The organism is Geobacter sp. AOG1 (genome assembly GCF_019972315.1).
Classification (GTDB): domain Bacteria; phylum Desulfobacterota; class Desulfuromonadia; order Geobacterales; family Geobacteraceae; genus Geomobilimonas.
This window is the reverse complement of the sequence record NZ_BLIZ01000001.1, coordinates 2027360-2142702: the sequence shown is the minus strand read 5'-3', so window position 1 is coordinate 2142702 and position 115343 is coordinate 2027360. Positions and strand designations below refer to the sequence as shown.

General features: G+C 58.9%; 99 protein-coding genes, 2 pseudogenes and 3 riboswitches (2 of these 104 running past the window's edge). Of the genes and pseudogenes, 31 read left to right on the top strand and 70 right to left on the bottom strand.

Annotation, left to right across the window (positions count from 1 at the left end):
- From LDN04_RS09870 to LDN04_RS09855, 4 genes are all read right to left on the bottom strand, one after another.
- On the bottom strand, positions 1-718 hold the 5' portion of the coding sequence (locus LDN04_RS09870) for an HD domain-containing protein (RefSeq protein ID WP_223909515.1). The gene continues 68 nt to the left of window position 1, outside the view; 718 of the gene's 786 nt are visible here — the first part of the coding sequence; it begins with the start codon at positions 716-718; its stop codon lies off the left edge, out of view.
- A gap of 5 nt (positions 719-723) precedes the next feature.
- Positions 724-990: a hypothetical protein gene (locus LDN04_RS09865; RefSeq protein WP_223909508.1), complete on the bottom strand. Its 267-nt coding sequence runs from the start codon at positions 988-990 to the stop codon at positions 724-726.
- Positions 991-1090: 100 nt separating this feature from the next.
- Complete coding sequence (locus LDN04_RS09860) at positions 1091-2362, bottom strand: class II fructose-bisphosphate aldolase (RefSeq protein ID WP_223909504.1); 1272 nt, start codon at positions 2360-2362, stop codon at positions 1091-1093.
- A 110-nt stretch (positions 2363-2472) separates the two neighbouring features.
- Entirely contained in the window at positions 2473-5172 is a 2700-nt protein-coding gene (locus tag LDN04_RS09855; protein WP_223909501.1) for an HAD-IC family P-type ATPase, read from the bottom strand.
- Between the two features lie 305 nt (positions 5173-5477).
- Here LDN04_RS09855 and mnmH point away from each other — a divergent pair, with 305 nt between their 5' ends.
- On the top strand, positions 5478-6512 hold the full coding sequence (gene mnmH, locus LDN04_RS09850; RefSeq protein ID WP_223909498.1) for a tRNA 2-selenouridine(34) synthase MnmH: 1035 nt from the start codon (positions 5478-5480) through the stop codon (positions 6510-6512).
- Positions 6513-6602: 90 nt separating this feature from the next.
- Here the strand turns inward: mnmH and LDN04_RS09845 are convergent, their stop codons facing one another.
- Positions 6603-8306: a mucoidy inhibitor MuiA family protein gene (locus LDN04_RS09845; protein ID WP_223909495.1), complete on the bottom strand. Its 1704-nt coding sequence runs from the start codon at positions 8304-8306 to the stop codon at positions 6603-6605.
- Between the two features lie 383 nt (positions 8307-8689).
- On the opposite strand from LDN04_RS09845, the gene LDN04_RS09840 reads away from it, so the two are divergent.
- Genes LDN04_RS09840 through LDN04_RS09825 form a run of 4 tightly spaced genes read left to right on the top strand, consistent with a single transcriptional unit; the run spans position 8690 to position 12687 of the window.
- On the top strand, positions 8690-9145 hold the full coding sequence (locus LDN04_RS09840) for a (2Fe-2S)-binding protein (protein WP_223909492.1): 456 nt from the start codon (positions 8690-8692) through the stop codon (positions 9143-9145).
- Between the two features lie 5 nt (positions 9146-9150).
- Complete coding sequence (locus tag LDN04_RS09835; protein WP_223909480.1) at positions 9151-11322, top strand: xanthine dehydrogenase family protein molybdopterin-binding subunit; 2172 nt, start codon at positions 9151-9153, stop codon at positions 11320-11322.
- A 2-nt stretch (positions 11323-11324) separates the two neighbouring features.
- Complete coding sequence (locus tag LDN04_RS09830; RefSeq protein WP_223909476.1) at positions 11325-12170, top strand: XdhC family protein; 846 nt, start codon at positions 11325-11327, stop codon at positions 12168-12170.
- A complete protein-coding gene (locus LDN04_RS09825; RefSeq protein ID WP_223909473.1) occupies positions 12088-12687 on the top strand; it encodes an NTP transferase domain-containing protein in 600 nt (199 codons plus the stop codon). The genes LDN04_RS09830 and LDN04_RS09825 overlap by 83 nt, the downstream gene beginning before the upstream one ends.
- Here the strand turns inward: LDN04_RS09825 and LDN04_RS09820 are convergent.
- Both LDN04_RS09820 and LDN04_RS09815 read right to left on the bottom strand, forming a co-directional pair.
- On the bottom strand, positions 12668-13552 hold the full coding sequence (locus tag LDN04_RS09820; RefSeq protein WP_223909470.1) for a DUF2156 domain-containing protein: 885 nt from the start codon (positions 13550-13552) through the stop codon (positions 12668-12670). The genes LDN04_RS09825 and LDN04_RS09820 overlap by 20 nt on opposite strands.
- Positions 13553-13803: 251 nt before the next feature.
- Positions 13804-14250: a hypothetical protein gene (locus LDN04_RS09815; RefSeq protein ID WP_223909464.1), complete on the bottom strand. Its 447-nt coding sequence runs from the start codon at positions 14248-14250 to the stop codon at positions 13804-13806.
- Between the two features lie 80 nt (positions 14251-14330).
- Here LDN04_RS09815 and LDN04_RS09810 point away from each other — a divergent pair, with 80 nt between their 5' ends.
- Positions 14331-15650: a glycosyltransferase family 2 protein gene (locus LDN04_RS09810; protein WP_223909461.1), complete on the top strand. Its 1320-nt coding sequence runs from the start codon at positions 14331-14333 to the stop codon at positions 15648-15650.
- Positions 15650-16531 (top strand): hypothetical protein, encoded by an 882-nt coding sequence (locus LDN04_RS09805; protein WP_223909458.1) that lies wholly within the window; start codon positions 15650-15652, stop codon positions 16529-16531. Before LDN04_RS09810 ends, LDN04_RS09805 begins: the two co-directional genes overlap by 1 nt.
- A 1-nt stretch (position 16532) precedes the next feature.
- Here the strand turns inward: LDN04_RS09805 and LDN04_RS09800 are convergent, their stop codons facing one another.
- A complete protein-coding gene (locus tag LDN04_RS09800; RefSeq protein WP_223909447.1) occupies positions 16533-16973 on the bottom strand; it encodes a DUF4149 domain-containing protein in 441 nt (146 codons plus the stop codon).
- Positions 16974-17158: 185 nt separating this feature from the next.
- Positions 17159-17235: riboswitch (cyclic di-GMP riboswitch) on the top strand.
- 144 nt (positions 17236-17379) lie between these two features.
- Positions 17380-17456: riboswitch (cyclic di-GMP riboswitch) on the top strand.
- Between the two features lie 170 nt (positions 17457-17626).
- On the opposite strand from LDN04_RS09800, the gene LDN04_RS09795 reads away from it, so the two are divergent.
- The gene (locus LDN04_RS09795; RefSeq protein ID WP_223909444.1) at positions 17627-20446 is read left to right on the top strand and encodes a hypothetical protein; all 2820 of its coding nucleotides are present in this window, start codon (positions 17627-17629) and stop codon (positions 20444-20446) included.
- Positions 20447-20523: 77 nt separating this feature from the next.
- Here LDN04_RS09795 and nudC read toward each other — a convergent pair whose 3' ends face one another.
- On the bottom strand, positions 20524-21393 hold the full coding sequence (gene nudC, locus LDN04_RS09790) for an NAD(+) diphosphatase (protein ID WP_223909441.1): 870 nt from the start codon (positions 21391-21393) through the stop codon (positions 20524-20526).
- 325 nt (positions 21394-21718) lie between these two features.
- Between nudC and LDN04_RS09785 the strand changes: the two genes are divergently transcribed.
- Genes LDN04_RS09785 through LDN04_RS09775 form a run of 3 tightly spaced genes read left to right on the top strand, consistent with a single transcriptional unit; the run spans position 21719 to position 24158 of the window.
- On the top strand, positions 21719-22741 hold the full coding sequence (locus LDN04_RS09785; protein WP_223909438.1) for an agmatine/peptidylarginine deiminase: 1023 nt from the start codon (positions 21719-21721) through the stop codon (positions 22739-22741).
- On the top strand, positions 22738-23622 hold the full coding sequence (locus LDN04_RS09780; protein ID WP_276572183.1) for a carbon-nitrogen hydrolase: 885 nt from the start codon (positions 22738-22740) through the stop codon (positions 23620-23622). Before LDN04_RS09785 ends, LDN04_RS09780 begins: the two co-directional genes overlap by 4 nt.
- A gap of 17 nt (positions 23623-23639) precedes the next feature.
- Positions 23640-24158, top strand: a complete 519-nt coding sequence (locus LDN04_RS09775) for a DUF2721 domain-containing protein (protein ID WP_223909436.1) — start codon at positions 23640-23642, stop codon at positions 24156-24158.
- A gap of 47 nt (positions 24159-24205) precedes the next feature.
- Here LDN04_RS09775 and LDN04_RS09770 read toward each other — a convergent pair whose 3' ends face one another.
- Both LDN04_RS09770 and LDN04_RS09765 read right to left on the bottom strand, forming a co-directional pair.
- Positions 24206-24412 (bottom strand): SlyX family protein, encoded by a 207-nt coding sequence (locus tag LDN04_RS09770; protein WP_223909433.1) that lies wholly within the window; start codon positions 24410-24412, stop codon positions 24206-24208.
- A gap of 136 nt (positions 24413-24548) precedes the next feature.
- Entirely contained in the window at positions 24549-25754 is a 1206-nt protein-coding gene (locus tag LDN04_RS09765; protein ID WP_223909430.1) for a class I SAM-dependent rRNA methyltransferase, read from the bottom strand.
- Between the two features lie 300 nt (positions 25755-26054).
- Between LDN04_RS09765 and LDN04_RS09760 the strand changes: the two genes are divergently transcribed.
- Positions 26055-26705, top strand: coding sequence for a hypothetical protein (locus LDN04_RS09760; protein ID WP_223909427.1), 651 nt, complete (start codon positions 26055-26057; stop codon positions 26703-26705).
- Here the strand turns inward: LDN04_RS09760 and LDN04_RS09755 are convergent.
- From LDN04_RS09755 to LDN04_RS09715, 9 genes are all read right to left on the bottom strand, one after another.
- Entirely contained in the window at positions 26686-27636 is a 951-nt protein-coding gene (locus tag LDN04_RS09755) for an aldo/keto reductase (RefSeq protein WP_223909424.1), read from the bottom strand. The two genes, LDN04_RS09760 and LDN04_RS09755, sit on opposite strands and share 20 nt — an antisense overlap.
- A 158-nt stretch (positions 27637-27794) precedes the next feature.
- Complete coding sequence (locus tag LDN04_RS09750) at positions 27795-28376, bottom strand: TIGR00730 family Rossman fold protein (RefSeq protein ID WP_223909421.1); 582 nt, start codon at positions 28374-28376, stop codon at positions 27795-27797.
- Positions 28377-28548: 172 nt separating this feature from the next.
- Positions 28549-29598 (bottom strand): hypothetical protein, encoded by a 1050-nt coding sequence (locus LDN04_RS09745; protein WP_223909418.1) that lies wholly within the window; start codon positions 29596-29598, stop codon positions 28549-28551.
- Between the two features lie 154 nt (positions 29599-29752).
- Positions 29753-30004: a hypothetical protein gene (locus LDN04_RS09740; protein ID WP_214175556.1), complete on the bottom strand. Its 252-nt coding sequence runs from the start codon at positions 30002-30004 to the stop codon at positions 29753-29755.
- A gap of 115 nt (positions 30005-30119) precedes the next feature.
- On the bottom strand, positions 30120-30311 hold the full coding sequence (locus LDN04_RS09735) for a hypothetical protein (protein ID WP_214175557.1): 192 nt from the start codon (positions 30309-30311) through the stop codon (positions 30120-30122).
- Positions 30312-30755: 444 nt separating this feature from the next.
- Positions 30756-32138 (bottom strand): sigma-54 dependent transcriptional regulator, encoded by a 1383-nt coding sequence (locus tag LDN04_RS09730; RefSeq protein ID WP_223909416.1) that lies wholly within the window; start codon positions 32136-32138, stop codon positions 30756-30758.
- Positions 32139-32180: 42 nt separating this feature from the next.
- Positions 32181-32888, bottom strand: a complete 708-nt coding sequence (locus tag LDN04_RS09725) for a zf-TFIIB domain-containing protein (RefSeq protein ID WP_223909413.1) — start codon at positions 32886-32888, stop codon at positions 32181-32183.
- Between the two features lie 87 nt (positions 32889-32975).
- A complete protein-coding gene (locus tag LDN04_RS09720; RefSeq protein WP_223909412.1) occupies positions 32976-34079 on the bottom strand; it encodes an SPFH domain-containing protein in 1104 nt (367 codons plus the stop codon).
- A gap of 202 nt (positions 34080-34281) precedes the next feature.
- A complete protein-coding gene (locus tag LDN04_RS09715; protein ID WP_223909410.1) occupies positions 34282-36249 on the bottom strand; it encodes a cache domain-containing protein in 1968 nt (655 codons plus the stop codon).
- Positions 36250-36468: 219 nt separating this feature from the next.
- Between LDN04_RS09715 and LDN04_RS09710 the strand changes: the two genes are divergently transcribed.
- On the top strand, positions 36469-38487 hold the full coding sequence (locus LDN04_RS09710) for a diguanylate cyclase domain-containing protein (RefSeq protein ID WP_223909408.1): 2019 nt from the start codon (positions 36469-36471) through the stop codon (positions 38485-38487).
- A gap of 181 nt (positions 38488-38668) precedes the next feature.
- Here LDN04_RS09710 and LDN04_RS09705 read toward each other — a convergent pair whose 3' ends face one another.
- The 10 genes and pseudogenes from LDN04_RS09705 to aksA form a co-directional block, all read right to left on the bottom strand.
- Positions 38669-39454 carry an inositol monophosphatase family protein gene (locus LDN04_RS09705; protein ID WP_223909395.1) on the bottom strand — a complete coding sequence of 262 codons (786 nt, stop codon included), beginning with the start codon at positions 39452-39454 and terminating at the stop codon, positions 38669-38671.
- 30 nt (positions 39455-39484) lie between these two features.
- Positions 39485-40903, bottom strand: a complete 1419-nt coding sequence (locus LDN04_RS09700) for a B12-binding domain-containing radical SAM protein (RefSeq protein ID WP_223909392.1) — start codon at positions 40901-40903, stop codon at positions 39485-39487.
- 466 nt (positions 40904-41369) lie between these two features.
- The gene (locus LDN04_RS09695) at positions 41370-42113 is read right to left on the bottom strand and encodes a sensor histidine kinase (RefSeq protein ID WP_223909386.1); all 744 of its coding nucleotides are present in this window, start codon (positions 42111-42113) and stop codon (positions 41370-41372) included.
- A gap of 256 nt (positions 42114-42369) precedes the next feature.
- Positions 42370-43845, bottom strand: coding sequence for an ammonium transporter (locus LDN04_RS09690; protein ID WP_223909384.1), 1476 nt, complete (start codon positions 43843-43845; stop codon positions 42370-42372).
- 39 nt (positions 43846-43884) lie between these two features.
- Positions 43885-44223 (bottom strand): P-II family nitrogen regulator, encoded by a 339-nt coding sequence (locus LDN04_RS09685; RefSeq protein WP_223909382.1) that lies wholly within the window; start codon positions 44221-44223, stop codon positions 43885-43887.
- A gap of 183 nt (positions 44224-44406) precedes the next feature.
- Positions 44407-45210, bottom strand: coding sequence for a hypothetical protein (locus LDN04_RS09680; protein WP_223909379.1), 804 nt, complete (start codon positions 45208-45210; stop codon positions 44407-44409).
- 344 nt (positions 45211-45554) lie between these two features.
- Positions 45555-46610, bottom strand: coding sequence for a molybdenum ABC transporter ATP-binding protein (gene modC / locus LDN04_RS09675; RefSeq protein WP_223909368.1), 1056 nt, complete (start codon positions 46608-46610; stop codon positions 45555-45557).
- A gap of 1 nt (position 46611) precedes the next feature.
- Positions 46612-47289 carry a molybdate ABC transporter permease subunit gene (gene modB / locus LDN04_RS09670; protein ID WP_374045169.1) on the bottom strand — a complete coding sequence of 226 codons (678 nt, stop codon included), beginning with the start codon at positions 47287-47289 and terminating at the stop codon, positions 46612-46614.
- An 11-nt stretch (positions 47290-47300) separates the two neighbouring features.
- Entirely contained in the window at positions 47301-48053 is a 753-nt protein-coding gene (modA, locus tag LDN04_RS09665; protein WP_223909363.1) for a molybdate ABC transporter substrate-binding protein, read from the bottom strand.
- Between the two features lie 151 nt (positions 48054-48204).
- Positions 48205-48348, bottom strand: a pseudogene (aksA, locus tag LDN04_RS09660) (homoaconitate hydratase); the annotation flags it as partial.
- 337 nt (positions 48349-48685) lie between these two features.
- On the opposite strand from aksA, the gene LDN04_RS09655 reads away from it, so the two are divergent.
- The 8 genes from LDN04_RS09655 to LDN04_RS09620 all read left to right on the top strand — a co-directional run bounded on the left by LDN04_RS09655 (position 48686) and on the right by LDN04_RS09620 (position 59883).
- Positions 48686-48913 carry a hypothetical protein gene (locus tag LDN04_RS09655; RefSeq protein WP_223909360.1) on the top strand — a complete coding sequence of 76 codons (228 nt, stop codon included), beginning with the start codon at positions 48686-48688 and terminating at the stop codon, positions 48911-48913.
- A gap of 46 nt (positions 48914-48959) precedes the next feature.
- The gene (gene kdpA, locus LDN04_RS09650) at positions 48960-50744 is read left to right on the top strand and encodes a potassium-transporting ATPase subunit KdpA (RefSeq protein WP_223909358.1); all 1785 of its coding nucleotides are present in this window, start codon (positions 48960-48962) and stop codon (positions 50742-50744) included.
- Between the two features lie 2 nt (positions 50745-50746).
- Entirely contained in the window at positions 50747-52816 is a 2070-nt protein-coding gene (gene kdpB / locus LDN04_RS09645) for a potassium-transporting ATPase subunit KdpB (protein WP_223909355.1), read from the top strand.
- A gap of 52 nt (positions 52817-52868) precedes the next feature.
- Positions 52869-53435, top strand: coding sequence for a potassium-transporting ATPase subunit KdpC (gene kdpC, locus LDN04_RS09640; RefSeq protein WP_223909353.1), 567 nt, complete (start codon positions 52869-52871; stop codon positions 53433-53435).
- 35 nt (positions 53436-53470) lie between these two features.
- Entirely contained in the window at positions 53471-56149 is a 2679-nt protein-coding gene (locus LDN04_RS09635) for a sensor histidine kinase KdpD (protein WP_223909350.1), read from the top strand.
- 222 nt (positions 56150-56371) lie between these two features.
- Complete coding sequence (locus tag LDN04_RS09630; RefSeq protein ID WP_223909348.1) at positions 56372-57082, top strand: response regulator; 711 nt, start codon at positions 56372-56374, stop codon at positions 57080-57082.
- Between the two features lie 109 nt (positions 57083-57191).
- Positions 57192-57351: riboswitch (cyclic di-AMP (ydaO/yuaA leader) on the top strand.
- A gap of 128 nt (positions 57352-57479) precedes the next feature.
- Positions 57480-59465: an APC family permease gene (locus tag LDN04_RS09625; RefSeq protein WP_223909346.1), complete on the top strand. Its 1986-nt coding sequence runs from the start codon at positions 57480-57482 to the stop codon at positions 59463-59465.
- A gap of 16 nt (positions 59466-59481) precedes the next feature.
- The gene (locus tag LDN04_RS09620; protein ID WP_223909341.1) at positions 59482-59883 is read left to right on the top strand and encodes a hypothetical protein; all 402 of its coding nucleotides are present in this window, start codon (positions 59482-59484) and stop codon (positions 59881-59883) included.
- 50 nt (positions 59884-59933) lie between these two features.
- On the opposite strand, the gene LDN04_RS09615 is transcribed toward LDN04_RS09620, so the two are convergent.
- From LDN04_RS09615 to LDN04_RS09585, 7 genes are all read right to left on the bottom strand, one after another.
- Entirely contained in the window at positions 59934-60446 is a 513-nt protein-coding gene (locus LDN04_RS09615; protein WP_223909338.1) for a peroxiredoxin, read from the bottom strand.
- A gap of 62 nt (positions 60447-60508) precedes the next feature.
- Positions 60509-61207 (bottom strand): type 1 glutamine amidotransferase, encoded by a 699-nt coding sequence (locus LDN04_RS09610; RefSeq protein WP_223909335.1) that lies wholly within the window; start codon positions 61205-61207, stop codon positions 60509-60511.
- A gap of 126 nt (positions 61208-61333) precedes the next feature.
- Positions 61334-63328, bottom strand: a complete 1995-nt coding sequence (locus LDN04_RS09605) for a (Fe-S)-binding protein (RefSeq protein WP_223909332.1) — start codon at positions 63326-63328, stop codon at positions 61334-61336.
- A gap of 91 nt (positions 63329-63419) precedes the next feature.
- Complete coding sequence (locus LDN04_RS09600) at positions 63420-64745, bottom strand: FAD-binding protein (RefSeq protein WP_223909329.1); 1326 nt, start codon at positions 64743-64745, stop codon at positions 63420-63422.
- Between the two features lie 91 nt (positions 64746-64836).
- Positions 64837-65649, bottom strand: a complete 813-nt coding sequence (locus LDN04_RS09595; RefSeq protein WP_223909326.1) for an electron transfer flavoprotein subunit beta/FixA family protein — start codon at positions 65647-65649, stop codon at positions 64837-64839.
- Positions 65650-66002: 353 nt separating this feature from the next.
- Entirely contained in the window at positions 66003-66881 is an 879-nt protein-coding gene (locus LDN04_RS09590; protein ID WP_223909323.1) for a GNAT family N-acetyltransferase, read from the bottom strand.
- A 2-nt stretch (positions 66882-66883) separates the two neighbouring features.
- A complete protein-coding gene (locus LDN04_RS09585) occupies positions 66884-67750 on the bottom strand; it encodes a radical SAM protein (protein ID WP_223909321.1) in 867 nt (288 codons plus the stop codon).
- Positions 67751-68166: 416 nt separating this feature from the next.
- Here LDN04_RS09585 and draG point away from each other — a divergent pair, with 416 nt between their 5' ends.
- Positions 68167-69102 (top strand): ADP-ribosyl-[dinitrogen reductase] hydrolase, encoded by a 936-nt coding sequence (gene draG / locus LDN04_RS09580; protein WP_223909318.1) that lies wholly within the window; start codon positions 68167-68169, stop codon positions 69100-69102.
- A gap of 93 nt (positions 69103-69195) precedes the next feature.
- On the opposite strand, the gene LDN04_RS09575 is transcribed toward draG, so the two are convergent.
- Positions 69196-69468, bottom strand: coding sequence for a hypothetical protein (locus tag LDN04_RS09575; protein ID WP_223909315.1), 273 nt, complete (start codon positions 69466-69468; stop codon positions 69196-69198).
- A 221-nt stretch (positions 69469-69689) separates the two neighbouring features.
- Here LDN04_RS09575 and LDN04_RS09570 point away from each other — a divergent pair, with 221 nt between their 5' ends.
- Entirely contained in the window at positions 69690-70301 is a 612-nt protein-coding gene (locus LDN04_RS09570) for a DNA-3-methyladenine glycosylase I (protein ID WP_223909312.1), read from the top strand.
- Positions 70302-70397: 96 nt separating this feature from the next.
- Here the strand turns inward: LDN04_RS09570 and LDN04_RS09565 are convergent, their stop codons facing one another.
- Positions 70398-71588, bottom strand: a complete 1191-nt coding sequence (locus LDN04_RS09565) for a pilus assembly protein TadG-related protein (RefSeq protein WP_223909310.1) — start codon at positions 71586-71588, stop codon at positions 70398-70400.
- Positions 71589-71713: 125 nt separating this feature from the next.
- Positions 71714-73012 (bottom strand): OFA family MFS transporter, encoded by a 1299-nt coding sequence (locus LDN04_RS09560; protein ID WP_223909305.1) that lies wholly within the window; start codon positions 73010-73012, stop codon positions 71714-71716.
- A 245-nt stretch (positions 73013-73257) separates the two neighbouring features.
- Here LDN04_RS09560 and LDN04_RS16840 point away from each other — a divergent pair, with 245 nt between their 5' ends.
- Positions 73258-73392 (top strand): hypothetical protein, encoded by a 135-nt coding sequence (locus tag LDN04_RS16840; protein ID WP_255573376.1) that lies wholly within the window; start codon positions 73258-73260, stop codon positions 73390-73392.
- 55 nt (positions 73393-73447) lie between these two features.
- Here the strand turns inward: LDN04_RS16840 and LDN04_RS09555 are convergent, their stop codons facing one another.
- The 4 genes from LDN04_RS09555 to LDN04_RS09540 form a co-directional block, all read right to left on the bottom strand.
- Positions 73448-74125 carry a DUF1318 domain-containing protein gene (locus tag LDN04_RS09555; protein ID WP_223909303.1) on the bottom strand — a complete coding sequence of 226 codons (678 nt, stop codon included), beginning with the start codon at positions 74123-74125 and terminating at the stop codon, positions 73448-73450.
- A 142-nt stretch (positions 74126-74267) separates the two neighbouring features.
- Positions 74268-77801 carry an AsmA family protein gene (locus tag LDN04_RS09550; protein ID WP_223909300.1) on the bottom strand — a complete coding sequence of 1178 codons (3534 nt, stop codon included), beginning with the start codon at positions 77799-77801 and terminating at the stop codon, positions 74268-74270.
- A gap of 202 nt (positions 77802-78003) precedes the next feature.
- Positions 78004-78297 carry a helix-turn-helix domain-containing protein gene (locus LDN04_RS09545; RefSeq protein ID WP_223909297.1) on the bottom strand — a complete coding sequence of 98 codons (294 nt, stop codon included), beginning with the start codon at positions 78295-78297 and terminating at the stop codon, positions 78004-78006.
- A gap of 52 nt (positions 78298-78349) precedes the next feature.
- A complete protein-coding gene (locus tag LDN04_RS09540) occupies positions 78350-78526 on the bottom strand; it encodes a ribbon-helix-helix protein, CopG family (RefSeq protein ID WP_223909291.1) in 177 nt (58 codons plus the stop codon).
- 297 nt (positions 78527-78823) lie between these two features.
- Here LDN04_RS09540 and LDN04_RS09535 point away from each other — a divergent pair, with 297 nt between their 5' ends.
- Entirely contained in the window at positions 78824-79621 is a 798-nt protein-coding gene (locus LDN04_RS09535; protein WP_223909289.1) for an IclR family transcriptional regulator, read from the top strand.
- Positions 79622-79703: 82 nt separating this feature from the next.
- Here LDN04_RS09535 and LDN04_RS09530 read toward each other — a convergent pair whose 3' ends face one another.
- Positions 79704-81806, bottom strand: a complete 2103-nt coding sequence (locus LDN04_RS09530; protein WP_223909287.1) for a hypothetical protein — start codon at positions 81804-81806, stop codon at positions 79704-79706.
- Between the two features lie 292 nt (positions 81807-82098).
- On the opposite strand from LDN04_RS09530, the gene LDN04_RS09525 reads away from it, so the two are divergent.
- Positions 82099-82335: a hypothetical protein gene (locus LDN04_RS09525; protein ID WP_223909284.1), complete on the top strand. Its 237-nt coding sequence runs from the start codon at positions 82099-82101 to the stop codon at positions 82333-82335.
- 84 nt (positions 82336-82419) lie between these two features.
- Here the strand turns inward: LDN04_RS09525 and LDN04_RS09520 are convergent, their stop codons facing one another.
- The 3 genes from LDN04_RS09520 to LDN04_RS09510 form a co-directional block, all read right to left on the bottom strand.
- Positions 82420-83466, bottom strand: a complete 1047-nt coding sequence (locus LDN04_RS09520; RefSeq protein ID WP_223909280.1) for a ParM/StbA family protein — start codon at positions 83464-83466, stop codon at positions 82420-82422.
- Positions 83467-83608: 142 nt separating this feature from the next.
- Complete coding sequence (locus LDN04_RS09515) at positions 83609-84388, bottom strand: amidohydrolase family protein (RefSeq protein WP_223909277.1); 780 nt, start codon at positions 84386-84388, stop codon at positions 83609-83611.
- 83 nt (positions 84389-84471) lie between these two features.
- Positions 84472-87918 carry a pyruvate carboxylase gene (locus LDN04_RS09510; RefSeq protein WP_223909270.1) on the bottom strand — a complete coding sequence of 1149 codons (3447 nt, stop codon included), beginning with the start codon at positions 87916-87918 and terminating at the stop codon, positions 84472-84474.
- 280 nt (positions 87919-88198) lie between these two features.
- Between LDN04_RS09510 and LDN04_RS09505 the strand changes: the two genes are divergently transcribed.
- Entirely contained in the window at positions 88199-89227 is a 1029-nt protein-coding gene (locus tag LDN04_RS09505; RefSeq protein ID WP_223909269.1) for a peptidylprolyl isomerase, read from the top strand.
- 70 nt (positions 89228-89297) lie between these two features.
- Here the strand turns inward: LDN04_RS09505 and LDN04_RS09500 are convergent, their stop codons facing one another.
- The 5 genes from LDN04_RS09500 to LDN04_RS09480 all read right to left on the bottom strand — a co-directional run bounded on the left by LDN04_RS09500 (position 89298) and on the right by LDN04_RS09480 (position 93916).
- A complete protein-coding gene (locus LDN04_RS09500) occupies positions 89298-89576 on the bottom strand; it encodes a DUF1450 domain-containing protein (protein ID WP_223909266.1) in 279 nt (92 codons plus the stop codon).
- A 4-nt stretch (positions 89577-89580) separates the two neighbouring features.
- On the bottom strand, positions 89581-90096 hold the full coding sequence (locus tag LDN04_RS09495; protein ID WP_223909259.1) for a ferritin: 516 nt from the start codon (positions 90094-90096) through the stop codon (positions 89581-89583).
- Positions 90097-90189: 93 nt separating this feature from the next.
- Positions 90190-91695, bottom strand: a complete 1506-nt coding sequence (locus LDN04_RS09490; protein WP_223909255.1) for a phosphotransferase — start codon at positions 91693-91695, stop codon at positions 90190-90192.
- Positions 91696-91783: 88 nt separating this feature from the next.
- Positions 91784-92545, bottom strand: a complete 762-nt coding sequence (locus LDN04_RS09485) for a slipin family protein (protein ID WP_223909253.1) — start codon at positions 92543-92545, stop codon at positions 91784-91786.
- Between the two features lie 84 nt (positions 92546-92629).
- Positions 92630-93916, bottom strand: a complete 1287-nt coding sequence (locus LDN04_RS09480) for a nodulation protein NfeD (RefSeq protein ID WP_223909250.1) — start codon at positions 93914-93916, stop codon at positions 92630-92632.
- Between the two features lie 116 nt (positions 93917-94032).
- Here LDN04_RS09480 and LDN04_RS09475 point away from each other — a divergent pair, with 116 nt between their 5' ends.
- Positions 94033-95394, top strand: coding sequence for a sigma-54 dependent transcriptional regulator (locus LDN04_RS09475; protein WP_223909248.1), 1362 nt, complete (start codon positions 94033-94035; stop codon positions 95392-95394).
- 208 nt (positions 95395-95602) lie between these two features.
- On the opposite strand, the gene LDN04_RS09470 is transcribed toward LDN04_RS09475, so the two are convergent.
- The 3 genes from LDN04_RS09470 to LDN04_RS09460 are packed head-to-tail and all read right to left on the bottom strand — an operon-like array spanning position 95603 to position 99710.
- Positions 95603-97006 carry an ATP-binding protein gene (locus LDN04_RS09470; RefSeq protein WP_223909245.1) on the bottom strand — a complete coding sequence of 468 codons (1404 nt, stop codon included), beginning with the start codon at positions 97004-97006 and terminating at the stop codon, positions 95603-95605.
- Positions 97007-97032: 26 nt separating this feature from the next.
- Positions 97033-97881, bottom strand: a complete 849-nt coding sequence (locus tag LDN04_RS09465) for an ABC transporter substrate-binding protein (RefSeq protein WP_223909243.1) — start codon at positions 97879-97881, stop codon at positions 97033-97035.
- Positions 97881-99710, bottom strand: a complete 1830-nt coding sequence (locus LDN04_RS09460; protein WP_223909241.1) for a TonB-dependent siderophore receptor — start codon at positions 99708-99710, stop codon at positions 97881-97883. Before LDN04_RS09460 ends, LDN04_RS09465 begins: the two co-directional genes overlap by 1 nt.
- A 407-nt stretch (positions 99711-100117) precedes the next feature.
- On the opposite strand from LDN04_RS09460, the gene gptM reads away from it, so the two are divergent.
- Positions 100118-101416, top strand: coding sequence for a geopeptide radical SAM maturase (gene gptM, locus LDN04_RS09455; protein ID WP_223909239.1), 1299 nt, complete (start codon positions 100118-100120; stop codon positions 101414-101416).
- A 169-nt stretch (positions 101417-101585) separates the two neighbouring features.
- On the opposite strand, the gene LDN04_RS09450 is transcribed toward gptM, so the two are convergent.
- From LDN04_RS09450 to LDN04_RS09390, 13 genes and pseudogenes are all read right to left on the bottom strand, one after another.
- Positions 101586-102215 (bottom strand): hypothetical protein, encoded by a 630-nt coding sequence (locus tag LDN04_RS09450; protein ID WP_223909236.1) that lies wholly within the window; start codon positions 102213-102215, stop codon positions 101586-101588.
- Positions 102216-102608: 393 nt separating this feature from the next.
- Complete coding sequence (locus LDN04_RS09445) at positions 102609-104027, bottom strand: alginate export family protein (protein ID WP_223909233.1); 1419 nt, start codon at positions 104025-104027, stop codon at positions 102609-102611.
- A gap of 48 nt (positions 104028-104075) precedes the next feature.
- Positions 104076-104486 (bottom strand): annotated as a pseudogene (locus tag LDN04_RS09440) (DsbA family protein); the annotation flags it as partial.
- Positions 104487-104498: 12 nt separating this feature from the next.
- Entirely contained in the window at positions 104499-104675 is a 177-nt protein-coding gene (locus LDN04_RS09435) for a hypothetical protein (protein WP_223909228.1), read from the bottom strand.
- Positions 104676-104758: 83 nt separating this feature from the next.
- On the bottom strand, positions 104759-105991 hold the full coding sequence (locus LDN04_RS09430) for a bifunctional alpha/beta hydrolase/OsmC family protein (RefSeq protein WP_223909225.1): 1233 nt from the start codon (positions 105989-105991) through the stop codon (positions 104759-104761).
- Positions 105992-106022: 31 nt separating this feature from the next.
- A complete protein-coding gene (locus LDN04_RS09425; RefSeq protein WP_223909222.1) occupies positions 106023-107105 on the bottom strand; it encodes an ADP-ribosylglycohydrolase family protein in 1083 nt (360 codons plus the stop codon).
- A gap of 115 nt (positions 107106-107220) precedes the next feature.
- Complete coding sequence (locus LDN04_RS09420) at positions 107221-107502, bottom strand: NAD(P)-dependent oxidoreductase (RefSeq protein ID WP_223909219.1); 282 nt, start codon at positions 107500-107502, stop codon at positions 107221-107223.
- A 61-nt stretch (positions 107503-107563) separates the two neighbouring features.
- Positions 107564-108280 (bottom strand): trimeric intracellular cation channel family protein, encoded by a 717-nt coding sequence (locus LDN04_RS09415; RefSeq protein ID WP_223909215.1) that lies wholly within the window; start codon positions 108278-108280, stop codon positions 107564-107566.
- Positions 108281-108292: 12 nt separating this feature from the next.
- Positions 108293-109291: an MFS transporter gene (locus LDN04_RS09410; protein WP_223909213.1), complete on the bottom strand. Its 999-nt coding sequence runs from the start codon at positions 109289-109291 to the stop codon at positions 108293-108295.
- Between the two features lie 16 nt (positions 109292-109307).
- Positions 109308-110561: an amidohydrolase gene (locus LDN04_RS09405; protein WP_374045168.1), complete on the bottom strand. Its 1254-nt coding sequence runs from the start codon at positions 110559-110561 to the stop codon at positions 109308-109310.
- Between the two features lie 2 nt (positions 110562-110563).
- Positions 110564-111190 carry a YceI family protein gene (locus LDN04_RS09400; protein WP_223909207.1) on the bottom strand — a complete coding sequence of 209 codons (627 nt, stop codon included), beginning with the start codon at positions 111188-111190 and terminating at the stop codon, positions 110564-110566.
- 106 nt (positions 111191-111296) lie between these two features.
- Positions 111297-113168, bottom strand: coding sequence for an amidohydrolase (locus LDN04_RS09395; protein WP_223909204.1), 1872 nt, complete (start codon positions 113166-113168; stop codon positions 111297-111299).
- Between the two features lie 41 nt (positions 113169-113209).
- A complete protein-coding gene (locus tag LDN04_RS09390) occupies positions 113210-113863 on the bottom strand; it encodes a hydrolase (RefSeq protein ID WP_223909202.1) in 654 nt (217 codons plus the stop codon).
- 183 nt (positions 113864-114046) lie between these two features.
- Here LDN04_RS09390 and LDN04_RS09385 point away from each other — a divergent pair, with 183 nt between their 5' ends.
- Together LDN04_RS09385 and LDN04_RS09380 are read left to right on the top strand one after the other, a co-directional pair.
- Positions 114047-114505, top strand: a complete 459-nt coding sequence (locus LDN04_RS09385; RefSeq protein WP_223909199.1) for a MarR family winged helix-turn-helix transcriptional regulator — start codon at positions 114047-114049, stop codon at positions 114503-114505.
- 71 nt (positions 114506-114576) lie between these two features.
- Positions 114577-115167: a YceI family protein gene (locus LDN04_RS09380; RefSeq protein ID WP_223909196.1), complete on the top strand. Its 591-nt coding sequence runs from the start codon at positions 114577-114579 to the stop codon at positions 115165-115167.
- A gap of 165 nt (positions 115168-115332) precedes the next feature.
- Here LDN04_RS09380 and LDN04_RS09375 read toward each other — a convergent pair whose 3' ends face one another.
- Positions 115333-115343, bottom strand: partial view of an FAD-dependent oxidoreductase gene (locus LDN04_RS09375; protein WP_238482230.1) — the 3' end only. It continues 1345 nt past the right edge of the window; only the last 11 of its 1356 coding nucleotides appear in the window; the start codon falls outside the window, past its right edge — the gene reads right to left on this strand; it ends in the stop codon at positions 115333-115335.

Sequence of the window (115343 nt, the reverse complement as noted above, 5' to 3'; positions counted from 1 at the left end):
CAGGAAGGGTGGCGGCGATACCCGCCAGGTACCCCTGCTCTCGGGCCAGCCGGAAGGACGCGGGGAAGTTCAGGTCATGCACCCACGAGAGCTGGAGGAGCTTGAAGTCGTTGAGGGTGGCGAGCTGGCTCAAGTTCACCATCTTCCCTTCCCGCAGGCAGGCCAGCACGTCGGGCGAGCAGGCGGGGCGGTCGGCAAAGCCGAGGGAGACGGCCGACGCCCGCTCCTCGGCAGGTGCCCGGTAGTAGTCGAGGAAGACTCGCCAGATGTCCAGCTTGTCCGCATCCCGGATGAGGCGCACATAGAGACCAGTCGTGCTATCTAGGTCCGCGGGGAGGATAAAGGCGTTGTGGAGGGCAACTGCACGGACGATGAGGGACTGCTCCGCCGTGGGAAGACGGTCCAGGACCCGCTCTTCGGCGAGGACCCGTGCTCCCAGGGCGGCATGGTTCACCGAGTCCGCATCCTTGAAGGTGCCGTAACGGCGGTACTGCTCGAACCGCCCCACGTCGTGGAACAGGGCGACCGTCATGGCCAGTCGCCGGCTCCCCTCCTCCAGGCCGAGGCTCTCCACAAGCAGTTCCATGTTGGCGCAGACCCGGCGGGTATGCTCCTCCTTGAGGGCAATGTTGCGCTGGGCTTCCGCATCGTCGACGTAAAAGGTCCGGCAGTAGCGGTCGAACCAGTCGCGCAGTCGGGTCAGGTCGGCGGGTTCCATGGCGATCAGGCGCCCCTCTTCCCCTTCAGGAGCCTTGCCACCCAGGCCACCAGCTTGTGGAGGAGGCTGAACTGGAAGATAGCGGCGAACATGATGAGGGAGACATTAACGAACTGGGTCCAGACGGGGTCCGGAACCACCGCTCCGCCCGCAATGGTTCCGATGGTATGATTCTTGTGGATATACCAGATACTGACGAGAACGCCGACGACGATGCCGGCATAGATGAAAGAGCGCCGGGATGGCCCGGCGGTTTGCGGTGAATCGTTCATTGATATACCAGCCCGTGATTAGGATTCTGTCTGACAAAAAGGGGGCTGCGAGAGCCCCCTATTCTACTTCGATTCGATTACGCGGCGAGACGGATCGGGACTAGTCGTCGAAGTTCCCCGCCGCTCCCTTGTCACCTGCCAGGCTCTTCGCCCGCTCCCGGATCTGGTCCTCGGTCCAGTGGGCCGGATCCTCGATCTGGCTCCCCTTGGGCCCCACGTCGGCGGAATCGGCCTTGAGAATCGCCGCCACGGCCAGGGGTGCGGTATCCTTCGAGTTGAACACCTCAGTGATCATCTTGTAGGCAAAATCCTCCACCCGCTTCGCCATCCGCTCCCGGATTTCTTCAGGCTGCGCCAGCAGCTTGTTCTCGAAGGGGAGGTTCAGGTTCTTGTAATCCCCCTTCTTCCACCCCTTGGACTCGGCAAGAGCGACCATCTCGGCCCATAGCTCCTCGGTCATCCCCTCACCCTTCACCTTGATGAAGTTGCCGTTGGCATCCAGCTGGGCGTTGCCGTAGTCGTTCACTTCCAGCCCCCAGGAGATCATCTGCAGGGCAGTGGCAACGTTTGCCTTGGTGGTCCTGGTCTTGGCGGCGATCTCCCGGAGACGCTCCGAGCTGTTGCCGGAGGTGCCATGCTGGGCACCGCTCACCTTGTAGGGGGTGAGGGCCTTGTGGATGTCGGCGGTGAGTCCAACCTGGATACCGGCGTCGGAGGCTTCGAGGCCATGGGTGGTACCGTTGTTGAGGGCGATCCAGTCGGGGAAGATGCCGTTGGCGTTCAGTCCCTGGATGAGGAACTTTGCCTCCTCCACGGTGGAGAGCCCCTGGTTCCCCTTGATCTCGCCAACTTCGGTCTCCAGTCCGGCCCAGGCGGGGATGTAGGGGTTGAGAGCGAGGTTGGCCAGCAGGTTCTCGTCGTCGGGGAGGTGGGAGGCGTCGATGGCGATGGAGGTGATCCCCGCCTCGAACATGGTCGGTACTTCCACCTTGGCGGCGGCCAGGTCCTTGTCGTTCTTGATGCCGTAGTGGTCGGCGTGGATCGCCACCGGGACGGTTATGGAAAGCTCGTTGCAGATGGCATCGACGATGCGGGCCATGTTCCAGTAGTTCACGGCGCAGTAGGACTTCTGCCCCCCCTCCGACTTGGCGATTTCGATGATCACCGCCGCATTCGCCCGCTGGGCTGCCTTCAGCACCCCACGGATGACGAAGTAGTTGCGGCCGTTGGCGGCCAGCGCCAGGGCGTTACCCTTGGCGAGCATGGCCCGGTCGATCACCTTGCCGCTGACGATGAGGGCCTTGGAATTGGGGAAGAGTTTCCGGATGTTGGCGGGGCGCCCAACCGCCAGAGCCTTGTCGAAATCTGCCATTGCACACTCCTTTTTCAGTATTAGTGAAAATTTTTCGGATAACAAAAAAAACGCATCACCTTATAGCACTTTAACCCTTAAAAATCAAGGGTGAATGCGCGTCCAGGGGGTCAGCTCCCCGTCAGGTCAACGACCCATCTGACGTTCCGGCGAATAAGCCACCGGCGCAGTTCGTCAAGCAGGATCATCCCGACGGCAAAGGGCCAGGCGAGGAAGAACTCGCCCGCCGTCAGGCCGGCATTGCCGAATAGGGTGTGGAGCGGTTCCAGGCCGATAATGGAGACGGCCAGAACCAGTTCGACGGCGATGCCGACGAGGAGCCAGCGGTTGGACAGTATACCCTGATGGAAGAGCGACTGGCGATGGGTCTTTGCCATGAAGGCATTGGCAACTTGGCAGACCACGATGGCGGCAAAGAAGGCGGAGATCCCTTGCAGGTAAAGGGGATTGCCCGGTACCAGCGCATCTCCCCACTGCCAGCCACCGGCATGAAGGACGGTGAAGTACGCATAGAAGCCTGCCGCCGCTTCGATCACTCCGTGCAAGGCATAGGAGGTGAAGAGGAGGCGCCGGTTCACCAGCCGCTCCTTGCGGGAGCGGGGCGGAATCTGCATAATGTCCCGCTCCGCCCGCTCCATCCCGAGCGAGATGGCCGGAAGCATGTCGGTCCCCAGGTCGATTGAGAGGATGAGCATGACCGTGAGAGGCAGGGGGATGCCGAGGAGGAGGAAAGCGAGGTAGGGAGCCACCTCGGGAACCGCGTGGGTGACGGTGTAGGCAATGGATTTCTTCAGGTTGTCGAAGATGGTCCGTCCTTCCCGGATAGCGGGGAGAAGGGTGGCAAAATTGTCGTCCAGAAGCACCATATCCGCCGCTTCCCGGGCCACGTCGGTGCCGGCAAGCCCCATGGCGACGCCGATATCGGCCTGCTTCAGGGCGGGGGCATCGTTCACCCCGTCGCCGGTCACGGCCACCACATCGCCGCGTCGCTGCAGGGCCTGAACGATGCGCAGCTTCTGTTCCGGCGAGGTGCGGGCGAAGATGACCTCCTCCTGCTCCAGCTCCCACTCCAGCATGGCGTCACCCATGGTGCGGAGCTGTTCGCCGGTGATGACGGCCGGCTGGTCCCCCGTGACGATCCCCACCATCCGGCCGATGGCCTCGGCGGTTGTCTGGTAGTCGCCGGTCACCATCACTACCCTGACCCCGGCAGAGCGGATCGCCTTCACCGCTTCCGGCACTTCGGGGCGCGGCGGGTCGAGCATCCCGATGAGTCCGATGAAGACGTATCCCGATGTCGGCAGGTCCTCCTCATGCCAGACCTCACGGGGTTCCACCTCCCGCCAGGCGAGGAGGAGCACCCGCTCACCCTTGCGGGCCAGTTCCTCGTAGGCGGAAAGGTAGGCCCTCCGGTGGTCATCGGACAGGGGGACGGCCGTTCCGTCGATGAGGATGGCATCGCAGAACCCGATGGCGACGTCGGGTGCACCCTTGAGGCACGCCACCTGGCTCCCCTCCACCCGGTTGACGGTCACCATCAGCTTGGTCCTGCCGGTAAACGGTTCCTCGAACAGGCGTGGTGATGCCGCCTGCACCTCACCCACGTCATGGAACCGTGTCACGAACTGCAACAGAGCCACTTCCGTCGGATCGCCAACGTAGGAACCGCCACCCTTCACATGTGCGTTGTTGCAGAGGGTCGCCACCATCAGCAGTTTCTCCAGCTCTTCCCGCTCGAAGGACTTGTCTGCCTCGCTGTGTATGCACTCGTTGAGGAAGAGCCGTTTCACCGCCATCCGGTTCATAGTCAGGGTGCCGGTCTTGTCGGTGCAGATGACCGTGGTGCAGCCGAGGGTCTCCACCGACTCCAGGTTCTTGACGAGCGCCTGGTTGTCCGCCATGCGTCGCGCCGCCAGGGAGAGGCAGAGGGTCACCGTCGGGAGGAGCCCTTCCGGGACGTTGGCGACGATGATGCCGATGGCAAAGATCAGCTTGGCCGGGAGAGGGTTGTCGAGGATAAAGAAGCTGACGAGGAAGACCGCCACCCCCATGACGACGGCAATGGCGGAAATGATCCGGGTGAAGTGGAGGATCTCCCGGCGGATCGGGATTTCCTGTACCGCCACCGACTGGGTGAGATCGGCGGTGCGGCCGATCTGGGTCTTCATGGCGGTAGCGAAGACAATCCCTTTCCCATCTCCCGCCTGGACCGTCGTGCCGGAAAAGACCACGTTGCGGCTCTCCAGCAGGCGCTTGTCGGTGGGATAGGTGGTGCGGAGCTGGGGCTCCGATTCGCCGGTCAGGGAGGAATTATCCACCTTCAGCCCCGCTACCTCTACCAGGCGGGCGTCCGCCGGGACCTGCTCTCCCTCTTCCAGGAGAATCACATCCCCCCTTACCAGCTGGGCAGCGGGTATCTCAGAAAGTATCCCGTCACGCACCACCCGCGCCATCTGGGGGAGCATGTCGCGGAAGCCGGCCATGATCCGCTCGGCCTTGTGCTGCTGGTAGTAGCTGAAGAGACCATTCAGCACCACCACCCCCACCAGCGCCACCCCGATGAAGATGTTCCCCTCGCCGGGACGAAGCCATTCGGCCGTGAAGGAAAAGGCCGCACCTGCCCAGAGGAGAAGGGCGAACAGGTTGGTGAGCTGGCGGAGGAATTTCACCAGTTCCGGCTCTTTCTTCCGCTGCCGGAGGGTATTGGGACCGTCGTGCGCCAGGCGCAGGACAGCCTCCCGGCTGGAAAGTCCGTTTGCCGGGTCGGTGTGGAGCCGGTGGCAGAATTCGGGAAGGGGGACCTGGTGCATGGAATCCTCGCCTTACATGAGCAAAAACAATCTGTTGACGCAGAGGCGCAGAGACGATGTTTTATGTATTTTTTATTTTGAAAGCCATTTGCTCACGCGACGACGCAACGAACGCTACGAAATTCAAATCAATCGCTCGATGTTACGTTGCGTTCGTCGCGTTCGTTGCGTGAAACTGTTTTTTTCACGTATTAATTGTATCCCCCACTCCCCATAAGTCACTAATCTGCCGCTATATCTTCACCTCCCTTGCATTTCCCCTCCCCTCTCCTCTATAATGTACCGACCGTTTCCGGAGGTTCCCCTTGCCCGATACCGTGCCATTTGACGCATCACTGCTGGAAAGCCACCTGGTGGTGGATGTGCGCACTCCGCTGGAGTTCGCCGACGACCATATTCCCGGCGCCATGAACGTGCCGCTCCTTTCCAACGAGGAGCGGGTTGAGATTGGCACCCTCTACAAACAGACCGGCCCTTACGAGGCCCGCCGCCGTGGGCTGGAACTGACCGCCCACCGTTATCCAGCCATGGTTGCTGAAATAGCGGAAGCCGCTGCCGGCCGTCCCATCCTGGTCTACTGCTGGCGGGGGGGACTGCGAAGCAAGACCGTCACGAGCATACTGGATCTGACCGGACACCGGGCGGTCCAGTTGCAGGGGGGATACCGCGCCTTCCGCGACCACGTGGCTGCCTTCTTTACCCCCTACGTCCCCTCTGGCCCGCTGGTGGTCCTCCACGGCATGACCGGCATCGGCAAAACCACCTTTCTCCTCGGCCTGAGGACCGACATCTGGCGTGTCATCGACCTGGAAGGGCTCGCCTGCCACCGGGGTTCCGCCTTCGGCGAACTGGGGCTCACCCAGGACCTGACCCAGAAGCGCTTCGAAACACTCCTCTGGGACGCCCTCAGGCAGGTCCCACAGGGCATGCCGATTATTCTCGAAGGGGAGAGCCGGCGGATCGGCAAGATATCACTCCCCGGCAATTTCTACGAAGTGATGCGGGAAGGGACACTGGTCTGGGGTAACGCCTCCCTGGAAACCCGGGTTGCCCGGCTCATCGACGAGTACGGCAGGCCCGACTACAAAGACGGGATGGGGGCGGCGCTGGACAGGATCAAGAAAAGGCTCGGCGGGGAAAAGTATGCGGAAATCGCCGGCTACCTGGAACGCTGGGAACTGGAGCCGTTCATGGCCGAGCTCATGACCGGCTACTACGACCGGCTCTACTACAAGACCCGGGACTGGACGGAAGATTTCACCCTTTCCCTTGAGGATTTCACTACTGCCGGCGAAGAGCTGGAACGGCAGCTCCGGGAACGGTTCGTAGTATCAGATTGAAACTCAAAATCCCCGGCTGTGGCCGATGGGCCGGTCGGCACTGAGGCTTTCTCGCACATTTCTATCTGTGCATACCCCCTTGCGTAGTACTCACAATCCCGTAACCACTCGGTCTTTTGGATACTCCACCAAAATGCCGAAGGTGATCGTCTTCTTTTCGCCCGGCAGCACAGGCAACTTCCAGCTCAGGGTGCCATCGGGCTTTTGCTCAGCCGGTTGGATGCTCGGCTCATCCAGGGTTACCTTGATCTCGTCATCGCCAGCCATAGGCAGCTGGTCACGAACCGTGATCGTCTGGGGTTCCTTGCGGAAGTTCTGCACCTCGATACGATAGCGATACGCCATGCGGTTCTTGCCGAAGAGCCCCGCCTCCTTGTGGCTCTTGATCTCCTCGCGCTTCACCGTGACCTGGTCGTCGGTGCCGAAGAAGAGGTCGAACTTTTCGCCCGAAGCGACCTTCTTCAGTTGGGAATTGCCGGCGTAGTTCCCCCCGGTGAATATGTTGACCCGGCCGGGAAGCAGGGGATACGGAGCACGATTGACGATCTCGGACCTGAGAAAGACGCTCGGCGACAGCTTTGGCACCGCCAGGAACTCAAGCGTCAGGGGGAGGTTTTCGGTCGCCACGACGTTGCCGTGCCGGGTGCCGTCTGCGGGGATGTCTACTGGCCGGGGAACCTGGAAGGACACGGAGTTCTGCTCCTCGGCCACCTGGGCGGTCAAATACTGCGCGGGCGCTTCGGCGGGCGCAGCCCCGCCGGAATCAAGCGATGGGTCTCTCTTCGCCGCGACCTTCGCGGCCATCAGTCCCTGCCCGACCTCGTATGCGCGGGGTGCTGGCATCGGCGGCGAAGGCCTGTAGAATGAGACGAGCCAGGGGGAAAGCTCGGGAGGCGCTCCCCCCAGTGCCGGTCTGGCGGTGGAAAGAGAAAGGCTCACGTCATGCCAGTCCTCGCCGGTCTGCTGGCGCACCAGCGCCCGAAACACCAGCTCCGCGGATTTGCCGTCAGGCGCCAGACGGGCATCGTACGACGGCTCCCAGCTTGCCTGGGGGGTGATGCTGGTCAGATCTAGGCCCAGCTTTCCTTCCTTGGTGACCTCCAGGCCCACCTCCACGGTCTTGGTTTCCTTTCGCCGGGAACCGATCGCTTCTTCCCGCTCCCGCCGCAGTTTATCGATGCGCTCGTTAAGCTGCCGCTTCTCCTCGTCCAGGTCCCCGCTCTGGTCCTCGACCCGGTTCACACCGGTACCGACAAAAGCCAGCGCCTCGTTCAGCTCGGCCGCCGTCGGCTTCCCCACCGCCAGCTCTTTTGAAATCCGGTCTCCCCAGGCAACCTTGATGGAATCGATAAAATTTTTCTGCGCCGCCAGGGCCGCCTTTTTGGCATCGATGCCGGAAACCTTCCGCTCCATTTCCCGGATTTCCTGCTCCAGCTCCATTGCCCGCTTCTCGGGCACCTGTTCGGCGAAACTCCTCTTTACTTCCACCCCGAGGATCGTCGCCGCGGCGCTCCCTATTCCCGTAACCCGCACCGAGTCATCCTGGATCAGGACGGGCAACCCTTCGAAGGAGACGACGTAGCTCCCCGGCTTGAGGGTGAGTGTGGCATTGCGGGTGGTCATCGCCCGGTCCGGGTAGACGGTGACGGCGGTGATGCGGGGCGCAGCCTGGATACGGGACGGTCCCTCATTAGTTGCAAGTGCCGGAGAAACAATCGCCGGCAGGGCGGAAAACGTTACCGATGCCACTGTGCCGAAGCCGATGATCAGCCTCATCATTGTTCGCGATTTCATTCCGGAGATACCTCCTATCCGTTATTCCAATGGCCTGGTTCTTCACTGCCGAGCTGAGCGTTACGCCTTTACACACTTAGACAGGAAGGACGGAAGAAAAGTTCCCGTGCGGTCTATTTTTTTCTTTTTTACTTAGAATTTCCTTACGTCAGGTATCACGTCCGGATTTGGGGCGTATTTGATTACATATCTGTAGCCGACATTGAATTCCGCCCCGCACAGCGGTCTCGTGCAGCTGATCTCTAGCCTATCTCATTCGCGTCAGATCGGCAGAAGACTCAAGCAGATAGCGCCATTGCACGCCGGACAATCCATGCTACCATAGAACAGTAACCGTGTCATCCCGTCAATCGAACGGCCACAGGGCAGAAAAAGGAGGCACCATGATACCGTTGAACGTGAACGGCAAAACGTACCAGGTCGATGTGGAGCCGGAGGTGCCGCTCCTCTGGGTCATCAGGGAGCAGTTGAAACTGACCGGCACCAAGTTCGGCTGCGGCGAAGGGCTGTGCGGCGCCTGCACGGTCCATGTGGACGGTGAACCTATCCGCTCCTGCATCACACCGGTTGGCGATGTCCGGGGAAAGAAGATCGTCACCATCGAAGGTATCCCTGTCAGACATCCGGTCAAGCAGGCATGGCTTGCCGAGGAGGTCTCCCAGTGCGGGTACTGCCAGCCGGGGCAGGTCATGTCCGCCGTTGCCCTGCTGAAAAAGCACCCCAAACCGACCGATGGCGACATCGACAGCGCCATGTCGGGGAATATCTGCCGCTGCGGGACCTATCCGCGCATCCGCATCGCCATCCACCGGGCCGCCGGGGCAAAAAAGAAAGGGTGAAAACCATGAGCGAGATCATAAAGTTGAGCCGCCGTGACTTCCTCAAGACCGGTGCTGTCCTCGGGGGGGGGCTGGTACTCGGCTGCTATCTGCCGTTCGGCAACTCCGCAGGTGCGGCCGATCCCGCAACCACCTTTGCCCCCAACGCCTTTATCAGGGTCGGCAGCGACGACACCGTCACCCTCATCATCAACAAGTCCGAGATGGGTCAAGGGGTCTACACCTCTCTCCCCATGCTGATCGCCGAGGAACTGGCGTGCGACTGGAAAATGATCCGCATCGAAGCAGCGCCGGTGGACCCGGTTTACAACCATACGGTCTTCGGCCTCCAGGTGACGGGGGGGAGCACCAGCGTCCGGACGGAATGGGAGCGGCTCTCGAAAGCGGGGGCAACGGCCCGGGAGATGCTCGTTGCCGCCGCCGCCAAGCAATGGAAGGTCGATCCGGCTACCTGCAGAGCAGAGAACGGCTTCGTCCTCCACTCCGGCGGCAAAAAGCTCTCCTACGGCCAGCTGGCCGACAGAACGGCAAAACTGCCGGTCCCCAAGGAAGTCCGCCTGAAGGACCCAGCCCGTTACACCATCGTCGGCAAGCCGCGCCATCGACTGGACAGCCCGGCCAAGATCGACGGGACGGCGGTATTCGGCATCGATGCACAGCTGCCGGGGCTCCTGACCGCCATGGTGGCCCGGCCGCCGGTTTTCGGCGGCAAGGTGGCGAGTTTCACGGCGGACAAGGCGAAAAAAGTTCCCGGCGTGGTGGATGTTGTGCAGGTCCCGTCAGGGGTGGCGGTGATCGCCACCGGCTTCTGGCCTGCAAAAAAGGGGCGGGAACTCCTGGAGATCGTCTGGGACGACGGCCCCGAGGGGGGGCTGGCAACGCCGGCTCTCCGGGAACGGTATGCCTCCCTCGCCCAATCCCCCGGTCTCGTCGCCCGAAAAGAGGGTGAGCCGGCCCAGGCCGTGCGGCAGGCAGCCAAACAACTCACCGCCGAATTCGAGACCCCCTTCCTCGCCCACGCCCCCATGGAACCCCTCAACTGCTGCGTCGACCTGAAGAGCGACCGCTGCAATATCTGGACCGGTACCCAGTTCCAGACCGTGGACCGGAACAGCGCGGCAGAGGTGGCCGGGCTCAAGCCGGAACAGGTGCATCTCCACACCACCTTCCTCGGTGGGGGATTCGGTCGCCGGGCCAACCCCGCGTCCGACTTCGTCCGGGAGGCGGTTCACGTTGCGAAAGCGGCCGGAAAGCCCGTCAAGGTCATCTGGACGCGGGACGACGACATGAAGGGGGGATACTACCGCCCCTTCTGGTACGACCGGATCAGTGCCGGCCTCGACGATACGGGGAACCTGACCGCCTGGCAGCACACTATCGTCGGCCAGTCCATCATCGCCGGTACCCCCTTCGAGGCGGCCATGGTGAAAAACGGCATCGACGAGTCGTCCGTGGAAGGGGCGGCGGAGATCCCCTACGCCATTCCCAACCTCCAGGTGGACCTCCACACCACCAAGCTCCTGGTACCCGTTCTCTGGTGGCGTTCCGTCGGCCACTCCCACACCGCCTTCGTGGTGGAGAGCTTTATCGACGAAGCGGCCCACGCCGCCGGGAAAGACCCCTTCGCGTTCCGCCGCGCGCTTTTGGCAAAGCATCCCCGCAACAGGGGGGTGCTGGAGCTGGCAGCCGCTAAGGCGGACTGGGGGAAACCGCTCCCCGCAGGCCACAGCCGTGGGATTGCCGTACACGAGTCCTTCGGCAGCTTCATCGCCCAGGTTGCAGAGGTATCGGTGGACAAGAAGGGGACCATCAAGGTCCACCGGGTGGTCTGCGCCATCGACTGCGGCCGGATCGTGAACCCGGACACCATCAGGGCACAGATGGAATCAGGGATCGTTTTCGGCCTTTCCGCTGCCCTTCATGGCGCCATTACCTTCAAGAACGGCCGGGTGGAGCAGGACAATTTCGATGGCTACCCGGTCGTGCGGATGAACGAATCCCCCACCATCGAGGTACACATCATGCCGAGCACCGAACCGCCGGGAGGAGTCGGTGAACCGGGAGTCCCCCCCATCGCACCGGCCGTCGCCAACGGGGTGTTTGCCGCCACCGGCGTCAGGCTCCGTACCCTCCCCTTTAATACAAAGACCCTTCAGGACGGGATGGGGAAGGGGTAGCCATGACCGACCTGGATATTTACGAAGAACTGATCCGGCTGACACGGGCCGGGACACCCTTTGCCCTCACCACGGTCATCGCCAGCAGCGGTTCGTCCCCCCGCAAGCCGGGGGCGAAGATGCTCGTTCGGGATGACGGCACGACCCTCGGTACCGTGGGGGGGGGACGGGTGGAGGCGGAAACCGTCCAGGCCGCCCTGGCCGCCATGACAACCGGTGTGCCGTTGACCCTGCCGTTCGAACTGACGGAGGAACACGGCTTTGTCTGCGGTGGCGCCCTCCGTGTCTACATCGAGCCCCATGGCAACAGCCGGCGGCTCGTCATGTTCGGCGGAGGGCACGTGGGAAAGGCGGTAACGGAACTGGCGGCGGGGTGCGGCTTCCACGTCACCGTCGTGGACGAGAGGCCGGAAATGGCCAACCGGCAGGCGATCCCCGCGGCGGCAGACATCATATGCGCCACCGCCGATAACGCCTTTGCCACATTGACCGTCACGGAGAAGACGGCCATCGTCATCGCCACCACTGGTCACGACCTGGATTTCCAGGCGGTGCGAGGGGCGCTCCGGACCCGGGCAGGGTTCGTCGGGTTGCTCGGGAGCAAGCGCAAGCGGGAGGTACTGCTGCAAACGCTGGAACGGGAAGGTTTTTCAACGGAGGACCGGGCCCGCGTCGTGACGCCGGTGGGACTTGCCATCGGTGCCGAAACGCCGGCGGAGATCGCCGTCAGCATCGTCGCTCAACTGGTTCAAGAAAGGAGGAGCCATGCAGCCGCAAGTGTCGGCCATACTCCTGGCCGCCGGGATGTCACGGCGGATGGGATGCTGCAAGCAGCTCCTCCCCCTTGACGGGCGGCCGGCCATCGTCCGGAGCGTAGAAAGCCTGCTGGCGGGGGGGGTGGACGAGGTCGTCATGGTGATCAACCCGGCGGGGGAGGAGGTGGCAGCGGCCATCTCCCACCTGCCGGTGACGGTCACCGTGAACGGGGCTTCCGACAGCGACATGGCGGGATCGGTGCGGGTCGGCCTGGCAAAAGTAGCCACAACGACAAGCGGCGTACTCATCGCCCTTGCCGACACCCCGCTGGTAAGGGGAGAGACCTGCCGGTTCCTGCAGGAACAACACCGGCACCACCCGGACGCCATCCTCATCCCTGTCCACCGGGAGCGCAAGGGGCACCCCACCCTCTTCCCCCGGTCGATCCTCGCCACCATCGACCGTCACCCCACCCTGCGTGACGTCATCCAGTCCCATGCCGAGCGGGTGCAACTCTTGAACGTGGACGATCCGTGGGTTGTGGAAGAGATGGACACGCCAGAAGACTACCGGCGGCTGGTCTCCCTCCTCACCCCTTCTGCTTCCTGACCCGGAATTTTTTCACCAGTTCGACGGGATGGTAGGAGAGCTTGGCGCTCCTCAATCCGGGCTCCCCAAGGTCCTGCTCCCGGTTGACGAACAGGCAGTCGGTGAAGAGGAGCCGGTTGAACTCCCGGTCCACCAGTTGTGAGATTCCTTCCAGGAACGGGTCGGACTTTTCGAAGTGGCAGACCGACGTCGTTCCGTTCAGCCGTTCCCCCAACGCAAATGCCTTCACCACCCCCTCAACCAGCACCACCACCCCCGCAAGCCCCAGACTGTCGGCCAGTTCCAGAGCCTCCCGGGTCGCTGCAACTTCCTGGACAACGGACGTGCTCTCCATCTTGCCACGCACCCGGAACCACTCATCCAGAAGCGCCAGCGAGCCAGCCAGATGGTTCCTGCCGTAGAGTTCCACCTCGTGCCCGTACCTGCCCGCAAAGTAGTTCACCCGGTTCTTTTTCTTGTGGAACCGGTTGCCGGCAAGCTCCGCCAACTCCTGGCGGAGATAGAGATAATCGAAATTGTCCCGGTCCTCGACAATCTCCACCCCCTCTCCGGTCAGATGCGCCTCGATGAATGCTCCATCGGCCACCGCCATGGTCAGCCCCCTCTCCAGCAGGAAGTGAAGGGCAGCCCTCCTCTCTCCGGTCAGGGGGGGGAGGAAATACTCTTCACCCCCGTACCCCCGTCCCAGTACCACGAGGGAATCACCCACCATGGTCAGTCGGTAGGCATGGGGAGTACGGAACAGATAGAGATTGGCAAAGGTAAACTCGGAAACCCGGGGCTGGAGCAGGACAAAAAGGTCGTCAAGGATCGTCTTGTCGCCCAGGGCAAGCTCGCGGGCTGCGGGGTAAGAGGGGATGTTCATGGTCGTCTCCTTCGGGAGATAAAAGTATACCAAATCACCCGACGGTAGCTGAATTATTACGCTAATTAATGAGTGAACAACCTGTTTCGTATTTCTGAGACATACCTCACATTAGAAATATCATAAAAACTGTTGTTTTTGCGGCAAGTTAATGGTAAATAGTGTAATTAGTATTAAAATACAGATAACGGTGGACCGGTTACTTCATCTCCCTGCAATATCTAAAACAGTAATGCGGGTCGTAGAATGTTTCACCACATACTCCGGTCGGCTCCCTGAAGGGATCGGCCATGAAGTTCGCAAGGGTAAGGCACCATGAAAAAATGGTTTTCGGCAATGATCATCTTCGTGACAGTCATGTATGGCAGCGCAGATGCCAGGTCATACAGGCCTGTGGCCGGGGGGAGGGGCGCAGAAGGACAGGAACCGGCTCCCCCTGCAGCTGTCCCGCCACCGGCACCTGCCCCCAGCGCACCAGTCCCCTCGCCTTCCCAGCCCGTCCCGGCCGGGCAGGCCGCGGCTCCAGCAGCTCCCGGAGCAAACGACTCGCAGATTTTCGTCTGGAAAGAGGGGAATGTCCTGCGTGCGACGAACAACCTGAGCGACGTCCCTCCCCGGTATTCGAAGCGTGTGGAAAGCGCGGACGGGAACCCGAAGGTGATCAGGATGGTGGCTGACGATGAGAAGCCCCGTCCCACGAAACCCGTAAAGAAGATCCAAAAGAAACCTTCACGGCGTCACGGGCATAAAACCAGCAGATGATGCAGCAGGAGCTCACATGTACGTCTATGTACGGGTAAAATTCACCCTGGCACTCATCCTGTCGGGCCTCTGGACGCTCACCTCCATCTACCTCGCAATCCCCTGGTACGTAGGTCTGTCGGCCCGGATGTACCATCCCCTGCCGGCATTGATCGTGCTAGGGCTCGCCATCATACCGGGATGGGCCATGTCCTTCATGATCTTCTCCCTGCTCCTGGACCGGCGACCCAAGTACGTCGAGAAGCCGTTCGTCGCCCCGCCGCTGACATTGCTCATCGCTGCCTACAACGAAGAGGACAAGATCTTCGATACGCTCATGTCCGTCTGGCTCCAGCAGTACCCGGCACATGTGCGGGTAGTGGTCATCGATGACGGCTCGACGGATCGGACCGCCGAGAAGGTCATGGAGTTCATCCAGCAGCACCCAACAACGGGCAAGTCCTTCGAATTGATCCGCCATCAGGAAAACATGTGCAAGGCCGCCGCCCTCTCCACGGGACTGGAAACGGTGACGACCGAGTTCGTCATCACCATCGACGCGGATTCCTACCTGTACGAGAGGGCAATCGAAAACCTGGCCAGGAACATCGTGCTCGGTCCGAAACAGACGGCTGCTGTGGCAGGAAACGTCCTGGTCCGCAATTCCCGGGAAAACATGATGACCAAGCTCCAGGAATGGGACTATTTCCATGGCATCGCGGTCATCAAGCGGGTGCAGTCCCTGTACCAGGGGACCCTCGTGGCCCAGGGAGCTTTCTCCATCTATCGCACCGCGGCCGTAAAACGCCTCAATGGCTGGCCCCCGAAAATCGGGGAAGACATCGTCCTCACCTGGGGTCTGCGCGACCTGGGATACAGGGTCGGCTATGCCGAAAACGCCTTCTGCTTCACCATGGTCCCGGAGACGTACCGGCAGTTCTTCCGGCAGAGAAAGCGCTGGTCGCGCGGCCTCATCGAGGCATTCAAGTCTTACCCCTCCACCCTGGTCAAGGTAAGGATGAATTCCCCCTTCATCTGGTACAATCTCTTCTTCCCGCTGGTCGACAGTGCCTACCTGCTCTTCTTCCTGCCGGGACTGATCGCCGCGATCTTTTTCCAGAACTATCTCATCGTCGGCATGATGACGGTGCTCCTCCTCCCCCTTGCACTTATTGCCAACGGACTCTTCTACTGGCAGCAGAAAAGGATATTCTCGGAGTACGGACTGAAGGTGAGGATGAATCCCTTCGGGTTTTTTGTCTACCTGCTCGGCTACCAGGCAATCATGGCTCCGGCGACGGTTACGGGATACCTGAGTGAAATCCTGAACATGGCAAAAAAATGGGGGACCAAATAATGAGACTGACAGCACTCTTGACGGCACTGGTACTGACCATGCCCCCCAGCGCCTATGCTTTTGAGCAGCATGACCTGGAGATAAGATCCGAAATTTTCAACGATAATGACGGAACCCACAGCCTGGGGTTAGACCAGGTTTTCCACTGGAAGGACAAAACGACGAAGGTTGGTGTCGGTGCCACCGAAACCGTTATCAACGAATCGGGAGGAAGCAGGTTTTTCGCCGGCGGGTTGTTTGAGGGATACAAAAAGTTGGAAAATGTGGACTTTACGGGGCAATTGAAGCTCATAAAATGGAACGACGAGGTCAAGACTCCCCTCTCCCTCGCTTCATCCCAGACACTGGGGCCATTTCGCCTGGAGGAAAGCGTCGACCATGGCACCATCGACTCGGTAAAGGCGTATGATGCGCGCATAGACTTCTGGTCCGTCGGCGGCTCCCTCGACTGGGAACTGGTGAAGAACTTCACCATTACCGGCGGGTACTGGCGCCGCTGGTCATCCGACGACAACAGCCGCGACCTTTTCGTCGGGAGGGCGGTCTACAGCTTCACCGACAATTTCCACGCCCAGTACCGGTACCGGGCGATCAGGAACAGTGAGAGAGTCCCAGAATATTACAGCCCGCAACACTTCGACCAGCATGCCATCCTCGTAGGGTACGCCGATTCGTTCTTCGACAGGCTGAGACTGAGGATATGGGCAGGCCCCATCTCTCAATACGATAAATACACGACGCATATCGGAGCGCTTGAAGATGTCCGGATTACCTGGAGAATCGACGACCACTGGCTGATCGCCGGCCGAGCCGAGGCGAATCAGGTCGGTTCCGGCTATCAGTACATATATTCCACGCTCGGCTTCACCTACGATTTCTAGCTTATAGCAACACTACCAGCACCACCCCGCCGCCGAACACCACCAGATTGCAGACCGCTGAGATGCCGTGGAGTCTGGAAAACTCCTGCCGTTTCGGATGATCCTTGGGGGTCGTTTCGAACGAAGGGATATCCTTCTTGATTTCAGCCGCCTTCGGTTCGATGTAGAACGCCTGGAAGGCGGTCGCCGCCAGCATCAGCACAATGAGCGCCAGGGCAACGGTGAAGTGCTTTCCCCTCTCCAAGAGAAGGGTCGCAAGCGCCACTGAACCGCAGGCGAGCCCCCACCGGAAATAACCGGGGAAAAGAACGCCTACGATCATCCCCGCCAGGTCACGGGGCTGGCTCTTGAAGAGGATCGGGGTGAGAACGAAGGTAAAGATGGCAACCCCGCCGACCCAGAGGGCAACGGCAAGGCGGTATGTCACGGATATGATCTGCACGCGGTATCTCCTTTTGTTTGGCGGCTACAGGTGGTCAATCACCAGCGACCCCACACATAGTAATACCACTCTTTTCCCAGCTACGATACCTTCGATTAAAATTAGAAAGATTTTTTTTGACTTTGTCTACCAGATTAAGGCATAAAGTAACCACACATCAATAACAACACAATAACAGTTGTGATACACGATAATACTAAACCATCCGCGAGGGTGGGGCGGAAAGCCTACAGGGTCTCAAAGAGACAGCCGGGTTACCGAAAATCGCGCGAGATTCGGACCCGGCTTTTTTGTGTCCGCTATCAAAAGGAGCGTTTTGGAAAAACATGTAGCACGCGCCTGAAAAAGGCGTAAGTATCCTGCCGACTTGCAGTCGTTGCATACTCGGCATGATTCAGCAGGTGGTACACGATAATACTAAACCATCCGTGAGGATGGGGCGGAAAGCCTACAGGGTCTCAAAGAGACAGCCGGGTTGCCGAAATATCACACGATATCGGCCCCGGTTTTTTTGTATGCAGAATCTCCGGGCCTAACCCCAAGCACATGGAGGAAACGTGAAGGAAAGGAAGAGTTCATCACTTCCGCTCACCGATGAAGAGCAGCCGCACGAGGGAACGTATTGTTCCGAACAAACAACAAAAGGAGTAATCATGAAGAATGTCAGGAAAGCGTCAGGGCACTTCTTGTTTGCAGTGGCGCTGGGAGCATCTGCTCTGGTAGTTTCTCAGCTTAAAGAGACGGAGGCAGTGGCGCAATCATCATACTTCACCAGCATGGGCTGCTCCGGCTGCCATACAGCCCCGGCAGTCGCCACCTGCAATGGCTGCCATGCCCACGGTACCCATTCAACGAGCACGAAAAACGACATCAACGTGAAGGGCGTCACCAACGCGACTTCCTATGCACCCGGCGCGACCGTGACGGTGACCATCACCGGCGGCTATCGCACCGGATGGATTGGGGCAATTCTCTACGACCAGAACATGGTAGTGCTGGCAAGGCCTACCGGCAACGCAAGTGACATGGGCTGGGATGCGACCTATCCCGTGACGTTGACCGCGAAGGCGCCGACCACGCCGGGCACCTACACCTGGAAAGTAGGGTGGTATGGCAACCAGTATGATGCGTCAGGGGCCACATTCGGCACCGGTTGGACTCCAGACCCGAACAACCCTGAGCACGGCTATGAAGTCGTGAGCACCAATTCCTTCACCGTTGTCGCCGCAGCTGACACCACCGCTCCGGTCGTCGGCACCTTCACCCTGCCGGCCACCGCCACCAGCCTCACCGTGCCGGTCAGCTCCCTTACCGCTACCGACAACGTAGCCGTAACCGGTTACCTGATCACCACGAGCTCCACCGCCCCGGCTGCTTCCGCCACCGGCTGGACTGCCACCGCACCGGCCAGTGTCACTGCCGTTGCCGGCAGCAACACCTTCTACGCCTGGGCCAAGGATGCGGCAGGTAACGTATCCCTCGCCAAGAGCGCCAGCGTGACCGTCACCCTCCCCGACACCACCGCTCCCGTCGTGAGCGCCTTTACCCTGCCGGCCACTGCCACCAGCCTCACCGTGCCGGTCAGCTCCTTTACCGCTACCGACAACGTTGGGGTTACTGGCTACCTGATCACCACGAGCTCCACCGTCCCGGCTGCTTCCGCCACCGGCTGGACCGCCACAGCACCGACAAGCGTCACCGCCGTTACCGGCAGCAACACCTTCTACGCCTGGGCCAAGGATGCGGCAGGTAACGTATCCCTCGCCAAGAGCGCCAGCGTGACCGTCACCCTCCCCGACACCACCGCTCCCGTGGTGAGTGCCTTCACCCTGCCGGCCACCGCCACCAGCCTCACCGTGCCGGTCAGCTCCCTTACCGCCACTGACAACGTTGGGGTTACCGGCTACCTGATCACCACGAGCTCCACCGCCCCGGCAGCTTCCACCGCAGGCTGGACTGCCACCGCCCCGGCCAGCGTCACCGCCGTTGCCGGCAGCAACACCTTCTACGCCTGGGCCAAGGATGCAGCGGGTAACGTATCCCTCGCCAAAAGCGCCAGCGTGACCGTCACCCTCCCCGACACCACTGCTCCAGTCGTGAGCGCCTTCACCCTGCCGGCCACTTCCACTAGCCTCACCGTGCCGGTCAGCTCCTTTACCGCCACTGACAACGTTGGGGTCACCGGCTACCTGATCACCACGAGCTCCACCGCTCCGGCAGCATCTGTCATCGGCTGGACTGCCACCGCACCGGCCAGCGTCACCGCCGTTGCCGGCAGCAACACCTTCTACGCCTGGGCCAAGGATGCGGCAGGTAACGTATCCCTCGCCAAAAGCGCCAGTGTAAGCGTAACACTACCCCCGGCGGCTGACACCACCGCTCCCGTGGTGAGCGCCTTCACCCTGCCGGCCACTTCCACCAGCCTCACCGTGCCGGTCAGCTCCTTTACCGCCACCGACAACGTTGGGGTCACCGGTTACCTGATCACCACGAGCTCCACCGCTCCGGCAGCATCCGCCACCGGCTGGAGCACCACCGCACCGGCCAGCGTCACCGCCGTTGCCGGCAGCAACACTTTCTACGCCTGGGCTAAGGACGCCGCGGGTAATGTCTCCGCAGCCAAGAGCGCCACGGTAACCATCACGATCACCCAGGCGACTCTCAACCTGACCGTGTCAGCCCTGGCCAACGGTATGTACACCAACAACGGCACCCTGAACATCAGCGGCAGCGCAGTTGATACAGCCGGCATCAAGTCTGTCACCGTCAACGGCCAGCCTGTCACCGTCAATGCCGATGGCTCCTTCAGCTACGCCCTTACCCTCCAGGTCGGAGCCAACACCGTTACGGTCATCGCCACCGACAATGCCGGCACCCAGAAGACCGATACCCGTACCATAACCTTTGACCCGGCCGCACCGGTCCTGACTGTCTCCGCGCCGGCCGACAACAGCACGACCAGCCAGTCGTTCATTACCTTGAACGGCACCATCAACGAAACCTCAACGGTCAGTGTCAGCGTCAACGGCGGCCCACTGCAATCCGCCTCCGTATCCGGCACTACCTACAGCACCACCGTCTACCTGGTGGCAGGCGTCAACACCATTACCATCAACGCCACCGACCTGGCCGGCAACACCACCACCGTAAAGCGGACGGTAACCTACACCGCCGCCACCAATAGCAACCTCTCGCTTGCGGTCACCTACCCCATTCAGGACATCACCACCAAGTACCCGTACCTGGTCCTCAAGGGTAAGGTTGTCGACAGCGAGCACGTAACCGTCACGATTACCATGAACGGCAAGACCTACACCCCCGCGATCGACGATGGCGCATTCACTCAGCGGCTCACCTTCACCACTCCCAAGCTGTATGCCATCACCGTGACCGCCGTGGATGCCGCGGGCAACACCAGCACGGTCGTTCGTAACGTGATCTACCGTCCTGGCTATAACCGCAATGACGATTAAGTTGCACTAGATTAAAAGACGAAAAAGCCACCCGGCAACGGGTGGCTTTTTCATTTGTGGCAACGCAAGGGACCGGGTCAGGAAACACTTTCCAACGCATAGGTATCGATGATCCAGCGCGCTATGCTCCTCCTCCCCGGCAACGACGCCGGCATGGTCTCCCGGCAGAACCAGCGGGCATCCTCCAGCTCCTCCCGGTCCACCACGATCTCCCCACCGGCATAATCCGCCACGAAGCCGGCCATGAGCTGGCTCGGGAACGGCCAGTTCTGGCTCCCGACATACCGCAGGTTGCGAATCAGGATGCCGGTCTCCTCAAGCACCTCCCGATGAACACACTCCTCCAGCGATTCGCCGAAATCGAGAAAACCGGCCACTAGGCTGTAGCGCCCCGCCGGCCACGCACTCTTTCTCCCCAGCAGAAACTCGCCGTTTTTACGCACCAGCACGATAATGCAGGGGTGGATGTGGGGGAAATGCTCGTGTCCGCAGCCGGTGCAGCGCTTCCCCCAGCTGAGAGGAATCCTCTCCAGCGAGCCGCCACAGCGGGAGCAGAGGGCACTGTGCCGGTCCCAGGAGAGGACCTGGTGGGCCAGTCCTCCCAGGGTCAACAGCCGTTCGTCGAGCCGCTCCTCCATGGCGTTGAACGGTTCGGCCACCATGCCGGCCGGAATTTCCACCTTGCGCGACAGCAGCACAGCACGGAGCGGCGCGCCGTACCAGGTACCGAAGCAGATCCCGTCCACCCCTTCCCCGAGCCATTCGGGCCGTCCCCCCTCGAGGAACTGCAATTCACCTTTTTCCTCGACCAACACCAGATAGTTCCCCCGCACCATGACCCAGAGGGACTTACCGTCCGGCACCGCTTCGCCGGGTCTGAGCGACCGAAACCCTTCCCGGATGATGGCACCGTTGAAAGGGAGATTGACCGCCTCCGGATACCGCATACCTGCCTCCTGTCAACATTTCACAAATCAGTGAGTAAGGGGTGTCCCGTGACGCGAATGTACCCGAGTGCCAGCCGAGGCAGGCGAAATGAACCTAAGCCGTACAGCGGCGGAACGAGGGGGCTCTGAGCGTAACGGGGGCCATTACTCACGGGTCAGAATTTCTGTGATAGCATACCGGATTGGTAACTGGACGCAACCCTTTTTGCTCCCGCTTGCCCTTGAATTCCCGCGGCGGCGATGATATGGTACGGGGGTGTGGTAGAGGTGAGAAGAGCGTATTTCTGGAGTCATCTTTGTTTATGAACTAAAACGAGGAACGCGCATGACGAGACGTTTTCCCGCCGAATGGGAAGAGCAGGACGGGGTGCTGCTCGCATGGCCCCACGAATCCACCGACTGGCGACTCCACCTGGACCTGGTGGAGCCGGTGTTCACGGAGATCGTCCGGTCGATCAGCCGCTTCGAGAGGGTGATCCTTGTGGTCCCCGACGAGCTGGAGGTTGAACGACGGTTGGCCGATGCGGGTGCGGAGATGGCCAACGTCCGGCTTTTCCCCGTAGAGAGTAACGACACCTGGGCGCGGGATTTCGGCCCCGTGACGGTGACGGAGAACGGGCAGCCGCTCCTCCTCGACTTCGGTTTCAACGGCTGGGGGCTTAAATTCCCCGCCGACCTGGACAACCTGATCACCGGCCGACTCTGTCAGCTGGGGGCATTCCGGGCAGAGCGGCAGATAGTCGGGCTGATCATGGAAGGGGGAAGCCTGGAGAGCGACGGCAGCGGCACCATTCTGACCACGGCCGAGTGCCTCCTCTCCCCCAACCGCAATCCCCATCTTTCCCGGTTGGAGATAGAGGCGGAGCTGGCACGGAAACTGGGGACCGGCAGGGTCCTCTGGCTGGAGAACGGCTATCTCGCCGGGGACGACACCGACTCCCACGTGGATACCCTGGCACGGCTCTGCCCGGACGATACTATCGTCTACCAGGCGTGCGACGATCCGGCCGACGAACACTACGGAGCGCTCAGCGCCATGGCCGACGAACTTGCGGCCTTCCGCACCAGGGATGGACACCCCTATCGGCTCCTTCCCCTCCCCTGGCCGGAAGCGCGCTTCGACGATGACGGACAGCGGCTCCCCGCAACCTACGCCAACTTCCTCATCATCAACCGGGCTCTGCTCGTTCCGACGTATGGGGACAAGAATGACGGGGCGGCACTCGCCGTAATCCGGTCAGCATTCCCCGACCGGGAGGTCATCGGCATCGACTGCTCGCCCCTCATCCTGCAGCACGGCTCACTGCACTGCGTCACCATGCAACTGCCCAAAGGAGTACTCTCGTGAATAACCTGACTGTCGCCCTTGTCCAGCAGAGCTGCGGCGAGGACAAGGATCTCAACCTGGCCAAGAGCATCGAGAGCATCCGCCAGGCAAGCGCCCTCGGCGCCAAACTGGTGGTGCTCCAGGAACTCCACGCCGGCGTCTACTTCTGCCAGACCGAGGATACCGACCGTTTCGACATGGCGGAACCGATACCCGGACCTACCAGCGACAACCTGGGCGACGTGGCGAAGGAATTCGGGGTGGTCCTCGTCTCCTCCCTCTTCGAGCGGCGCGCACCGGGACTCTATCACAACACCGCCGTGGTCTTCGAGAAGGATGGTACCATCGCCGGCACCTACCGCAAGATGCACATCCCGGACGACCCGGGATTCTACGAAAAGTTCTACTTCACCCCCGGCGACCGAGGATTCACCCCCATCGACACCTCCGTCGGCCGGCTCGGCGTGCTGGTCTGCTGGGACCAGTGGTACCCGGAGGGGGCACGGCTCATGGCGATGGCCGGTGCGGAGCTCCTCATCTACCCCACCGCCATCGGCTGGGACCCCACCGATCCGGACGAGGAGAAGATCCGCCAGAAGGAGGCGTGGATCACCATCCAGCGTGCCCATGCCGTGGCCAACGGCGTTCCGGTGGTGAGCGTCAACCGGGTCGGCTTCGAACCGGACCCGGCTGGGGCAAGTCACGGTATCACCTTCTGGGGGAGCAGTTTCGTGGCGGGATGCCAGGGGGAATTCCTGGCCCAGGCGGCAAACGACCGGGAGGAGTTGCTGGTGGTTGAGATCGACAGGGGGCGGAGCGAGTCGGTGCGCCGTATCTGGCCGTTCCTGCGCGATCGCCGCATCGATGCCTACGGAGATTTGCTGAAGCGTTATCGGGATTAAGGTCGAGAGGTCAAAACATGCCCATCCACGAAAAAGAACTGCTGGACGCTCTCACCAGCACCCGCATTCTCTCCTCCATGATCACCCCGGCGGTGCTCATATCCGCCTGCGGCAGCCTGATCTTTTCCACGTCGGCCCGACTGGGGAGGATATTCGACCGGGTCAACGCATTGAAGGGTGAACTGGAGGGTGTGCTGGCCAATCAGACCTCTTTCCCTGAGGAGCGAATCGCCTTTCTGCACGACCAGTTCCAACTTCAGCGGGTCCGCGCCGGCCTCATCCAGAAGGCAATGGCTGCCCTCTATACCGCCACCGCCCTCTTCGTGGCGGCAAGCCTCGCCATCGCCTTTAACGTGGCGTACGGCACAGCCGACACCGCCTGGATTCCCACGGCCATTGCCCTCATGGGCGGCGTTTTCCTCTTCATCGCAAGCGCCATCCTGCTCTACGAAAGCCGCTTCAACCTGAGGTTCGTCAGCCGACACCTGGACTTCATCCAGTTCCTGCAGGATCAGCACAACCAAAAAAGGCAATAGGCAAGGGGCGTGGGGGAAAACCAGTCCTCCCAGCCTATTGCCGCCTATCAATAATGTGGCGGCGGTTCCTCGTCAGCCGGCTCCCGCACGGTGGACGGTGCCATGCACTGGAGCTGTTGTTTGAGCAACTCAACTTCCGCCGACAGCCGGTCCAACTGCTGTTGCTGCTGGTAAACCACCTCGTTCAGCTGCTGGATGGTATCCTCCTGGTGCATCAGGTGGATTTCCAGATCGGTGATCCTCTGTTCCGTCATCCCGCCCTCCTTTATAACGAGTTGCAATCAAAATGAGTACTAGGCGGCGAGGAAGGGACGACGTAGGCGCACATGAAAGTACGTTGAGGAGTCCCTGACGAAGCCAACAACGTAATCGTTTGATTGCGACTCGGTATCACCCCTTCACACTGATAATGTACTTGAGATAGCGCCCCTCGGGAAATGTCACCGGGTAGGGGAAATCACCCGGCTGGCCGACACAGGCGATGACCCGTAACTCAGCTCCTCCCTTGAGAGCGCCGCGCCGCAGCTCCTTGAGGTAGTCGGAGACCTCCACCTTCTGGTGGTTGGAGGAGGTGATGAGAAGCCCCCCCACTGTCAGGAGCGGCAGGGCGGCGGCCACCAGGTCCGATGTCCCCCCCCGGGTGGTGAAGCGGCTCTTGGCGGTGGTGGAAAAGGAGGGAGGATCCATCAGGATGATGTCGAAGGTTTTCCCCGCCGCGGCAAGCTCTTCGAGCACCCGAAAACAGTCGCCGACGATGAACTCGTGCCGTTTCGGATTGAGGCGGTTGGCGCCGAAATTCTCCCTCCCCCACGCCGTATAGCCGGGAGAGGCGTCCACGCTCGTCACCAGCGTCGCTCCGGCGGCGGCCGCCGCCACGGAAAAGGCGGCGGTATAGGCGAACAGGTTGAGCACCCGCTTCCCCGTGGCCCGGTGCATCAGATCGCGCCGGTTCTCGCGCTGATCGAGGAACAGGCCGGTATTCAGCCCCTGCTCCAGACTCACCAGGAAGGTGAGACCGTTCTCCTGCACCGCAAGGCGAGGAGGAGCCAGATGACCGGCGAGAAGACGACCGTAATCCTTGGAATCACTCTGTGCCTCCAGTTCCCGGGTATTCCGGGGTCGGGTCTTTTCATAGATACCGACGGGGGAGAGCTGCTGCTGGAGGCACTGTACGATCAACGGCAGATGGGGACGCCACCCTTCGCCGTAGAGCTGTACCATCAGGTAATCACCATAGCGGTCCACCGTCAGGCCGGGAAGCCCGTCACCCTCACCGTTGACCAGCCGGTATGCGGTGGTACCGGTCAGCTCCAAATGGTCCCGACGCAGTCGCAGTGCCTGCTCGAGACGCCGGTTCAGCCACCCCCGGTCCAGCTCCATGGTGCCGAACTCAAGCACCCGGGCAACCACCCGCTCGCCGGGGTCGAGGAGAGCCGTGGCCAGCAGGCGTCCCCTGTCATCCACCAATTCCACCAGGGCACCGGCCCGCCCCTTCGGCCACTTTTTCGTCCAGACATCGGCAATGAGCCACGGATGCCCCAATTCCAGCATCCGCACCGATTCCGGTCCGACGGTGCACCGTATCCGTTCTGTCATGAAGTCCTCCGCACCTATAATACGAGGGGGGAAATATTCTCATCGTAGGGGCGGGCCTTGCGTCCGCCCACTCGGGCACCGCTAGGGGTGCCCCTACAGCAGGGTTTGAATTGAACAACAGCTTGAACACCGAAGGCGCTCCCGGAGCGAACGCAGGACAGTTGCACCTGCCTGACGCGCACGATTCTACCCCAACAGGCTCCCGGCTCCAAGGTAAAAACACAGGACAGACGTTCCCATCCTGACGGAAACATGCTATTAAACCGTAGCACATTAACCACACGGACAGGAGCACACTTCATGGAGACGACCCCCCATTCCAGCGGCGAGCGCCATATCGAAAAAATCATGGAAGAACTTGATCCGGCGTCGGAACGCTATCAGGTCCTCGACACGGCAAAGCGGTTCAAGTCCTCGTGGGTGGAACTGGGGGACAAGCTGCTCAGGGTGAGCGGCAGCACCATGTACCGGGAATGGGGCTACCAGAGCTTCGAGGAGTACTGCGTACAGGAAATCCGGATCAGAAAACAGACCGCAGAGAAGCTGACCCTGGCCTACCGTTTCATGGAACGGCATGAGCCGGCACTCTTGGCCCGCCGGGATGAACCACGCCCGCTCCCCGATTTCCGGACCGTCGATCTCCTGCGTCAGGCACGCGAGGAAAAGGGATTTTCCGACGAGGAATACGCCACGTTGCGGAAAAGCGCGGTGGAAGAGGAACGAAGCCACCCGACCGTACTGAAACGCTTCAAGGAGGTGACGACCGGCCGGACGGGAGTCCCGGTGGACCCGGCAACACCGCTCAAGGCAAGCCTGGCGGCCGCCCACCGCCTCGATACGTCGTTGCGCGGGGTAGCCAACCTGCCGGGAGGGTACGGGGAGCAGCTCGCGGGACTCATCGGTTACCTGGAAGGGGAACTGGAAAAGGTCGTCACACCACCCGAATCATGAACTCCGGACAGGCAGCCCCGCAGTAACCACAGAGGATGCAGGCTTCCTCGTCAACCCTGGCAACCCCGTCCACCACGCTGAGGGCGTTGCTGGCACAGGCTTCGACGCAGAACCCGCACCCTTTGCAGAACTTCTCCATGATCCGCAGCCTGCGCCGTCGACTTTCCAGCTTCTGCCAGACCGCCTCGTCGGCCGTACCGTCCCGGAACAGCTCCAGGTTGGCATCGATCTCCGCAGTGGAGAGCATGCCGATCGCCACCCCGTGAATCCCTTCCAGCCCCAGCACGTAACGGATGCTGTCGCGCGCCTCGCTGATCAGGTTCCCCCCCGCCAGGGCCTTCATTGCATAGACACCCTTGCCGGCCCCTGCACACGCCGAGATGGCCGCCCCCATTTCCGCCGCACTGCCGTCGAGGATACCCATTCCCGTACGATTGATGAGAGGGTGGACCACCTCGATCTCCGGATGAGCCACCGCTTTACGGAAGGCCGCAATGTAGTGGGAGGAGATGCCGACATGGCCGATCTTCCCTTCTCCCTTCATGCGCAGAAGTTCCGCCAGGACATCGGCCCGTTCCGTGAAAGGATCCGCAATCCTTGCCCCGTGAAGGTGGACGATATCGAGCCGCTCACGCCCCAATTCCCGGAGAGCCCGCTCCACATGGGCACGGGCGGTCGGGGCATCGGCCGCGTGGGTTTTGGTGACCACGACGACGTCCCCCCGGAACCCTTCCAGCCCGGCACGTACGTGGGAGTAGGTCTCGTACAGCTCGGCCGTGTCGATCATGGTCACCCCCCGCTCAAGGGCGTGGCGAATCAGGAGTCCCCCCTCTTCAGGGCTAAGACCGGCCTGCAGCGGGCCGAGGGGGAGGGTACCGTAGACCAGCGGGTTGATTGTTAGTCCGGTTGAGCCAAGTGCTACCTTATCCATTTACATCTCCTTGTCCGTTCGCGAATAATACCAATTCCACATCAAGGCGCTATCTGCGTTGGCTCGTCTTCGGCTCCTCAACGTACTGTCTGTACGCCTGCGTCGCCTCAATCCTCGCCGCCTTGATTTCATCCTTGATCTGAAATTGGTATAACAACTCAGATACTCCTGACATCCAGCACCTTTTCCACCTCCGGTGCGGCGAATCCGGCGAACTTGGCCAGCAGTTCTGACGGGGTTGCCGCCACAAGCAAGCCAGCACGGTGACGCTCCCTGACAAACTGCTCCGCATGGGCATGGTCGAGAAACGCCACGAGCCGGTCATAATAGCCGCCAACATTGAGCAGTCCGCACGGCTTGGCATGCATGCCGAGCTGCGCCCAGGTAAGGACCTCGAAGAACTCCTCAAGGGTGCCGAGCCCGCCGGGAAGGGCAATGAATCCGTCGGACAGATCGGCCATGAGCGCCTTGCGCTCGTGCATGGAACCAACGCGGTGAAGGGTAGTCAAACCCGGATGGGGGGTCTCCTTGGTCTCCAGCACCCTCGGCAATACGCCGTGGACCTCCCCTCCTTCCCCAAGAACAGCGTCCGCAACGACTCCCATCAATCCGCCGCTTGCTCCGCCGTAGACCAGTCCCAAACCCATGGCAACCAGGAGGCACCCCATTTCCCGCGCCGCACGGGCATACTCGGGGGAGGCTCCCCGACTGGAGCCGCAAAACACACAGATTCTTCGCATAAGGCCTCTCCCGCCATGGAATAGGGTCTATCCGTCACTATCCAGTCTAGGGTATGACGGGGTGAAAATCAAGGATGCACCGCATAGGCTACATGACCGGCATAAAAAAAGGGACCGTTTCCGGTCCCTTTCCGACGGCCTCTGTGCCGTCCGTTCGGTTGCCTGCTACTGCTTAGTGCTTCTCGATCGCCGAGGCTTTGGTGGGACCGTTCATCCGTATCGCCGCGGCAAATTCCATCCAGAAGACCAGGTAGATGGAGACCATGAGCGACAGGCCGATATTCTGATTCTCGGGCCCAAGAGCCTTGGCCAGGATCGGGGAGGCAAATCCCGCACCGAGGGTGCCGGTGGCACGCTCCAGGAGATAGAATATTGGCAACGTGAGAAGGGTGCCGACCACCATGATGGCAATGCCGCGCCCCCGCTTCACCCAGTATTTGGGGGAGAAACCGAACATCCGCATGAAGATGACGACCCAGATGATCCAGACCGAGTAATCGACGGCGGCGTCGGGAAGGGCCAGCTTGCTCTTCACGAGCACCAGTTCGAGAACGGTCACGGCACCCAGCAGGGTGAACATCCAGGAAAACTTTTCGTTGGCCTGGGTCTGCCATTTGCGGCTGTCGGGTGCAGCGCTCTCCTGTGCCGAGTGGGAATGGGTCCCAAGGGCGGAGAAGAGGATAGCGAACCAGATGCCGGCATTGTGGAAGAGGAGCGAGGCATGATTGCCGGCCACGTTGGCGATGCGGGCCATCGGGTCGCGGGCGAAGTCGGCGGCAATCCGCATTAGAAAGAGGTTGACGATGATGGAGCAGGTCATGATGACCGCTATGGTGAAGATGCGCCGGGGGAGCAGATAGGGATCGACCCGGTCAGGGAAGCCAAGAATAAAGGCGAACCAGATCAGATACATGATGAGCGGAATGCCGAAGCAGATGCCGTACACGGAGTCGCCGGCAAAATCACCCGCCTGGGAATAGATAACGTATTTCTCCTTGCTGGCCGGGTCCAAATTGGCAGCCTTGACCACATCCTTGGGCATCTTCTTGACGTGGGGAAGGATCCCCATGGCGTACCAGCCGTGATCCCCCTGGGTGGTGTCAACAACCCAGTACTGGTCCCCCATCATCTCGTCCAACCCCTGGAATATCCGCATGGAGAAGGTGGCACAGAGCGTAACCACCACAAGCAACAGGATCGCGTTGGAAATTTTCATTGGCATAGGAGTATCCTCCGTTATTGTCTGACATCAGCAGGAACGTCGATTTTTCGTTCTGGCAAGGCACCCAAGAAATCGTGCGGAGGCGTACTGGAAGTACGCCGCACAAGGGATTCCGAAGGGTAACGCCGCCAGAGCGGAAAAGCGGCGTTACCGTTTAGTTCTTGTGGGTGGTCCAGAACATAGACACCGCATTCGCCGCAAACAGGCCGTAGAGCCACATGGTGTTCCAGGCCGGGCCCGACCAGTGACTGCCACGCCCGCCGCCGACCACGCCGGAAGCCACGATGATGCCGATCATTGCGGTGAATGCCACCATCGCCACGGCACGCAGGATGGCACTGTTACGCCAAGTGTGCCGTTCCAGCTCCTCTATCCGTTCAAGCAGTTCAAGCTCTTTTTCGCTCATCTCTCTTCTCCTTTGCGATGGAAATAAGTACGAAAGCCGTTGCTGCCGTCAAGGCGAACGTCACGAGGACCACGTTAAGATGCAGAGTAATGTTGTACAGCATAAAGCCTCCCTGTTAACACTTGATCAGATCCAAAGCCTCGGAGGGGAACCGGTCGGCCAGTTCCTGGTATTTGAGGCATTCCTTGTGGCGGCAACTGCAGTACCTGATAATCATGTTCACATCGTAAGGTGATATGTATCCACAGCCAACATCGCAGTAATCATCGCTCTTGCCATAGAAGGGGCACACTATCGCTGCCTTCATACCTACCTCATGGCTGTCGTCCAGCCCGTTTGAAAGTTCGCCGGGTTTGGCCGGAACCGCCTCCCAACGGTTCCGGCTGCCCCCATTTACGAAGGAGTAACTGTCTTGGTAAGAGCAACCTGCATACCAATGTTTCACAAACCACCCTAATTTATTTTATTCTCTAATGATTTAAGCATGTTGCATGGCCCACGGAATGGCAGCGACAACAGGACAGAGCACGACCGTTTTTGCAGGGATGCAAAATCGGCACACTCCTCCGGCCGGTGGAAAACCGCAACAGTACGACAGGAACCGATATCGGCTTTGTTTTGTTAGTAATTACAAACCGTTAGGATATATCGACCATCATGACGGGGTGGGATTTGCAGCACTGCAAAGGGAACGGCGATGATTTGCAGATGTGCAAATAAAGGAAGAGACGACGCCTTTGCCGGTGCAGAACTAGGAGTAGTCCTCTTTCCGGATGGTATATTTCTTTATCTTGCGGTAGATAGTTGCCATGTTTGTCCCTGCATCACGGGCCGCCGCCTCGATATTCCCTTGATGCTTCCGCAGGAGCCCTTTCAGGTAGTCGGTTTCGAATCTGGCCAGGGCGAGAACGTAGTCTCCCTCTTCTCCGGCCGTTTCGCCAACGTCCTCTGTAACGGGAAGGTCGATGAACTGGGCGATGATCGGCTGGCTGAGGTAATCGCCGCTTTCCAGCGCCATGGATGCCTCGACGACGTTTTTCAGCTGGCGGATGTTACCGGGCCAGTCAAACTGGATAAACGCCTCCAGCGCGTCCGGGGCGATGCCGCGGACCTGGGTACCGAACTTCTTGTTCTGCAGAGTTATGAAATGGGCCGCCAGGAGCGGTATGTCCGCCCGCCGCTCCCGTAGCGGCGGGAGATGGATATTGACCACGTTGAGCCGGTAGTAGAGGTCCTCCCGGAAGGCGCCGCTTTTCACCGCGTTCTTCAGCTCCGAGTTGGTGGCGGACAGGATACGCACGTCCACCCGCGTAGGGGTGGTATCACCGAGGCGGTGGAACTCCTGCTCCTGGAGAAAGCGGAGCAGGGTCTTTTGCACGTTCATGGGGAGGTTTCCCACTTCATCGAGAAAGAGAGTCCCGCCGTCGGCCGCCTCCAGAAGTCCCTGGCGATTCTCCTTGGCGCCGGTAAAGGCCCCTTTCTTGTAGCCGAACAGCTCCGATTCCAGGAGCGATTCGGGGAGCGCCCCGCAGTTGATGGCAATGAACTTTTTCTCTTTCCGGAGCGAGTTGTAGTGGATTGCCTGGGCGATCAGTTCCTTGCCGGTTCCCGATTCGCCGGTGATGAGCACGGAGGTGTCGCGGATGGCGATCTTTTCCACCTTGGTCAGAATCTCTTTGAGCCCCTCCGACGCGCCGATGATGTTGTCGAAGCGGAACTTCCCCACCAGCTCCTCCCGCAGTTCCCGGTTCTCCTCCAGGAGCTGGGTATGCTTGAGGGCGTTCTTGATCCGGTAGAGAAGCTCCTCCGGCTCGAACGGCTTGGTCAGCATGTCGTACGCCCCCCGGCGGAGGGCCTGGATCGACATCTCCACCGTGGCGTAGGCGGTTATCATGATGACCGGAATGCCGGGCTCCTTCTGCTTCAACTTCTGCAGCACCTCCAGACCGTCCATCCCCGGCATCTTGATGTCGGACACCACCAGGTCCCAGTCGCCGGGCTTGAACGCTTCCACCGCTTCGAAGGAGCGGGTGAAGGCCTTGACCGCGTAACCGTTGTCCAGAAGCACCGCCTCCATCATCCGGCAGAGGGCCTCTTCGTTGTCGATGAGCATGATGCGTTTTTTGTCGGGCACGTTGTAAACCTCGTGAAAAGTAAAAAGGTAAAAAAGTAAAAATTATCTGGTGAAAAAATCGATCGCTTTCCTGATGAGGTGGAAGAGATCGGGATCTCCCATCCTCAGGACGCTTCCGTAGTCGTCGAAAGAGGAATCGTCACCCTGATAATTCCCGCCGGGGATGGGTTGGGCGAGCCTGTCGCGCCGCTCCCGTTCCTGCTCCGCCTCGTTTTTTTTGCGCTGCTCCTGCCGTTCCTGATCCAGCAGTTTCCCCCCCGCCTTCATCCATTCGAACAGATGCCGCAGTTCGCCGCCGTCGAGCCAGACGCCGTGCTCCTTGCAGCGATCGACGATAACGCCGCTCTTTGTCCCGAAATTGATACGGTTCATGATAGTGGCACAGACCGGGCACTTGACGTAGGAAACGCCGTAGTCATTGGGCCTCAGCGCGGTGTTGATGGTGTCCAGCCGGCTCCGGTCAATGGCGAACACATTGGCAACCGTAGCCTCCAGGAGCGCTTCCAGTTCCCCCGGATCGAAAAAAAGCCCCAGGCACTCATCGCACCGTTCGATCAGAAACCTGCCATCCAGTTTCAGGTCGATGGTCTGCAGCGGGATGGCGCACCGCGGACATACGCGGGTGGAATCGACCTCGTGGGTCGTATAGTAGTTTATCCCTTTGAGGTCGATGTCATTCCGGCTTCCGCAATAATCGCAGCGGATCGAATTTGGCGGCAGGGGTGCCGAACAGTTGGAGCAGTTTGCCACGGTACCTCCGGGGTGATAATCGTAGGGGCGGGCTTTGCGTCCGCCCCCTAGGCACCCGCAAGAGGTGCCCCTGCAGCAGGGTTTGAATCATTTCGGCAGCGGTGGCGGTGTCGTCCGGAACAGCGATGCAAACTCGCCGAACTGCGCAGCCGTTTGCCATTCCGCCATCCCCTCTTTCCACATCAGGGTCTCCTTCGTTATGGCCCCCTTGGTTATGTAACCGAGGATCGCCGTTTTATCGAAGGGGCCGGCCTGTTTACCGTTTTTCCCCACGTAATATGTCTCTGAATGGGGGAGGGGTGGCGGCTGCGGCACTCCCTGCGATGCCTCCTGGGGGGTGGTCAGTGCCTTTCCCAACTGGTTGGCCATGGCGAACCCCATACCCATCCCCACCCCGGCCGAGGCATCGCCACCCGGATTTTTCGCCGCCGCCTCCATGGCATTCGCACTCTGGAACTTCACATAGTTGTCCAGATTCCCCACAATCCCCATGCTGCTTTTTTTGTCCAGCGCCTCTTCGACCTCCCGGGGGAGGGATATGTTCTCCACCAGTAGTTTTGTTACTTCCAGGCCGTACTCAAGAAACTCGGGGGCTATTTTTTGGGTAAGGGAGGAGGAAAGCTCATCGTACCTGGCGGACAGGTCAAGCAGGGGGATTTTGCTCTCACCGAGCATATCCGAGAACCGGGTGACCACCAGGTTTCTTAGCTGATCGGCAACGTCATTGAGGGTGAAATGCCCCCCCGTGCCGACGATCTCCCTGATGAACTTCGCCGGGTCGCTCACCCGTACCACATAGGTCCCGAACGATCGCAGCCGCACCGGCCCGAACTCCGGGTCGCGCAGCATGACGGGATTGCTCGTCCCCCACTTGAGATTCGTGAAGTTCCGGGTGTTGACGAAGTAGACTTCGGCCTTGAAGGGGCTCTGAAACCCGTACTGCCACCCCATGAGGGTAGTGAGGATCGGGAGGTTTTTGGTCGTCAGCTGGTGCTGCCCCGGTGGGAACACATCGGCAATTTCCCCCTGGTTCACGAAAACGGCGGCCTGTGACTGCCGCACGATCAGCTGTGCGCCATGCTTGATCTCGTTTTCGAACCGTGGGAACCTCCAGACCATGGTGTCGCTTGAATCGTCGGTCCATTCGATGATGTCGATCAGTTCCGCTTTGGCTTTTTCCCATAGGGTCATGGCTTGCTCCTGTCACGATTTGTTGGACCTCAGTAATTGGCAATTCCCACTATCACGCTAAATCCATCTTTTCATCCCGAGCAGTTACATATCTGCAATTTAGCTTGCATCCATTATCCTTATTGAATATCTGCAAAGGTACGGTAACCGCAGGAGAAATATCCGCAATCGACTTGTCTCCTCTTGAACTCCGCGTTTCCAGTTACAGCACCTCCCGCTCCACCGGCAACCTCACCGTGACCGTCGTCCCCTCCCCCACCACGCTGGCAATGACGATCTTCCCTTGGTGCTGTTCGACGATCTGCTTGGTGATGGCGAGGCCGAGGCCGGTCCCCTTGACCTTGGTGGTGAAGAACGGCTCGAAGATCTTTTCCAGGTTCTCCGGCGCGATACCGGCGCCGTTGTCGGCAAAGCGAATGACGATGTACCCATCGCTGTCGAGGGAGGTGCCCACCACCAATTTGCCCCCTTTCTCCATGGCGGAGCCGGCATTGAGAATCAGGTTGATCGCCACCTGCCGCATCTGATCGCCATCCGCCTGGATATGGGGGAGGTTCGGGGCGAACTCTTTTATCACGGTCACGTGGTACATGTCCGTGTGGTTGGCGGCGAAATCGACAATCTGATCCAGGAGGTCGTTGATGTCCGTATCCTCCAGGGTCGGCTTGGGGGTACGGGCATAGGAGAGGAGGTCCTGGACGATCTTCTTGCACCGCTTGCTCTCTCGCTTGATCTCGTGGATGTAATGGTAGTTGGGGTCGCTCTCGTCCAGCCGCCCTTCCAGGTAGCTGGCGTAGCCGAGAATCACGCCGAGGGGGTTATTGATCTCGTGGGCCACGCCGGAGGAAAGGACGCCGAGGGATGCCATTTTCCCCTGCTGAGCCAGGTTCGACTCCATATCCTTGTTCCGCTTGATAATCTGGGTCATCCGGTTGAAGGCGGCGGCCAGCTCTCCCAGTTCATCGGTTGAATCCACCTCCATCCGCTCGTCGAGCCGCCCTTTCTTCACCTTGCGGATTACCTCCATCATGTGGCCGATCGGCTCGGTGATGATCTTAGAGGCGAGGTAGACCAGGCCGACGGCGATGATGCAGACAAAGATGGTGAGAACGATCATGCTCTCGGTGATCCGCCCCTTGATCTCGTTCGCCTCTTTGTAGAATTCGTCCTCGTAGGAGCCGACCGCCACGATCCAGTCCCACGGCTTGAAGTACTCGTAGCGGACGATCTTCATCCGGGGGGTACGGTCGCCGACGTTCTTCCAGGGATAACGAATCCAGCCGTTCTTGTTCTGGCACATCTCCTTGATGAAGGGTAGCCCGTTGAAATCCTTGGCGGTGTAGAAGTTCTTCCCTTCCCCGTCCGGATGAATGGTGAAGTTCCCCTTGCTGTCCATGCAGAAGATGTAACCTGTCTGTCCCACCTTCTTGGTTTTGATCTTATCCTTCAACTCCTCGAAGGAGCGGCGTTCGAATGCCTCATCCTCGTAGGTTTCCTCAAGATATCCGCCTGTCGCAACGATCCAGTCCCACTCCTTGAAATAACGGTAGGCCACTACCTTGTTGCGCGGCCTCTTGTCACCGAGGACCGCGTTGCGCCAGGGGTAGATGATGTAGAGGACCTCTCCCGGCTTGGACTTCAGGGCGTTTTCGCACATTACCCTGATGAAGTAACGGCCGTTCTCGTCCTTCTCGTTATAGACGTTCTCCCCTTCCCGTGCCACATGGACCGTCAGGTCCCCCTTGCTGGTCATGGCGTAGATGTAACCGGTCTCCCCCACGTTCACCTTCTTCAGGGCCTTGTTGGCTTCCATCTTTGCCGTGCGCAGGTCGAGGCGGCCGCTCCGGTACTGGCGGTTCTGCGCCTCAACGACATTGTAGGCCAGGTTGGTGAGGGTAGCCAGTTCCATGTTGAAGCTGCGCTGCTTGTCCTGCTTGTAGACCTGGAATTGCTGGTAGTGGGAATTGAGAAGGTCGATGGTGAAGTCGGCCAGGTGGGCCAGGTCGTCTTTGGAAGTATGGGTGATACCCAGGTAGGCCTGGCGGGTCGAGATATAGCCGATCACCCCCCCCACCAGAAAAATGGGAATGATGATCAGTGGGATAACCACCACCAGGAGTTTCCAGCGGAGCTTCATGTTATCGATGAAACCGAACAGGTACCTGTGCATGGAAGGCCTTTATGCGCGGAATTAATGGATATTATGTAAACGTCGTGGCAAAGTCAAGGAGTATGACCCCGATGCGGTGACGGTCGCTTTAGATTATGATATATTGTTAATCCCTGATGTTTGGGGTAGAATTGAAAAACGGTTTTGACCGCGCCCGATTGCGGGCTCCGGAAAGCCCTTCCACCGCAGGAGAACCCATGTCCCCAAAGGTAATCGGCCATGCCTGAAGCTCCCGCCCTCTCCCTGAAAGCCAAGCTGGCACTGGCGGTTTCCTCCCTGGTGGTCATCCTCCTGACCATCTTTTCCCTGGTCTTTTTCGGTTATTTCAGGACCGAGTTCAAGAAGACCATAGCGAGCCAGCAGGAAACCCTCGTAAAAGGGCTGGCGGAACAGGTGGACGACAAGCTCAGGGCGGCTCAGAAGACGCTCCTCACCATGGTGGACAATTTCCCCCCCACCATCGTCAACTCCCCCGACAAGGTGCAGCAGTTTCTCGACACCCATCTGGGGGCCTTCCCCGTCTTCGATAACGGGGTCTATCTCTTCTCCCCCACCGGTCGTCTGTTGGCCGAATCCCCTTTTCAGCCGGGACATCGCGGACAGGACTACTCCTCCCGCACCTTTTTCAAGGAGACTCTGAAAACCCGCGATCCGGAAATATCCGATCCGTACTACTCCACGCAGGCCCACCATCCCACGGTCATCATGTTCACCGCCCCGATCATCGATGAAAACGACACCATTATCGCCATTCTGGGAGGAAGCCTCGACCTCATGTCCGACAGCTTCTTCGGGGAACTCTCCCGGATCAGGATTGCCCACGACGGTTATCTTTATCTCTACGACACCAAAGGGACTATGATCATGCATCCGAACCAGCTCATGGTCCTTCGCAGAGAGATGCCGGCCGGGTCGAAGAAATTCTTCGACGCCTCTGTCAGGGGATTCGAGGGGACCGGCACCACTGTCACCACGGACGGGTTACGCATGGTGACGAGCGTGAAGCGCCTTACGACGAAGAACTGGATACTGGGCGCCACCTACCCGGAAGCTGAAGCCTACGCCCCCATCGCTAGAGCCCGGCGGTACTGGCTGGCAGCCACCCTCATCGTGGCCTGCTGCGCCATCATCGCCACCTGGCTCTTCGTCAAGCGCCTCACCATTCCCCTCAACCAGTTGAACCGTCACATGCGTGAAATCTCCCGCAGCGGCATGAAAAAACCGCTCCACCTTGATTGCAACGACGAGATTGCCGAACTGGCGGAAACGTTCAACCGGATGATTGCCTCGCTGGGCGAAAAGGAAACCGCCGTCAAAAAGCTCTCCGTCGCGGTGGAGCAAAGTCCGAGCATCGTGGTGATCACCGACGCGACGGGGGTGATCGAGTACGTCAATCCGAAATTCTGCGAGGTAACGGGGTACAGCAGGGAAGAAGCGATGGGGGAGAACCCGCGCATCCTGAAGTCGGGTGAAATGGACCCAGCAACCTACCGTCAGTTGTGGGAACATATTGTGGCAGGTGAGGAATGGCGGGGTGAATTCCACAACAAGCGGAAAGACGGCAGCTGTTACTGGGCAGCCGCATCCATTACCGGCATCCGGAATGAAGCGGGGGAGATCACGCATTTTCTCAGCATGCAGGAGGACATTACTGCCCGGAAGGAAGCCGAGACGAGGCTGATGAACATGGCCATGCTCGACAATCTCACCGGTCTCGCCAACCGCAACCTCCTCCAGGACCGGCTGAACCAGCAGCTGGCCCACGCGGAACGCCACCAGGCAACGATCGGACTTCTGTTCATCGACCTGGATCATTTCAAACAGGTCAACGACACCCTCGGCCACGCCATCGGCGACCAGCTCCTCAAAGCCTTCGCCGACACCTTGGTCGGCTGCGTCCGCAAAAGCGACACGGTGGCCCGACTCGGCGGGGACGAGTTCATCATCATGCTGACCGACATCGCGGGGCCAGATATTCCCAGCGTGATTGCCCGCAAGATAGTCGATGCCCTCCAGTCACCCTTCGATCTTGAGGGTCACCAGGTGGCGGCCCATGCCAGTATCGGTATCGCCATCTACCCCTTCGACGGGCGGGACGACGAGACCCTCCTCAGGAATGCCGACCTGGCCATGTACAACGCCAAGCAGTTCAGCCGCAATACCTACATGTTCTACACCCCCGAAATGCGAACAACCGCAGCCTGTTGCAACGGTTCAGCCACCCCGCCTTCGGCCTAGCTCTACATATTTCAGAAAAGTACGCAGATAGGGCTGGGGCTCTCCTGGAGAAAAGGGTCCCGCAAAAAAGCACCTCAAGGTCTTCTAAGGGAAAGCTTCTGAATCAGCATTGGAGTTGTTCAGAAAGGCAGATGGTGACGCTTGACCCTTTTCGGAGGGAGGGCTCCCGCGCCAATCAATTTCAAGCACTTCTCCCCGTCAGCACCGCCACCATCTCATCGTGGATCAGACCGTTAGAGGCAAGAATCCGGTGGTCGTAGACCGACCAGGCCCCACCCCCGTGATTGGTCACCATACCCCCCGCTTCGGTCACCAGCAGTTGTCCCGCCGCCACATCCCATGGTTTCAGCTTGCACTCCCAGTAACCGTCCAACCGCCCGGCAGCCACATAGGCAAGATCCAGGGCCGCCGCTCCGGCCCTCCGCACCGCCCGCGCCGCCATCTGGAAATTCATGAAATGGGTGAAATTGTTCTCGTTGTCCCGGGTCCGGTCGTAGGGGAAGCCGGTGGCAAGCAGACACTGCCGCAGGGGGGCACGGCGGGAAACCGCGAGCCGTCTGCCGTTGAGAAACGCCCCCTCACCCCTGACCACCGTGAACAACTCGTCCATCATGGGATGACAGATCACGCCAAGCAGCACCTCTCCTTCGACCTCCAGGGCGATGGAAACACCGAACCAGGGGAAGCCGTGGGCGTAGTTGGTAGTACCGTCCAGGGGATCGATGATCCACTTGTGGGACGAGCAGAGGGATGCATAGTCGTTCTCCTCCGCAAGGATATCATGGGCGGGGAACGCCTGCCGTATGGTGCCGACGATCAGCTCCTCGCAGGCCCGGTCCACCTCGGTGACCAGGTCGGTCTCCCCCTTGAAGCCGATGGCAAAGTCGCTCCAGAGCCGCTCCCGCTGAAACTGCCCAGCCGCACGGGCGGCCTGCACGGCGATATCGAGGTGCTGTTTCAGTCCCATTCCACATTCACCTTTCACTATTCACTGCCTCTACCACTTCTGCTTCATTTCGAACTTCAATATCTCCGGCAGATTCCGCAGGAACGTGAAGAGGCTGTGGGGGGACTTCCAGATCATCTTCGCGTACCCCATGTGGATGCGGGTACGATGGAAGAAACGGCGGATGAACTCGTCGTAGAGCTCTTCCAGCCGCTCCTTCGTCATGCCGTGGGGGATGAAGACGAAATTCACGCAGTTCATGGAGGGCCAATCCTCGGTGAACTCCCCCTGCTCGCGGATGGTCCGGTAGATGGGGGCGCCGGGGAACGGGGTAAATTTGGTGACGTTGATCTCGTCCAAGGGGAGGGTCAGGGCGTAGTCGATGGTCCGGCGGATGGCCACTTCGTCCTCACCCGGCAGGCCCACCATGAAGAGCCCCTTCACCCGCATCCCCGACTCCTTCACCATGGAGAGCTTACGGTGCACATCGTCCAGCTCCATGAACTTGCGGTGCTTCTTGAGGACCTCCGGGTCTCCCGACTCGATGCCGAAGTTCACCTGCCAGCACCCCGACTTCTTCAGGAGCGCCACCAGTTCCCGGTCCACATGCTCCAGGCGGGCGATGCAGTTGTAGGTCACCGGCAGCCGGCTGTCCGACAGGAGCCGGCAGAGCTCCTCTACCCTCCCGCGATCGAAGGTGAAGAGGTCGTCGTAGAAAAAGACGTGCCGGATGCCGAAGTCCCGGTGCAGATAGGCCAGGTGCTCGTGGATGTAGCCGGGGGAATTGAAGCGGAACCCCCGGTTGAACACCGACCGGTCGCAGTAACTGCAGTTGTAGGGGCACCCCCGGCTGGAGATGATGCTCGTGTTGGGGGCCTTGGGATAGCTGAAGAGGGGGAGGTTGTAGCGCCGCGGGAAATCGGGGAGTCGATGGTAGGCGGGAAAAGGAATGGTGTCCAGGTCGGCGATGTTCTCCCGAACCGCCGACAGCACACCATTTCCGTCCCGGCGGTAGCCGACGCCGGGAATGGCCTCCACACCTTGGAAGTTGGCGTTGACCAGCTCGTAAAAGGTCCGCTCTCCCTCGCCAATGACCAGGTAGTCGATGGCCGGAAAGCTATCGAGAAGCGAAACCCCGACGGAGCAGGCATGGGCGCCGCCGAATACAATCCTGGTCTGCGGCGCCTCTTCCTTCAGGCGTTCGGCGATCTGGTATCCCTCCAGGAATGACGAAGTGGTGGTGGAAAAGCCGACCACGTCGGGAGCCCGCCGGACGATGGACGCCACCAGTTCCTCCAGGGGCGCGGGGTGAGCGTAACAGTCCAGGAGCTCTATTTCAACCCCCTGTCGCTCAAGAAACGCGGCGATGCTCATCATCCCCAGCGGCGGCATCAGGTTAAAGATGGTGCTGATATCCTTCATGGACCCCATCCAGTTCTTGCCATGGGGGTGAACAAACAGGACCTTCACGGGAACACCTCTTGGAATACAGGTAATGGGTAGGGGTAGAGGTAAGTACACCCCAAAACCTGCTTCATTATTCGGACAGGTCATGCTAAACGGTTTACTCCCTAAAAATCAAGGGGCAAATCCTCTTCACATAACTCCCTCCAGGAAAATACGGGTGAAAGACCGGTGCTCATCAAATTTCCAGATGAAGGGAGCGGGGCTTTCCTGGAGAAAAGAGTCCTGCAAGAAACCACCGAATGAAATTTACAGGGAAGGCGGCGGAGACAACCAGAAAGTTTGCGAGAGAGACGGACGGTGACGCTTGACTCTTTTCGGAAGGAGAGCCCCGTTCCCGCCCGGCATAGCCAGAAACGGGGAGTTATCCAGGAAGACGTTCGGATTCTCAAAGAGTAGAGAAGAAGGAAGGTATGTTGATGCATCGAAGGGAACAAAATACAACGGATCCATACTGGTCGAATTGGCGAGTTCAGGCGGAAGGGATGATGGTGGTAAAGGTTGTCCCTTCTCCCTCGACGCTCCGCACCATGATCCGCCCCCCCATCAGTTCCACGATGGTCCGAGTGATGAAGAGACCGAGGCCGGTCCCCTCACCGGCAGCCTTGGTGGAATAGAACGGCTCGAAAATACGCGGCAGCACCGCCGGTACGATCCCCGGTCCGGTATCTGCGATCTGCGCCTCCACCGAACCGTCCGGAGCAATGGCGGTCCGCACCAGCAGCGTCCCACCCTGCTCCATCGCCTGCAGGGCATTCATCACCAGGTTGATAAAAACCTGCTTCAGGCGGTTCCCATCGGCAGCCACGGAGGGAAGATGGAAATCCAGCTCCTCGACGACCGTGATGGAGCGTTTCTGCGCCTCGTATTTTAGGAACGTCATCACCTCCCGGAGCACCTGGTTGATGTCGGCATCCCGTCCGGCGTCATCATCACGACGGGCAAAGGTCAGGAGCCCCTTGGTGAACTGGGAGAGGCGCTGGGCCTCCTGATCGATCCGTTCCACCATCTCCCGGACGAACTCCGGCAGCTCCTCTTCGCGCATGATCATCTGGGCAGCGGAGACAATCACCGAGAGGGGGGTGTTGAGCTCGTGGATCATCCCTGCGGCCAGTTGGCCGATCTCCGCCATCTTTTCGCTGAAGGCGAGCTGCTCCAGCAGCTCCTCCGGGATAGGGCCACCATCGTTCACGTATTTGGCAAGGGGATGGCTCATCAGCATTTCCTGTCCTGGCTACGGTGTAGTGCCGGAATACTCGGCACAATACTTTTCACCCGATACATCACAGGCATAAGCTGTGCCATAAAGATATGCCATTGAATTCATTGCTTTTCCATAAAAAAACCGGAAGTTGCATGACGATTATTGCCCAATTAACAGGCAACAAATGCCCATGAATAGGGCACTACACCAAACAGAAAAGCCGCCCCTAGGGACGGCTTTTCTGTAGTTACAAACCTGCAGCCGGTGATCAGTTGTAGGCACTCTCGGAATGCTGGGTCTGGTCGAGCCCCATGATCTCGTCTTCCTTTTCCACCCGCAGGCCGATGGTCTTGTCGAGAACAAAAGAGATGACGAGGGTGACGATGAAGGCGTAGGCACCGGCAGCAACTACGGCGATCACCTGAGTCATGAACTGTTTCATGTCGCCCGCCAGGAGCCCCTTGGCACCTACGGTGGCAAATACGCCGGTTGCAAGGGCACCGAAGGTACCACCAACACCGTGAACACCAAAGGCGTCGAGGGAGTCGTCATATTTCAGCTTGGCTTTGAGCATGATCCCGCCGTAGCAGACGAGACCGGCGGCGACCCCCATGATGAGAGCGGCACCGGGCTGCACGAAACCGGCTGCTGGCGTGATCACGACCAACCCTGCCACGACGCCGGAACCGAAACCGAGAGCGGAGGGTTTGCCGGAATGCATCCATTCGGCGATCATCCAGGAAAGGCCGGCAGCGGCTGGCGCTATGGTGGTGGTTGCGAAGGCGAGACCGGCAAGCCCTCCAGCCGCATCGGAGCAATTGGCGCCAACAATGGCGGAACCCGCATTGAAGCCGAACCAGCCGAACCAGAGCATCCCGACGCCGAGCATGGTCAGGGGGAGGCTGTGGGGAGCCATACGTTCATGGGGGAAACCATGCCGCTTGCCGAGGAACACGAGGAAGGCGAGCGCCGAGATACCGGAGGAAAGGTGAACGACCGTGCCGCCGGCGAAGTCGAGGGCCCCTTTCTTGAAGAGCCAGCCATCGGTCATCCAGACCCAGTGGGCCAGAGGATCATAGACCAGGGTGGTCCAGAGAAGAACGAAGACACAGTAGGCGGAAAACTTCACCCGCTCGGCCAGGGCACCGGAGATGAGGGCGACGGTGATCATGGCGAACATCGCCTGGTACATCGCGAATACCAGTTCGGGTATGGAACCGGGCTCGGTGGATACGTTCTGGAACAGGGCATAGACCGGATTGCCGTCCTTGCCGAAGGTGATGAGGCCGTTGAGCATCATCTTGGAAAAGTTACCGATCAGGCCACCAACCGCATCGGGACCGAAGGAGAGCGAGTAGCCGATCACCGCCCACTGCACACCGACGATACCCATGGCGACAAAGGAGTGCATCATGGTGGAAAGGACGTTTTTGCCGCGGACCATGCCGCCATAGAAGAAGGCCAGGCCGGGGATCATGAACAGAACGAGCGCCGAGGAAACCAGCATCCAGGCAGTATCACCGGTGTTGAGCACCGGATCGACGTTTTTCGGCTTGGGAGCCTCGGCAGGGGCCGCCGTGACAGGAGCGGCAGCCGGCGCAGAAGCGTCAACGGATGGGGCGGTCACAGCCGATGCGGCGGCGGGAGCCGCCGGAGCCTTGGTCTCTTCCGCAAGGACCGCCACCGGGACCAGCAGGGTGCTGACGGCCAGCAACAGTTTTATCAATGTGAGTCGAGCTTTCATACAATAACCTCCACTTTGAGCTTGTTGGATAATTCCTTGTTAAATGGCCTCAGTGCCCTTTTCACCCGTTCTGATCCGAACGGCCTCATCAAGGGGAAGGATGAATATTTTGCCGTCCCCGATCCGGCCGGTCTTGGCAGTGTTCTCGATGGTTTCCACCACCTTGGCCACCAGTTCGTCGGCCACGGCTATCTCCAATTTCACTTTGGGAATGAAATCCACCACGTACTCTGCACCCCGGTAAAGTTCGGTATGCCCCTTCTGGCGACCGAAACCCTTCACCTCGCAGACCGTGATCCCTTCGATGCCGATTTCATTGAGAGCGTCCTTCACCTCGTCCAGCTTGAACGGTTTTATGATTGCCTCTATAAGCTTCATTGCTTGCCTCCCGGTTGAGTTGTGACAGGTTTGATTTCATGCTGCTGTAAAGGATGAGAGCATCGGCCGTGCCAATCTGTAAATACCAATAATTACGGACTATTATAAACCGTTGCTTTCCTATTTCAATCTATCTGTCGCGTTTATGAACCTTTGCATGCTTACTAATTAAGCAGTTTCAGGTCAGGGGAAGTTGATGTCCAGCTGGGTAGTAAAGGTGTTGTTACCGGCCAGCGCCTTCTCTTTATAGATGTCATAGGCAAAGATCACGGAGACGTTCTTGGAAAACGCCCAGGAGAAACCGAGGTTCAACGCGCCGTCCACGTTGTTTCCCCCCATGTAGTCGACCGCCATCCAGAGCTTGTCGGAGATCTCGCTCATGGTCCGGTCCCAGGAGAGGAGGACGCCGTCGTTCGCGGCTTTATTGAAATTGTTCGCATCCACCAGGGCGCCCTTGGCACCGCGATAGTAGCCGGCGGATATCCTGCCGAGGGAGGGAATCTTGCCCATTTCGGGGAGGGTCTTGGCGATCAGCGCATAGGCGATGTTCTGTCCTGAGACGATTCCCGGGGCGTTAGCTCCCTGGGACGGTCCAACGTTGTACATACCGACCGCAATGGCCGGGGAATATTTGAAGATGGAGTCTTCAGGGGTGCCGATCTTGAAGTTTCCGCTGAACGGATGGTTGTCGTTCGGATCGTTGGCGATGGCGAGGTAGTCGAAGCCGACTTCCATCTGCACTTTATCGAAGGGGAGGATGCCGACGGTCGGACCGATGTCCATGACGTTGGCGTCCCGGGTAGCGCTGGTGGCTTTCGGAACCCCGGAGGCGCGGAAGTAGTTGTCGATACCGAGGTGGACCACTTTGTAGGGCTGGATATCGGTGGACGGGATCCAAATCTGGGTGGAGGGGGTCGCGAGAGCAACACCGGTGGTTGCCACGAACAGCGCCATTGCCATGCCTGCGATTCTTGTCATCTTCGTCATCTCTTACTCCTTTGTAATGTATTTTTTCCTGCATGAATCACTAACAAAAAAGGCGCCTCCACCCCCTGAGAGGGGGGTGAAAGGCGCCTTTGCCTTTACGAATCCAGTTTATGCGCACGTCATCGTGCGTATCAGCTGCGAACCTTTTAGCACAAGCCGTGCCAGCTGATTCATGAAATACATATCCGGTGTGATCCCGGAACGTTAGCTAAAAACCTACGACCGGCAGGGGACAACAGAAAAGGGGGTAACGGTCCCGTTCCCCCCTCGTTCTGACTATAAATTGTGCAGCTGGTTACGTCATCATCAGCCGGCAACGTGTGCCACGCTCCCCATCGCGCCGGTCAGCCGAGGGGACGGAACGCCGAAGCCTTTATGGCCGCATAGAGCTCCCCGCCTGGCCGGATATCGAGTTCAACAGCCGCCTCGTGCACCACTTCGGCGATGAGTCGGTCACCGCCGCATTCCAGCTCCACCCCCGTCTTGCCGCCGCTCTCGAAGGTAGTGACGACGCGCCCCTTGAGCAGGTTGCGGGCGCTGATCGCCTCGGGGTGCTGCTTGAAAAGAATGATATCCCGGGACGACAGTTCGTAGAGGCCGGCCTCGCTCTTCGGTGCCGCCGAAATGAATAGCTGCCGATCGCCCCACACAAAGGTGTGCAGGCCATTGCTCACCGCCGGCCGGCCGAGGCGAAGAAGGTTGATGTACCCAACCTGCCCCAGTCCCATCCGCCGACGCGCCAGTTCGTCCGCATTTCCCTGCTCCACCAGGCGCCCCTTGTCGAACATGAGGACCGTATCGGTCATGAGCCGCATCTCCAAAAGGGAGTGGGAGATGAAGAGAAAGGGGATGCCGAACCGGCCGCAGACCCCGGTCAGGTACGGAATGATCTGGAACTTCAGGGCGTCGTCCAGTGCCGAGAGAGGTTCATCCATGACGAGGAGCCGGGGGCTGGCCAATACCGCCCGGCCGATGGCAACCCGTTGCTGCTCCCCGCCGGACAGGTTGTTCACGCCGCGGTCCAGGAGCCCTTCCAGTTTCAGCACCTGCACGAGCGGCTCGAATTCCACCCGGCGGTGCTGGGGGGCGCAGCGCCGGTAGCCGTAAAGGAGGTTGTTTCGGACGGAGAGATGGGGGAACAGGCTCGGCTGCTGGAAGACCATGGCGATCCGGCGCCGCTCAGTGGGAATGGCGACACCCGCACTCCGGCTGTAGAGGGTCTCCCCATCGAGGCAGATGGTTCCGTCATCCGGTTCCACCAGCCCGGCAAGCATCCCGATCAGCGTCGACTTGCCGCTCCCCGACTCGCCGAAGATGCCCACCCGGTCCCCTTTCACGCTGAAATCTGCGTCCAGGCGAAACGGGCCATAACTTTTGCTCACCCCCATCTGCAATTCCATGTCAGTCTCTCCTCGCCAGTTTCCTGCCGAAATGCTCGTGCAGGAAGAGAACCAGCAGGGAAAGAACGATGGCCGTCATGCAGAGCGCGAGGGCCATCCGCTCCCCACCCGGCGAGCTGGCATAGTCGAAAATCGCAAGGGGAATGGTCTGGGTGACGCCGGGGATGTTACCCGCCACGATGATGGTGGCGCCGAACTCCCCCAGGCTGCGGGCAAACATGAGGGATGAGCCGGCCAGTATCCCCTGGAGGGAGAGAGGGACGATGACGGTGAAAAGGGTGTCGTACCAGCGGGCCCCCAGGGTCCGGGAGGCATGGATGAGCCGCTGGTCGATGGACTCCATCCCGATCCGGATCGACCTGACCAAGAGCGGAAAACCGACCACCGCCGAAGCCACCACCGCCGCCTGCCAGGTGAAGATGAGCCTGATCCCCGCCTGGGCCAGCAGATGGCCGAGCCAGCCGTTTTTCCCCAGAAGGAGCAGGAGCAGATAACCGATCACCACCGGCGGCAAGGTGAGGGGGAGGTTCACGGCAACCTCCAGCAGCACCTTCCCCCGGAACCGGCGAAATGTCATGACGTAGGCCATGGCAAAGCCAAAGGGGAGCGACACCAGGGTCGCCACCAGGGCGACTCTGGCCGATAAGCCTATGGCATCCAGGTCTGTGGGGGAGAAAATGGACACGTGCGCTATTCCTGTCCCAGGATAAAACCGTAGCGGGCAAGAACCTTCCGTGCCGAGGCAGACTGGAGATACCGGTAAAAGGCCACCGCATCCTTCTTCTGCGCACCAGCCGGGGTCAGTCCCATGGGATAGGTGACCGGAGGATAGAGTCCCTGGGGGACGGTGAACATGATGTGAGCCCGCTTTGCCAGGAGTGCGTCGGTTTTGTAGACAAAGGCGCCGTCCACTTCACCCCGTTCGGCGTACATGAGGCATGCGCGCACGTCTTTGGCCATGACCAGCCTGTTGGTAAGTTGTGGAGCCAGGAAGGCGTGTTCCAGGGCTTTCATGGCGTATTCGCCGGCCGGCACACTCTTCGGGCTGCCAATGGCGATTCTCTTCAGTTTCGGCAGGTCCTGCATCCCGTTTACTTTCACATGACCATCGCCGACGAACACCAGCACATTCCTGGCAAAAATACCGATGCTGGCCTTGTCAATAAGCTTCTTGCCATCCAGGTAATCCAGCCAGTCCTGGCTGGCGGAAATGAAGATATCCGCCGGAGCGCCGTTTTCGGTCTGCATGGCCAGCGCCCCTGACCCACCGAAGTTTCTGAGTATCTTCACACCGGTGTGGGTCCTGGTGTACCCATCCCCCAGTTCGTTAAGCACTTCCTTCAGACTTGCCGCCGCAAACAGGCTGATTTCTCCCGCGGCGGCCATGCCAGGAAGCACGGCAAGGGCAAAACAAAGGACACCCGCGAGCACTGCACGCTTCATAATCACCCTCCCCTCCCGGCCATAGACGTTCCCTGATCCGGTGAACCACGAGGTTTTATAGCACAGTACCAGGCCAAATGCAAAAAAACGGACGGCACTCCCAGGTTCCCACTGCCAGTCTCCCTTTTCCCCCCATGGCGGGGATGCCTCATTCCACCTCCCGAACGCCGATGTTGTCCAGCATCCGGGCGATGGCCAGCTTCTCCCGCCGGCTGAAAAGCACCCCGGCAGTCTGCTCACCGTCCCGCAGGGTTGTGTCGTAGATGATGATTTCCCTCTGGGTTAGATTTTCCATAGTTACCTCCCTCGAAACGACAAGGCCCCCACATGCCAATGCACGCGGAGCCCCGTTGCCCTGAATCCCAGTTACCGTTTTTCATCAAGCACATGCCGAGCCAGCCCACTGAATGGCATACCGCAGGTAGATTGGCGACGGCATGCGACGTTTCTGCCTTCTTCTTAGGCAACCCTTGCCTCTGCCATGGGAGATCAAGAGACCCTGCAACCCGACATAACCGATACAAGCACCTCTTTGACACGTTCTTGATGCCGTTCCCCTCTGTTTTGAGCCCGTCTTTACGGTATTTCGGATAGAGTGATATTGAGAGAAACACCAGAGCGGAGGTATTGTTATGAAAATCTATCTTTTCAACCCCGACACCGGCGCTTACCTGGGAGAAGACTTTGCCGACGAGACACCCCATCGTGGTGTCTTCGCGCCGCCTCCCGCCTCAACGACTATAGCTCCCCCACAGGTCGGACCGGACCAGATACCGGTCTTCAAGACCGTTGAGCAGCGCTGGGAAGTTTGCGGTATAAGCTGCCTGACGCCTGTCATCCCTTCATTGAAGCAGTTTTGATACGTGGTAAAGTTTACCAGCGAACGCCGACAAGCGAGGCTGAATCATGAACATGTATGAATGGGTGGAAATAATTTTCTTTTTCGTCGTCCTGTTGGTCCTGGTCAAGCCGTTGGGCATCTTCATGGCCAGGGTCTACCAGGGGGAACGGACCTTTCTGTCGCCCCTCCTCGCCCCCGGCGAGAATCTCCTCTACCGGATCTGCGGGGTGGAGAAGGACGATGAGATGGACTGGAAGCGCTATGCCTGGGCCATGGTCCTCTTCAACCTGGTCCTCTTCGTGGCGCTCTTCGCCATCCTGATGCTGCAGCACCTCCTTCCACTCAACCCGCAAAAGTTCCCGGCCTTTTCCTGGCAACTGGCGCTCAACACGGCGATCAGCTTCGTCACCAACACCAACTGGCAGGCTTACAGCGGTGAGACGGCCGCCAGCTACTTCACCCAGATGGTAGGGCTCGCGGTGCACAACTTCGTCTCTGCGGCCACGGGGATGGCCATCGTGATTGCGCTGATCCGCGGCTTCGCGCGGCGCAAGACCTCGATGCTGGGGAACTTCTGGGTGGACATGACCCGCGGCACCCTCTACATTCTCTTGCCGCTGTCCCTCATCGGCGCCATTTTCCTGGTCTCCCAGGGGGTGATCCAGAACTTCAGCGCCTACAAGACAGTGCCGCTCGTGCAGGCAATCACGTATGACAAACCGAAGCTGGACGACAAGGGGAACCCGCTCAAAGATGCCAAGGGAAACCCGGTCACCGAGAGCGTGACGGCGAAGGAGGTCACCATACCCATGGGGCCGGTCGCCTCCCAGGAGGTGATCAAGGAGTTGGGGACCAACGGCGGTGGCTTCTTCAACGCCAACTCGGCCCATCCCTTTGAAAATCCGACCCCCCTTTCCCATTTTTTGGAGATCCTCCTGATCCTCCTGATCCCCGGCGCCCTCACCTACACCTTCGGCGTCATGGTGGGTAACCCGCGGCAGGGATGGGCGCTCCTGGGGGTAATGCTCCTCCTGTTGATCGCTTCCTTCGCCGTACTGCAGGGAGTCGAGGTAAGCGGCAATCCGCTTTTGGCCAAACTGGGGGTGCAGGGAGCCAACCTGGAGGGGAAGGAGCTCCGCTTCAGCCTCGCCGGCACCAATCTCTTTACGGTGGCCACCACCGGCACCTCCTGCGGTGCGGTGGCCGCCATGCACGACTCTCTCACCCCCATGGGGGGCATGATCCCGCTCTCCCTTATACTCCTCGGGGAAATCGTCTTCGGCGGGGTCGGCTCCGGTCTTTACACCATGCTCGCCTTCGCGGTTATAGCGGTCTTTGTCTCCGGCCTCATGATCGGGCGGACACCGGAGTACCTGGGGAAGAAGATCGAAGTGCGGGAGATGTGGATGTCGATCATTACGATACTCACCGCCGGGATCGTGGTTCTGATCCTTTCGGGAATCGCCATGATCACCCCACCCGCCGCGGCATCCATGGCCAACCCTGGTGCCCATGGCCTTTCGGAGGTACTCTACGCCTTCGCATCCATGGCCAACAACAACGGCAGTGCGTTTGCGGGTCTGAATGCCAACGTCAACTTCTATAACATTCTCGGCTCCCTCGCCATGATACTCGGTCGTTACGTGCCGGCGGTGGCGGTGCTCGCCATGGCCGGGTCGCTGGCGGAGAAGAAGTACGTCCCCCCCAGCTTGGGGACCCTCCCGACTGACAAGGTGCCGTTTGCCCTCTGGCTGACGCTGGTGATCCTGATCGTAGGCGCCTTGACCTTTTTCCCGGCCCTCTCCCTGGGACCGATCGTCGAACAGTTGACCATGTTGGGAGGTAAATAAAAATGTCGAAACATGCACCCGAACCGATTTCCATGTTCGACGCACGGATCATGGGACCCGCCCTGCTCGATTCCTTCAAGAAGCTCGACCCCCGCATTCTCTGGCGCAACCCGGTCATGTTCTGCGTGGAGATCGCCAGCGCCATCACCCTGGTGACCTTCGGCATGTCGCTCACCGGAGCGAACCGGGAACCTGCCTGGTTTACCGGCACCGTCTCCGTCTGGCTCTGGCTGACGGTCATCTTCGCCACCTTCGCCGAGGCACTGGCGGAAGGGCGCGGTAAGGCCCGTGCGGCCAGCTTGCGAAAGACCCGCACCGACGTGACGGCAAAACGTCTCAACAAGCCGAAATTCGGCAGCGACTACACCCTGGTCGGCGCAAACCAGCTCCGCAAGGATGACTATATCCTGGTTGAGGCGGGAGAGCTGATCGCGGGGGACGGTGACGTCATCGCCGGCGCGGCGCTGGTGAACGAAGCGGCGGTTACCGGAGAATCGGCACCGGTGGTGCGGGAGTCGGGTGGCGACCGGAGCGCTGTCACCGGCGGCACCACGGTCATCGCCAACGCCATCATCGTCAGGATCACCGCTAATCCAGGGGAGACCTTCCTCGACCGGATGATCTCCCTGATCGAAGGCGCCAAGCGGCGCAAGACCCCCAACGAGATAGCCCTGGAGGTGCTCCTCATCGCCCTGACTCTGGTCTTCCTGCTTGTCTGCGCCAATATCAGCCCCCTCTCCATCTACAGCGTCAAGGCCGCCGGCCAGGGAACGCCGGTATCACTCACCATCCTGGTAGCGCTCTTCGTCTGTCTGGCCCCCACCACCATCGCCGCGCTCCTCCCCGCCATCGGCATTGCCGGCATGGACCGGCTCTTCCAGAAGAACGTCATCGCCCTGTCGGGACGGGCCATCGAGGCAGCCGGGGACGTGAACGTGCTCCTGCTCGACAAGACCGGCACCATCACCCTGGGGAACCGTGAGGCGGTCGCCTTCGTCCCGGTGGGAGGGCACAGCGAACAGGAACTGGCCGAGGCTGCCCTGATGGCGTCGCTCACCGACGAAACTCCGGAAGGGCGAAGCGTCGTGGTGCTGGCGAAGCAGCAGTACGGCATGAAGCAGGAATCGCTCCTCCCCGATGCGGAAACCATCGCCTTCAGCGCCGACACCCGTCTATCCGGGGTCAATGCCGGGGGAAAGCAGTACCGCAAGGGGGCTGCCGACTCGACGGTCGCGTTCGTCAAAACCCTTGGCGCAAAGACCATCCCGAGCAACCTGGAGGACGTGGTAGACAAGATCGCCCGGGCCGGGGCAACGCCGTTGGTGGTCAGCTGCGATGCAGAAATCTTGGGGGTCATCAACCTGAAGGACATCGTCAAGGGGGGCATCCAGGAGCGATTCCAGCAGTTGCGCAGCATGGGGATCAAGACGATCATGATCACCGGCGACAATCCCTTGACCGCCGCCGCCATCGCCGCCGAGGCCCAGGTAGACGACTTCCTGGCCCAAGCCAAGCCCGAGGACAAGCTCCGTCTCATCAGGGAAAACCAGGAGGCCGGCTATATGGTTGCCATGACCGGCGATGGCACCAACGACGCCCCGGCCCTGGCCCAGGCGGACGTGGCGGTCGCCATGAACACAGGCACTCAGCCGGCCCGAGAGGCGGCCAACATCATCGACCTCGACTCGAACCCCACCAAGCTCCTAGATATCGTCGAAGTCGGAAAACAGATTCTCATGACCCGGGGGAACCTGACCACCTTCAGCATCTCCAACGACGTGGCCAAGTACTTCGCCATCATTCCGGCAATGCTGCTCTCCATCTATCCCCAACTGGGGTTGCTCAACATCATGCACCTGGCAACTCCGCTTAGTGCTATCCTGTCGGCAGTCATCTTCAACGCCGTCATTATCCCGCTCCTGGTGCCACTTGCCCTCAAGGGGACCAAGTTCCGCCCCATGCCAGCCGAGAAGCTCCTGATCCATAACCTCCTCATCTACGGGGTGGGTGGGATCATCGCGCCGTTCGTCGGGATCAAGGCGATCGATATGGTGGTGGGGATGTTTGTGTAACCGCATTTGTATGGAGGGACGGCATGCTGTCTCACCTCGAGAGGAACTAGCCATGAAAGAGATTCGTCCAGCTATTTTGATGTTAATCATGTTCTCCGCCATCTGCGGCGGTATCTATCCGGCCGTTGTCACCGGCATTTCCTATGCGATATTCCCGAAAGAAGCCAAGGGGAGCTTCATTACCGACAAAAGCGGGAAGGAGATAGGTTCGGCACTGATCGGCCAGCCATTTTCTGATCCGAAATATTTCTGGCCCCGCCCTTCAGCCGCCACCGATTTCGGCTATAACTCGATGGGCTCCGGCGGCTCCAATTCCGGCCCCACAAATCCCGATTACCTGAAGATGGTGGCCAGCAGGGTCAAGACTCTCCGCGACTCCGGTGTTTCCGGCCCGGTGCCGTCCGACCTGATACAGGCCTCGGCCAGCGGCCTCGATCCGCACATTACGCAGGAAGCTGCGAACGTACAGATTGCCCGGGTTGCCAAAGCCCGCGGGATGAGTGAAGAGAGGGTCACAAAGCTCGTCACGCAAGCCACCGAAGAACGTCGATTAAGTATATTTGGCGAGCCACGGGTGAATGTGTTAGTGTTGAACCTGAAGTTAGACGCCCTGAAGTGACTCCCTCCCCCAATGAACATCTCCGGGCATAGATAATGGTCACAAACGGCAATGACAAACGTCCCTCCCCTGAAGCCCTGCTCAAACTGGCCCAGGCCGAAGAAGCAGAGGTGGATCAGGGGCTGGGAAGACTCAAGATATTCCTCGGCTACGCCGCGGGTGTGGGGAAGACCTACGCCATGCTGGAAGCTGCGTGGCAGCGAAAGCTGGAGCACAGGGACGTGGTTGCGGCCTATGTGGAGTCCCATGGGCGGTTCGAGACCGATTCACTCCTTTCGTTTTCAGAGATCGAGATTATTCCGAAGGCCCAGGTCGAGTACATGGGAGTAACCCTCCCGGAAATGGACATCGATGCGGTGCTGGACAGAAGGCCGCAGATTGCCCTGGTGGATGAGCTTGCCCACACCAATGCCCCCGGCTCACGGCACGAAAAACGGTGGCAGGACGTGGAGGAGCTTCTGGCGGCCGGCATTGACGTCTATACCACGGTCAACGTCCAGCACTTTGAGAGCCTTAATGATGTGGTGGCGCAGATTACCGGCATTGTCGTCCGCGAGACCGTGCCCGACGGCCTGCTCGACCAGGCATTCGAGATACGCCTGGTAGATATCCCCCCGGAGGAGTTGCTGCAACGCCTGCACGAGGGAAAGGTCTATATCCCGGCTCAGGCTGCCCAGGCCACGGAGAAATTTTTCAAGCCAGGCAACCTGATGGCCCTGCGCGAACTGTCGATGCGCCGGGCAGCTTCCCGGGTGGACGACCAAATGCGGGCCTACATGGAGTCGCGTTCGATCGCCGGCCCATGGCCCACAGCGGAAAAGCTGCTGGTCTGTATCAGCGGCAGCCCTTTCAGCGAACAGTTGATCCGCACGACTCGCCGTCTGGCCGATGAAACGAAGTCCCGCTGGCACACGGTCTACATCGAAACTCCTGGCGGCGGCAGGCATCTTCGGGAAAACCGCGAGCAGGTCTGGCGTTATCTGCGCCTGGCGGAAAGCCTCGGGGCCGAGGTGACGACGCTGACCGGGACCAATGTTACCCAGGCCCTCATCGACTATGCCGTCAAGCACAATGTCACCAAGATAGTCGTCGGGAAGCCGACCAAGCCCCGCTGGCGGGAATTCCTGAGCCCGCCACTGGTTGACCGGATCATCCGGCTGAGTGGCACCATCGATGTCTATGTCGTCAGCATAGCTGAGGCTGCGAGAAAGCCCGCGTCGGGGATTGTGCTGCCAAGAAAGGCGGAACCCTGGCCTGGCTATATGAAAAGCCTGGTTCTGGTCATGGCAGCCTCGACAGTATGCGAACTGGTCCGTCCATTGCTTGCCCCGACCAACCTGGTCATGATTTACCTTCTGGCGGTGGTCCTGGCGGCCACGCGACTGGGGCTCAGGCCGGCAATACTCACCGCCTTTCTGAGCGTGATGGCCTTCGATTTTTTCTTCGTCCCCCCCCGCTTTACGTTCGCCGTCGCCGACACCCAATACCTGCTCACCTTCATAGCACTCTTTACCGTCGGTGTGGTCATCAGCACCCTGGTTTCCCAGGCCCGTGAGCGGGCCGAGGCGATAAGGGTGCGTGAAGTCCAGACGGCCAGCCTTTATTACCTGAGTAGAGACCTTGCCGCCGCCGTCAGCATTCAGTCCATCCTGGAGGCAATCCACAAGAACATCAGGGATAGCCTCGATGCGTGTGTGGCCATCCTCCTGGCGGAGGGGGAGCGCCTGGAAGTGAAGACTGCAAGCGAGCACTTACAGCTTGATATGAAAGAGCTTGCGGTAGCAGACTGGGCATTCCGGAACCATCAACCTGCCGGTCGCGGGACTGAAACGCTCGGTTCGGCCGACCTGCTCTATCTGCCGTTACAGACCACCGCAGGAGTTCTTGGCGTTCTGGGGGTAAAGCTGACGGACGATGCCGGTTATGGCTTCCCTGAGCAGCGTCGGCTTCTCCAGGCTTTTGCCGCACAGGCAACCCTGGCCATCGAGCGGGTGCAACTCGTCAAGCAGGCAGAACACGCCCAGATTCTCCAGGCCCGGGAGGGGCTGGAACGCGCCCTGCTCAACTCCATCTCTCATGATCTGCGGACCCCCTTGGTTACCATAACTGGGGCTTTGGACACCCTTATGGACAAGGGGTACAAGCTGGATGGCGAGGCCCGGAAAGAGCTTCTCGATACCGCCCGGGAAGAAGCGGAGCGTCTGAACCGGTTCGTGGGCAACCTGCTGGACATGACCCGTCTGGAGGCGGGGAGGGTCGATCTCCGGAAGGAACAGAGCGACATCCAGGACCTGGTCGGCTGTGCACTGGTGGCCCTCGACAAGCAGATCGGCACGAGAAACGTTGAAACGCATATCCCCGCCGACCTGCCACCGGTCAAGTTGGACATGGTCCTCATGACCCAGGTGATGGTGAATCTACTGGACAACGCATTGAAGTATTCGCCTCCCGATGCCGGTCTGGAGATCAATGCCCGGATGGATAAGGGAAAACTGACCCTGGAGGTCTGCGACCGTGGACCGGGCGTCCCCGTGCCCGACCTGAAGAGGGTCTTCGACAAATTCTACCGGATACCGGTTCCCGAGGGGGCCGGTGGGACCGGCCTAGGGCTTGCCATCTGCAAGGGGATCGTGGAGGCACATGGCGGGACGATCCGGGCGGAAAACCGGGCCACCGGGGGGCTCAGGGTGATAATTACCCTGCCGCTTTATTAAGCGTGAATTGGTGAGTCCAGTGCATCCCGTTGCGCTCAGGCTTCCCTCGTTCCGCCGCTGCAAGGCATATCTCGCGCCGGCCGGTCAACTCACCCTGAGAGGTTCAGACACGATCGGCCATCTCTGCACGATTTCGCATACAACAATTGGAGTTCAGGCACATTCGCACCAAGGGGCACGCTGCTCACACAGATTCAGCTTAAAGAGTCGGGGGTGATTTACATGGCAAATGAAAAGAATAGCGGCACTAACCTGCCACGCATCCTGATCGTTGACGATGAGGCGGCAATTCAGCGCTTCCTTCACACAGCCCTGGATACGGGTGAGTTTTCCATCCACCGGGCGGAGACCGGCCATGCCGCACTGGCTGCGGCCGTGGCGGTAAAACCGGACATCATCCTCCTCGATCTCGGCCTGCCGGACATGGACGGTGTAGAGGTGATTCGGCGGGTCAGGGAATGGTCCCAGGTGCCGATTATCGTGCTGTCGGTGCGAGAACGGGAAGACGACAAGGTAAAGGCCCTGGATGCCGGTGCCGACGACTATCTGACCAAGCCGTTCGGTGTTGCGGAACTGCTTGCACGGATGCGGGTTGCCCTGCGACGTTCCCTTCAGCAAGCCCCGGAACCGGTCTTCACGGTTGATGAACTGGAGGTCGACCTGGCGCGCCGGCGGGTTCTAGTGCACGGCGAAGATGTGCAGCTTACCCCGACCGAGTACGATCTCCTGCGTCTCCTGGTAATCCATGCAGGAAAAGTGATGACACACCGCCAGATCCTCAGGCAGATATGGGGAGTAGCCTACGTTGAACAACCTCACGTGCTGCGAGTAAATATTAGCAATCTGCGCCACAAGTTAGAGAGAGACCCTTCCCGACCGCGGTATATCCTGACCGAACCTGGCGTAGGGTATCGTCTGAAGGCCGAAACGTAGCGATGCGCTCCATCCATCTTAATGGAATCTTTACACCTTCCCCCCACATCTTGATACTTTCTTTATACTGGGCATATTACTCTTAGAGTTTGCGAACAAGTATTATTCGATAATTATGCAGCCGAGACCCGCTCAACGAAGAGCAGGTGCGGGGGACCCAAGTTTTTGGGGCGAATTTCAGTGACCTCCCAGCGTCGTGAGGAACCTGAAAAGGATACTTTCAAGTCCTAGCCCGTCAGCTAACCTCGTAGGCGTGTGGAAGGGCAAGTGACAGCGACTTCGAGCCGCCGGTCTTTGTGCCGGCGGCTTTTTTTCGTCATATGTTCATTGAAGCCACCCTGCCGCCCGGTTTGCAAAGAAAAATTCTCGCCGTATAGTTGCAGCACCGGGAGGCACCATGAACGCGAATGACCCTGTAGAAGAACAACCCGGCATCTTCGTCCGTATCTGGCGCGCCATCATCGGCGCCCCCAAACAGATCAAGGACCCCCATCTGTTCCACAAGATGTCCCTGATTCCGGTGCTCGCCTGGATCGGGCTCGGCGCCGACGGCCTGTCGTCATCCGCCTACGGCCCCGAAGAAGCCTTCCGGGCTTTGGGGTCGCATGCCTACCTCGCCGTCATGCTCGGGCTGGCCACGGCTTTGACGGTCTTCATCATCTCCTACGCCTATTCGAGGATCATCGAACACTTTCCCCACGGCGGCGGCGGATACATCGTCGCTACCCACATGCTCGGGGAGAAGGCGGGGGTCGTCTCCGGTAGCGCCCTCCTGGTGGACTACATACTGACCATCACCGTCTCCATCGCCGCCTGCGTCGACGCGGTGTTCAGCTACCTTCCCCTCGCCGCCGCCCACTACAAGGTCCCCTTCGCCTGTTTTCTTGCCCTTGTCCTCATCGTCCTCAACATCCGCGGGGTGAAGGAATCCATCACTGTCATGGCGCCGATCTTCATCGTCTTCGTGGTCACCCACCTCCTCATGCTGCTGGACGGAATCTTCACCCACACCGCCCGGTTCGCCCCGCTGGCAAGTGGTTTCCAGACCGGAATTCACCAGGATCTCTCCACCATAGGCTTCTTCGGCATTCTCCTCCTCTTCATGCGCGCCTACTCACTGGGGGGTGGGACCTATACGGGGATCGAGGCGGTCTCTAACGGCCTGCAGATCATGCGGGAGCCACGGGTGCAGACCGGCAAGCGGACTATGCTCTACATGGCCGGGTCCCTCGCCTTCACCGCCGGCGTACTGTTCCTTTGCTATGCCCTGCTCGATGTAAAGCCGGTGGAAGGAAAAACCCTCAACGCCGTCCTGGCCGACGGGCTTTTTGCGGACTGGCCTATGGGGGGGATGGTCGCGTTCATCACCATCTTCTCCGAAGGGGCACTGCTCCTTGTTGCGGCCCAGACCGGCTTCGTGGACGGCCCGCGGGTCATGGCCAACATGGCGGTTGACTCCTGGTTTCCCCACCGCTTCGCCGCCCTCTCCGAGCGGCTCACCATGCGTAACGGCATCGTGCTCATGGGGGCGGCCGCCATCGGCCTCCTCCTCTATACCCGCGGATCGGTGTCGGCCCTGGTGGTCATGTACTCCATCAACGTCTTCGTCACCTTCTCCCTCTCCCAACTGGGGATGTCCCGTTTCTTCCTCAAGCGGCGCCACGAAGACCCAAAATGGATGCAGCACCTCGCCGTCCACCTGGTGGGGCTGACCCTCTGCGTTACCATTCTCGTCATCACGACGGTGGAAAAATTTGCCGAAGGGGGATGGATGACCATTGTCATCACCTCGGTGGTGATCTACCTCTGCTACCTCATCAAAAACCATTACGTCAAGGTGCGCAAGGGGATTGCCCAACTGGACGAGACACTCCTCGATTTCCCCACGACCGGGCCGGTCAACGACGCCCCCCTCGACCCGAACGAAACCACCGCCATCCAGCTCGTCTCCGGCTACAGCGGCTTTGGCGTCCATACGCTGCTCTCCATCCTCACCACCTTCCCCAAGACCTACAAGAACATTATCTTCGTCTCGGTGGCGGTGATCGACTCCGGCTCCTTCAAGGGGGCGCAGGAGGTGGTAGCGCTGGAGGATTCGGTCAGGAAGGGGCTCGAACGGTATGTTGACCTGGCCCGCCGCCTCGGCTTCGCCGCCGACTACCGGATGGAGGTGGCGACCGATGTGGTTGAAAGCGCCATGCATCTCTGCAAAGAGATCGCCGGCGAATTCCCCCGCTCGACGGTCTTCACCGGTCAGCTTACCTTCCGGCTGGAAAAGTTCTACCACAAGATGCTCCACAACGAGACCGCCTTTGCCATCCAGCGCCGCCTCCAGTGGGACGGCATCACCACGGTCATCCTCCCCATCCGGGTCAGGGTCTGACAGCCCAGGAGGAAATATGTACAAAATGCTGGCACTGATGGTACTACTTTCGACTGTTGCCACACCTGCAAGCGCCGAAATGCTTTTCTACAGCAGGACTTCGGACTTTGTGGCCCAGTATGATGCATCGACTATAGAGGCAACCCGCCATGGGGACCTGAAGGTGCTGGTAAAAAAGGTCTATTCGGAGAAAGGGGAAGAGGCTCTCTTCAGGGAACTGGGGATCAGCGGGGTATCCAACATAGTGCAGACCTACCTACTCGACTGCGCTGAAGGTAGTTATTCCGTCGAGCAGACCACTGCATTTGACAGCAACGGCAACAAAATATTCACAGAAAAGAGTTCCCAACTGAAACGAAAGATTGCCCTGCAAGGTTCACCGGAAGATGCTCTGACCAAAGCGGTCTGCAAGAAGTAAGAAAGACTGGGGAGAGACCGCTTGGTCATTGCTGATCGGGACATCTTGTATCATGGTGGCTCGTTGGTTTTCTCTGTTCTCTTCTCAAGCTTTTCCAGCTCCTTAAGTAGCACCCCATTGTCCGGCACCCCCTGCTGGATGAACCGAACCATGCCTGTCTTGTCGATGACATAGGTGACCCGGCCGGGGGCATACTGTTTCCGTATCTCCCCCGCCTCGTCGGCTACGAGGGGGTACTGGAGGCCATTCTTCGTACTGAATTCCTCGTGGGTCGCAATGCTGTCGGGACTGACGCCCAGGACCTGGGCGTTGAGCTTTTCAAATTTTTCAAGATCCCTTTGAAAAGCCTGCATTTCCCCCGTTCAGACCGGGGTGAAATCGGCGAAGTAAAATACCAGCACCACATTCCACTTCCCCAGGTAGTCGGCCAACCGAATCGGCCCCTTCGTAGAAACAGCCTCGAACAGCGGGGCCTTTTCCCCCGCTTCCGGGGAGTGGGCGCCGATGCTCTCCAGGGCCACGAGCGCCGAGGTAAAGAGTCCCTTGACGACGGATTTGCGCATACCACCTCCGGAATATTTTTTTGAATGCTCATTAAGGGTATCACCCGTGGCGATAAAAACAATCAGCGTGGAGCGACAAGGCGGGCGATGCGGAGAAAATTGAGCAGTATCATATGGGAGGCTGCGTCGTACTCCGTCCGCCGGGCAGCGAAGTCGGACAGGAACTGTTCGGTACGTGCTGCCGTTGAAGGGCGCCAGCTGCTCCAGTCGGCGATGATCTGCCGGTCCACCTCGGGGTGGAACTGGGTGCCGTAGGCCACGGGGCCGTAACGAAACGCCTGACCGGGACAGGCGGGTGACGAAGCGAGATGGATTCCCCCTTCGGGAACGAGGAAGCTGTCATTGTGCCACTGGAAGCTCACGAACTCCCGCACCACCCCGGCGAACAGGGGGTCGCCCATCCCCTCTTCCGTGAGGGTGACCGGCAAGGTCCCCTTTTCGCGGTGGGGGGAGTTGTACGTGACCGTGGCGCCGAGCACGTCAGCCAGGAGTTGCCCCCCCAGGCAGATACCGAGGAACGGCACCTCCCGGGCCACCATCCCCGCGATGAAGCGCTTCACATCGTGGAGAAAGGGGTGACGGTCGGTGTCATGCACCCCCATGGCACCGCCGAGGACGATGGCAGCGGCCACACCTTCCGCCTCCGGCAGCATCTCCCCACGGTAGGGCTGAACGGTGCGGTACGGGACCGCCGACTCCTCCAGGTATCCGGCGTAGGTGCCGAGGGGAACTTCCGGGTCGTTCTGGACGACAATCAGCACGGGTATCTCCTCTGAAATCGGGACTATATCACCTATACGACATTACCAGCGAAAAAGGCGAACCGGCTGGTCCGCCCTTCTTCATTTCCGCATTCAGACTGCAACTTTTCACTATTCACCGAGATCTCACACCGGTCTGAGCCCTTCAGCCACGACTTCCGCGATGTCCCGCACCCTGGTCTGGCCCGCCTGCCGGTCCTTGAGCCCATCCTCGAACATGGTCATGCAGTAAGGGCAGGCGGTGCAGATGGTGTCCGGGCTCGAACGGAGCGCCTCGTCGACCCGGTTCAGGTTGATCCGCTCGCCGCTGTGCTCCTCCATCCACATCCGTCCCCCCCCCGCGCCGCAGCAGAAGGAGTTGGAACGGCTACGCTCCATCTCCAGCGGTGCCTGGCCGGTGGCGGAGTGGATAGCATGCCGGGGCGCCTCGTAAACGTCGTTGTGACGCCCCAGGTAGCAGGAGTCATGGAAGAGGACGCCCCCCAGATCGCTTACCTGCCGGTTCAGTTTCAGTCGGCCCGACGCCAGGAGCTGATCGAGCAACTCGCCGTGGTGGATCACCTCCAGTTCCAGACCGTACTGCCGGTAGTCGTTTTTCAGGGTCGAGAAGCAGTGGGGACACTGGACGATTACCTTGGTGATACCCTTCTCCCTGAAGAGCTGGACGTTCTCCTTCGCCATCTTGTCGAACACGAACTCGTTCCCCAACCGTCGGACGCTGTCGCCGCAGCACTTCTCTTCTTTCCCCAGGATCCCCCAGGAGACGCCAGCAGCGTCCAGGATGGTGGCCAGCGCCACGGTCACCTGCTTGCTCCGGGAGTCGAAGGTGCCGGCACAGCCGATGTAGAAGAGGTATTCCGTCACCCCTTTTTCGAACGGCTTGATCTCCATGGTGGAGCACCACTTGGTCCGCTCGGAAGGGGCGATCCCCCATGGGTTGGAGCGCTGCTCCATGTTCTCGAAGAGATTGAGCAACTCCTCGGGAAACCGACTTTCCATCTCCACCAGGTGCCGCCGCATCTTGACGATCTTCGGCATATGCTCGATAAGGACCGGACAGGCTTCCATGCAGGCGCCGCAGGTGGTGCAGGCCCAGATGGTCTCCTCCGTGCTGCTCCCCTCCCCCTCTTCGCCAATGAGCGGGATGACCGGCGCTCCCCCCTTCTGCAGGAGCGGACCGTTGGCAAGCAGGTTGGTCTTGATGGCATGGATCACCTGGCGGGGGTTGAGGGACTTGCCGGTGGTAGTCGCCGGGCAGGCGTTCTGGCAGCGGCCGCACTCAGTGCAGGAGAAGCTGTCGAACAGGTCTTTCCAGGTGAAGCTGTCCACCCTGTCCACGCCGAACTCCCCCCCCTTGACGAATTCCTCCCGTGGCTGGGTATTCGGTTTCTCCAGGGAGGCGAAGAAGCAATTGGGGATGGCGGTAAGGATGTGCATGTGCTTGCTGTGGGGAAGGAAACAGATGAAGGCCAGCAGGACGAGTGCATGGAGCCACCAGCAGAGCGAGGCAATGGGCACGAGGCTCTGGGCAAGGGGAGAATTTGACAGCATAGTGGCGAATAGGCTGGAGACCGGCATGAATGCGGCGGCAGGCTCGCTCCCCAGGGCGATCTCCGCCCCGTGCAGGCCGAGGGAGGCAAGCATGAGAAGGGCGATGAAGGCGAGGATGAGAAACCCCTCCACGCTCCGCGCCTTGACGTAGTCGGTACTCATGTATGCCGGCGGGAAGAAGATTCGGCGGGCAAAGGCGAGTAGGATGGCGAAGAGGGTCAGGATGGACACCACATCGAAGGCGAGCAGCAGGCCGTGGTAGAGGGGAGCGGGGAGGAGCGCCAGGGACAGGGTCGGAACGACCCCCTTGACGAGGAACTCGCCGTTGGCGAGGAGCAGGACCATGAAGGACCAGAAGATGACGAAGTGGTTGATGCCGAACGGTTTGGCCACCACCCGTTTCTGGCCGAAGGCATAGAGAAGCATCTCCCGGATCCTGACGTCGAGGCGCTGGAAGCGGTCCTCGGGCCGGCCAAGGGTCACGAGGCTGAAACGCCGGTAGCAGCTCCAGACGAAAAAGATGCCGGCGGCAATGAGCATGGGAGCGAATAGGGAGGGATTGGAAGCCATGAAAAACCTCGTATCTGGATTAGGGGCTAGGGACTGGGGGCTAGGGACTAGAGGCAAATCAACCCCTGGCCCCTAGTCACTGACTCCTAATCTAGCCCCTGACTTTCTGCTGTTTCAGTTCCTGCAGCCGCTTTGTTATGGCGGGGATGATCCTGAACAGGTCGCCGACGATGCCGTAGGTGGCCACTTCGAAGATGGGGGCATCCTTGTCCCGGTTGATGGCGATGACCACGTCCGAATCCTGCATCCCGACCAGGTGCTGGATGGCGCCGCTGATGCCGCAGGCGATGTATATCTTGGGACGCACCGTCTTCCCCGTCTGTCCCACCTGGCGCTCCTGGGGCATCCAGCCGGCATCGACGGCAGAGCGAGACGCCCCCACCACTCCCCCCAGTTCGTCCGCCAGGTCCTGGAGCATGGCAAAGTTCTCTTTCCCCATAAGACCCCGGCCCCCGGAGACGATGAAATCGGCCCCCGCCACGTCCACCTGGTCCTTTTTCCGGTCGCTGATGATCTCCAGCACCTTGACGAGGATGTCCTCCTCGGCCACCGGGCAGCTCTCCCGGACGATCTCGCCGCTCGCCCCTTCGATCCGCTCCGGCATGGGCATGACGTGGGGGCGGACGGTGGCCATCTGGGGGCGGAACTTGTCGCACATGATGGTGGCCATGATGTTGCCGCCGAAGGCGGGGCGGGTCTGCATGAGGTTTCGCTTGTCGTCGATGGCGAGCCCGGTGCAGTCGGCGGTGAGGCCGGTCCCGACGACGGTGGCAACGGCGCCGGCCAGGTCGCGGCCAAGGCCGGTAGCCCCCATGAGGATGACTTCGGGCTTGTAGGTGTCCACCAGGTGGCTTACCGCCTTGAGGTAGGCCTGGGTACGGTAGTAGCGAAACACGGGGGCGTCAATGAGGTAGGCCTTTTCCGCCCCGTGGGCGAAGGCTTCGCGGCAGAGGTGTTCCACATTTTCGCCGATGACGATGGCGGCGAGTTCCACATCGAGAGCCCTGGCCAGCTCTTTCCCCTTCCCTAACAGCTCCCAGGAAACCTTGGCCGGCTCCCCTTCCGTCTGCTCGACGAAGACCCAGACCCCCTTGTAGGCGGCAAGTGTTTTCGCCAGGGCGGCGGCTTCCTCGTCCACCTCCGGAACGTGGGCCTCCCCCTGCTTCATGATTTCGTCCAGGATCTTCTGTTCCTCGGGGGTGAAGAACATCTCGATGGCCTGGACCGGGCAGACCTTGACGCACTTGACGCAGCCGATGCATTTCTCGACGTCGATGATCGGCTCGCCCGCCTCGTTCATCTCGATGGCATCCACCGGGCAGGCACTCTGGCAGCGGGCGCCGCAGGCAATGCATTTCCCTTCCAGCAGGCACGCCTTGCCGCGGGGTTTCTTCAGCGGTTTCTTCGGTTCGGTCATGGATGGGTCCTTGGTAGAATCTTGGTGAACGGTGAAAAGTGAAAAGTGAAAAGACTCTCTATCTATTTACCTTTTACCTTTCACGTTTTCTTTACAACGCCAGCAAGTCTTTACTGAGCAGCTTGTCGATGAGCAGATTCGCCGTTCCTTCCGGGTCGTGTACTCCATCGCCGATGATTTCTCCCTTATCCCGCTCGGGGGAGAATATCCGGCTCACCCAGGTGGGAGAGCCTTTGAGACCGATGGTCGGCTCGGGAAGCTGCATGACCTGGTTGTTCCAGGTCTTGACCTCGGCGTCTGCCGATTCCAGGCGCCGGGGGACGGTGGGATAACGGGGACGGTTCAGTTCGCGGACCACGGTCAGCAAGACCGGCAGGGGGGCCTCGACGATCTCGTGCCGCCCTTCCAGCTTGCGGCGCACCCGGATGACCCGTTTCTCCAGGTCGATATGCTCGATCCGGTCGACGAGGGTGAGTTGGGTGTAGCCCAGCCGCGTGGCAATCCCCGGCCCGACCTGGGCGGTGTCGCCGTCGATGGTCTGCTTGCCGCAGAGGACGATTCCCACCTCATCCTGCTCATGGAGTTTGCGGATTGCCGCCGCCAGGACATTGCTGGTGGCCAGGGTATCGGCTCCGCCGAAGACCCGATCGGAGAGGAGGATCGCTTCGTCAACCCCCAGGGCCAGGGCCTTCCTTAGCGTTGCCTCGGCGTTGGGGGGCCCCATGGAGATGGCCGCCACCCGGCAGCCGAAACGGTCCTTGAGACGGAGCGCCTCTTCAAGGGCATGGGTGTCGTACGGGTTGACAATGAACGGTATCCCTTCCCGCACCAGGGTGTTCGTCACCGGATCGATCTGCACCTGGGTCGTATCGGGGACCTGCTTGATGCAGGCGACTATCTGCATGGTAAAACCTCGCGGATGGTTGATTTACAGCGAATGGCGATGATTAAGCGTTGCATGGGCGGAGTGGGAAATCCTTGACCTGGGTCAAAACGGCACCATTTGCCCGTTCAGGAAGGCCTCCCAGTGTCTATTTTTTAATCCGCAGTGGATAATAATCAAATTTGCCGGCCTTGGCAATCACTTCTGTGCTTAATTTCTAATCAATTGTTTTTACTCTGGCTGTAATTGCCTGGTATCAGGAACGTTTCACCAGACACCCGGTAACTCTGACGAAGAGAAATCGTATCTAACAGTACCAAATATCGGCACCATTACAACGCATGGCACTCCACAAAGCTATACAGACAGGCTCATCACCCCATGCTTCCCATACTGGCAAGGGCGAATACAGCCCCGGGATCGTAATCGGGCACCTCTCCACGGAACATGAGAGTAGTCGTGCCCGACACGGTGAATCCCCGTTCGGCAAGCAGGGTGGCGGCTGTGAGATTGCGTAGCGGCACATCCAGAAACAGCCGGCACCCGCCACCGGCCCTCACCATAGCCTTGTCGAGGAGACCGGCCGCCAGGTCGCGGTCGCGAACGCTCCATGGCCCCAGCTGCATCCCCGTTGGCCAGCGCTGCATGACGAGAAATCCACCAGATGCACCGTACACCTCCCCCCGCTCTGCCACTGCGGCGAGGAGAAGACGACGGTCGTCGCCCCATCCGGAAAAGTCCGGAGAAACCATGTCGGCCGCGTGAATCAGTCTTTCTCCCGCAGCCGTTCCCGCCCACTCCACGCCGGTACCGGTCAAGCGCTTGATCCCGTCGATTGCCCTGAAGCCGAGTCCTTCATAGAGCGGGCGGCCGGCAGGAGATGCGGTGAGCCAGATGGTCTTCGCCCCCGCCCGATCGAGGGCAGTGATGGCCCGGGACATGAGTGCCATCCCGAGACCGCGGCCACGCAGGTCATGCCGAACCAGGAGGTTGCCGATCCATCCGCTGGTGCCGTATTTCACCGTGGTGGCGAAGGCCACCGGTGCACCGTCTTGCCGGACCACGAAGCACCCATCGGGAAAGGAACGGAGCATGAACTCCAGCTCCCAGCGGTCGCACAGCCATCTCTCCTTAGCAGCCAACTGCAGGAAAGGATCGATGTCGCCGCGACGGAACCGGCCAATCCCCATTGCCTTCCTGCTACCGGCTGCTTCCGGCCAATCCATCCCCGGTGCCATCGGTCCTGATGGCATGTTCAACTCCCTGTCACACACCCGGCATCCACCCGTGCCACATCCCGCCCGATCAGCCCGACTGCGTCCGCCCGGCACTGGCGGCAGTGCTTGAACTGGCCAATGATCCGCTCGTTGGCCTGCCGCACATTCTCCAGCAACTCCTGAGTCGGCGGAACCACATGGGCGAAGTCGGCCTGGGGGATGAGGGGCATGACGTTCATGACAGACGCACCCAACTCCTTCACCTTCGTGCCGATGAGCGGCACCTGGCTCTCGTTCACGCCGGGGATGTAGACGGTGTTCACCTTGATGGTCATGCCGTAGTCGGCTGCCCGCCTGATACCTTCCAGCTGGTTGGCGCTGAGGATGGCCGCCGCTTCCGGTCCGGTAAATTTTTTGCCGTGATAGAGGATGTGGCTGTAAATCCTGGCACCGATTTCCGGGTCCAGCGCGTTGACCGTCACGGTGAGGCTGTGGAGGTCAAGTTCCTGGAGGAGGTCGATCTTCTCCGGCAAGAGGAGGCCGTTGGTGCTCATGCACGTTATGAGATGGGGAAACTCTTTCCTCACCAGGCGGAAGGTTTCGAAGGTCTCCTCATTTGCCAGGGGGTCCCCCGGCCCGGCAATGCCGATCACCTTGATGATCGGGCCGAGGATCTCGCTTGCCATCACCTCCCGCACCTTGACGATTGCCTCCCCGGGAGTGAGAAGCTGGCTCGTAACCCCCGGGCGCGACTCGTTGGCGCAATCGTGGCGGCGGGAGCAGTAGCCGCACTTGATGTTGCACTTGGGCGCCACCGCCAGGTGCATCCGGCCGTTCTTGTGGTGGTTGCCGCCGAAACAGGGGTGCCCCTGGATATTCTTCCGTCCGCCGCACGATGTGGCCATCTCTGTCTCCCTTCCCGCGGGGTCACTCCCCGCAACTAAAAAAGGCGCTCGACCGTTACGGTCAGCGCCTTTGCCGAATAAAAAGCCCGGAGGGACTGCTTCCCGCCGGGCTTCGTTGCCTCTGGTTCGATACTTCCTTGTACCGGTGCTGCCAATCTCCCTATCATTATCCGTGCCAGAACCTCATTAAGTTCCCAAGGCCCACCAGCAGCTGGGTTGCAGAACCTGCCAGAGGGAATGAAGGGTAGACCGCTGCCTCATTTTCCGGACAATGCTTATTTTGTGGGCAGAATAACACGGTGAACAGTGAAGGGCGCATGGTGAATTGTAGAAGGGAAACGGCCCTTACCGGTCCCCGATCGCCAATACCTGTCCATCAGGGCTTCGCGGGGTCCGTTTATTGCATCTCTCTTCCCGTGACCATTCCCCCTGACATACACGACATCCTCTCCCGGAGCCGGGGAGCGTTCGTCGGCCTGGCAATAGGGGACGCCCTCGGCGCGCCGGTGGAGTTCATGACCAGCCACGAGATCCGGGCGAAGTACGGCGTGCTCCGCGACCTCGTCGGCGGCGGTTGGCTGCGGCTAAAACCGGGCCAGGTGACCGACGACACGGAAATGGCGTTCTGCATCGCCCGGGCACTCGATGCACGTCAGGGATGGGACCTGAAAGGGATTGCCGACAACTTCGCAGCCTGGCTCCGAACCAAGCCGGTAGACGTGGGAGACACCTGCCGTCGCAGCATCCGCAACTACATGCTTAAAGGGATGCTGGAAACCCCGTTCAATCAATGGGACGCAGGAAATGGCGCAGCCATGCGGATGGCCCCGGTGTCCCTCTTCACCCTGGGAGACGACGATCTCTTGAGCGATTGCGCCGTAACCCAGGCCCGCCTCACCCATAACCATCCCCTTTCCGACACCGCCTGCATCTATCTCGGCCGTCTCGTCCATTTGGCGATCCAGGGGCGCTCCAAGAACCGGTTGCGCCGCGAGGTGGACCGACTCGTCGCCGAACAGCCGACCTTCGGGTTCGACACCTACCGGGGGCTTGCCAGCGGCTACGTGGTTGACACCATGCAGACGGTATTCCATCATTTCTTCAGGACGGCCGGTTTCGAGGAGTGCGTGGTGGCGACGGTGAACCAGGGGGGTGATGCGGACACCACCGGCGCCATCGCCGGGATGCTGGCGGGGGCCTACTACGGAATGGAGCAGGTGCCGCGGCGCTGGCTGAAAAGGCTCGACCCGAAAGTACTGGATGAAACCACCCGCCTGGCAGAGCGGCTGCTCCACCTTTCCCCCCTCTTCTCCGGCCTTGCCGGCTCTCACGGCACACGACCGCTGGGCTGACAACGGACAAAAAAACCCGCGCTCTCTTCAGCGGGGTCTTTTTCGCTTCGCGTATCCGTCCCCCTAAGGGACAGAAACATGTTCAGGGAACCGTTATTTGGTTCCGCTTTTTCTGGTACCTGTCGTCCGGCTACTCTGCAAGGTACCGTGGCCGCTTTCAAGATGACCGATTTTCTTACCGGTAGTAGCACTCAACCCTTTACCGGTTGTCACACGGCCAACGCTCCGGCCTTTGGATTTTGTCCCCTCTTTCATGCCGAGGTTTTCTCTTGTGCCTTTCATAACTGCACCCCCCTTCTCCGGGTGCTCAGAATTTTTCTGCTCTTGTACATTAATTTTACCATATTCATTGAAAATGGATATCATTTTTTACAGACCACATGCTGTCTATCTTTGCAAACAGTGGCGCTGACAGCCATTATGTACACGCTAATCCAGGAAACTCGTCCCCATGACAACCCCTCCCATTCCGACACCCCCCATGCCCGTGAACGGCCTGACACATTGATAGTGATTAAATGCAAACCTGTGATATAACACGGTTGAAAAGGGGAGTTATTTTCTTGATATTTCACGCCGAGGACACGATGAAAAACCGATGCGAATGGTGTGGCAGCGATCCCTTGTATGTTGCATACCACGACGACGAGTGGGGGGTCCCGGCGCACGACGACCGGCACCTGTTCGAGATGCTCGTCCTGGAAGGGGCACAAGCAGGGCTTAGCTGGCTTACGATCCTGAGGAAGCGGAAACAGTACCGATGTGCTTTCGACAACTTCGACATTGGAAAGGTCGCTGCCTATTCCGACGGCGACGTGCAACGACTGCTCGCCGATGCCGGCATCGTGCGCAACCGCCTCAAGATAGAATCGGCCATAAAAAATGCCCGCGGAGTCCTGGACATCCAGCGGGAATACGGTTCGTTCGATGCCTTTGTCTGGCGCTACGTCGACCACACCCCCAAACAGAACAGATGGACATCCCTCGCGGAGATCCCTCCCCGGACGGGACAGTCCGATCTGATGAGCAAGGAACTGAAAAAACGGGGGTTCAAATTCGTCGGCTCGACGATCTGCTATGCGTTTATGCAGGCCGTCGGCATGGTGAATGACCACACAATCGCCTGCCATCGCCACAATGAGGTCAGGGAGTTGTCCCGCGACGATGTTGCTCGACCAGCCCATTCCTTGGGCCCGTGACCTGCTGATGGGAGTCGGTGGGGTGGGCTGCTTCTACCTTCTCATAAAATTCAGCGACCAGTGGTAGATGCAGGAAATCTGCGCGTAATCAACAAGCTACTTGACAAGAACCGGATGGAGCCCAGGAAACTGGAGCATGGCCTGGCTTCCGCAATCGAGGCACGCGATACGGTCAATGTAGAGCCCATTGTCACCACCGCATACCGATGCCGGTGCATCGAAAGCCGTGTTGTTCTGCTTGCACCCCGTTGCCCCTTCCACGCATATTCTGCTGATCCTGACAAGGGCGTATCGGGTAACCGTCTGCCGTTCGGCTTCATCTCCCCGTTGCGCGGGAGAGCACCCCGTAACAGGGGCAATGACCCACCACCCGCGCAGTTTCCCCGTCGCCTTGTCGTATTCCTTGTTCGTCTTGTCGGCGTTCGGATTGTACATCATCGATTCGATGTCGCGCAGGGCATCGTTGCTTGAGCTCTGGATGGTGAAAATCTGTTTCCCACAGACTTCCTGAGGGGGCATTTCCATGCAGATCAGGTCGGACAGGGTCGTCGCCCCTGTCGGTTGATACTTGAGCGACGTGTATGCGTAACGGTTTGCCGCCGAACCGCCATTCAGGGGCTCGTGGGTCATCTTTCGTTCCGGGATGGAGCAAACGTTGGGATAGGTGCAGCCACGGTCGCAGGCATCGACGCAGAGCGCGATGTTTGCACTCGCCCGTGCCGGAAAGGCGGCGATTGCGTCGGGTGTATAGTTGAAATTCTGGTCGCCCGAAATCTTGGCGATGAAGTTCCCCAGTGCCCCCATGCCGATGGTTTCACTTTCCGCCGTACGCCTCGTCCTGACCTGCATGGCATTGACTGGGGTCCCGCCAGGAGTGTAGGTGTGGGTGCTCATATTCCAGAATCCGACCGTCACGTCATTATCCGCCGTCAATTTGTTGGTGTTGCCGTTGAGCGCATCGATCAGGGCGACCGCCTTGTGCTTCCCCGTAACGGCCTCGACCGCGACACCCTTCGCGGTCGATTGCTCCTCATCACTGAGGACATCTTTCAGCTTTGACTGGTCGGTCTGGATCTGGGTCTGAATTCGCTGCTTGATCGCCTGTGCACCGGCAAGGGCCGATGTCTCCGCAGCCCCCTTCAAATCTTCCTCGCTGACGTACATATAACCAATATCCACTGCAAGAGCAGCCACGACAAGGAAGACCACCGTCATGATCCCCACATAGGTGGTATCCATGCCGGTTTCTTCGTCGTCGTCCGCTTCCGGTCTTTCCCTATCGTCCATTCCTGCTCCCTCACTGCAATTGTATAGCTGCAGATTATACCCGGTTTTTTGCATAGTGGAACAAATTAAGGGCCATGCGGAAAGGCATGACCCTTAATTGTTCGACACGTACCACTCATTACAAACTACACGGATTTTTCCAGGACGGCAACCGGCTCGCCGACGGCAATCGGTGCTTCGACTTCGACCTTTTTCTTCTCGCGGAGGAAGACGGTAAGAACCGTACCGGTAGCACACAGGGTACCGGCCAGGATGAAGGACTTGTTCAGGCCGCCCGGCACGGCATTGAGCATCTCGGAAACGCGCCCCATGACGAACCCGCCCACGCCCCATGCGGTGAAAAGGACGCCATAGTTCAGGCCGTAGTTCTTGAAGCCCCAGTAGTCTTTAGCAAAAGAGGGGAAGAGACAGAGGTTGGAACCGTAGTTGAATCCGATAAAGGTCGCCATAATGACCAACAGTACTGCGCTGCCGGAACCGACGATCGGAATCGCTGCGAACATCAGGACTGCCTGGAAGGCAAGCATGATGGTGAGGGTCGCCCTGCGGCCGATCTTGTCGGAAAGAATTCCGGCAACAACCCGGCCACCTGCGTTACCTATTGCCATGATGGCCACTGCGACAAATGCCATCGGTCCCATGCTCTTCTTCGCGAGGACGGCGACACTGCCGATTACCATGAGACCTGCGCCGGCACCGATGAAGAAATTCGTCCAGAGGAGGTAGAACTTGGGCGAGCGCATCATCTCGCTGACGTTGGCATTGTATGCCGGCTTGGCAGCGGGCTTGTCGCCGGCCTTCCTGGCCGGCTCGGCAGGTACGTACCCTTGGGGGGGATTAACCAGGAGGAAGGAGAGGCCGCACACCAGGGCCGTAAAACCGCATCCCAGGAAAAGCATGGATTTCTGTATCCCGTAGATACCCAGAAGATAGCTGGAAAGGGGAGCAATGTAGACGGGAGCGAGTCCGAAACCGGCGACAACCGTCCCGGCGATCACCCCGGTCTTGGTGGAAGAGAACCATTTAAGGGCGGGAGGGGTAGCCGCTGCATAGCCGAAGCCGAACCCCGAGCCGGCGAGGATGCCAAAGCCCATTATCCACGCAATGTAGCTGTTTGAAAAAGACATCAGGGTGAAACCGCACCCGACCAGCAGGCCGCCGATAAGGGCGGTGCGCGCAGGGCCGATCTTATCCTGGCACTTGCCGGCAAGAATCATGGAAAACGCAAACGCAAGGCAGCATACAGCATAGGGATCGTTGATGGAGGTGAGATTCCACTGGAAAGCATCGGGGCCACCCTTTTCGATGGACGCCTTTATCGCTCCCTTGAAGATACTCCATGCATACAGCACCCCGAGCGCCAGGTTGATGCCAAGCCCGGCCATGGTCACTTGCCAACCCTTGTTAGTTGATGTTTCTGACATGATAGTCTCACCTCCGTGGTTAATGTTCTGGAATCTGATGTTGAAAGAGCAACTTGCATACCAACGTTTTATATTTTTTGTAAACAATTTTATTCACAGTAAAATCTGATAGTTACAATCCATATGGTTTCGGAGGAGAATTTGCTCGGGAGTACCGATTTGTAGAAATGCAAAAACATTTCGAGGCGTGGAATCGAACTTCAAATTGAATATAGACGAAATTTCAACATGTTGAAGGAGTAGAAATGGTAGAAGTCCTGTTTTGCAGAAATGCAAAAAACGGATGGAGATTTGCAAAAGTGAAAATTTCAGGCTACCTCACACGTTCGGCAGTTCCCGAAAACTGGTCACCCATGAAAAAAGGCGCCCCCATTCGATGAAATGGGGGCACCTTTTTTCATGGGTGACCTTATGTACGTTACTATTCTTGCGCCGTTACTTCTGGACCCAGCGGCCGTTCGGAAGCTGTATCCACCATCCCGGCTTCGCTTCATCCCGCTTGGTCTCCGCATAGGTGGCCGCTGCTTTTCCCTGCACCTGGGCCAGCGCCGCTTTTGACTCCTGCTGTTTGTTGATTTTCAGGATCGCCTTCGCCATGTTGATCACGACCGTCTTGCGGCTCGCGTTTTCCGCCTTTACCAGCGCGTCGTCCTGGGGGGTGACTTTCGTCTTGTCCCGCACCGACAAGAGTCCCTGGTTGGTGAGCCCGACCGTCCCCGCATCATAGAGGGTTTTCAGCTTCGGCAGCCGCTGGCTCATTTCATCATAAGCCTTCAGCACCTCAGTATTGCCGGAAAGCTCGATCGCAAGATTGTCGGCATAGTCGTCGGCGGCATGGGCCGTGGCAACCAGGGAAAGGGACGGGAGCTCGTCGAAGAGACGGCTCTGGGGCTTGGTCTCCGGCGCCTTCTGCTCTTCAGCCGGCGGCTGCCCCCCCGCAGGCTTCTCCTCCGCACCCTTTTCCCCGCTCTTCTTCAGGAGCATCTCGTCCAGGGACTTGTAGGCTTCCTTGACCGCCTTCTCGGGAAAGTAGACGTTGACCGTTATGATGGCACAGGCGGTCAGGAGACCGCATCCCCCCGCCAGGAGCCACTTGATGATTCTCATTTTCATACCCACCTCCGGAATTATTGATGTGCTGAAAACTCTCAACCAACGGGCACCTGCCTCGTCAGCCTTAAGTCTACTCATAAAATCACCTGCTCACAAGAGAAGAAAATGAATACTTCTTTCTCCTCCTGCCATCGCCGAGAGGTCACTCCTCCCACTTGAATTCCTGGCTGGCCGGGGCCTCCGCGGGGGGCGGCTCTCCCGTCGCCGTTGCCGCCTTCCCCCGGGCCGCCGCCTGCTTCACCGCTTCAAGTAGATGGTCCAGAGCTATCCGGTTCTGTATCGGGGCAACCGACACGGACAAGTCGCGGATACCGATGAGATTCGTATGGGAGATGTCCAGGGTCTCGAAGGTCAGGAACCCCTCTTCCAGTTCGGCACTGATCTCCGCCTGATCATAGGGACGGTCGTCGCGGAAGAAATAGCCGCGCAACTTTTTCCCTGCCAGCTTTTGGAGGAACTCCTTGCTGACAAGCATCTTTTCCCCCTTCCCCTCCCGCGCCCAGAGGTCGACAAATCCCGTGAGCCCTCCTATTCCTTTCCCCTCACCATAGAGGCTGACGATCCCGTCCACCTTGCCCAGAATATACCCCTTGATTTTGGGAATAGCATCACAGAACTGCCTCAGGCTCAGGTCGTTGATCAGGAGATCGCCGCCGTAAGCGGCCCCTCCCTTCACCGCGACGAACCCCCTGCCGAGAATCGCCCCTTCGTAGAGGGATGACCGAAGGGAGACGATCTCGGTGAGGCCGTTCCCCGCCCTTAGCTCCAGGGTGGTCCTCCCTAGGGAGAGAGGGCCGAAATGGACCGAGCCGATGGTGACATCCGGGGAACCGGCACTCTTGTTAAATCGTGCGAGGAGTTGGGGGTAGTTTTCCCGGCTGAAGCTGGGAGAATCAGCGGGACGGGGCGGGGCTCCCTTGGAAAAATCGAGGGAGAAGGGGACCTTGCCGCTGACGTCGGCCACGGCAAGTTTCTGGGACGCCACCTCCAGACGGACGCCATTCAGAAGAAGCGTCCCGTTCACCAGTTTTTCTCCGGCATGGAGTTGGATAGTCCCCTCCGCCGCCAGCTCCCCTTCCGTTGTTGCCTCCTGGAGCGCCCGGGGAAGGATATTGACGAAGGGGTCGATGAGTCGATTCAGAGTAGTCCGGGCCAGTACGCAGGTGAAGCGCCCCTCCCGTTCGGGAGAGGTAAAATTCGCCAATGACCCTTTCGTCGTGAGGATCACCCCTTCGCCGACGGTAATGACCCCTTCGTTCAGCGACAGGGTCCGCCCCCCGATTTCCCCCGCTAGACGGATTCCGCCCCCCGCCAGCAGACTCTTCCCCCCTTTACCGGTCAGGGAGATATTCTCCCCCTTTGAATCGAACCCACATGCGAGCCCACCACGGGTCGAATAGCTCCCTTTGCCGGTAACGGAGAACTCCCCCCCCGCAAGGGTCACCGCTTCCCGTGCGGGAAGCAGTGCTCCCACCTTAGCCAGCTGCCCACCCTGCACTCCCACCTGGAACCGGTATCCCTCTTCCCGGTCAAAAGGATTGAGGGTAACGGTACCGTTCACTCCACCCCCCAGCAGTGTCCCTCCCAACTCTCCCCGCCACCCCGGCCGCGCCAGAAAGAGGCGGACAGACGGTGACGCCACTTCTTTTCCACGAAACAAAACCTTCCCGGCCGCCACGGCGGCGGTCCCCTCCAGCCACTTTCCCCGGTCGTCGGCAGCATAGAGCCCTCGCAGGGTGGCGGCAAGGCCGGCCACGTCGAGATCACCCCGGTGCAGATCGACGCCGGTGAGATCGACCGCGAGGGGACGACGGCCAGGCGACCCGACATCCCCTGCCGACAGCCGGCAGGTGGCCCGTTCCACTGCCAGAGAAATCCCTTCCCCCTGGAATGCACCTTTTTCCACGGTGGCCACACCGTCCGCAAACCGGAAACCGAAACGCCCTTCACCCTTCTTTCTCCCAACCGCCACGCCGTCGAGGCGGGCCGTACCGGTGACGGTAAAGTCCCCGGCGCTTCGGCCGAAGCGGGCATCGGCGGTGCCATCGCCGAGCGCGAAGGATGTGGTACCACGACTCCCCTTGAGGGAGGTCAGTCGAACCTGGGCCGTGCCGTTGAACTCCCGGGGAGTTCGCCCTCCAGCCGTCACGGCAAGGGAGGCGTTACCGGCAAGATTCTTCAGGCCAAACCGGTCGAGAAAGGGGTTGAAGGCAGCGAGCGGGCTGGGGGGAAGCTGGAGTGCGACGGTGAATGGCTCGGCAGCCGACGGAGCGAATGCGGCCCGCCCCGTAATGGGAAGCCCCATGATTCGCGCCGCGAGTGAGGGTATCTCCGCCAGAAGCGGCTTGAAACGCGCGGAAAGGATGACCGAGAAAGGGGCGTCGAGGGTCTCCAGCAGGGGGGTCCCGCCTGCATGGGGCTGGGACAGGCGGCCCTTGACACGAATGCCTTTCCCATCTCCGGCAAGGGTGGCGTTCCCCGCCAGGCCGTTCGCCAGCAGCAGCTCTCCTCGTGCGACTTTCCCGTCACGGAGGGAAAGGGTTCCCCCTGCGGATATCACCCCCTGGGCCTTATTCCCGGCAAGCCGGATTCCCTGAGCGGCGAGTTTCCCGCCGAGGGAGACGCCGCTTTTGGCAAGCGCCGGAACAAAGGGGCTCACCCGTCCCAGGTCCATCTCGTCCATTAACAGATCCAGCGTGAGCAGCTGTGCCCCACGGAGGTCGCCTACCGTCCCTGTGGCCCGTACCCTGAGCATGTCGTTGAGGCTCAGCGCCAGTTTCTCCAGCCTGACCTCGCCGCGCTTCATGTCGTAACCGGCATCGATGTCAAGGGTTCCCGCCAGAGGGGTCGCCCCATTGCCAGCGACCAGATGGAGTCCGTCCACACCGGCGTGCCCCGTGGTCCGAAGCTTCCCCTCCCTGAGAACCGCCGTCAAGGTGAGGGAACCACGCCCACCCTTGAACAGGTTTCCCCCCCTGACCTTGTTCACAAACGGCGCAAGAGAAAGGGACGGTGCGGTCAACGTCAGGTAGAAAGCGGGATCACTGCCGGGACGGACCTTCCCTTCGACCCGGTACCTGTTCCCCGCCTGATCCCCGAAGTCCAAGGTAACCGGCGCGTCCCCTCCGCCGCGAGTCGCCAGGTCGGAGAGTCGCAGCGAGACATCCTCCACCCCCCGGCCGTTCACCAGGATCGTCCCCCTCTTGACGGTCAGGTCGTGGATGGTCACCCCTTTGGCAGAGGGTTTCCCCCCAGCGAAGCTCTGCCTGAGAGGCGCAAAATTCCAGGTGCCGGTGCTGTCGCTCCGAAGGTCGAGTTTCACCCCCTCCAGAGCGATACGGCGGAAGTTCACTTCTCCCCGGAGCAGATCCGGCCAGCGGGGAGAAATGGCCAGGGAATCAACGGCAGCCAGGCTGCCGGTGAACCCGGGCGTGTTCGCGACGGTCACCCCCTGAATATACAGGGTGTCTCCCGCCAAGCGAAGGCCGGCCACCCTGACGGGCTGGTGAAGACGGGCTGACGCCAAGCGGGAAAGCCGGCCGGCTGCATCGGGAGTAGCCAGATAGAGTTTCAGGGAAACGGTCGCCACGGCGCAGATGAGCAGCACCGCCAGCACCGCCCCTGCCAGCACTTTCCTTACCCTTCCCCGGTCCTTTCCAGCTTCGTTCCCCGTCATCTCCCCTCCCCCGCATGGAGACTTTAACCGGGAATCTCCCGTTTGACAAGAAGTATGGGAATGGGACTGCAGTTCACCGGCGCAGTACGAGCAAAGAAATGGATAGAGCTTCTGCGGATAAAAGACACGTGAACGACAATGGCCTGCATATGCAGGCCATTGGGTGGGCAGGATATTCAAAGAGGACTTGAGGGGAGAGGAATCAGGCGTCCCGGAACAGCCGCCTTGTGGAAGTTCCCTCATTCAGATGAAGGAACTGGCGGGCCATTTTTTCCGATTTCCAGCCTGGCCGGTAAATTTTCTCCCGGTCGTCCCAGGCAACCATCCCATGGCTCTCCATGGTAACGAGCAGAAGAAGCGCCTCTTCGCGGCCGATCCCCAGCTTACGAGCCAGGTCGCCGATGTGCAAGTTTTCGTCACCATTGGACAGGATATCGAGAAGTTCCAGCGTCTTTTTCGTGGTCTGCACCGTCTGTACGCATTTTTGCTTCAGCATTTCGCCTCTCCCGTACACCTATTGAGATACTAGCAAGGTAATCGGACGCCGGCTACCGGGAAGATACACCCTTCCCCATCTGCACCTGGACAAGCCCCACCGCTTCCCGCATGACGTCCGAAATGCTCCGGTCCATCCGGCGGGCAATCTCGGTGAGAGTTTTCTTTTCCGCGTCACTGATCCGTAACGACACCACATTGTAGCGAGGATTCTTTTTCACGGCCCCCATGGCGACATCCAATCTGCAGTTTCGCTCTGCAAAATATAATTTCTAAATTAGCCCTATTTATAATCCATGCCCTGATAGATGTAAACTTAAATTTTACCAACGTTTTGATTTTAATGTCCCATTAAAAGCCATTCTTAAAGCTGTCTTGGCATGCAAGGCAATCCGACCAACGGCTGTAAAGAGTGGCTGGTTGTTCCGCACATCAAAACTAATTTCTGGCAAATAGCAATTGACTTCTCAGAAAAGATATGCAAACCTTGAATCAATTTCGCAGAATGAAACAGAGGGGTGTCAGAGATGGGAAAAGAACAGAATGGGAACGGCGAAGAGACCGATCGCCAGTCGATCCGCTCCCTGGAGCGGGGGCTGGAGGTACTGCGCTGCTTCAAGCCGGGTGATCGCTACCTGGGAAACCAGGAACTTGCGGCACGCACCGGGCTCCCCAAGCCGACGATCTCCCGCCTCACCCACACGCTGACCAAGCTCGGCTACCTGAGCTACACGGAGAAGTTCGGCAAATACCACCTGGACTCGGCCGTCCTCGCCCTTGGCTACTCCTTCCTCGCCAATCTGGATGTCCGCGGTGTCGCCCGCCCCTACATGGAGGAATTGGCAGAATACGCGCAGGCGTCGGTTGCCGTCGGCGTCCAGGACCGGCTCAACATGCTCTATGTGGAGGCGTACCGGAGCAGCGCCACGGTCACCCTGACCTTGGGCGCCGGGTCACAGATCCCCATCGCCACCACCTCCATGGGGCGGGCGCTTCTCTGCGCACTGCCGGAACCGGCGCGGGCAAGACTCATGGAGCAGATCCGCATTCGCAACGAGGCGGAATGGCCACGCATCAGCGCCGGCATCGAGCAGGCCCTCAAGGACTATGAGCACTTTGGCTTCTGCCTCTCTCTCGGCGACTGGAAAAAAGATGTCCATGCCGTCGCCACCCCCCTCGTCCCGGCCGACGGTTCCCGCATCCTCGTCTTCAGCTGCGTCGGCGCCGCCTTCCAGCTCCGTCGGCACATGCTGGAAGACGATATCGGCCCACGCCTCCTGAACCTGGTTACCAATGTAAAAGAGGCCCTCGACCGACTCACCTAGGAGCGACCTCTTCCACGCACAAAAAAAGGGTCTGCTTTTGCAGACCCTTTTTCATTTCTCTCTGACAGGAACCGTTCGAATATCACATTTCACTCTTCTGGTCAGGTGCGCCCTCCCCCTGCCCATAGTTGACGAGAAGATTGGTAATCCGTTCATGGGCATGACGGATGAACTCCTCCAGATCACCCTCTCCCTCCTTCTGCTGTATTCCGCCGGCAAGATATCCCGTTTCCCGCGATAGTTCTGCCAACTGCGAGGCTTCGGCCATCAACTCCGCCAGGAACGTGCCTGCCAGACGGAGGGTCCCTCCGGCAACTGCCAGCGACCCCGTATATTCCTGGGTCTGTGACTGCTGCTTCACCATCGCATCCTTCAGCTCCGACGCATGATCGACCAGTTCCCTCATCAAGGTTACATGGCCGTCCAGTGGTTTCTGTACTCCCTGGAGCTCCTCTGCCAGGACGGCGATCTCCCCGGCAATGCGATCAGCATCGCCACCTTGCTGGCCCGACAGAGAAAGGGCACGGCGCAGCAGTTCGCCCTCCAGGACGGAAGCGGCAGCGGTATCCTCCACTGCAGTGCCGGCCCATCCCACCATTGATCGTGCCATCTGGGCCGCATCCGTAACGGTGCCGCTAACGCCGACAGCCTTGCCGACCAGCGCACGGAACGCCTGGATATCACCCGTCATGCTCCAGGCAAGCTCCTCCATCCGTGCCGCCAGGAGGTCGCCCTCGCTTCCCGCTGCACCAGAACCACTGGACCGGCCGAGGGACCGGGCCATATCGGCCATGTCGAGCACCGCCGCACTGCTCCGGGCAATGTCGTGGGCACGCCCATCCAACTCCTCCAGAAGTCGGGCAAGGGAGGCGACCCTTTCGGCAACCGCATTCTCGTCATCACGCGCCGCGGTAAGGGCAGGGAGGACGCGTTCCCGCATCACGGTGGAACACTCCTCCGCCATTCTGGTGGCCGACAACAAATCGTCATGCAGACAGGGGGGAACGGCAGCGGGTATCTTCAGCCGTTGCAGTTCTGCCCTGACACGCCCGACGACCTCAAAAGCCTCTCGCACCGGGTCGGCGGAATCGGCAACCCTCCCGGCCAGAGACTGAAAATCCCCGACCTGCGCACCGGACAACGTGGGGGACTCACACCCCTCCAGTACCGTTTCTACTATATTCCCCCCCACGGTAATCAGTTCGCCGGCACGACCCGCCACATTCGCGGCCTGTCGCTGCAACTGGCCAACCCTCTCGCGGAAAAGATGCATATGCTCCGTCCCACGCCGGCGAAGTCCCTCTTCGGCGGACAACGCCGAAAGGGCTGCCTGGAGCGCACTGCTGACATCACACAGATCTCGGGCAAGGGAGGGGAATGATTTCCACTGCACGGCAAGGGGAGGGGAAATGTCGTAAGCGGGGGGCATATCTGAAACCGGAGGGCTGGAGTCATCGGGAGCGGCGGCATCGGCTATCGCCGGGTCGGCAGGCATAGTTGTGAGAACTGACGAGTACCTCGTCAGGAGGGGAACCATGGGGAGAGGTAGCGGCCGGCATACCGCCGGTAGCGTGTCCGTTTTTCCCTGGCCATCGGTCATGCCATGCAGGGGAGCTCCTTCTTCGCGGGTTGCTACAGTTTCGCGGGGCCGGTTCTCCCATAGCCAGCCCGCCACCAGAACAACGGCAACAAGAGCAAACAGCCCCCATTGGAAGGCTGCCGTATGGCGTAAGCGGGCGATGAGCCGCCCATCCTCGCCCGTCACGGAAAAGTGGGTAATTACTATCCCCATCTCCCGGCCGTCGCGCCGGATAGGGGTCTGAAAGGTATTAAGCTGCGCGGAAGGGTTGTCCTTGGCTTTTTCCAGGATAACCTTCCCTTTCTTGTCGCGAACAGTTATGGAAATCAGGTTCCGGTCCTTGAGCGCTTCATCGGTAGCACTGTCGAGACCGGACATTTCACCTCTGTCAAGGGAACGCGCCGCGGTGTCACTGATCATGCGGGAAATGACATAGGCCTTCTGCACAACCTCATCGACGGAGGTCTCCCGCGTCCGGGTTGAAAACCAGTCAGAGAGGCCAATGTTGGCGCAGAGAATCAGGAGCAGCACAAAGAGCGCGAAACGCTGCAAAGGGCTCTGCCCTCGCCATACCCTGACCAGTCTTGTCGTTATTCGCTTGAGCATGTCCATCCGTGAAATTCAGGGAAAATGCTGCCACAGACGTTCTGAGCCCACCTGACACACGGGAGGTGCCAGAGGATCAGCTGCAAATATTGTTTAGTTATATTATAATTCCCCAGAAATGTCAAAGGATGCTCCTAAAGATGATTCCGCTGGGCAGGGAAATCGTGTATCCAGAAATAACCTGCACATTTCCGGAGAGGAAAAGAGTATAGTAAAAACAGGGAGCACATCGAGATGCGTCCCGATTCTGCTGTCATGCCATGCACCGATGGAGGGAGAAAGGGTGGACACCATGTCCCATCTCTATTACCTCCATTGCCATTACTGCGGCGAACCACTCTCGAACCGCGAGTCCCCTTACTGTCCCACGTGTAACCTCTATCTCTGCTACCGTGCTATGCCGTTCCTGCTCGGCATGATCCTGACCGGACGACTGGCCACCGATCTGGCCACGGCTCCCACCACCCTGGAACTCATTACCGATACGGCACATGGATATGACGACGAACGCTCGCTTTTGTGGGAATAGTGCGATCAGGGGAAAGGGAGTGGAAACGACAATGGCCCGCGTGAGCAGGCCATTGGGTGGTTCATGTGTATATCTGGACGGGAATTACGCGGGCGGAGTGGTCGGAGGGGTGACGATGCCCCGAGCCCAGATATGCTTGCCGAATTTCCAGTACCCTTGGACATTGCAGAGACGGGCATCCTTGGCGTCATCGGCGGCAACAACCTGGCCGTTAAGCAGCGGCTGAAGATACTTTGCCAGTGCCGCACCACCGCCGCCGGTCAGCACGATGGTCTCAATGTCCCAGTCATCGGTCCAGAGCCGGTCGACCTCATTGGCAATGGCCGTCGCCAGCTGGCCGTAGACCTGCTCGGTCGGCCCCTTCAGGTCGAATTCCTTGCCTCGAATCTTGATGTTCCCCCTCTCCACCGCTTCGTAGAGGCGATAGAGCTCCACATTGACACTGGTTTTCTCCCGCAGCTTGCCGGCAATCATGCCGAAGGCGCGGGAAATGCCCGTATCGGTGGTCCGACTCCCCCGCTCCGAATAGCGCATCTTGTCAGAGACGGTAAAGTCGGCAGTCTTGAAACCGACGTCGATGATGCCGACCTTCTCGCGCACGTAGCGCTTGTCCCCCAGCTCTCCCACGTCATTCAGCATCAGGTTGAAGAGCGAGCCGAACGGCTGGGGAATCACCCTCACTTCGTTGATCTTGATGACTTTTTCTTCCCGCTTGCCGTCGTTATTGATCAGGACCACCTTGTGGTCCCCCTTGAGGAGCTTCGCCAGTTCGTCCTTGTATTCCTTGAAATAGCCAATAGGAAGGCCGGTCACCAGACCGATTGGCATGAAGGTACCGACCAGGCGAGACGCCGCCGCCAGCGCCAGCTGCTTGGCAAAGGCGCTGAAAAACTGGGACTGGTCAAGGGTGAATGAGCGGACGTTACTCTGCCGTTCGGCCATCTCGCCGACGAAATAACAGCGTCCATCCACCTCTATCTGGATGTTTTCATCGGGAGAGGTTTCCCCCAGGATCCCCCCCTTGAACTGGATATCGGTCGCTTCGCCGAGGATCGATTTGAAGACGATGGTGCGCGTCCCGTTTGTCGCCTTGGTGAATCCAAAACCGATATCGATTCCAATAATCTCCATGTCTGACTCCTTCTGGCTGATCAAAATAGACGGCAGGGTACAAAGAAAGGTTCCGCGCCACATCGGCGGGAAGGATAGCACCCTGCTTTAACCGATGTCAATATGATTTCCCGCCGTATTTCCGCAGGATAGGGGGAGTGTCTCAGGAAGGTTTTGCGAGAGAGGGAGGCGAGTAAAACGCAATCGCGTTCTCATGAAAAACCTTGCGGGCTTTTTCGCTTCCCAGGGTTTCGACGACGAGATCGAAATCGCCATCTTCGTAGGGGCGGGGGGCGCGGGTGGAAGGAAGGTCGGTACCGAACATCAGTGCATCCGAATTAGCGGCACAGAGATCCTGAAGGGCCGTCCGCACGTCGAAGTCGACCCGGCCGAAACCGGTGGCCTTCACCCGGACACCACGCTCGACCAGCTTGAGAAGCGTTCCGAAGCCCTCCCGGGAAAGCCCGAGATGATCGATACTGACGGCGGGAAGGGCCACCAGCGTGTCGTACAGCCCGGCCAGCTCCCGGGAGTCCACGTACAGTTCCGCATGCCACCCCACCAGTTCGTGGACCCGCCGTGCCAGACTGTCGAGATGCCTCACATCCTCCGAGCCACCCCGTTTGAGATTGAACCGGACGGCACGGACCCCCGCGCTGTTCAGATCGATCACCTCCCCATCCGACACGGTCGCCGGCAACTGGGTTACCCCCACGAAGGCCGGGCCGAGTCTCTTGAGGGCATCGACCAGGTAGGTCTGGTCAAATGCCTGGAACGAGCCAGACACTATGGCTCCCCCCGCCAGGTTATACCCTCTCATCCGGTCGAGATAACCTTCGCAGGTAAACTCATCGGGTAGATACCCGTTGTTCGGAACCAAGGGGAAACGGCTGTCGATAATGTGCAGGTGGGTGTCGAAAAGCTTGAAATCTCGAAATGCCATGAATATCTCCGGGTGGATCACATTCGTAAACGAAAGGCCCGCCATAGGAGGGCCTTCCATAACATCAGTCAAGGGAGAGCGTATCAGGCCAGCACGAAGGCCAGATCCTCCTTTTCCACCTTTTCCCCTTCCTTGAACTTCACCTCGACGACCTTTCCGTCGGCCTTGGCCTTGATGTTGGTTTCCATCTTCATCGCCTCGGTCACCATAAGTACGTCTCCCGCCTTGACCTCGTCACCTGGCTTGACGTTGACCTTGAGCACCTTGCCCGGCATGGGGGCACCGATGTGGTTCGGATTCCCCTTGTCAGCCTTCTCGTTCACCTTTTCATCGGTCTGGACAGACTGATCGCGGATCACCACCGACCGGTTATTGCCGTTCAGCTCGAAGTAAACGGCCCGGGTGCCGTCCTTCTGAACCTTGCCGATGGCGTTGAGCTTGATGATCAGGGTCTTGCCCGGCTCGATATCCAGCGAGGTCTCCTGCCCCGGCTCTAGGCCGTAGAAAAATATCGGAGTCGGAATGACCGAGGTATCGGAAAACTCCTGGCGATGACGGTCGAATTCCGGATAGACGTTGGGATAGAGGATATGGGAGAGGAGCGCCCTGTCGTCCACCTTGTGGCCAAGCCTTTCCTCAAGGAGGAGCTTCTCCTCCAGGAAGTCCACCGGCTCCAGCAGTTCACCGGGACGGCAGGTGATGGGCTGTTCACCCTTGAGGACGATCTTCTGCAGCTCTTCCGGCCACCCCTGGTAAGGCTGGCCCAGCATCCCCTTGAACATGCCGACTACCGATTCGGGGAAAGCCAGTTCCTCCCTGGAGGTGAAGATATCCTCCGGCTCCAGGTTGTTCTTGACCAGGAACATGGCCATGTCCCCCACCACCTTGGATGAGGGGGTCACCTTGACGATGTCTCCAAACAGCAGGTTGACCTTGTGGTACATCTCCTTGCATTCGTCCCAGCGCTCGATGAGGCCAAGCCCGGCCACCTGCGGCTTGTAGTTGGAATACTGGCCGCCGGGAATCTCGTGGTGATACACCTCGGCCGTGCCGCTCTTCAGACCCGACTCGAAGGGGGCGTAGTAGTCGCGCACCGTCTCCCAGTAGTTGGCCAGTTTCTGCAGCCCGCGGGCATTGACCTGCGGGTCGCGCTCGCTCCCCTCCAGCGCCGCCACCAAAGCATTCAGATTAGGCTGCGCGGTCAGGCCGGACAAGGACGACAGAGCGGCATCAACGATATCCACACCGGCTTCGCTGGCCTTGAGCAGCGTGGCGCTGCCGTTGCTGGAGGTATCATGGGTATGCAGGTGGACCGGGATGCCGATATTTTCCTTGAGCGCCTTGACCAGCTTGTAGGCCGCCAGCGGCTTGAGCAGGCCGGCCATATCCTTGATGGCCAGGATATGGGCACCCATCTTCTCCAGCTCTTTGGCCATGTTGACGTAGTACTCCAGCGGGTATTTGTCCCGTTTGGGATCGGTGATGTCGCCGGTATAGCAGATGGCTGCCTCACAGACCTTGCCCGATTTGCGCACCGCTTCCATGGCCACCTTCATGCCGGTGGTCCAGTTGAGTGAGTCGAACACGCGGAAGATATCGATACCCGAATTGGCAGCCTCTTCGACAAACTTTTCCACCACGTTGTCCGGATAGTTGGTATACCCCACGGCATTGGAGCCACGTAACAGCATCTGGAACAGGATGTTGGGAACCGCCTCGGAGAGCTTGTGGAGGCGCTGCCAGGGGTCCTCTTTCAGAAAGCGCATTGAAACGTCGAAGGTGGCACCGCCCCACATCTCCAGGGAGAAGATGTCCGAGGCCAGGTACGAAGTAGGTTCAGCGATCTTGAGCAGGTCGTAGGTGCGCACGCGGGTAGCCAGGTTGGACTGGTGGGCGTCGCGCATGGTGGTGTCAGTCAGGAGCAGCTTTTTTTGCTCCACTATCCACTTGCTGAGCCCCTCGGCACCCAGGGTCATGAACAGATCACGACTGCCGGATGGCCGTGGCATAGTATAATCAACCTCCGGCACGCGGGCCTCGATCAGGTCTGCCGACTTGAGCGGCTTGGCAACGCCGGGGGCGCCATTGACGATGACATCCCCCAGGAAGGTCAGAACCTTGCTGGCGCGGTCCTTCTTCTCGCGGATGACCAGCAGTTCGGGATGCTTCTCGATGAACGAGGTGTCGCATTTGCCCTTGAGGAAGACCGAATGGGTAACGACGTTCTCCAGGAAGCCGATGTTGGTCTTGACCCCCCGCACCCGGAACTCTTGCAACGCGCGATTCATGATGTTGGCCGCTGCCTGGAAGGTAAGCCCCCAGGAACTGACCTTCACCAGCAGCGAGTCGTAGTGCGGAGTGATTTTGGCGCCGGTGAAGGCATTGCCCGCGTCAAGACGGATGCCGCAGCCGGCTGCGGAACGATAAGTAGTGAGCGTCCCGAAATCCGGGGCAAAATTATTTGTCGGATCCTCGGTGGTGATGCGACACTGGATGGCATAGCCGCGCATGTCGATGGCGGATTGCGACGGTATGTTGATTTCCGGGTCGGAGAGCTTGTGACCACAGGCAATCAGAATCTGATCCTGCACCAGGTTGCGCCCCGTGATCATCTCGGTCACCGTGTGCTCCACCTGAATGCGCGGATTCATCTCGATGAAATACCAGTTTCCCTCCTTATCCAGCAGGAATTCGACCGTCCCGGCATTACGGTATTTGACCTCCCCGGCAATCTTGAGCGCCGCGGTGCAAAGCTCCTCTCGGATCTTCTGGGTCAGGGAGAGAGAGGGAGCAAACTCTACCACCTTCTGATGGCGTCGCTGGATCGAGCAGTCGCGCTCGTAGAAGTGAACCAGGTTGCCGTAGTTGTCCCCCATTACCTGAACCTCAATATGCTTGGGATTCTCCAGATAACGCTCAAGGAACACGGCCGCATTGCCGAAAGCCGCCTTGGCCTCGCTGCCGGCCGCCACCAGCCCTTCCAGCAGCTCTTTTTTGTTGTGTGCCACGCGCATGCCGCGTCCGCCGCCACCCGCGGCGGCCTTGATGATGATCGGGTAGCCGTTCTCCTTGGCGAACTTGAGCGCCTCCTCTTCTTTCTCGATCGGATCTTCCGTACCGGGGACGGTCGGCACGCCTGCAGCCATGGCCACCTTCCGCGCCGCGACCTTGTCTCCCAGTGCGCGCTGCATCTCGGCCGTGGGACCGATAAAGGCAATACCGTTAGCCTCGCACTTTTCGGCAAATTCGGCATTTTCGGCCAAGAAACCGTAGCCGGGATGAATGGCGTCCACATCCGCCTTCAGCGCCAGGGCAATGATCTCGTCGATCCCGAGATAGGCGTCGATGGGGCTCTTCCCCTTGCCGATCAGATAGGCTTCGTCCGCCTTGTAGCGATGGAGGGAGAGCTTGTCCTCTTCGGAATAGAGTGCCACCGTGCCGATACCCAGTTCGGTGCAGGCGCGGAAGATGCGGATGGCTATTTCGCCGCGGTTTGCGGCCATGACTTTACGGAACGTCCTTCTATCCATTGAAACCTCCAGAAATGGCGTATTTTATGATAAATAAAACAGTTACAATATTAATAAAAACTTTAGTAATGCTAAATTTATTTAGTTATTTTGAATGGTTACACCGAATTACCAGTACTGCACATAAAACCAGATTCAACCCTACATGTCAACACTATAATGGCGTTATATGGTATATAACACTCTGTATACATACCTACTACCTTTCCACTTTGATAAACCTGACAAAGGTGATATATAAGTGTACCTGTCACACACCATTCGACAAGGAGAACGTTCGATGAAATTCCCCGCAAAACTTGCAACCAGTGCACTCTGCGCCATGCTTGCCGGCACCATACTACAGGGAGGATCCGTATTCGGCGCCGAGACAAAGGAGGCGCAACCTGCTCCCGCAAAACAGGAATCAACGGCACGTAAATCCCCCGGCGACATCGTCGTGAAGGTCAACGGCGAGGCGATCACCCGCGGCGAAGTCGACCGGGCCATGAAGGTCCTGCTCTCCCAGCGGAATATGACCCTCGACCAACTTCCCGCCGAAGTCAGGACCCAGGCCGAGGAGGCCACCGTCGAGCAGCTTATCTCGGCGGAACTCCTCTACCAGGCAGGCAAGAAGGTCGAAATCAAGGACATTGACAAACAGGTCGAGGAAAAGATCGCCCAGAGCCGGGCCAAATTCGGCAAACCCGAAGAATTCGCCGCTGCCCTCAAATCAGCCGACCTGACCGAGGCGGAATTGAAAGTGCTCACCCTCAAGGATCTGGTGATCAACGGCTATATCGAAAAGGAGATAGCGGGAAAAGTCACGGTCACGGATGCCGAAGCGAAGAAGTTCTATGACGATAACCAGGACAAGTTCAAGCAGAGCGAATCTGTCCGTGCCAGCCATATTCTGTGCGGTGTCGACGAGAAGGCAGGACCTGAGGCGAAGCAGAACGCCCGCGAGAAGGCGGAAGCCCTCCTGAAAAAAATCAAGGCCGGCGAAGATTTCGCCGCCATCGCCAAGTCCGACTCCACCTGCCCGAGCAGCGCACAGGGTGGCGATCTCGGCTTCTTCGGCCACGGCCAGATGGTCAAGCCCTTCGAGGATGCCGCCTTTGCCCTCAAACCGGGTGAAGTGAGCGGCGTCGTGGAAACCCAGTTCGGCTACCACATCATCAAGCTGACCGACAAAAAAGCGGCCGAGACCCTCAAGTACGAGGACGTGAAGGGTAAGATCTCCGATTACCTGAAAAACCAGAAAATACAGAAAGATATCGATGCGCTGCTGAAAGACCTCCGGAGCAAGGCGAAGATCGAAAAAATTTAGTTTTACACCGTTTGTGACATGAAAAAAGCCCGCAGAAGCGGGCTTTTTTCGTTAAACGTACCTGTACCTTTTATCGGTTGTTCTTCTCGTTCTTTTTCTTCTTATCCTTCTTCTGTTCCGTGCCGACGCCTTCCCGAAGGGCTGCCACGATGTTCCGGTAAAGACCCTCCACATCCTTCCCCTTGACCTTTTTCCCCCCGACCATGGCAATGGGCTGTTCCGCGCAGCTGCCGCACTGCCCGAGACATTTCTTGATCTTGGCATCAATGTCGGGGAATTCCTCCTGCAACCGCCGGAAGACCTGGGATTTCCCCTTGTTGTTTTCGCAGAACCGGACTTTCACGTTCACGGCCTTACGCTGCGGTTGCCGGCGGCGGGGTAAACACCCGCGCAGCCAGTTCGTTGTCGAGCATGAGTAGCCCCTGACCGTTGTCGCCGATCAGCTTCAGCTTGCCAATGATCTCCCGGTCGTTCTCCTCCTCCTCGATCTGCTCGGTTATGAACCACTGGAGAAATATACCGCTGGCATGGTCCTTTTCCTTGAACGCCAGGTCGGCCAGGTTATTGATGCACGAGGTAATGTACTGCTCGTGTTTGAGGGTCTGCTCGAACAGGGAGAGGAACGACGTGAACGTGCTGGCCGGGGCCGCCATGGCCTCGACGAGCGCCGGCTCTCCCTGGCTGTTGAGATAGGTGTAAAATTTCATGAAGTGGACCATCTCCTCCTGGTACTGCACCATGAACCAGCTGGCAGTCCCCTTGAGCCCCATGGCGTTGGCACAGGACGACATGTTCAGGTAGAGATGCGCCGAGAACAGTTCGGTATTCAGGTGTTTGTTCAGGGCGGTGTACATTTTTTTGCTCAGCATACAGATGGTCCCTCCTCGATAAAATGGTGTTCGCACTGTTTTTTCATTATAACCCGAAATAGTAACAGCGCCAGGGCAAAGCCATAGCCCCTTTCACCCAAGACAGCTGACCGCCTGTTCCGCTTCCACCAGCACCCGCCACAGGTCCTCGCCCCCCCCCAGACCGAGCTTGATGAGATAGGCGGCGATGCTCAAGTTGGTACGGGCACGGAACAGCTCGACCTGGCGCCGGAACTCGCCATCTCCCATCCCGGCCTCCTGCAGGTAAGCATCGAGAAACAGGGACTCGGGGAACTCCTTCAGCATGGCGGGGTGGGCAAAGAACTGGTTGCGGAACTGGGCAAGGAAACAGCCGACATCGAAGGCCCGCGGCAGGACGAGGGAGCTCTCGAAATCGATGGCCGCTATGAACAGGGTCTCCCGGTTTTCCTGGTTGTCCTGGCCGATGAAGACGTTTTTTGGATGGAAATCACCATGACCCTGCACGAGTGCACTCGGGTCCTCCTGCACCAGCCGTGTCTCCTCAGCCTGCACGAGTTCCATGATCTCGCGGGCCTTGCGGGTATGCCGGTGATTGATTGCGGTGAAGCGCTCCAGGTACCTGGCCAGCCGGAGCTCTTCCCGGGGGAGGAAGTCGTCGGGTGGGGTGATTACCAGTCGACAGTTGTGGAGACGTGCGAGCCAGCGGGCCGCCAGTTGGAGATACTCGCGGCCATCGGCGAGAGAGGAGGTCAAAAGCTTGTCGAACAGGGATTTTCCCCGCAGCCCCTCTTCGATGATGGTCATGGAGGCCGGGTCCTCGTCGATGGGGCGCGGCACCCGGAACAGACCGCCGCCAAAACCGTGCTCCGCCAGGGTTTCCATGATATGGTAGGCCCGATCGGCATTCTTCCATTTCTGGCGGTTTTCGATGCTCTTTATGATGATCCGCTCCCGGAACTCGTCCGCCCCCTTGGTCCCGATGGTTACCTCCGTCACCCGGGTGTTGGCTCCGGCGCGGGGGATCTCCTTGAAGAAGGGACGGCAGCGCCCCCGACGGAGTTCCTCCACCAGATCGGACATGGTGCGGAGCGGATGGTCGAACTGGGTCGGGTAGGTCCCGGCATAACTCGCGCCGTGGGTATCGGTGCCGGCGATTGCGGTGAAATGCAGGCGGTGCCAGTCCTGGAGCCCCTGGCTGTTACCCCGCACCGACTGGTTGGAATTGAATATCTCCACACCGTCCAGAAGGGGGTCACACAGGTCCTCGTCAGCAGGGATGCGACTCCCCCGGTAGGGATGGGCCCATACCAGGGCCACGTCGGGAAAACGGCGACGGATATCCAGGAGCGACGTACCGAGGGGGAGGGATTCAGTGGCGCCGTAGACGAGCACGTCCCCCAGCTCGGCGGAACTGACCTCCTGGCCGGCCAGGAGCAGAAAATGATCAGGGACCTCGGCTGCCCGTCGCACCCCCTTCAACTCCTCCGCACCCCACAGGTAATGGTGGTCGGTCAGGACGATTCCCTGCAACCCCTTGGCGAAGACCCTTCGCACCAGTTCCACGGCGGAAACGCTGCTACAGGGGGAGTGCTCGGACGTATGGGCATGCATCTCCATCAGCATAGGACGGGACCCGGGACCCGGGACTCGGGACCGGTGACTGCCCGGTTCCGCTCTGGTGCGGTTACCGGTTCCCGGTTCCCGGTCACGGCTTTTTCTCCAGGAACATCTTGATCAGGTCGATAGGGACCGGGAAGATGGTGGTGGAATTCTTTTCGGCGGCGATCTCCGTCAGGGTCTGGAGGTAGCGGAGCTGGAGGGACGTCGGTTCGACTGCCAGCACCTTGGCGGCCTGGGCCAGTTTCTCCGAGGCCTGCAGTTCCCCTTCGGCGTGGATCACCTTGGCGCGCCGTTCCCGCTCCGCCTCGGCCTGCTTGGCTATGGCCCGTTGCATCTCCTGGGGGAGATCGATGTTCTTCACCTCCACATTGGCGACCTTCACCCCCCACGGCCCGGTATGCCGGTCGAGTATCTCCTGCAACTCCTTGTTGATCTTCTCCCGGTTGGCCAGAAGTTCATCCAGATCCACCTGACCGAGGACACTCCGGAGGGTGGTCTGGGAGAGCTGGCTCGTGGCGTAGAGGAAGTTTTCCACCTCGACAATCGCCTTCTGGGGTTCCATGACCCGGAAGTAGATGACCGCCGAGACCTTGACCGTCACGTTGTCGTGGGTGATGACGTCCTGGGGAGGAACGTCGAAGGCGACGGTCCGGAGCGACACCCGCACCATCCGGTCGATGCCGGGGATGATGAAGAACAGTCCCGGCCCCCGCACCCCCGCCAGCCGGCCGAGCCGGAACAGCACTCCCCGTTCGTATTCGGGGAGAATCCGCACCGCGCTGGCGGCAAACATGATGCAAAGGATGGCGACGAAGATCACCGGCACGTAATTGAAAACATCGAACATGAACAAACCTCCTTGATATGGGGGACCGGATAAAAAAGCATCCTCCCCTTCTGGGCATATTTCGAAAAGTCTTTAACCGGTCCCCTAGTCCCTGGTCCCCGCCTTCCGCACCTTGAGTCTCATCCCTTCCACCCCGTCCACCACCACCTGTTCCCCGGCGGAGATCGGCGCATCACTCCGCGCATCCCAGTATTCTCCCCGAACAAAGACCTTCCCCCCCGCAGGGGTGATATCTCCGTCCGCGGCCCCCACCTCGCCCACCAGCCCCTCCCGGCCGGTAGTCGGCTGGTTGCGGTGGGCCTGCAGGGCCTTTCTGACGGCAACGACAAAAAAACCGACCGTCGCTGCCACCGTCACCAGGATCACGCTCCAGGAAACCCGCAGGTAGGGCTCCGGAGATTCGAACAGCAGAAGCGACCCGAGCACCATGGCAATCACCCCTCCGACTGTCAGCATTCCGTGGGAAACGATCTTGATCTCGGCGATGAACAGAATCAGCGCCAGAAGGATCAGCAGCACACCGGCGTAGTTGACCGGCAGGGTCTGGAAGGCGAAAAAGGCCAGGATGAGAGATATCCCGCCGATCGCTCCGGGGAGAATGACGCCAGGATTGGAAAGCTCGAAGAAGAGGCCGAGCATGCCGATCATCAGCAGCACATAGGCCACGTTCGGGTTGCTGATGGCATTGAGTATCCGCTCCCGCATCCCCATTTCCGCCGGCATTATCGCAGCCCCCGCCAGCTTCAGCACCAGTTCCTTCCCATCCCGGCTGATGCGGCGCCCCTCCAGCTGCCTGAACAGGTCGGTGCGGTTGGCCGCAACAAGATCGATGACCCGACCCGCCAGCGCCTTGTCCGCGCTGAGAGAGATGCTGTCACGCACCATCTGCCGCGCCAGTGCCTCGTTCCGACCTCGCTTGCGGGCAATCCCCTCCACGTAGGCCTCCGCATCGTTGACAATCTTCGCCTCCATCACCTTGTCCGGTTTCTCGCCGATGCTCACCGGATGGGCGGCGCCGATGTTGGTGCCGGGCGCCATGGCGCAGACGTCGGCGGACAGGGCGATGATCGCACCGGCCGAGGCGGCCCGTGCACCGGCGGGGGCTACGAATACCGCCACCGGTACCGGACTGGCGAAGATATCCTGCACCATCGCACGCATGGCGGTATCGAGCCCGCCGGGGGTATCGAGCTCGATCAACAGCAGTCGATCCCCCTCCCGCGTCGCTTCCTGCAGGTTACGGTGCAGGAAGGCCGCTGTCACGGGGGTGATCGGATCATGGATGCCGACGACCCGTATCCTGTCCTGTTCGGCACTGAGTCCGACTGCTGAAACCAGCAGGCAGAGGATGAAAAAAATGGTGCGCCCCATGGAACCCCCGTGAACAATCCAGTTGAAAGTATACCTCCTTCCGCTCCCCGGTCAAAGGGGGTCTTGTCATTCCAGCGTAATAATGTTATGTATAACGCCTCAGGAGAGTGGATGCCATGAAAGAGCGCAGCAAAATCCTTCTCATCGACGACGAAGCGGCCAGCCGCGAGGCCCTGATCCTGCTGCTGAAGAGCAGTGACTATCAGCTGACCGGCTGCGGTTCAGGGCAGGAAGCCTTTCTGCTCCTCCAGCGTGAACGGTTCGACATCGTCATCACGGACCTTCTCCTCCCGGATACCAGCGGCATCGACATCCTGAAAAAGGTCAAGGAAGACTCCCCCCTGACCGAGGTGATCCTCATCACCGGTTATGCGTCGGCGGAAACCGCGGTGCAGGCCATGAAGGAAGGGGCCTGCGACTACATCACCAAACCGCTCAACATCGACGAACTTCGCATCATCCTCGCCAAGACGGTGGAAAAACACCAGCTCCTCACCGAGAACGTCTACCTGAAGAAACAGCTCCGCGACAAGTACGAATTCGCCAACATCGTCGGCAACTCCCCCGCCATGCAGAAGGTCTTCAATCTGATGAAACGGATTATCAAGACCGATTCCACGGTCCTGATCCTTGGCGAATCGGGGACCGGCAAGGAGGTCGTCGCCAAGGCGATCCACTTCAACGGCAGTCGGAAGGACAAACCGTTCATTGCCGTCCACTGCGGGGCGATCCCGGAAAACCTGCTGGAAAGTGAACTGTTCGGCTACGTCCGGGGGGCCTTCACCGGCGCCGCGAAGGATAAGATCGGCAAGTTCGAGGCGGCCAATCATGGCACCATCCTGCTTGACGAGATCGGCACCATGCCGATGCACCTCCAAACAAAACTGCTGCGGGTCTTGCAGGAGCAGGAAGTGGAGCGGGTCGGCTCAACCAGGCCGATCAAGATCGACGTGCGGGTGATCTCGGCGACCAACCAGGACCTGGAAGAGGAGGTTCAAAAGGGGACATTCCGGGAAGACCTCTACTACAGATTGAACGTCATTCCCCTCCACATCCCCCCTTTGCGGGAGCGGATCGAGGATATCCTGCCGCTGGTCAGGTATTTCCTTGAGAAGAACTGCCGGGAGATGAAGCGCCCCCTCATGACCATCGCGAAAAATGCCATGGAGGCACTGGAACTGTACGGCTGGCCCGGCAACGTGCGGGAACTGGAAAACGTCGTGGAGCGTACCGTCGCCCTCACGGAAGACAGTGTCATCACCCTCAACGATCTCCCCCGCAAGATATCCGAGATGGCATTGACCAAGGTCTCGGAACGGGGGGTTGACCTGGTCAAGACCATTGCCGAAATAGAAAAAATGATGATCCTCGAGGCGCTGAGCCTCACGAACGGGGTCAAGGCGAAAGCCGCAGCCATGCTCAATCTCAACCGGACGACGCTGGTGGAGAAGATGCGGCGACTGGGAATGGAACGGTAGCGAGGAGCGTTATCGACTCCCGGCTGACCGCTGCCAGGGAGCCCTCTCCCACAACGGCATCCCCTTCCTCGGCGAACTCCATAACCTCCAGTTTTGAAGCAGTTAGCTTTAAAAAAAGCCCCACAAGCCATGGGCATTTGTGGGGCTTTTTTGCATCCGGCGCAGTTTTTTACGCCGGATTTATGGCTACGATGAATGCAGAGGAAGGTCAAAGGGTGAAATAGAAAGTCGCTCCCTTTTCCGGCTCCCCCTCGGCCCAGACCCGCCCACCGTGACGCTTGATTATCCGCTCTACCGTCGCAAGGCCGATGCCGTGGCCATCAACACCTGTTCCGGGTAGACGATGGAAAGGAATGAACAGTTTGTCCGCATGCGTCATGTTGAAGCCGCTCCCGTTATCCCGGACATAATAAGCCGGCATCCCTTCGTCTTCCAGCACGCCAAATTCAATCAGCGCATCTTCCTTCTTGCTGGTGAACTTCCAGGCGTTGCTCAAGAGGTTGTCCATGACTACCTGGAGCAAATTCCTGTCTCCCTTGACGGTAATGCCTTCAGCAATACGGAGCGTGACCTTGCGGCTGGGTTCTGTCACAACCAGTCCCTTGGCTGTAGTATGAGCAATCTCGCTCAGGTCGACATGGCACCGGTAAAGTTCAGTGCGGGTGAGGGAGGCAAATTCGAGTAGAGTGCCGATGAGCTGGTTCATGCGCTGGCTACCGTCACTGATCTCTTGCAGATATTCACGACACTGGGCATCCAGGTTGTGGCTGCAGAATTCCTGGATGAACTGGCAATAAGAATAGATGACCGTCAAGGGCTTGCGTAAATCGTGGGAGACCGAGTAGTTGAACGCCTCCAGTTCCCGATTGGCATTCTCGAGTTCAACGGTCCGTGCCGCAAGGGCGTCTGCCAGGTCATTGACGGCATTGGCTGCCCTGCCCGGCTCGTCGTCGGAAACAACGTTGATCCGGGCGGATAAATCACCGCTCTGCATGGCATGAATCCCCTGTATGAGGACATTGAAAGATTTGGTTACCTGCCGGAGAACAAGGTAACAGATCAGGGAAACCGTCAGCCAGAATCCTACCGCCATGGCACATGAAATCGCGACAAGCCGGTAAGACATCAGGAGCAGGTCTTCCGTGCTCCGCTTCAGACTGACCCTTCCGATTAATGTCGGGCCAGGTTCAGTTCCTCCGCTGATGGCCGATTCAGGAGAGCTGGCCAAGGTGTCGCTACGGACCTCTACCGTTTCCTCGATTACACCGGCGTTATTTTCGCTTCTCGGTAGCCGGACATCAGTCAGTACCTTTCCATTACTCGCCGTAATCACCACCCCCCGCAATTCGGGAATCTGGTGAGTCGCTCCCTCGGCAAGCTGCTGAAGGACCGGCCGGTTCTCGGCATAGAGCGGCAGGCGGATGGTTTCGGCCAGATGTTGCGCCTGCAAGTGGAGCTGTGCGGAGATATGTGCCCGCTGATTTCTGATTTCAAACGTGATGTAGACGGTTAAAAAGATAAGTGCGATGAGCGAGGTCAGGAGGGTGAAAACACGGAAAAGTCGGTACTGAAAACTTGATCGGAAGTGTATTGGCAGCGGGTAGTGTGACATGGGTAGTCCCTCACTGTTTTGGCAGGTTACTCCGATGCATCATTAATATCAAGCTTTCCCAGGACATTCGGGTTGATCGTGTACTTCGTACCGCGTGGAGCCTGGCGGGGGATGTCGTCGATACGAACTCCACGGAGGAGAGCATTGGCCATGTCACCGGCCTGCCGTCCCATTTCGGTGGAGTTAATGTCAACTGCCGCCGCAGCGCCCAACCCCAGATAACTCGAGGCAAAGGAAACGACCGGTACCGCCTGGTGCTGGCCAAAACGGAAATAGGCCTCAACCGTTTCGCGGGTGACCGCCGTGGTATCGGGGAGCATCCAGAGGGTATCGACTTTCCCGGCCAGCGAGTCGAGCTGGGCCAGGGTCTCTCTTGGGGTCGCAACCTTGCGAACTATGAGCTTGATGCCGACCTTCTCGGCCGCCTTCTGGGCCTTGTCCAGATACCAGCCGGTCTTGTCGGGATTATGAATGACACCGACATTATGCACCTTCAACTGTTTGAACAGATTACAATATTTCTCGGGAGGGGCAAACATCGTTACGCCGGTCAGGTTGGCCTTGGCGTTGATGCCGAGCGCCACCACGGCAATCACCGGCGTCTGGGTGATCTTGCGTGTCGCAGCCAGGGCTGTGTCCCCTATGGCCAGGATCAGCCGGGGGCGCTCCTCACGCACGATCCGGACGACGTCAACGTCGACGTAGTCAGACAGCACAACCACGCGCTGCGGGGCTTTGCAGTCGCTCCGGAAGCCGTTAAACGCCTGTTCGTAGCCGGTATTGTGGCTGCTCTGAAGTACCAGGACGTCGTAGGCCTGTGCCAGGGAGGGGAGCAGGGTCGCCAGGGCGATTATGACGAAGAGAAGGCGCCGCATCAGAACCTTACCCTCACTCCGCCCTCGAACCAGCGAGGCGCATTCGGCTTGAAATCAACTATATACTGGCTGCCGTTGAAGATGTTGTTGATCGAGAAGAACAGTTCCGGAGCACTTTCATGCTTCTGGAACGGCTTCCAGTTCAGGTGCAGATTCCAGATCATTGCCGACAGATGGGGGTTTTGGTCGGCTGGCACGTTCCACTTGACGAAGTTGCCGTTCAGGGTACCCCGCAACCCCAAATCGCTGTTGTCGTAATTCAGCCCCAGCTTGAGATTCTGACGCGGCCCGCTGTTGGAACTGGTCAGCTCCGCCTTGGTGGCCTTGTCCCACGAATCGGAATACGTATAGCCACCAGACATGGAGAGGCCATACAGCGGCGAGGTGCGCAGTTCCAGTTCCGCACCCTGGCGCACCTGGTCGTGCAGGGTTACAGTTGCCGGAGTTGTGCTGAGATCAAAGTCCTGGATCTTCCAGATGTTGTTGTAGAACAGGGTGCCCTTCAGCCAGAGGTAGGGGATGGAGGTGGTTTCGAAACCGGCCTGCACGGTCTGGATGTTCTGATTACTGCGTATGCCGTTGAGAAAAGACAGATTGTTGACAACCGGCATCCCATAGCCCCTTGCGGCATAGGTCCGCAGGGTGGTGCTGTCGGTCAGCCGGTAGGTGAGGCCCAGGGAATAGCTGTAAGCGTCGTCCAGCAGGTTGGTGTGGTCAAACCGGATGCCGGGGAGGATGCTGAGACGGCCAATGGTCCAGATTCCATTGAGGTAACCGGACCAGCGGTCCATGGACATATCGAAATTGTCAACAGGGTCAAGCCAGACAAGCTCCCGACTGTGCAGGTCATTGCGCTCGTATTCGACTCCGGCGCTCAGGTTGTTATCAGAGGTGCCCCAGGTAAGCCCCAGATTCGCTCCCCGGTAAATCTCCCGGGTCGAGCCGTCTCTCCAGAGGGTTGAACTGGTCAGCTCCCCCCATTTGGCAGTCATGAAACGACGACCGCCGTAGCTGTTCAGGGTCAGGTTCAGGTCATCGGCCAGGGCATAGCGCAGATTGAGATAGCCGGATGCATAGCGGCTGTCGCTGCTGTCATGGTAATTATAGGCTATTGAATCCTCAAGGCCTGTCCGTTTGTCCCGCAGGTCAAACCCCAGGGCTATGCTCCCTTTGGTGCCCAGGTCATAGGTAAGTTTGCCAAATCCGTGATTGAAACGTACCTGGGTTCCGGGGACAAGGCCATCCGAGCGGAGATTGCCGCCAGTCAGGTAGTAGCCGAACCGGTTGACGGTGCCGCTGATCTCCCCACGGCTGTCGGCCGTATAGCTGGAGCCGATGGAGCCTGACACCATGCCGCCCGCCTTGCGCTCCGGGTCTGGCGACTTGGTGATGATATTGACAACCCCACCCAAGGCCGAGCCCCATGACGAAGAGGCAGCCCCCTTGATGATCTCGACCCGTTCGATCATCTGCACCGGGATGGCGCCGAGTTCGGCGATATTGTCTGAACTTATGAAGTTCTGGGGGACGCCGTCGATCTGGACCAGGACATGCCTGTTGGTTATCCCCTGCAGGCTGAAAAAGACCGAGTTGCCAGGGGTCTGGATCACATCGAAATGGATGCCGGGGACGGTCTGCAGCACTTCGACCAGTGTGTGGGCATTGAGGCGCTCGATGTCGGAGCTGGTGACGACGGTAACGTTTTCAGCGATGTAGGAGGTTGGCCGTGGCGGGCGGGAGGTGGTAAGCAGCTGTTCCTGACGATTATCCCCCAGGCTCAGAATGTCTGTGTTGTCATCATCACCCGCAGCGCGGACCTGACTGGGCACGAGGAAGGCTACCAATGCAACGGCGGCACATAACGCCCGGAGGCTATATAAACGGTTAATGAAAATCATGGCATTGAGTATGCATATTAATTAACAGATTACTGGTTATGTTGTCCAGAACTTAATAAGGAGGTGAGAGCCATGGAAGAAGAATTGGTCGTTCTGGAGGAAGGGGTGGAAGCGGGTGCTGTACAGAGTTGCTGTTCAGGTAATACAGCCAGAAGTGCTTAGCTTTACGAAACGTAGCGGGGAGTGATAATAGCTCCCCGCTACGTTTTTCTACCGGTTAAAGAGGCTGTTTCTGCATACAACTTGTCACCTGAAAGCAACAAACGCATTGCTGTGATATCAGTTTCACTTTCAGTTGGTTGCATTTTGTTATTTGACGTAATCACCAAGGGTCTGCCATGCACCTTTCCAGGTATCTGAAAACCTACTCCTCTCCCGAAAGACCGGGACGGATACTATTGGTCGCCACCCGACGCTGCGCGGTGCTGGAACTGTCGGAGTCCCTCTGGCAGCGGCTGGCGGATGGCGGCGAACTGTCCGACCGGGAACGGGAGACTTTTGCCCGCCTGGGGGTGCTGGTCCCGGATCGGGACGCGGAGCGGGAGGAGATGAGGGAAACCTTCGACAAGCTGAACAGCGAGAGCCGGCGCTTCAAGGGGACGGTGACTCTGACGTTGGAGTGCAACCTGGCCTGTCCCTACTGTTACGAAGAACCATTCCGGGGGCGTTTCGCGATGAACGCTGCTACCGCCGATCTGCTGGTGCAGCGACTGACCGAGCGGATGGCCGAGGGGTTGGATGTAACCGTGGATTTTTACGGCGGCGAAGCCTTGATGCGACTCGACCTGTTGCACGAGATCGCCTCACGCCTGAGGGACGTCGCCGACCGCCGTGGCGTCGGTTTTACCTTCAATATGTTTTCAAACGGGGTCCTGCTAACCCGGAGCGTGGTGGAGGAACTGCTGCCGCTCGGCCTTTCTGCCGTGCGCCTCACCATTGACGGCCCCCCCGACATCCACGATGCCCAGCGGCCGTTCGTCTCCGGCAAGGGGAGCTTTGCGACTATCATGGCCAACCTGGTCGAGGTGCACAGGCTGGTTGCCATCGACCTGGGTGGCAACTACACCCGCGACAATTACCGCCGCTTTCCGGAACTACTGGACATGATGATCGCGGCTGGCATCGAGCCTGCCCGCTTGAAAGAGGTCTCTTTTTCACCGGTTATGCCCAGGGCCGATGGCAGCGTCAGCGGCGACCGCGCCTCGACCTGCGCCTGCACCGCCGAACCATGGGCCATCGAGGCTGCGGTCTACCTGCGTGGAGAGGTGATCAAGCGGGGCTTCCCGGTGGCAAAGATCAAACCGAGCGCATGCATGATTGAGTTTGCCAATGACGTGGTGGTGGGATACGACGGTGGTCTCTATAAATGCCCGGTATTCATGGGTCAGGAGGAGCTGAAGGTTGGCACGTTGGCCAAAGGGATCTGCGATTACCGCCAATCACACAATCTTGATGTCTGGAAAAATGATGAATGCCTCGAATGCGCCTACCTGCCGCTTTGCTTCGGCGGCTGCCGCTTCTTCCGCAAGTTGCAAACAGGGGCCATCGACGGCGTGGATTGTCGTCGGGCCATGCTGGATGCGTCGCTGGAAACGTTTGTTCGCCAGGATCTGGCGGCAGGTTCACGAAAGTCTTAATTTAAAACTCAGCAGTCCCCTTTTCCGGCAGCAGACCAAACAATGGCAAACCAGCTCCTGGTCTATCCCGGCATCTCATTCGTCCAAAGTCCACTGAATTTAACTAAATATACCTCAATATAACCAGATAAGTGAGAGGTAGCCAGAAAGTGTTTGATTGGAATTATTATTATGGAGTTATTCTTATAGTGTCATCCTGCACAAGAATGTTTATTTCAGGCCTCTTTGATCTAACAAAAACGCAAAGTTCGTCGATGGTTGGATAAGCAGGGTCTGTCCCGAAGAAACGTGCGTCGTCAATAATAATTACATGCCCCATATCTGGGGCATTAAGTATGTGCTCTAATTCTTCATAGATTGGAGTGTCTTTATCCCCCTTGGCAGTTTCTCCTGATGAGAAATGGCTGTCAAGCCAAAAAAGGGCGGGCTGCTGTATACTATGTATTAAATTTTCGAGTTCGATTCCACTATTCCCGTGAATCAACTCTATGTGTTCATACTTTTTGAATCTTAGTCTTGCTTTTTCATATAACTCGTCACTTAGCTCAATCGAGTATATCCGATCAAATATATCCTTCATCTCTTCAATCATATCCCCATAATATGTTCCAGTCTCAATCAAAATCTTCAGCTTAAACTTCTTTGCGTAAGTTTTGAGTGTTAATTGTTTAATAAGGTAAGGTGGAGGAATTGGTTTTCCCTCCCTTTCCCATCTTTTTTCCCCCCACAAATCAAGCAAGGACCTCAGAGGATGGTAAAGTGGGGTTTTTTTTATGAGTTGTTTAATAAGTTGGTTCAATTGCACCACCTAAATGTATTAATTCAATAACAACTATCAATCAATATTCAATAACGGGATCAGCAGATACAGGGACGTCGTAGAAACATCCTAAAAATGTAAATGCCATAATCTACTATCTTTCTGACATGTTGTATCGTCTTGATTAAGTCTAGTCAACAATTAAATGCCCACCGTTCCTCCTGGTTGCACTGTTCCTCCAGAAAATCCTTACAGTAAATTCAATAAATCTGGGCTGCGGTCCACGGAAACTACTTGGAGGGGCTAAAGAACACCTCTGACTACTTCGGCAAAAGACTTCAGTTCGCACCGCAAGAGTAATTCGGTATTTAGATGTGCTCTGACAGAGGTGCTCGCAACTGCCCGGTCAATGCCTCGTTGGTATGCCTTATGTCAGAACTTGTAGGTTAGCCACGTCGTCACGTAGTTCACATCCTCACCGGGGCCGGTCTCTTTCAGGAAACGGCCGGCAATGAAATGGCCGTAAATCGCCGTAAACGAAAGGTGGCGATTGATATCCCACAACAATTGCGCCTGTGGCATGCTGCCAATGTAGCGGGCGTCGCTCGCCGTGCCGGAGCGGACCCGAACAATGGCACTGCTGTAAAGCCCGTCGTGGGTGCTCTCCCGCCAGAAAAAATCCCAGTCGAAGATAATGGTGAGACGGTCGGTAACGTGGAGGTCGAAGCAAGGGTTCAGGTCGATGAAGTTGACCGGACCGATAAGGCCCGCCTCGCTGAAATAGGCCCCTTTGGGGAAAAGCGGATTGAAGGACTGTAGGTCGGGGTTGGCCGGGTCCCTATCGCCACTGGCTATGTCCGCGCGCAGGCCGATGCGCGGGCGGAGTGGAAGCGCCGCAAAGGTGTAGCCGGTGTCGGAAGCGGCAGTCCAGGCAGCGATATCACCGCTGCCAAAGCTTCCCCACTGGTAGAGGAACTCAAAGTTGTAATCGAGGGGGGCAGCGGTGCGCCACAACCTGGTTCCCACCGAATGCCGCGTCTCACGGGCAGTCCCCTGATCAAAGCTCGCATTGCGGCGGAACAAGCCGATGTAGTAGAGATCAATATTCCCCTTGGGGAGGAGCTGAAAGGGGAGTACTGCATACGCCCCCCAGAGGGCCTTGGCATTATCCGGCCCGTCGTCGAAGACATGGCGGTTAGTCTGCGCCGGCTTGGTGGCAAAGCCATCTATCTGAACATCTCCCCCCCGATAGATGCCCCGGAAACCGTCGAAGCTCTGACGCACGTTTGGCCCTTCCCTCACCGAGATGATACGCTGAGTGCCATACGCCAACTCTTGCCGGCCCGAGCGCAGGGTAAACGATGAATCCCCGCCTAAATCCAGCTTCAGGTCGAGGAACGCCTGGTGCAGATCAAGCTCGTTTTCGTCAGATGTTCGTGGGCCACCTTTTCGCCCATCTTCCAGACTGCTCTGGAGCTGGCTGAAAAGGCGGACGTGCTCACCCATCTGAAGATCGCCATGCAAGAAGTAGCGTTGGAGGAGATAGCCGTGGTCCTGGGGGTTCTGTCCCCAACCGGGATGACCGAAGTATTCGTACCGCTCCCGCGCCTCCCCGCCGATGGAGATGAACCAGCCCCCGGTCTCGTCGAGCGGCACATATTTCACTGGGTCCCAGAAGTCGATACGACGTGCGGGATCGCGCAGGTAGCGATAGTCCTCGTCGGCACGGTTGAGCCGGTATGAAGGGAGTTGGAGATTTGTTCCCGGTTCGGCAGATGCAGGTGTCATCGGGATCGTCATCATCACGATGATGATGGTGCAAACATAGACACTTACGTAGCGCAATCTCATCGTCTCTCTTCCTAGGCGAGCCTCTGACGGAGATATGTCAGAGGTTATCTATTTCTTCAGCTCTTTGTCGATGGCATCGACGAAGCTGGGAAAGGAGCGGTCCTTAAGAAGTCTGCCGTTAATGTAGACCTGCGGCGTCCCACGGATATCAAGTTCTCTCGCGTCGTTAATGTCCCTGTTGATCAGCTCTTCAATGGCGAGGTCCTGCATTTTTTTCCTGAACTGTTCCACATCCAACTTCAGTAATACGGCGATCTCTGTAATCATCGCGTCTTTGAGGCCCCCCTGATTTTCGAACAGCTTGTCGTGAAATTCCCAGAACTTCTTCTGGTCGTCCGCTGCCAAAGCGGCTATTGCGGCCTTAAGGGAGAACTCGCGGTAATGGGGAAGAAACTTGTGGACCAGCTTCACATCCTTGGGATACCTCTCCAGCACCTGCTGGAGTGACGGCTCGAGCCGTTTGCAGACCGGTCAGAGGTAGTCTGAAAATACCACGACAGTAACCGGCGCGTTCGCCGGCCCCTTGAAGGGATGACCCGAAATGTCGATGCTCACTCGTGGCACTACCTGTTCCGCAGCCGTGCCCAATGTGGCGCACAACATAGTCATCAGGAACACCGTTAATGCCAGGATCAAGGGTTTTTTCATGGTTAAGCCTCCTTTTGTAGTTATCAAGCAACTTTCCAGCCTATTTTATGTAGCATCTTCCGGCGGCTATCAATGCAGAAGCCTCATTTCTGCCGCGATGTGGTCTCTATTCGCACCTCTCCTGTCAGGGTGCGATGCACCGGGCATCGCCCAGCAATCTCCAGTAAGCGCTGCCGTTGCGCGTCGTTCAACTCACCGTGGAATTCCAGTTCCCGTTCGATCCTGTCGATCTGCCGTTCCTTCTCATCGCAGTCGCGGCAGTCTTCGGCGTGGATCTTTTGGTGAGAGAGACGCACCACCACGTCCTCCAGTGGCCATCCCTTGTTGCGTGCATACAACCGAAGAGTCATGCCGGTGCAGGCGCCGAGAGCGGCCAACAGATACTCGTATGGGGAAGGCCCCTCGTTGCCGCCACCGTATTCCACGGGCTCATCGGCTACAAGAGGGAAACCGTCAGCGAACAGTTCGGTACGAAAGCCGTCTGCCGTGGTTCGTGCCGTAACCCGGTTATCGATAACCTCCGGTGGGGTACGGGAAGGAGCCGACGTATCGGGAAGCTCAAGGTAGCGACCGGCCCAGGTAGCGATGATTTCACCTGCATAGCGGGAGTCCCGGGTATCGGAAAGAAGATGGTCGGCCGAGTCAAGGGAGATGAAGCTCTTGGGGTGAGGAGCGGCCCGGTAGATGTCGGCGGCGTTTTCAATCCCCACCACCTGGTCGCGGGGTGAGTGCATCACCAAAAGCGCCGCCTTGAGCCGACGCAGCGTCTCTGCCGGTTGCTGGGACTCCAGGTCGTCCAGCAGACTCTTGCGGATGGTGAACTCGCGGCCACTGATGCTGACAGTGGCTTGACCAGACTGCTCGATCTGTTCCATCGTCACTCCCAGCAGCCTTCGCACGTTGGCTGGGTCGAACGGGGCGGCGATGGTGACTACGGCGGTCGTCGAGGGAATATCCGCGGCGGCGGCCAACACAGCCGCACCACCCAAGGAATGGCCGATGAGCAGCCGGGGGGACACATATTCACGCTCCAGAAAGCGGGCAGCCGCGACCAGATCACTCACCTCGGAGGAAAAGGTCGTCGCGGAGAAGTCCCCCTCGCTCTCCCCCAGGCCGGTAAAGTCAAAGCGCAACACGGCGATGCGCTTGCTGCTCAAGGCACGCGAAATATTCACCACCGCCTTGAGGTCCTTGGAGCAGGTGAAGCAGTGAGCAAACAGGGCATAGGCCAGCGGCTGTTCGTCTTCGGGCAGTTCCAGCCTGGCGGCAATCCGTTCCCCCTGGGCATTGGGGAAAGTTATTCTCTTTGTGTTCATCAATACCCCCTGTGCTCAGGCCCGTGAAACGTTATGATTTTTCGATACCCGCTGCCAGCTCTTCGGCCAACGTGCGCAGGGAGGCGGACTCTTCCAGTCCGTCCAGAAACCGTTGTGGAATCCGCGAAAGACCGACCTGAGCGCCGACAAGGGCACCGGTCAGAATAGCGCGTGCCTGATTCTGCCCGCCCCCATTGACAGCATGCAGCAAAGCTGATTCGAGATCGTCATGAAAACGGGCCGCCAGGTAATAGGCCGCCGGTAACTGGTGATAGATGGCGCATGGCATACCGTAAACGATCGACACCTTCCAGGCCGGTTCAATGCGAATGTCCGGATCTACTGAAGCGGCAGCCATGTATGATGGAGTCAGCAGTGCATCAGGAGAGGCAAACCTCCCGGCGCGAGGCGGGTCAGGATCACCGGGGCGCGGTGGCTGTAGATTGTCGCTGGTAACAGCGTGGAAAGGAAGTTCTCCGTCATGCACCAGTTTCATTAACGTGCCGGACAACTTGGCATCCAGAGTGTGCCCCTGAACCAGCAACCCCAAAACTGATCCAAAGGCAACAGTCATTGACACCACCGTATCATCGTTCTGGGTCAGGATGGTGTTACTGGTGATGGTGCTGGCCAATCGGGAAGGGTCGAGAGCATAACGCACCGCCAAGGCCAACGTGCGTTCGATTGCCTCTGTTGTGTCAGCGTGGCCTCCGGTCTGCCCCCAGGGCAGTTTCTGCTGTACCCTTCGTTGCCACAAGTCGCGAATCGACTGACTGGTATAGCCGCCAGGTCCGTTTATGGGGGTGCCGTCCAGTAATGGCAACAATTCTTCATCCATACGTCGACAAAAGTCCACTTCATCATACTGTCCGCACACAACCAGTGAACTGAGCGTTAACTTCAGGATAAAACCGGCCTGGGAAAGTTGTCCGGCCTTTAGCCCGGCGTGGTAGCGTCCCGGCTGAGGATCGGTATAGCCGTTGATCCACTCGCCGTAGTCGCGGTGCAACTCGGCAAGATCGTAATACCAATGCGGCCCAAGTCCCAGGGCATCGCCGATAAAGGCGCCCATGATTGCACCGGCTGCGCGGTCCTTGATGGTTGTGTCTGACATTGTGGCCTCCTGCTTCTCCCGATCAGTGAAGAAGATCAGAGAGAAATTTATGTGTATTAACTTCACTTATTTACTAAGGAACATGCTGACTACTCGACATCGTTTCTTCCATGTTTCACGGCAGCAATGATGTGCGTCGTGCCGCGTACTTGTCATTGTACAGATTGGGATTTTGCCAGCCGGGATTGAAGGCGCTGACAAGCGCATCGTGGCCCCGGATCAGTTTTGCAAGGGACAAGAAATCATTAACGTCACCGGCTTGGGCAACAAGCCCTTCCTGTTCAGGAAGCTTCTCTGGATGGTGGACGATGGCAGTTACACTGTGCCCTCGACGAAGTGCTTCGTCAAGCAGCACTGAACCGACAAATCCGGTCGCACCCAACAGCACTATTTTCATGTCATGCTCCTATCTCGCGGTCGTGACGCATACAGGCAAATTGAATTCATCTAAGGAATATTCAATGCATCTTCGTGCCATCATCTTCCCCGTCTTGAGGCCCCTGCGTTTCCTCGGCAGGCTGTTTGAGACTCCGGGCAACGGGGAGCTGCCAACCGTGGCGGATGGCCATGAACCTGAGCCCGAAACAAAGGGCCGCGCCCACGACAGGTGCCGTGGTGGGCGGAAGTCGCAGCATGTCACCGCTTACAACCACGGCCGCACCAGCCAAAGCGGCAACGGCATAAAGCTCGGATCGCAAGACCACCGGAATCTCAGTCAACAGCACGTCACGCGCCATACCTCCACCGATCCCCGTCAACATGCCAAGAAGTGCCGCCATAACCGGATTGAGGCCGTAGGAGAGAGCCTTATGCGTTCCGGCGACCGCGAAGAGTCCTAATCCCGCAGCATCGAAGATGAGAACGGGGTTCTTCAACCGATTGATGGCAGGATGCCAGTAAAAGGTGATAATACCGGCAACTAGCGACACTACCAGATAACGCCAGTTACTGATTGCCGCCGGCGGTACCGCTCCGATCAGGAGGTCGCGGGTAATTCCGCCGAAAGTGGCTGCTGCAAAGGACAGTACCAGCACGCCGAAGAGATCAAGCCGGCGCCGGACCGCCGCCATAGCTCCGCTGAGCGCAAAGACAAAAGTACCGACAAGATCGAGCACCAGCACGAGCCGGTCCACCGTTAGTTCCTTTTTCACCATCATAAACCCAGCGGGTTCCATGACACCTCCAGCTCAGTTCGCGGTCTTCCCGGGCGGAACAGTCTTGAGGATGGCAATCATCGCAACGATCACCATGAAGACATTGAACAGCAGGGCAATCGCAGCGGCATAGCGTACCTGGATGTTGTCGGTACGGCCGACGAAGAAACCTTCCCCGTATATCACTTGTCCGGCACTGAGCCCGGTGAACAGTGCTGCCGAAATCGCCACACCGAATGCTGCGCCAAGCGACGAGGCCATTTTGTAGATGCCGGCCGCGGAACCTACCTGGTTCTGGGGGACGTTTGACAGCGCAGCGTCGGTGGAGGGGGTTGCGTAGAAGCCCAGACCGATGCCGTAAAGAGTGAACCCGACAACAGTCACGATCATGTACTGCCAGGCATAGAGAAATGTCGCACATGTGAGCAGGATGCCAAGCGTTGTTATGCCGCACCTTATAGAGACTGCAATCGCCATCCAGAAGATCCACCGCCAGCCGATCGTCGAGACAATGACACCGCCGAACAGGGAGCAGAGTCCGGAGCCACCCCACGAACCGATGGACCAGTAACTGACTGCCCTTTGGCGCTGCGCACCGTCGTAGTATGCTTTCAGTAGGGCCAGGGTAGAGGGCATGATGCATGCTGCCGAAAGACCCTGGATGATACGGCCTGCCATGAGAAAAACGATGGTTCCCGATGGCGAAACAGCAATGAGCAGAGAACCGATCATGCTGAGAACGACACCGGTCAGCGCGATCTTCACACGCCCGAAGCGGTCAGCGAGCCCCCCCATAACCACAATGAAAATACCGGAGAATAGGGCCGTGATGCTTACCGCAATGTTGCTCCAGCTCTCGTCGATGCCGAGATCAGAGCGCATGTCGGGAGCTATGTTGAGAGTCGTCTGGGCAAAGAGCCAGAAGGTAACGACAGCCAAGACGATGCCGAACAGGAGCTTGTCATTCCCTTGGTAAGAGCCGGGTGCCAGAGCACCCCCTGTAATTGCCGCACTGTTGTTATTGGTAGTCATGCTGATTCCCTCTGATCTATTTGGCCAACCAGACACCAGCAGCAGTCAACATGGTTTCAATGCCGGTTTGTAATGTAGGATGCAGGGTGGGCGCCCAAAAGGGTGAATGCGGACCGGGCAGTTGCGCCACCGTCCCCTCTTGCACCGCTTTATCGTACTTCTCGGGCGCGCAACCGCCGACGAACCAGTATGTATAGGGGGAATTCCAGGCATTCCCGAAACGGCCGAAGTCCTCGCTGGCCCCCTGGGATGGTATATCGATAAACTGCTCGCCAAACTGGTCGCGAAACGCGTCGATAACCTTTTTCGCCATCTCGGTATCGTTGACGGTCAGAGGATAATTGTTGATTTCTTCGAACTCCGGATCTTTCGGTGCATTCGATGCGCGGGCCTCGGCGATGCAGATCCGCTTGATTGCAGCCAGCACGTGATCGCGAACGGCTTCGTCCGTGGTCCGCACATTCAGCTTGAGATATGCCTCGGCGGGAATAATGTTTTCCGCAGTGCCGGCATGAAATTCGCCCACCGTCACCACGCCCTGTGCCTGGGGGGAAATCTCGCGGCTGACGATGGTTTGCAGGCGCAGTACAGCCGAGGCGGCCATCACGATCGGATCGATTCCGTTTTGTGGCATACCGCCGTGCGCTCCTTTGCCGAAAAAGCGCACCAAAAAGCTATCGCCAGACGTCAGTACTTGCCCGGAGTGGCAGCCCACTGTGCCGGCGCGATACTGTAGCAGATGCTGACCCATGATGACGTCAGGCTTAGGGAAACGCTGGGTAAAACCGTCATCGAGCATGGCCTGCGAACCCTGGGCGGTCTCTTCCGCCGGTTGGAACACCGCCATGAGCGTGCCGTGCCAGGTTTCGCGCGCCAGCGACAATACCATGGCGGCACCGAGCAGCCACGAGGTGTGCATATCATGCCCGCAGGAATGCGCCACCGGCACAGTCTCACCTTTGGCGTTGACGCCTTCTTTGGTGCTGGCGTAAGACTCTCCGGTATCTTCCTTCATCGGCAAAGCGTCCATATCTGCACGCAACATGACCGTGGGACCGTCGCCATTTTTCATGATGCCAACCACCCCGGTTTTGCCAACCTTTTCCGTCACTTCGTAACCAGCTTCGCGCAACTTCTGCGCTACGATGCCAGCGGTACGCGTCTCTTGCAGAGACAGTTCGGGATTCTGATGGAGATCTTTATATGTGGCCTCAACCATCGGCAGCACATGTTTGACCTCACCAAGAAGACGACTTACGAAGGCACACATCATCATTTCCCTTTTTTCTGTAAGATCCCGTCAGCGAATATACGAATCGTGACTTCGTCACCGATCTCAGGGCCAATATCCATCAGTTTGTTGTAGTTGATATGGAAGTCCCTTCGATTTATTACACCCGTGAGTTGAATCGCCGCGCGCTGGTTTCCCCAGGGATCGGTTACTACCCCGGTGTATTTGCCATCCAGGGTTACTTCCTTTGTGACATCCTTGATCGTAAGGTCCCCCACGACCTTACAAGAATCAGGCGTGCCCCTGAACGACTTCGCAACAAATGTCATGATCGGGTATTTTGAGACCTCAAAGAAATTCTTTGACCGCAAATCATCGTCCCGCTGCTTTACGCCCGTGTCGATCGACTCGATTTGAATTGTGACGTTCGCTTTTGATGCGGAAAACGGGTCGCCCAAAGTAAAGTCGCCCTTAACATCGTTGAATCGACCTTCGACATGGGTAATTACAAAATGAGGAACGATAAACGACACTCGGGTGTGAACGGTGTCTATTTCATATGTTCCGGGCGCGTATTTCATCTCGGCAAATGCGACGCTTGTCCACGCAACCACGATGGTGATCAGGGCTGCACTTAACAATAGGGCCATCGGTTTAGTTGATTTCATTATCATTGCAGTCATTGTCACTTACCTCTCTTGGTTAGTGTTGGTTGTGACCCAGTTAGCGAAGAGCCGAAGAGTGGTACTGAAATTGCGCTCATTGGACCTCCGCTCAGAACGCTAGGCAATCGCAGCCAAAGCCCCAGAAGTCACTGTAACGGGGAGCGGCCGCTTTGCAGCCGACCTGAAGTAGGTGGCCAGCATGTTGGCAGCCGTGCGAGTGGCACTCGGCGGTGTGCTGGTGCCGGGGGACAGGTACGCCGGCGCGAGCGGCTTTGCGAACGTCCAACGGCGCACCGTACCCACCATAAACCTTCACGGGTGACCATTCCGGCAACACGGGCAGCGGGGTCGGGTCAAGATTACCAAATTCCCCGGCGCCGTAGACGACCTTGCCCCCAACAATGGTTAGGACCGACTCGATCCCCTTGATCTTCTCTTCCGGCACCGTGAAGTAATCTTCGGTCAGCGCGGTTACATCCGCCAGCTGGCCGACGGCGATGGTCCCCTTCTTGCCGGTTTCACCCGAAAACCAGCTGCTCCCCTGGGTATAGAGCCGCAGCGCCTCCTCCCGGCTGAGGCGGTTTGCTTCCGAATACAGCGAGGCACCGCCGATGGTCTTCCCGGCCACCAGCCAGTACAAGGCAAGCCAGGGGTTGTAGCTGGAGACACGGGTGGCATCGGTGCCCGCTCCCACGGGGATGCCGAGATCGAGCATCTTTCGCACCGGAGGAGTCCGCTCCGCCGCCTGCTTCCCATAGCGGTCAAGAAAATACTCCCCCTGGAAGGCCATGCGGTTCTGGATGGCGATGCCCCCCCCCAACGCCTTGACCCGCCCGAGGCTGCGGTCGGAGATGGTTTCGCAGTGATCGAAGAACCAGCTTGTATCGCCGAAGGGGATGTCGCGGTTCACCTCTTCGAAAACGTTCAACATGCGGGAGATGCTTTCGTCATAGGTCGCGTGAATGCGGAACGGCCATTTATTGGCAGCCAAGAGCGTAACTACCTCTTTCAGCTCCTTTTCCAGGTTGGACGGGAGGTCGGGACGGGGTTCCAGGAAATCTTCGAAATCCGCCGCCGAGTAAACCAGCATCTCCCCGGCGCCGTTGCAGCGGTAGAAATCGTCACCCCTGCCAGGCGCGGTCAGCTTCATGCAGCGCAGGAAATCCTCTTTTTCCTCCTTGGGCCGTTGCGTGAAAATGTTGTACGCCATGCGCACGGTCATTTCGTCCCGCTTATGCAGCTCCTCCACGATCGCGTAGTCATCGGGATAGATCTGCGATCCGCCCCCCGCGTCCACCAGGCTGGTGAGACCGAGGCGATTCAGTTCGCGCATGAAGTGACGCGAGGAATTCATCTGATGTTCGGGAGGCAGCTTTGGTTGCTTGCCGACGGTGGCGTACAGAATGCCGGCATTGGGACGGGCGATGAGAAGCCCGGTGGGATTACCGTGGATATCGCGCTGGATTTCCCCGGCAGGCGGATTCGGAGTGTCTTTCGTATAGCCACAGGCCCGCAGCGCAGCCTTGTTCAACATTCCACGGCAATAGAGGTGCAGGACAAAGACCGGCGTATCGGGAGAGATGGCGTTGATCTCATCGAGGGTGGGCATGCGCCGCTCGGCGAATTGAAATTCGCTCCAGCCGCCGATGACCCGAACCCATTGGCCGGGAGGCGTGCGTTGCACCTGCTCTTTCAGCATGCGCAGGCCGTCGGAGAGAGAGGGAACGCCGTCCCAGCGCAGCTCCAGATTGTAGCTGAGGCCTCCACGGATGACATGCATGTGTGAATCGTTGAGTCCGGGGATGACTCGCCGCCCCTTGAGGTCGATCCGTTTGGTTCTGTCGGTGGCGGTGTTGAGGAGTTCTTCTCCCCCGATGGCGGATATGCGTCCCCCGGTCATGGCAACGGCCGAAGTCTGGGGCTGGGCGCTATCGAGGGTGGTGATCTTTCCGTTATACAAAATCAGGTCGGATGCGTTCATAGTGCTGCCTCCCGGTCCCGTTTCCCAGGGCTGTTATGTCGTCAACGACCAGCACCTTTCCTGCTGGGAGGTGCGCCGTGCACCATGGTGTAGGCGTACTCCACCCCCTGGCCGTAGGCGCCGCAGTGTTCCTTGACTACCTCGATAACGGCGTCATAGGTGTCCTTGCGCGCCCAGTCACGCTGGTATTCAAGGAGGGTCTGCAGCGCTGTCATCGGCACGGCACCCGCCTGCTCGACGCGGCGCATGGCGGCGTTATGGGCGGTGACGCTGGTCCCTCCCGAAGCGTCTTCCACGGCATAGACATCATAGCCGGCCTTGAGTGCCTCCAAGGCCGGGAATGCCAGGCAGACTTCGGTCCAGAGGGCCGCCATGACCAGCTTCTTCCGCCCGGTAGCTTTCACTGCCGCCACGAATTTCGCGTCCTCCCACGAGTTCATGGAGCTTCGTTCCACCGGTTCCTGGTTGGGAAAGATGTCGAGGATCTGCGGCCACATGTTGCCGGAGAAACCTTTCGACTCCACCGTGGTGAGGATTGTCGGCACGTTGAAGATCTTGGCCGCCTTGGCCAGGAGCATGACGTTGTTGAAGAGGGTCTGCCGGTCGATGCTGGCAACACCGAAGACCATCTGGGGTTGAAAGTCGATGAGGACAAGGGCTGAGTTCTGCGGATTGAGCAATTCCGTATAGTTCATGAGGTGATTCCTTCCTTAAGAATTTGACACCTTTCAGAAGTGTACTTTTGCAATTCATAAATTCAATTGGCTATTTTCGTGACCAGCCCTAGCCATAAGTTTGCTCCCTAAATAAATCAGTTGACAAGAAACGCTTTCGGGAATAGTTTAATATCAAATGATTTAATGTTACACGGAGACGCCATGAAGAAATCACCAGAGATCTATACGGACACCGAAAAAAGGGCGTTGAACGCCTATACCAAGCTGATGCGGGCTGCAGAGTCGGTGACGGCTCGCACCGGCCGCATCATGGCAGCCACCGATCTGACCGTAAGCCAGTTCGGCATTCTTGAGGCACTGTTTCACAAGGGCCCTCTCTGCCAGCGCGATATTGCAACGAAGATACTCAAGAGCACCGGCAACATTACCATGGTCATCGACAACCTGGAGCGGCGGGGACTGGCACGACGGGAGCGGGCCACCGAGGACCGGCGCTTTATCACCATTCATCTGACCAACGAAGGACAGCAGGTGATTGCGGAGGTTTTCCCGCGCGTTCTGGCTGCCATCGTGGAGGAGATGGGCATTCTTGAGGAAACCGAGCAGGACGAACTTGGACGCCTTTGCCGTATGCTTGGGCTAAGAGAAAGGAGGGAATAAAAGGAACTAAATTTTTTAATGCTAAATCACTATACCTCTAATAACAAACCACTTTAAGGAGCATTCAAACCATGAAACGTTTTATCAAGTTACTAGCCGTAGTTACCACCCTGGCCCTTCCGGCCTTCGCCTCGGCCTCGACCTGGAATATCGATACCGACCACTCCAACGTGGGGTTCAAGGTGCGTCACCTGATGGTATCCAATGTCAAGGGAAGTTTCGACAAGTACACGGGCACTGTCGAACTCAACGACAAGGACATCACCAAGTCAAAGGTGAACGTCACTATCGACACCACTTCCGTCAATACCAACGTGCAGAAGCGGGATGAACACCTCCGGAGCAGCGATTTCTTCGATGTGGCCAAATACCCTACCATGACCTTCGTATCGCAAAAGATAGCAACGGTCGGCAAGGACAAGCTGAAAGTCACGGGCGACCTGACGCTGCACGGCGTGACCCGCCAGGTAGTGCTTAATGTGGACGGTTTGTCTAAAGAGAGTAAGGACCCGTGGGGCAACATCCGGCGCGGTGCAACGGCCAGCACCACAATCAATCGCAAGGATTTCGGCCTGGTCTGGAACGCAGCCCTGGAAACCGGCGGTGTTGCCGTGGGTGAAGAAGTGACCATCACCCTGGAAATCGAAATGATCAAGAAATAGGATTTTAACTAACTCACTGGACTTTGGGTATCAGCACTGACAACTCGCCCGGTTCGAATCATTGAACCGGGCGAGCGAGCGTCTGCTTTCCACAGTTGCCACCGTATTGAGGGAGACGCCATGCGGGCTACAGGTCCTTTTCATAGAACGTTTAACTCTGGCCTGTTAAAGCTTCT

Bases quoted from the DNA above. Each gene is read 5' to 3' on its own strand.
- LDN04_RS09865 (WP_223909508.1), bottom strand. From the start codon at position 990: ATGAACGATTCACCGCAAACCGCCGGGCCATCCCGGCGCTCTTTCATC.
- LDN04_RS09860 (WP_223909504.1), bottom strand. From the start codon at position 2,362: ATGGCAGATTTCGACAAGGCTCTGGCGGTTGGGCGCCCCGCCAACATC.
- LDN04_RS09855 (WP_223909501.1), bottom strand. From the start codon at position 5,172: ATGCACCAGGTCCCCCTTCCCGAATTCTGCCACCGGCTCCACACCGAC.
- LDN04_RS09845 (WP_223909495.1), bottom strand. From the start codon at position 8,306: ATGAAATCGCGAACAATGATGAGGCTGATCATCGGCTTCGGCACAGTG.
- LDN04_RS09840 (WP_223909492.1), top strand. From the start codon at position 8,690: ATGATACCGTTGAACGTGAACGGCAAAACGTACCAGGTCGATGTGGAG.
- LDN04_RS09835 (WP_223909480.1), top strand. From the start codon at position 9,151: ATGAGCGAGATCATAAAGTTGAGCCGCCGTGACTTCCTCAAGACCGGT.
- LDN04_RS09830 (WP_223909476.1), top strand. From the start codon at position 11,325: ATGACCGACCTGGATATTTACGAAGAACTGATCCGGCTGACACGGGCC.
- LDN04_RS09825 (WP_223909473.1), top strand. From the start codon at position 12,088: ATGCAGCCGCAAGTGTCGGCCATACTCCTGGCCGCCGGGATGTCACGG.
- LDN04_RS09820 (WP_223909470.1), bottom strand. From the start codon at position 13,552: ATGAACATCCCCTCTTACCCCGCAGCCCGCGAGCTTGCCCTGGGCGAC.
- LDN04_RS09810 (WP_223909461.1), top strand. From the start codon at position 14,331: ATGTACGTCTATGTACGGGTAAAATTCACCCTGGCACTCATCCTGTCG.
- LDN04_RS09805 (WP_223909458.1), top strand. From the start codon at position 15,650: ATGAGACTGACAGCACTCTTGACGGCACTGGTACTGACCATGCCCCCC.
- LDN04_RS09795 (WP_223909444.1), top strand. From the start codon at position 17,627: ATGAAGAATGTCAGGAAAGCGTCAGGGCACTTCTTGTTTGCAGTGGCG.
- nudC (WP_223909441.1), bottom strand. From the start codon at position 21,393: ATGCGGTATCCGGAGGCGGTCAATCTCCCTTTCAACGGTGCCATCATC.
- LDN04_RS09785 (WP_223909438.1), top strand. From the start codon at position 21,719: ATGACGAGACGTTTTCCCGCCGAATGGGAAGAGCAGGACGGGGTGCTG.
- LDN04_RS09775 (WP_223909436.1), top strand. From the start codon at position 23,640: ATGCCCATCCACGAAAAAGAACTGCTGGACGCTCTCACCAGCACCCGC.
- LDN04_RS09770 (WP_223909433.1), bottom strand. From the start codon at position 24,412: ATGACGGAACAGAGGATCACCGATCTGGAAATCCACCTGATGCACCAG.
- LDN04_RS09765 (WP_223909430.1), bottom strand. From the start codon at position 25,754: ATGACAGAACGGATACGGTGCACCGTCGGACCGGAATCGGTGCGGATG.
- LDN04_RS09760 (WP_223909427.1), top strand. From the start codon at position 26,055: ATGGAGACGACCCCCCATTCCAGCGGCGAGCGCCATATCGAAAAAATC.
- LDN04_RS09755 (WP_223909424.1), bottom strand. From the start codon at position 27,636: ATGGATAAGGTAGCACTTGGCTCAACCGGACTAACAATCAACCCGCTG.
- LDN04_RS09750 (WP_223909421.1), bottom strand. From the start codon at position 28,376: ATGCGAAGAATCTGTGTGTTTTGCGGCTCCAGTCGGGGAGCCTCCCCC.
- LDN04_RS09745 (WP_223909418.1), bottom strand. From the start codon at position 29,598: ATGCCAATGAAAATTTCCAACGCGATCCTGTTGCTTGTGGTGGTTACG.
- LDN04_RS09740 (WP_214175556.1), bottom strand. From the start codon at position 30,004: ATGAGCGAAAAAGAGCTTGAACTGCTTGAACGGATAGAGGAGCTGGAA.
- LDN04_RS09735 (WP_214175557.1), bottom strand. From the start codon at position 30,311: ATGAAGGCAGCGATAGTGTGCCCCTTCTATGGCAAGAGCGATGATTAC.
- LDN04_RS09720 (WP_223909412.1), bottom strand. From the start codon at position 34,079: ATGACCCTATGGGAAAAAGCCAAAGCGGAACTGATCGACATCATCGAA.
- LDN04_RS09715 (WP_223909410.1), bottom strand. From the start codon at position 36,249: ATGCACAGGTACCTGTTCGGTTTCATCGATAACATGAAGCTCCGCTGG.
- LDN04_RS09710 (WP_223909408.1), top strand. From the start codon at position 36,469: ATGCCTGAAGCTCCCGCCCTCTCCCTGAAAGCCAAGCTGGCACTGGCG.
- LDN04_RS09705 (WP_223909395.1), bottom strand. From the start codon at position 39,454: ATGGGACTGAAACAGCACCTCGATATCGCCGTGCAGGCCGCCCGTGCG.
- LDN04_RS09695 (WP_223909386.1), bottom strand. From the start codon at position 42,113: ATGAGCCATCCCCTTGCCAAATACGTGAACGATGGTGGCCCTATCCCG.
- LDN04_RS09690 (WP_223909384.1), bottom strand. From the start codon at position 43,845: ATGAAAGCTCGACTCACATTGATAAAACTGTTGCTGGCCGTCAGCACC.
- LDN04_RS09685 (WP_223909382.1), bottom strand. From the start codon at position 44,223: ATGAAGCTTATAGAGGCAATCATAAAACCGTTCAAGCTGGACGAGGTG.
- LDN04_RS09680 (WP_223909379.1), bottom strand. From the start codon at position 45,210: ATGACGAAGATGACAAGAATCGCAGGCATGGCAATGGCGCTGTTCGTG.
- modC (WP_223909368.1), bottom strand. From the start codon at position 46,610: ATGGAATTGCAGATGGGGGTGAGCAAAAGTTATGGCCCGTTTCGCCTG.
- modA (WP_223909363.1), bottom strand. From the start codon at position 48,053: ATGAAGCGTGCAGTGCTCGCGGGTGTCCTTTGTTTTGCCCTTGCCGTG.
- LDN04_RS09655 (WP_223909360.1), top strand. From the start codon at position 48,686: ATGAAAATCTATCTTTTCAACCCCGACACCGGCGCTTACCTGGGAGAA.
- kdpA (WP_223909358.1), top strand. From the start codon at position 48,960: ATGAACATGTATGAATGGGTGGAAATAATTTTCTTTTTCGTCGTCCTG.
- kdpB (WP_223909355.1), top strand. From the start codon at position 50,747: ATGTCGAAACATGCACCCGAACCGATTTCCATGTTCGACGCACGGATC.
- kdpC (WP_223909353.1), top strand. From the start codon at position 52,869: ATGAAAGAGATTCGTCCAGCTATTTTGATGTTAATCATGTTCTCCGCC.
- LDN04_RS09635 (WP_223909350.1), top strand. From the start codon at position 53,471: ATGGTCACAAACGGCAATGACAAACGTCCCTCCCCTGAAGCCCTGCTC.
- LDN04_RS09630 (WP_223909348.1), top strand. From the start codon at position 56,372: ATGGCAAATGAAAAGAATAGCGGCACTAACCTGCCACGCATCCTGATC.
- LDN04_RS09625 (WP_223909346.1), top strand. From the start codon at position 57,480: ATGAACGCGAATGACCCTGTAGAAGAACAACCCGGCATCTTCGTCCGT.
- LDN04_RS09620 (WP_223909341.1), top strand. From the start codon at position 59,482: ATGTACAAAATGCTGGCACTGATGGTACTACTTTCGACTGTTGCCACA.
- LDN04_RS09605 (WP_223909332.1), bottom strand. From the start codon at position 63,328: ATGGCTTCCAATCCCTCCCTATTCGCTCCCATGCTCATTGCCGCCGGC.
- LDN04_RS09600 (WP_223909329.1), bottom strand. From the start codon at position 64,745: ATGACCGAACCGAAGAAACCGCTGAAGAAACCCCGCGGCAAGGCGTGC.
- LDN04_RS09595 (WP_223909326.1), bottom strand. From the start codon at position 65,649: ATGCAGATAGTCGCCTGCATCAAGCAGGTCCCCGATACGACCCAGGTG.
- LDN04_RS09590 (WP_223909323.1), bottom strand. From the start codon at position 66,881: ATGCCATCAGGACCGATGGCACCGGGGATGGATTGGCCGGAAGCAGCC.
- LDN04_RS09585 (WP_223909321.1), bottom strand. From the start codon at position 67,750: ATGGCCACATCGTGCGGCGGACGGAAGAATATCCAGGGGCACCCCTGT.
- LDN04_RS09575 (WP_223909315.1), bottom strand. From the start codon at position 69,468: ATGATATCCATTTTCAATGAATATGGTAAAATTAATGTACAAGAGCAG.
- LDN04_RS09570 (WP_223909312.1), top strand. From the start codon at position 69,690: ATGAAAAACCGATGCGAATGGTGTGGCAGCGATCCCTTGTATGTTGCA.
- LDN04_RS09565 (WP_223909310.1), bottom strand. From the start codon at position 71,588: ATGGACGATAGGGAAAGACCGGAAGCGGACGACGACGAAGAAACCGGC.
- LDN04_RS09560 (WP_223909305.1), bottom strand. From the start codon at position 73,012: ATGTCAGAAACATCAACTAACAAGGGTTGGCAAGTGACCATGGCCGGG.
- LDN04_RS16840 (WP_255573376.1), top strand. From the start codon at position 73,258: ATGGTAGAAGTCCTGTTTTGCAGAAATGCAAAAAACGGATGGAGATTT.
- LDN04_RS09555 (WP_223909303.1), bottom strand. From the start codon at position 74,125: ATGAAAATGAGAATCATCAAGTGGCTCCTGGCGGGGGGATGCGGTCTC.
- LDN04_RS09550 (WP_223909300.1), bottom strand. From the start codon at position 77,801: ATGACGGGGAACGAAGCTGGAAAGGACCGGGGAAGGGTAAGGAAAGTG.
- LDN04_RS09545 (WP_223909297.1), bottom strand. From the start codon at position 78,297: ATGCTGAAGCAAAAATGCGTACAGACGGTGCAGACCACGAAAAAGACG.
- LDN04_RS09540 (WP_223909291.1), bottom strand. From the start codon at position 78,526: ATGGGGGCCGTGAAAAAGAATCCTCGCTACAATGTGGTGTCGTTACGG.
- LDN04_RS09535 (WP_223909289.1), top strand. From the start codon at position 78,824: ATGGGAAAAGAACAGAATGGGAACGGCGAAGAGACCGATCGCCAGTCG.
- LDN04_RS09530 (WP_223909287.1), bottom strand. From the start codon at position 81,806: ATGCTCAAGCGAATAACGACAAGACTGGTCAGGGTATGGCGAGGGCAG.
- LDN04_RS09525 (WP_223909284.1), top strand. From the start codon at position 82,099: ATGTCCCATCTCTATTACCTCCATTGCCATTACTGCGGCGAACCACTC.
- LDN04_RS09520 (WP_223909280.1), bottom strand. From the start codon at position 83,466: ATGGAGATTATTGGAATCGATATCGGTTTTGGATTCACCAAGGCGACA.
- LDN04_RS09515 (WP_223909277.1), bottom strand. From the start codon at position 84,388: ATGGCATTTCGAGATTTCAAGCTTTTCGACACCCACCTGCACATTATC.
- LDN04_RS09510 (WP_223909270.1), bottom strand. From the start codon at position 87,918: ATGGATAGAAGGACGTTCCGTAAAGTCATGGCCGCAAACCGCGGCGAA.
- LDN04_RS09505 (WP_223909269.1), top strand. From the start codon at position 88,199: ATGAAATTCCCCGCAAAACTTGCAACCAGTGCACTCTGCGCCATGCTT.
- LDN04_RS09495 (WP_223909259.1), bottom strand. From the start codon at position 90,096: ATGCTGAGCAAAAAAATGTACACCGCCCTGAACAAACACCTGAATACC.
- LDN04_RS09490 (WP_223909255.1), bottom strand. From the start codon at position 91,695: ATGGAGATGCATGCCCATACGTCCGAGCACTCCCCCTGTAGCAGCGTT.
- LDN04_RS09485 (WP_223909253.1), bottom strand. From the start codon at position 92,545: ATGTTCGATGTTTTCAATTACGTGCCGGTGATCTTCGTCGCCATCCTT.
- LDN04_RS09480 (WP_223909250.1), bottom strand. From the start codon at position 93,916: ATGGGGCGCACCATTTTTTTCATCCTCTGCCTGCTGGTTTCAGCAGTC.
- LDN04_RS09475 (WP_223909248.1), top strand. From the start codon at position 94,033: ATGAAAGAGCGCAGCAAAATCCTTCTCATCGACGACGAAGCGGCCAGC.
- LDN04_RS09470 (WP_223909245.1), bottom strand. From the start codon at position 97,006: ATGTCACACTACCCGCTGCCAATACACTTCCGATCAAGTTTTCAGTAC.
- LDN04_RS09465 (WP_223909243.1), bottom strand. From the start codon at position 97,881: ATGCGGCGCCTTCTCTTCGTCATAATCGCCCTGGCGACCCTGCTCCCC.
- gptM (WP_223909239.1), top strand. From the start codon at position 100,118: ATGCACCTTTCCAGGTATCTGAAAACCTACTCCTCTCCCGAAAGACCG.
- LDN04_RS09445 (WP_223909233.1), bottom strand. From the start codon at position 104,027: ATGAGATTGCGCTACGTAAGTGTCTATGTTTGCACCATCATCATCGTG.
- LDN04_RS09435 (WP_223909228.1), bottom strand. From the start codon at position 104,675: ATGAAAAAACCCTTGATCCTGGCATTAACGGTGTTCCTGATGACTATG.
- LDN04_RS09430 (WP_223909225.1), bottom strand. From the start codon at position 105,991: ATGAACACAAAGAGAATAACTTTCCCCAATGCCCAGGGGGAACGGATT.
- LDN04_RS09425 (WP_223909222.1), bottom strand. From the start codon at position 107,105: ATGTCAGACACAACCATCAAGGACCGCGCAGCCGGTGCAATCATGGGC.
- LDN04_RS09420 (WP_223909219.1), bottom strand. From the start codon at position 107,502: ATGAAAATAGTGCTGTTGGGTGCGACCGGATTTGTCGGTTCAGTGCTG.
- LDN04_RS09415 (WP_223909215.1), bottom strand. From the start codon at position 108,280: ATGGAACCCGCTGGGTTTATGATGGTGAAAAAGGAACTAACGGTGGAC.
- LDN04_RS09410 (WP_223909213.1), bottom strand. From the start codon at position 109,291: ATGACTACCAATAACAACAGTGCGGCAATTACAGGGGGTGCTCTGGCA.
- LDN04_RS09405 (WP_374045168.1), bottom strand. From the start codon at position 110,561: ATGTGTGCCTTCGTAAGTCGTCTTCTTGGTGAGGTCAAACATGTGCTG.
- LDN04_RS09400 (WP_223909207.1), bottom strand. From the start codon at position 111,190: ATGAAATCAACTAAACCGATGGCCCTATTGTTAAGTGCAGCCCTGATC.
- LDN04_RS09395 (WP_223909204.1), bottom strand. From the start codon at position 113,168: ATGAACGCATCCGACCTGATTTTGTATAACGGAAAGATCACCACCCTC.
- LDN04_RS09390 (WP_223909202.1), bottom strand. From the start codon at position 113,863: ATGAACTATACGGAATTGCTCAATCCGCAGAACTCAGCCCTTGTCCTC.
- LDN04_RS09385 (WP_223909199.1), top strand. From the start codon at position 114,047: ATGAAGAAATCACCAGAGATCTATACGGACACCGAAAAAAGGGCGTTG.
- LDN04_RS09380 (WP_223909196.1), top strand. From the start codon at position 114,577: ATGAAACGTTTTATCAAGTTACTAGCCGTAGTTACCACCCTGGCCCTT.